This is a genomic window from Actinoalloteichus caeruleus, from assembly GCF_049311605.1.
Lineage (GTDB): Bacteria > Actinomycetota > Actinomycetes > Mycobacteriales > Pseudonocardiaceae > Actinoalloteichus_B > Actinoalloteichus_B caeruleus.
The window spans coordinates 2,012,361-2,127,703 of sequence record NZ_CP186005.1 but is presented as its reverse complement, the minus strand read 5'-3'; the positions used below and the strand labels follow the sequence as shown (position 1 = coordinate 2,127,703).

At 71.7% G+C, this 115,343-nt stretch carries 91 protein-coding genes and 3 CRISPR repeat arrays (1 of these 94 only partly in view); of the genes, 45 read left to right on the top strand and 46 right to left on the bottom strand.

What is annotated here, in order from left to right:
• Window positions 1-258: the final stretch of a helix-turn-helix domain-containing protein gene (locus tag ACOJVX_RS09460; protein WP_418155042.1), read on the top strand. Its footprint begins 999 nt before the window's first position; the window shows 258 of its 1,257 coding nt (coding positions 1,000-1,257); its start codon lies beyond the left edge, outside the window; it ends in the stop codon at window positions 256-258.
• Here ACOJVX_RS09460 and cutA read toward each other — a convergent pair.
• The 13 genes from cutA to ACOJVX_RS09395 all read right to left on the bottom strand — a co-directional run bounded on the left by cutA (window position 255) and on the right by ACOJVX_RS09395 (window position 15,210).
• A complete protein-coding gene (gene cutA / locus ACOJVX_RS09455; RefSeq protein ID WP_418155043.1) occupies window positions 255-569 on the bottom strand; it encodes a divalent-cation tolerance protein CutA in 315 nt (104 codons plus the stop codon). The genes ACOJVX_RS09460 and cutA overlap by 4 nt on opposite strands.
• 281 nt (window positions 570-850) lie before the next feature.
• Window positions 851-1,610: direct repeats of the CRISPR family, unit length 29 nt; unit sequence CGGCTCACCCCCGCTCGCGCGGGGCTTTC.
• A gap of 73 nt (window positions 1,611-1,683) precedes the next feature.
• Window positions 1,684-2,535 carry an IS3 family transposase gene (locus ACOJVX_RS09450; RefSeq protein ID WP_081715524.1) on the bottom strand — a complete coding sequence of 284 codons (852 nt, stop codon included), beginning with the start codon at window positions 2,533-2,535 and terminating at the stop codon, window positions 1,684-1,686.
• Between the two features lie 35 nt (window positions 2,536-2,570).
• Window positions 2,571-2,903 (bottom strand): transposase, encoded by a 333-nt coding sequence (locus tag ACOJVX_RS09445; protein WP_030106222.1) that lies wholly within the window; start codon window positions 2,901-2,903, stop codon window positions 2,571-2,573.
• A 63-nt stretch (window positions 2,904-2,966) separates the two neighbouring features.
• Window positions 2,967-3,667: direct repeats of the CRISPR family, unit length 29 nt; unit sequence CGGCTCACCCCCGCTCGCGCGGGGCTTTC.
• An 18-nt stretch (window positions 3,668-3,685) separates the two neighbouring features.
• Window positions 3,686-4,000 (bottom strand): type I-E CRISPR-associated endoribonuclease Cas2e, encoded by a 315-nt coding sequence (gene cas2e, locus ACOJVX_RS09440; RefSeq protein ID WP_418155954.1) that lies wholly within the window; start codon window positions 3,998-4,000, stop codon window positions 3,686-3,688.
• Window positions 4,001-4,054: 54 nt separating this feature from the next.
• Window positions 4,055-5,038 (bottom strand): type I-E CRISPR-associated endonuclease Cas1e, encoded by a 984-nt coding sequence (cas1e, locus tag ACOJVX_RS09435; RefSeq protein ID WP_418155946.1) that lies wholly within the window; start codon window positions 5,036-5,038, stop codon window positions 4,055-4,057.
• Complete coding sequence (gene cas6e / locus ACOJVX_RS09430; protein ID WP_422647430.1) at window positions 5,035-5,733, bottom strand: type I-E CRISPR-associated protein Cas6/Cse3/CasE; 699 nt, start codon at window positions 5,731-5,733, stop codon at window positions 5,035-5,037. Before cas6e ends, cas1e begins: the two co-directional genes overlap by 4 nt.
• Window positions 5,730-6,593 (bottom strand): type I-E CRISPR-associated protein Cas5/CasD, encoded by an 864-nt coding sequence (cas5e, locus tag ACOJVX_RS09425; RefSeq protein ID WP_418155948.1) that lies wholly within the window; start codon window positions 6,591-6,593, stop codon window positions 5,730-5,732. The genes cas6e and cas5e overlap by 4 nt, the downstream gene beginning before the upstream one ends.
• Complete coding sequence (cas7e, locus tag ACOJVX_RS09420; protein ID WP_418155950.1) at window positions 6,590-7,771, bottom strand: type I-E CRISPR-associated protein Cas7/Cse4/CasC; 1,182 nt, start codon at window positions 7,769-7,771, stop codon at window positions 6,590-6,592. Before cas7e ends, cas5e begins: the two co-directional genes overlap by 4 nt.
• 47 nt (window positions 7,772-7,818) lie before the next feature.
• On the bottom strand, window positions 7,819-8,601 hold the full coding sequence (casB, locus tag ACOJVX_RS09415; RefSeq protein ID WP_418155951.1) for a type I-E CRISPR-associated protein Cse2/CasB: 783 nt from the start codon (window positions 8,599-8,601) through the stop codon (window positions 7,819-7,821).
• The gene (casA, locus tag ACOJVX_RS09410) at window positions 8,594-10,180 is read right to left on the bottom strand and encodes a type I-E CRISPR-associated protein Cse1/CasA (RefSeq protein ID WP_422647429.1); all 1,587 of its coding nucleotides are present in this window, start codon (window positions 10,178-10,180) and stop codon (window positions 8,594-8,596) included. The genes casB and casA overlap by 8 nt, the downstream gene beginning before the upstream one ends.
• A gap of 164 nt (window positions 10,181-10,344) precedes the next feature.
• Window positions 10,345-13,188 carry a CRISPR-associated endonuclease Cas3'' gene (locus tag ACOJVX_RS09405; RefSeq protein ID WP_418155953.1) on the bottom strand — a complete coding sequence of 948 codons (2,844 nt, stop codon included), beginning with the start codon at window positions 13,186-13,188 and terminating at the stop codon, window positions 10,345-10,347.
• 281 nt (window positions 13,189-13,469) lie between these two features.
• A CRISPR array of direct repeats spans window positions 13,470-13,927; the repeat unit is 29 nt; unit sequence GAAAGCCCCGCGCAAGCGGGGGTGAGCCG.
• Between the two features lie 63 nt (window positions 13,928-13,990).
• On the bottom strand, window positions 13,991-14,842 hold the full coding sequence (locus ACOJVX_RS09400) for an IS3 family transposase (protein ID WP_422646788.1): 852 nt from the start codon (window positions 14,840-14,842) through the stop codon (window positions 13,991-13,993).
• A gap of 35 nt (window positions 14,843-14,877) precedes the next feature.
• Entirely contained in the window at window positions 14,878-15,210 is a 333-nt protein-coding gene (locus tag ACOJVX_RS09395) for a transposase (RefSeq protein ID WP_030106222.1), read from the bottom strand.
• Window positions 15,211-15,734: 524 nt separating this feature from the next.
• Between ACOJVX_RS09395 and ACOJVX_RS09390 the strand changes: the two genes are divergently transcribed.
• Complete coding sequence (locus ACOJVX_RS09390; protein ID WP_418154551.1) at window positions 15,735-16,673, top strand: SGNH/GDSL hydrolase family protein; 939 nt, start codon at window positions 15,735-15,737, stop codon at window positions 16,671-16,673.
• 614 nt (window positions 16,674-17,287) lie between these two features.
• Here the strand turns inward: ACOJVX_RS09390 and ACOJVX_RS09385 are convergent.
• Window positions 17,288-17,914: an SAM-dependent methyltransferase gene (locus ACOJVX_RS09385; RefSeq protein ID WP_422647428.1), complete on the bottom strand. Its 627-nt coding sequence runs from the start codon at window positions 17,912-17,914 to the stop codon at window positions 17,288-17,290.
• A 557-nt stretch (window positions 17,915-18,471) separates the two neighbouring features.
• On the opposite strand from ACOJVX_RS09385, the gene ACOJVX_RS09380 reads away from it, so the two are divergent.
• From ACOJVX_RS09380 to ACOJVX_RS09345, 8 genes are all read left to right on the top strand, one after another.
• A complete protein-coding gene (locus tag ACOJVX_RS09380; RefSeq protein ID WP_418154549.1) occupies window positions 18,472-19,098 on the top strand; it encodes a choice-of-anchor M domain-containing protein in 627 nt (208 codons plus the stop codon).
• Between the two features lie 406 nt (window positions 19,099-19,504).
• Window positions 19,505-21,268 carry a choice-of-anchor M domain-containing protein gene (locus tag ACOJVX_RS09375; RefSeq protein WP_422647427.1) on the top strand — a complete coding sequence of 588 codons (1,764 nt, stop codon included), beginning with the start codon at window positions 19,505-19,507 and terminating at the stop codon, window positions 21,266-21,268.
• A 44-nt stretch (window positions 21,269-21,312) separates the two neighbouring features.
• Entirely contained in the window at window positions 21,313-24,318 is a 3,006-nt protein-coding gene (locus tag ACOJVX_RS09370; protein WP_418154554.1) for a choice-of-anchor M domain-containing protein, read from the top strand.
• Between the two features lie 343 nt (window positions 24,319-24,661).
• Window positions 24,662-26,209 carry an anchored repeat ABC transporter, substrate-binding protein gene (locus ACOJVX_RS09365; RefSeq protein WP_422647426.1) on the top strand — a complete coding sequence of 516 codons (1,548 nt, stop codon included), beginning with the start codon at window positions 24,662-24,664 and terminating at the stop codon, window positions 26,207-26,209.
• On the top strand, window positions 26,209-27,090 hold the full coding sequence (locus ACOJVX_RS09360; RefSeq protein WP_418154546.1) for a TIGR03773 family transporter-associated surface protein: 882 nt from the start codon (window positions 26,209-26,211) through the stop codon (window positions 27,088-27,090). The genes ACOJVX_RS09365 and ACOJVX_RS09360 overlap by 1 nt, the downstream gene beginning before the upstream one ends.
• A complete protein-coding gene (locus ACOJVX_RS09355) occupies window positions 27,083-27,835 on the top strand; it encodes an anchored repeat-type ABC transporter ATP-binding subunit (RefSeq protein WP_418154545.1) in 753 nt (250 codons plus the stop codon). Before ACOJVX_RS09360 ends, ACOJVX_RS09355 begins: the two co-directional genes overlap by 8 nt.
• A complete protein-coding gene (locus ACOJVX_RS09350) occupies window positions 27,832-28,764 on the top strand; it encodes an anchored repeat-type ABC transporter permease subunit (protein WP_418154544.1) in 933 nt (310 codons plus the stop codon). Before ACOJVX_RS09355 ends, ACOJVX_RS09350 begins: the two co-directional genes overlap by 4 nt.
• Window positions 28,765-29,083: 319 nt before the next feature.
• Entirely contained in the window at window positions 29,084-29,623 is a 540-nt protein-coding gene (locus ACOJVX_RS09345; protein WP_418154543.1) for a hypothetical protein, read from the top strand.
• A 400-nt stretch (window positions 29,624-30,023) separates the two neighbouring features.
• Here the strand turns inward: ACOJVX_RS09345 and ACOJVX_RS09340 are convergent, their stop codons facing one another.
• The 4 genes from ACOJVX_RS09340 to ACOJVX_RS09325 form a co-directional block, all read right to left on the bottom strand.
• Window positions 30,024-30,428 (bottom strand): hypothetical protein, encoded by a 405-nt coding sequence (locus ACOJVX_RS09340; RefSeq protein ID WP_418154541.1) that lies wholly within the window; start codon window positions 30,426-30,428, stop codon window positions 30,024-30,026.
• Between the two features lie 102 nt (window positions 30,429-30,530).
• Window positions 30,531-30,902 (bottom strand): hypothetical protein, encoded by a 372-nt coding sequence (locus ACOJVX_RS09335; protein WP_418154540.1) that lies wholly within the window; start codon window positions 30,900-30,902, stop codon window positions 30,531-30,533.
• An 87-nt stretch (window positions 30,903-30,989) separates the two neighbouring features.
• The gene (locus tag ACOJVX_RS09330; RefSeq protein ID WP_418154553.1) at window positions 30,990-31,226 is read right to left on the bottom strand and encodes a DUF397 domain-containing protein; all 237 of its coding nucleotides are present in this window, start codon (window positions 31,224-31,226) and stop codon (window positions 30,990-30,992) included.
• A gap of 588 nt (window positions 31,227-31,814) precedes the next feature.
• On the bottom strand, window positions 31,815-32,639 hold the full coding sequence (locus ACOJVX_RS09325; RefSeq protein WP_418154552.1) for a helix-turn-helix domain-containing protein: 825 nt from the start codon (window positions 32,637-32,639) through the stop codon (window positions 31,815-31,817).
• A gap of 324 nt (window positions 32,640-32,963) precedes the next feature.
• Between ACOJVX_RS09325 and ACOJVX_RS09320 the strand changes: the two genes are divergently transcribed.
• Together ACOJVX_RS09320 and ACOJVX_RS09315 are read left to right on the top strand one after the other, a co-directional pair.
• Entirely contained in the window at window positions 32,964-33,806 is an 843-nt protein-coding gene (locus ACOJVX_RS09320; protein WP_418154539.1) for an SAM-dependent methyltransferase, read from the top strand.
• Window positions 33,807-34,013: 207 nt separating this feature from the next.
• A complete protein-coding gene (locus tag ACOJVX_RS09315) occupies window positions 34,014-35,396 on the top strand; it encodes a glycosyltransferase (RefSeq protein ID WP_418154538.1) in 1,383 nt (460 codons plus the stop codon).
• 508 nt (window positions 35,397-35,904) lie between these two features.
• Here the strand turns inward: ACOJVX_RS09315 and ACOJVX_RS09310 are convergent.
• Both ACOJVX_RS09310 and ACOJVX_RS09305 read right to left on the bottom strand, forming a co-directional pair.
• A complete protein-coding gene (locus tag ACOJVX_RS09310; protein ID WP_418154537.1) occupies window positions 35,905-36,105 on the bottom strand; it encodes a DUF397 domain-containing protein in 201 nt (66 codons plus the stop codon).
• Window positions 36,102-36,926, bottom strand: a complete 825-nt coding sequence (locus ACOJVX_RS09305; RefSeq protein WP_418154535.1) for a helix-turn-helix domain-containing protein — start codon at window positions 36,924-36,926, stop codon at window positions 36,102-36,104. Before ACOJVX_RS09305 ends, ACOJVX_RS09310 begins: the two co-directional genes overlap by 4 nt.
• 581 nt (window positions 36,927-37,507) lie before the next feature.
• Between ACOJVX_RS09305 and ACOJVX_RS09300 the strand changes: the two genes are divergently transcribed.
• From ACOJVX_RS09300 to ACOJVX_RS09265, 8 genes are all read left to right on the top strand, one after another.
• A complete protein-coding gene (locus ACOJVX_RS09300; RefSeq protein WP_422647425.1) occupies window positions 37,508-38,356 on the top strand; it encodes an HAD family hydrolase in 849 nt (282 codons plus the stop codon).
• A gap of 600 nt (window positions 38,357-38,956) precedes the next feature.
• Window positions 38,957-39,157 carry a putative ATP-grasp-modified RiPP gene (gene tgmA / locus ACOJVX_RS09295; protein ID WP_418154532.1) on the top strand — a complete coding sequence of 67 codons (201 nt, stop codon included), beginning with the start codon at window positions 38,957-38,959 and terminating at the stop codon, window positions 39,155-39,157.
• A 75-nt stretch (window positions 39,158-39,232) separates the two neighbouring features.
• Window positions 39,233-39,433, top strand: a complete 201-nt coding sequence (locus ACOJVX_RS09290) for a hypothetical protein (RefSeq protein WP_418154531.1) — start codon at window positions 39,233-39,235, stop codon at window positions 39,431-39,433.
• Between the two features lie 14 nt (window positions 39,434-39,447).
• Window positions 39,448-40,395: an MvdC/MvdD family ATP grasp protein gene (locus ACOJVX_RS09285; protein ID WP_418154529.1), complete on the top strand. Its 948-nt coding sequence runs from the start codon at window positions 39,448-39,450 to the stop codon at window positions 40,393-40,395.
• On the top strand, window positions 40,392-41,468 hold the full coding sequence (locus ACOJVX_RS09280; protein WP_418154528.1) for a methyltransferase domain-containing protein: 1,077 nt from the start codon (window positions 40,392-40,394) through the stop codon (window positions 41,466-41,468). The genes ACOJVX_RS09285 and ACOJVX_RS09280 overlap by 4 nt, the downstream gene beginning before the upstream one ends.
• Before the next feature lie 177 nt (window positions 41,469-41,645).
• Complete coding sequence (locus ACOJVX_RS09275) at window positions 41,646-42,857, top strand: helix-turn-helix domain-containing protein (protein ID WP_418154527.1); 1,212 nt, start codon at window positions 41,646-41,648, stop codon at window positions 42,855-42,857.
• A gap of 995 nt (window positions 42,858-43,852) precedes the next feature.
• Window positions 43,853-43,996, top strand: coding sequence for a hypothetical protein (locus ACOJVX_RS09270; protein ID WP_422647424.1), 144 nt, complete (start codon window positions 43,853-43,855; stop codon window positions 43,994-43,996).
• Window positions 43,997-44,473: 477 nt separating this feature from the next.
• Window positions 44,474-45,112 (top strand): DUF3558 domain-containing protein, encoded by a 639-nt coding sequence (locus ACOJVX_RS09265; RefSeq protein WP_418154525.1) that lies wholly within the window; start codon window positions 44,474-44,476, stop codon window positions 45,110-45,112.
• Between the two features lie 1,736 nt (window positions 45,113-46,848).
• On the opposite strand, the gene ACOJVX_RS09260 is transcribed toward ACOJVX_RS09265, so the two are convergent.
• Together ACOJVX_RS09260 and ACOJVX_RS09255 are read right to left on the bottom strand one after the other, a co-directional pair.
• Window positions 46,849-48,726: a carbohydrate-binding module family 20 domain-containing protein gene (locus tag ACOJVX_RS09260; RefSeq protein WP_422647423.1), complete on the bottom strand. Its 1,878-nt coding sequence runs from the start codon at window positions 48,724-48,726 to the stop codon at window positions 46,849-46,851.
• Window positions 48,727-49,672: 946 nt separating this feature from the next.
• Complete coding sequence (locus ACOJVX_RS09255; protein WP_422647422.1) at window positions 49,673-50,878, bottom strand: hypothetical protein; 1,206 nt, start codon at window positions 50,876-50,878, stop codon at window positions 49,673-49,675.
• 324 nt (window positions 50,879-51,202) lie between these two features.
• On the opposite strand from ACOJVX_RS09255, the gene ACOJVX_RS09250 reads away from it, so the two are divergent.
• From ACOJVX_RS09250 to ACOJVX_RS09220, 7 genes are read left to right on the top strand one after another with little or no spacing between them, the layout of a single operon-like run.
• Entirely contained in the window at window positions 51,203-52,057 is an 855-nt protein-coding gene (locus ACOJVX_RS09250; protein WP_418154521.1) for a sugar phosphate isomerase/epimerase family protein, read from the top strand.
• A 5-nt stretch (window positions 52,058-52,062) separates the two neighbouring features.
• Window positions 52,063-52,989 (top strand): Gfo/Idh/MocA family protein, encoded by a 927-nt coding sequence (locus tag ACOJVX_RS09245; RefSeq protein WP_418154520.1) that lies wholly within the window; start codon window positions 52,063-52,065, stop codon window positions 52,987-52,989.
• Window positions 52,937-54,163, top strand: coding sequence for a methionine adenosyltransferase (locus tag ACOJVX_RS09240; RefSeq protein WP_418154519.1), 1,227 nt, complete (start codon window positions 52,937-52,939; stop codon window positions 54,161-54,163). The genes ACOJVX_RS09245 and ACOJVX_RS09240 overlap by 53 nt, the downstream gene beginning before the upstream one ends.
• On the top strand, window positions 54,160-55,032 hold the full coding sequence (locus tag ACOJVX_RS09235; RefSeq protein ID WP_418154518.1) for a hypothetical protein: 873 nt from the start codon (window positions 54,160-54,162) through the stop codon (window positions 55,030-55,032). Before ACOJVX_RS09240 ends, ACOJVX_RS09235 begins: the two co-directional genes overlap by 4 nt.
• A 6-nt stretch (window positions 55,033-55,038) precedes the next feature.
• Window positions 55,039-56,094: a hypothetical protein gene (locus tag ACOJVX_RS09230; protein ID WP_422647421.1), complete on the top strand. Its 1,056-nt coding sequence runs from the start codon at window positions 55,039-55,041 to the stop codon at window positions 56,092-56,094.
• Window positions 56,094-56,828, top strand: coding sequence for a coenzyme F420-0:L-glutamate ligase (locus ACOJVX_RS09225; protein WP_422647420.1), 735 nt, complete (start codon window positions 56,094-56,096; stop codon window positions 56,826-56,828). Before ACOJVX_RS09230 ends, ACOJVX_RS09225 begins: the two co-directional genes overlap by 1 nt.
• The gene (locus ACOJVX_RS09220; protein ID WP_418154515.1) at window positions 56,825-57,577 is read left to right on the top strand and encodes an NAD-dependent epimerase/dehydratase family protein; all 753 of its coding nucleotides are present in this window, start codon (window positions 56,825-56,827) and stop codon (window positions 57,575-57,577) included. The genes ACOJVX_RS09225 and ACOJVX_RS09220 overlap by 4 nt, the downstream gene beginning before the upstream one ends.
• Window positions 57,578-58,002: 425 nt before the next feature.
• Here the strand turns inward: ACOJVX_RS09220 and ACOJVX_RS09215 are convergent, their stop codons facing one another.
• Complete coding sequence (locus ACOJVX_RS09215; protein ID WP_103055444.1) at window positions 58,003-58,599, bottom strand: TetR/AcrR family transcriptional regulator; 597 nt, start codon at window positions 58,597-58,599, stop codon at window positions 58,003-58,005.
• An 83-nt stretch (window positions 58,600-58,682) separates the two neighbouring features.
• Here ACOJVX_RS09215 and ACOJVX_RS09210 point away from each other — a divergent pair, with 83 nt between their 5' ends.
• The gene (locus ACOJVX_RS09210) at window positions 58,683-60,554 is read left to right on the top strand and encodes an ABC transporter ATP-binding protein (protein WP_418154514.1); all 1,872 of its coding nucleotides are present in this window, start codon (window positions 58,683-58,685) and stop codon (window positions 60,552-60,554) included.
• Window positions 60,555-60,688: 134 nt separating this feature from the next.
• Window positions 60,689-61,489, top strand: a complete 801-nt coding sequence (locus ACOJVX_RS09205; protein WP_418154513.1) for an NAD(P)H-binding protein — start codon at window positions 60,689-60,691, stop codon at window positions 61,487-61,489.
• A 60-nt stretch (window positions 61,490-61,549) separates the two neighbouring features.
• Here the strand turns inward: ACOJVX_RS09205 and ACOJVX_RS09200 are convergent, their stop codons facing one another.
• Window positions 61,550-62,200: a superoxide dismutase family protein gene (locus tag ACOJVX_RS09200; RefSeq protein ID WP_026420577.1), complete on the bottom strand. Its 651-nt coding sequence runs from the start codon at window positions 62,198-62,200 to the stop codon at window positions 61,550-61,552.
• Between the two features lie 339 nt (window positions 62,201-62,539).
• On the opposite strand from ACOJVX_RS09200, the gene ACOJVX_RS09195 reads away from it, so the two are divergent.
• The 3 genes from ACOJVX_RS09195 to ACOJVX_RS09185 all read left to right on the top strand — a co-directional run bounded on the left by ACOJVX_RS09195 (window position 62,540) and on the right by ACOJVX_RS09185 (window position 69,442).
• Window positions 62,540-62,926, top strand: coding sequence for a hypothetical protein (locus tag ACOJVX_RS09195; RefSeq protein ID WP_026420578.1), 387 nt, complete (start codon window positions 62,540-62,542; stop codon window positions 62,924-62,926).
• A 1-nt stretch (window position 62,927) separates the two neighbouring features.
• Window positions 62,928-65,630 (top strand): DUF4132 domain-containing protein, encoded by a 2,703-nt coding sequence (locus ACOJVX_RS09190; RefSeq protein ID WP_030106783.1) that lies wholly within the window; start codon window positions 62,928-62,930, stop codon window positions 65,628-65,630.
• Between the two features lie 140 nt (window positions 65,631-65,770).
• Window positions 65,771-69,442: a S8 family peptidase gene (locus tag ACOJVX_RS09185; protein ID WP_422647419.1), complete on the top strand. Its 3,672-nt coding sequence runs from the start codon at window positions 65,771-65,773 to the stop codon at window positions 69,440-69,442.
• Window positions 69,443-69,512: 70 nt separating this feature from the next.
• On the opposite strand, the gene ACOJVX_RS09180 is transcribed toward ACOJVX_RS09185, so the two are convergent.
• Window positions 69,513-70,229, bottom strand: coding sequence for an MgtC/SapB family protein (locus ACOJVX_RS09180; protein WP_026419240.1), 717 nt, complete (start codon window positions 70,227-70,229; stop codon window positions 69,513-69,515).
• An 85-nt stretch (window positions 70,230-70,314) separates the two neighbouring features.
• Window positions 70,315-71,337 carry an adenosine deaminase gene (locus tag ACOJVX_RS09175; protein ID WP_026419239.1) on the bottom strand — a complete coding sequence of 341 codons (1,023 nt, stop codon included), beginning with the start codon at window positions 71,335-71,337 and terminating at the stop codon, window positions 70,315-70,317.
• A gap of 332 nt (window positions 71,338-71,669) precedes the next feature.
• Between ACOJVX_RS09175 and ACOJVX_RS09170 the strand changes: the two genes are divergently transcribed.
• From ACOJVX_RS09170 to ACOJVX_RS09160, 3 genes are all read left to right on the top strand, one after another.
• On the top strand, window positions 71,670-72,440 hold the full coding sequence (locus ACOJVX_RS09170; RefSeq protein ID WP_422647418.1) for a FadR/GntR family transcriptional regulator: 771 nt from the start codon (window positions 71,670-71,672) through the stop codon (window positions 72,438-72,440).
• 130 nt (window positions 72,441-72,570) lie between these two features.
• Complete coding sequence (locus tag ACOJVX_RS09165) at window positions 72,571-73,452, top strand: transketolase (RefSeq protein ID WP_026419238.1); 882 nt, start codon at window positions 72,571-72,573, stop codon at window positions 73,450-73,452.
• Window positions 73,449-74,444: a transketolase family protein gene (locus tag ACOJVX_RS09160; protein ID WP_030107471.1), complete on the top strand. Its 996-nt coding sequence runs from the start codon at window positions 73,449-73,451 to the stop codon at window positions 74,442-74,444. The genes ACOJVX_RS09165 and ACOJVX_RS09160 overlap by 4 nt, the downstream gene beginning before the upstream one ends.
• A gap of 120 nt (window positions 74,445-74,564) precedes the next feature.
• Here the strand turns inward: ACOJVX_RS09160 and ACOJVX_RS09155 are convergent, their stop codons facing one another.
• The 3 genes from ACOJVX_RS09155 to ACOJVX_RS09145 form a co-directional block, all read right to left on the bottom strand.
• The gene (locus tag ACOJVX_RS09155) at window positions 74,565-75,236 is read right to left on the bottom strand and encodes a lytic polysaccharide monooxygenase auxiliary activity family 9 protein (RefSeq protein WP_081715513.1); all 672 of its coding nucleotides are present in this window, start codon (window positions 75,234-75,236) and stop codon (window positions 74,565-74,567) included.
• A gap of 979 nt (window positions 75,237-76,215) precedes the next feature.
• Window positions 76,216-77,538, bottom strand: coding sequence for an enolase C-terminal domain-like protein (locus ACOJVX_RS09150; RefSeq protein WP_026419234.1), 1,323 nt, complete (start codon window positions 77,536-77,538; stop codon window positions 76,216-76,218).
• 123 nt (window positions 77,539-77,661) lie between these two features.
• Window positions 77,662-79,581, bottom strand: coding sequence for a rhamnogalacturonan lyase (locus ACOJVX_RS09145; protein WP_422647417.1), 1,920 nt, complete (start codon window positions 79,579-79,581; stop codon window positions 77,662-77,664).
• Window positions 79,582-80,221: 640 nt separating this feature from the next.
• On the opposite strand from ACOJVX_RS09145, the gene ACOJVX_RS09140 reads away from it, so the two are divergent.
• Both ACOJVX_RS09140 and ACOJVX_RS09135 read left to right on the top strand, forming a co-directional pair.
• Window positions 80,222-81,544, top strand: coding sequence for an acyl-CoA dehydrogenase family protein (locus tag ACOJVX_RS09140; RefSeq protein WP_337662088.1), 1,323 nt, complete (start codon window positions 80,222-80,224; stop codon window positions 81,542-81,544).
• Window positions 81,545-81,828: 284 nt separating this feature from the next.
• Window positions 81,829-82,590, top strand: coding sequence for a class I SAM-dependent methyltransferase (locus ACOJVX_RS09135; RefSeq protein ID WP_051314075.1), 762 nt, complete (start codon window positions 81,829-81,831; stop codon window positions 82,588-82,590).
• 111 nt (window positions 82,591-82,701) lie between these two features.
• Here the strand turns inward: ACOJVX_RS09135 and ACOJVX_RS09130 are convergent, their stop codons facing one another.
• From ACOJVX_RS09130 to ACOJVX_RS09070, 13 genes are all read right to left on the bottom strand, one after another.
• Window positions 82,702-83,406, bottom strand: coding sequence for a lytic polysaccharide monooxygenase auxiliary activity family 9 protein (locus tag ACOJVX_RS09130; RefSeq protein ID WP_422647416.1), 705 nt, complete (start codon window positions 83,404-83,406; stop codon window positions 82,702-82,704).
• Between the two features lie 542 nt (window positions 83,407-83,948).
• Window positions 83,949-85,424, bottom strand: coding sequence for an acetyl-CoA carboxylase biotin carboxylase subunit (locus ACOJVX_RS09125; RefSeq protein ID WP_418154789.1), 1,476 nt, complete (start codon window positions 85,422-85,424; stop codon window positions 83,949-83,951).
• Window positions 85,425-85,427: 3 nt separating this feature from the next.
• Window positions 85,428-85,940 (bottom strand): acetyl-CoA carboxylase biotin carboxyl carrier protein, encoded by a 513-nt coding sequence (accB, locus tag ACOJVX_RS09120; protein ID WP_418154790.1) that lies wholly within the window; start codon window positions 85,938-85,940, stop codon window positions 85,428-85,430.
• The gene (accA, locus tag ACOJVX_RS09115; RefSeq protein WP_051314077.1) at window positions 85,937-87,655 is read right to left on the bottom strand and encodes an acetyl-CoA carboxylase carboxyl transferase subunit alpha; all 1,719 of its coding nucleotides are present in this window, start codon (window positions 87,653-87,655) and stop codon (window positions 85,937-85,939) included. Before accA ends, accB begins: the two co-directional genes overlap by 4 nt.
• Before the next feature lie 242 nt (window positions 87,656-87,897).
• Entirely contained in the window at window positions 87,898-88,200 is a 303-nt protein-coding gene (locus tag ACOJVX_RS09110) for an antibiotic biosynthesis monooxygenase family protein (RefSeq protein WP_418154792.1), read from the bottom strand.
• The gene (locus ACOJVX_RS09105) at window positions 88,197-88,547 is read right to left on the bottom strand and encodes an antibiotic biosynthesis monooxygenase family protein (RefSeq protein WP_035274167.1); all 351 of its coding nucleotides are present in this window, start codon (window positions 88,545-88,547) and stop codon (window positions 88,197-88,199) included. Before ACOJVX_RS09105 ends, ACOJVX_RS09110 begins: the two co-directional genes overlap by 4 nt.
• Before the next feature lie 716 nt (window positions 88,548-89,263).
• Window positions 89,264-89,728 carry an SRPBCC family protein gene (locus ACOJVX_RS09100; RefSeq protein ID WP_030105120.1) on the bottom strand — a complete coding sequence of 155 codons (465 nt, stop codon included), beginning with the start codon at window positions 89,726-89,728 and terminating at the stop codon, window positions 89,264-89,266.
• Entirely contained in the window at window positions 89,728-89,991 is a 264-nt protein-coding gene (locus tag ACOJVX_RS09095) for an acyl carrier protein (protein WP_030105119.1), read from the bottom strand. The genes ACOJVX_RS09100 and ACOJVX_RS09095 overlap by 1 nt, the downstream gene beginning before the upstream one ends.
• A 71-nt stretch (window positions 89,992-90,062) precedes the next feature.
• Window positions 90,063-91,322: a ketosynthase chain-length factor gene (locus tag ACOJVX_RS09090; protein WP_026419127.1), complete on the bottom strand. Its 1,260-nt coding sequence runs from the start codon at window positions 91,320-91,322 to the stop codon at window positions 90,063-90,065.
• A 50-nt stretch (window positions 91,323-91,372) separates the two neighbouring features.
• Complete coding sequence (locus ACOJVX_RS09085; RefSeq protein ID WP_422647415.1) at window positions 91,373-92,668, bottom strand: beta-ketoacyl-[acyl-carrier-protein] synthase family protein; 1,296 nt, start codon at window positions 92,666-92,668, stop codon at window positions 91,373-91,375.
• A complete protein-coding gene (locus ACOJVX_RS09080; RefSeq protein ID WP_030105117.1) occupies window positions 92,665-93,093 on the bottom strand; it encodes a cupin domain-containing protein in 429 nt (142 codons plus the stop codon). The genes ACOJVX_RS09085 and ACOJVX_RS09080 overlap by 4 nt, the downstream gene beginning before the upstream one ends.
• Entirely contained in the window at window positions 93,090-93,425 is a 336-nt protein-coding gene (locus ACOJVX_RS09075; RefSeq protein WP_026419130.1) for a TcmI family type II polyketide cyclase, read from the bottom strand. The genes ACOJVX_RS09080 and ACOJVX_RS09075 overlap by 4 nt, the downstream gene beginning before the upstream one ends.
• Before the next feature lie 100 nt (window positions 93,426-93,525).
• Window positions 93,526-93,894, bottom strand: coding sequence for a SchA/CurD-like domain-containing protein (locus tag ACOJVX_RS09070; RefSeq protein WP_422647414.1), 369 nt, complete (start codon window positions 93,892-93,894; stop codon window positions 93,526-93,528).
• Between the two features lie 445 nt (window positions 93,895-94,339).
• Between ACOJVX_RS09070 and ACOJVX_RS09065 the strand changes: the two genes are divergently transcribed.
• Window positions 94,340-96,247 (top strand): AfsR/SARP family transcriptional regulator, encoded by a 1,908-nt coding sequence (locus ACOJVX_RS09065; RefSeq protein ID WP_081715485.1) that lies wholly within the window; start codon window positions 94,340-94,342, stop codon window positions 96,245-96,247.
• A gap of 661 nt (window positions 96,248-96,908) precedes the next feature.
• On the opposite strand, the gene ACOJVX_RS09060 is transcribed toward ACOJVX_RS09065, so the two are convergent.
• Window positions 96,909-98,738: an AfsR/SARP family transcriptional regulator gene (locus tag ACOJVX_RS09060; protein ID WP_156038389.1), complete on the bottom strand. Its 1,830-nt coding sequence runs from the start codon at window positions 98,736-98,738 to the stop codon at window positions 96,909-96,911.
• Between the two features lie 1,229 nt (window positions 98,739-99,967).
• Here ACOJVX_RS09060 and ACOJVX_RS09055 point away from each other — a divergent pair.
• Entirely contained in the window at window positions 99,968-101,470 is a 1,503-nt protein-coding gene (locus tag ACOJVX_RS09055; protein ID WP_272500018.1) for an MFS transporter, read from the top strand.
• A 1,631-nt stretch (window positions 101,471-103,101) separates the two neighbouring features.
• Here the strand turns inward: ACOJVX_RS09055 and ACOJVX_RS09050 are convergent.
• Window positions 103,102-103,371, bottom strand: coding sequence for a hypothetical protein (locus ACOJVX_RS09050; protein WP_030228419.1), 270 nt, complete (start codon window positions 103,369-103,371; stop codon window positions 103,102-103,104).
• A 151-nt stretch (window positions 103,372-103,522) separates the two neighbouring features.
• Here ACOJVX_RS09050 and ACOJVX_RS09045 point away from each other — a divergent pair, with 151 nt between their 5' ends.
• The 6 genes from ACOJVX_RS09045 (at window position 103,523) to ACOJVX_RS09020 (ending at window position 114,236) form a co-directional block, all read left to right on the top strand.
• Window positions 103,523-104,812: a helix-turn-helix domain-containing protein gene (locus ACOJVX_RS09045; protein ID WP_026419131.1), complete on the top strand. Its 1,290-nt coding sequence runs from the start codon at window positions 103,523-103,525 to the stop codon at window positions 104,810-104,812.
• A 60-nt stretch (window positions 104,813-104,872) separates the two neighbouring features.
• Window positions 104,873-105,598 (top strand): toll/interleukin-1 receptor domain-containing protein, encoded by a 726-nt coding sequence (locus tag ACOJVX_RS09040; protein WP_418154800.1) that lies wholly within the window; start codon window positions 104,873-104,875, stop codon window positions 105,596-105,598.
• Window positions 105,595-107,811: a hypothetical protein gene (locus tag ACOJVX_RS09035; protein WP_422647413.1), complete on the top strand. Its 2,217-nt coding sequence runs from the start codon at window positions 105,595-105,597 to the stop codon at window positions 107,809-107,811. The genes ACOJVX_RS09040 and ACOJVX_RS09035 overlap by 4 nt, the downstream gene beginning before the upstream one ends.
• Window positions 107,808-110,150 carry a hypothetical protein gene (locus ACOJVX_RS09030; protein ID WP_422647412.1) on the top strand — a complete coding sequence of 781 codons (2,343 nt, stop codon included), beginning with the start codon at window positions 107,808-107,810 and terminating at the stop codon, window positions 110,148-110,150. The genes ACOJVX_RS09035 and ACOJVX_RS09030 overlap by 4 nt, the downstream gene beginning before the upstream one ends.
• Before the next feature lie 521 nt (window positions 110,151-110,671).
• Window positions 110,672-111,940, top strand: coding sequence for an FAD-binding protein (locus tag ACOJVX_RS09025; RefSeq protein WP_422647411.1), 1,269 nt, complete (start codon window positions 110,672-110,674; stop codon window positions 111,938-111,940).
• Between the two features lie 658 nt (window positions 111,941-112,598).
• Window positions 112,599-114,236 carry an ABC-F family ATP-binding cassette domain-containing protein gene (locus ACOJVX_RS09020; RefSeq protein ID WP_422647410.1) on the top strand — a complete coding sequence of 546 codons (1,638 nt, stop codon included), beginning with the start codon at window positions 112,599-112,601 and terminating at the stop codon, window positions 114,234-114,236.
• A gap of 191 nt (window positions 114,237-114,427) precedes the next feature.
• Here the strand turns inward: ACOJVX_RS09020 and ACOJVX_RS09015 are convergent, their stop codons facing one another.
• Together ACOJVX_RS09015 and ACOJVX_RS09010 are read right to left on the bottom strand one after the other, a co-directional pair.
• Complete coding sequence (locus ACOJVX_RS09015) at window positions 114,428-114,922, bottom strand: hypothetical protein (RefSeq protein ID WP_418154805.1); 495 nt, start codon at window positions 114,920-114,922, stop codon at window positions 114,428-114,430.
• Window positions 114,919-115,287: a MarR family winged helix-turn-helix transcriptional regulator gene (locus ACOJVX_RS09010; RefSeq protein WP_422647409.1), complete on the bottom strand. Its 369-nt coding sequence runs from the start codon at window positions 115,285-115,287 to the stop codon at window positions 114,919-114,921. Before ACOJVX_RS09010 ends, ACOJVX_RS09015 begins: the two co-directional genes overlap by 4 nt.
• Between the last annotated feature and the right edge of the window lie 56 nt (window positions 115,288-115,343).

The following is a 115,343-nucleotide window of genomic DNA, read 5'->3' as shown; positions in this document are numbered from 1 at the left end:
GGCAGCAGCGAGGCCGAATCACTGACTCGGGAAGTACTGTCAGCGATGAGCCCGTCCGAGAACAAGGTTCGCGCGTTGGTACTGTCCCATCTCGCGCGAAGCGCCGCTCGGTCGGCGGACTACGACCGAGCCTGTCATCTTGCTCGCGCCGCCCGCACCCTCGCGATCCGAACCGAAGCAAGTCTGGCGCGCGCGCAGATCCAGGAACTGCGCGCGGTCCTTCCTCCCAGGCTGGCAGCGGAGTTTGCCGGAGTCTAGGTTGTCTCCTCGTCCATCCATGCCAAGTAGGCAGGGTTGCCTGAGGTGATCGGGACGACGATGACCTCAGGCACGTCGTAGCTGTGAGCAGAACGCAGGTGCTCGACCAACCGTTCGCTGGCAGCGCCCGTCGTCTTGCAGACCACCTGCCACTCCCGGTCGGTCTGGACCTCCCCTTCCCAGCGGTACACGCTGGTGACCGGTCCCACGATCTGCGCACACGCTGCCAACCGCTGGTCTACCGCACTGCGCGCCAGGCTCTCAGCTGCCTCAACGGAGTCGGTCGTCGTAACGACAAGGGTGTAAGCCATGTCCTCATGTTCTCAGCAAGGTCAACGAGGACCGTAGTCGCGGGCACTGCCGTCGCCGGCCTACGGCTTCGGCCCCGCCCGGCTGATGGTTCTCGACGCTCTGGACCGCCAGGTGACCATCGTGGCCACCATCAGGTAACCGTCCATCATCGTGAGGAAACCCTGACGAAGGTGGAGGCGACTCGCTTCCTCGCGGAACCCATCCTCCTCATCCCTTCTGGGGTGCGTTGGCCTCCAACAAACCCAGTACGGTCCAGTCCAGGCCGTCGCATGCGTCAGCCCGGCTCACCCCCGCTCGCGCGGGGCTTTCCGACCCTGCCAGTGGCCGCGTGAGCAGCGCGGCGGCTCACCCCCGCTCGCGCGGGGCTTTCCCTCCTCATCCGGTGATGACGGCCAGCCACACCGGCTCACCCCCGCTCGCGCGGGGCTTTCGCCCTGTCGGTTCTCAAGCGGGTGTACGCCACCGGCTCACCCCCGCTCGCGCGGGGCTTTCGGAACTCGCAGGCCCGCCGGATCGCCCGCAAGCGGCTCACCCCCGCTCGCGCGGGGCTTTCACCCACCGGTCCATCACCTCCGCACTCGACATCGGCTCACCCCCGCTCGCGCGGGGCTTTCGTTCTCAAATAGTCCCATCTCGCCAAGAATGGAGGCTCACCCCCGCTCGCGCGGGGCTTTCCGACCTCCCCTCAGTACTTTGCTAGATGGTTCCGGCTCACCCCCGCTCGCGCGGGGCTTTCGAGCCGGGCGAGTCGCCGCTCGCGCCGAGGGACGGCTCACCCCCGCTCGCGCGGGGCTTTCCCGCCCCCGCCGCGTACACCACCGGCGTCGACCGGCTCACCCCCGCTCGCGCGGGGCTTTCGGTCGTCCACTCCCGCGCCTAAGGCTGCCTGAGGCTCACCCCCGCTCGCGCGGGGCTTTCTCGTCCTTCCGGTCCTGTACGCCGACCCTCGACGGCTCACCCCCGCTCGCGCGGGGCTTTCGTCCGCGTCCTCGACGCCGCGAACCGGAGCGACGGCTCACCCCCGCTCGCGCGGGGCTTTCAGCTGGTCGGGGGTGACGGGATCTGGACCGCCCCGGTGGTGTTGGAGGCCGTGCCTCCCACGCTCGTGTGCGTTCAGACCGCTGTGGCCTGTCGCCAGTGTCGTTCCTCGTACTCCAACGGTGGCCTATTCCCACACCAACTATGCAGCCTGTGGTGATTGTACCAGTGAATCCACTCCGCAGTAGCAGCGCGGACGTCCGCAACCCCCTTCCACGGGCCTTTCCGGTAAATCAGCTCCTTCTTGTACAACGCGTTGACCGACTCCGCCAGCGCATTATCGTAGGAATCACCCCGACGCCCAACCGACCGCGCGATCCCCGACCGGCTCAACCGCTGACTGTAACGCAACGCCGTGTACTGCACCCCCCGGTCGGAATGAGCCACCAAACCAGGAGACAGACGACTCCTCCGCGCCCACAGCGCCATATCCAACGCATCCAACGCCAGCGACGTATCAGCGGTATCCGACACCTGCCACCCCACAATCGCCCGCGAGAACGCGTCCACGACCAACGCCGAATACACGAACCGACTCTCCCCGAGCCGAACGTAGGTCAGATCCGTGACCCACAACCGGTTCGGCCTCGGTGCCCGGAACACCCGCTCGACCAGGTCACCGGGCTGGCCCTCGACCTGCCCGGGCAGCATCGACCGCGGCCGGCGGGACCGGGTGACCAGCCCGGTCATGGCCTCGGACCGCATCAGCCGTTCCACGGTGCAGCGGCCCACGGTCACGCCTTGGCGGTGCAGTGCCGCCCAGACCTTGCGTGCCCCGTAGAGCCGGTGCGAGTCCTCCCAAATCCGGCGGATCACCGCAACGAGTTCCCGGTCGCGGCGGTGCCGGGCGGAGGGGTTCGTCCGTCGGTTGCGAATCGCGTAGTAGGTGGACACGCTCAGCCCTACTGTGCGGCAGGATACTTCCACGGGGAACCGGTCCCGGTGGTGGTCGACGAACTCGGTCAGCTCGGTGGGCGGGGGTCCATCTCCCGGGCGAAAAAAGCCGAGGCAGCCTTGAGGATTTCGTTGGATCGGCGGAGTTCGGCGTTTTCCCGTTCCAGCCGTGCGATCCGGTCCCGGTCCGACTCCCCGGTATTCGTGGAGTCCGCCGAGCCGGTGTGGGTGCTGGGTTCACCGCTGCGGACCCAGTACCGCAAGGCCTCGGGGTGCACTCCGAGTTGGTCGGCTACCCGGGCGATGGCTCCACGTCCGGGTCCCCACTGCCCCTCCAGTTCACGGACCATCTCCACCGCGCGTCGCCGCAACTCCTGGGGGTATTTCTTCGCGGAACCCATGCTCCTCATCCTTCCTGGGGTGCAGGGCCTCCAACAAACCCAGTACGGTCCAATCCATGATTGACGGCTCACCCCCGCTCGCGCGGGGCTTTCGTCATTGCGGCTCCTTCCGTTCCTTCCGCCTACGGCTCACCCCCGCTCGCGCGGGGCTTTCTCGCCCAGGAGCTGGGGATCGCGAACGACCGTCGGCTCACCCCCGCTCGCGCGGGGCTTTCGCGCCAACCCCGAAAGGACCCAAATGCAAATGCGGCTCACCCCCGCTCGCGCGGGGCTTTCGGGTCGCCCAGTGGGAGCGCGCCGGTGACGAGCGGCTCACCCCCGCTCGCGCGGGGCTTTCACCGCATCCATCACGGCCGGGTCGGACAGGTCCGGCTCACCCCCGCTCGCGCGGGGCTTTCCCGCCCGGCAGCGCCCCGGCTCGAGGACGGCGCGGCTCACCCCCGCTCGCGCGGGGCTTTCCCACCCGGCGCCACCAGCGCCGGCAGCGCTGGCGGCTCACCCCCGCTCGCGCGGGGCTTTCGCCTCAGCAAGACCGAGCTGACCAGACGAATCCGGCTCACCCCCGCTCGCGCGGGGCTTTCGGCAGGAGGCCGGCGGCGACGAGTTCGTCGCGCGGCTCACCCCCGCTCGCGCGGGGCTTTCCCCAGATCCGGGCGAAGTAGCCGACCGTGGGGCGGCTCACCCCCGCTCGCGCGGGGCTTTCCGGAAATGCAGGATCGGGTCCCGGCCGTCGGGCGGCTCACCCCCGCTCGCGCGGGGCTTTCCCTTCGCGACCTGGGGTTTCAGGTGGGCGTTACCGTTTCTTGACCTTCCGTCGGCGCGGCCCCCTCGAAGGCAACCAGGGTCAGGCCGTCGAAGTCCACGGGCCGGCGTCTGCGGTGTCCCGCCGTCCGGAGCTCGAAGCCCTGCTCGTTGTCAGCGGGATGGACCAGCACGGCGACGCCGTCCCCCACGCACGCGCTCACCGCCGTCCACAGCTCCTCCCGCACCCGCGCGGAGACGGTCCCCACGTAGAGCTGGGGCGTGGCCTCGACCAGCCAGCGGGACAGGGCTCCGCGCAGGTGGTCGGGAACGGCCGACAGGGACAGCGCGATCATCGATGCCACACCAGCCCCCTCTCCCCGTTCCGTGCCGACGACGCACGGGGGCTGTCACTCGTCGTCATCGAGATCTCCCGCGTAGTTGGTGGCGCCCGGCACCGAACCCACGACCGGGTCCCACAGGTCGACCACCTTGGTTCGTAGCCCGGTGTCCTCCTCCTCGACGCCGTCCGGCCTCAGCACCTCCTGGATGTCCCGCACGATGCGCGGCATCAGCCGGAACAGGTGCAGTTTCTGGCGGAAGTGCCGCCGAGCCTCCCCCTCCGGGTCGGTGGAGGCGTGCAGGGAGAACGCCAGGGGGATCGTCAGCTCCGCCTTGTACAGGTCGGCGATGTCGTAGACGAAGGCCTGCTGGTTCCCCTCGTGGATGAAGCCCAGCCCAGCGCTGCACCCAAGGGCGTTCACCGTCGCGTGCACGATCCCGTAGAGGCAGGCGCTCGCCGAGGACAACGCCTTGTTCACCGGGTCCTGATCATCGAAGTCCGCCGGGTTGTAGGAACGGCGGAAACGGGCGATCCGATGGTGTTTGGCCAGGGTCCGGTAGAGGGCCTTCATCCTGGCCCCCTCCAGACCCCGCAACCGGGCGAGGGACACCTCCGAGGAGGCCAGCCCCGACTCCCCGAACCTCTTCTCGTACATGCGGGTCGCGACCGCCAGCCGTGACTCCTCCCCCGCCCACGCCCTGGCCTGGATCTCCAGCCACTTCGTGGTCAGGCTGCCCGGGACGCTGGAGGCGTAGCAGCGGACACCGCCGGAGCCGGTGGTGACGACCGTGGTGCCGTGCCGGCCCAGGGTGGCTTGTGCCGGGGCGGTGATGGACGTGCCAGGGCCGAGCAGCACACAGCTCAGCGCCGCCGTGGGCAGGTAGACGACCTCGCGGCCCCGCTCGGGGGTTTCCACCACCGCGCACACCCCGGTGTCGTCCTGCTCCACCCGCACGATGTCCAAATAGAGGAAGGACAGCGAGTCCCCGGCCCGCGGCAGCATGGAGACCGTGGGGACGGCGAGCCTGCGCCGCTGCACCGCCTCACTCATGCCGCACCCCGCGCGGGTGCCAGGGTCAGCAGACCGCATCCGTAGGCCTTGCCCCTACCGACACCGTCCCGCAGTCCGGTGCGGAGCGCGCCAGCGTCCGCGATGACGGCGTGCCCTTCGAACAGGGTTCGGGAGTGTCGGACCGGTCGGTCCTTCTTCTCCCTCCTCCCGCTCTGCTCCGCCTTCTCCTCCCCGCCGGACCTGCGCCACTTGGTGCCCAGCGCCGCGTCCAGGGGTGTGGTCAGGACGCTCCGCAGGTCCAGGCCCACCTCGGCTGCCTTGCGCGCCCACCACTGTTCGGCCTCGGCGCCGCCCAGCGGCATCACGTCCCCGAACTTCGCGCGGAACGGGCTGCCGGGGCCGAGCCGGCGGATCGCGTTGCCGGCGATCCGGTAGTGCACGGCGCGCCCCGGGGCCAGCGCGTCGACCAGGGGTGCCAGGGGCCGGGTGGCACTGTCGCCGTACCAGTAGGGCAGTCCACTGAGGTCGGGGCGCACCGCGCTCTGCACCAGCACCGTCTGGCTGACGGTGTTCTCCACGCGGAAGAGCACACCGAGTTTCCTCCGCGCCTCCCCGTTCAACCCGTCCGGGAACATCGACAGCACTCGTCGGTGCATCCGCACGATGTCACCCAGGTCGTGGCGCACTCGCCGGGAGGCGAGGTCCGGCACGATGCGCGTGAGCCAGAGCGTCACGGCGATGCTCCTTCCGGATCTGCCCCGCGCGACGTGCTGCCGAGGAACTCGCCGAGCCGTTCGGCGTAGTCCCTGCCGACTCCGCCGCACAGCTCGGCGGGCAGGGCGAGGGTGCGGGTGTAGCGGGGGCGTGGTCGGTACCAGCGCCTGCCAGGATGGAAGGTCACGGGCTGGTCGTTGGTCTCTCCGACCGGGTCCGCGCCGTCGTTGGCCCGGTCGGGGTCGGGAAAGCCGTCGTGGGCGGGGAGTGCGGTGAGGGGCTGGTCGCCGTGGAACTCGACCTCGACCGACCGGGTGTCGGCCGGGGGCCGAGGACGAGCCAGCGGCACGGCCACCAGGTGTTCGAGCGGCCGGTCGCTCAACCCGATCAGCAACGGCTGGTCCGGAGGACAGGCGCGCCGGCCGAGGTAGGGCGGCCAGCACGGGCTTCCCAGTGCCTCGGCGCACCGCTGGAGCAGGTCGTGGCCCTCCTCGCCGCTCGCGGTGAGGGCGAGGGTGAACGCGGCGTCCGCCAGGTAGTAGCGGTGTGACACCAGGGTCGCGGTCTTCGCTCCCCGCTTCCCGCCGTCCGCCGTGGTGACGGTCGCCTTCGGGTTCGGTTCACCGCCGCCGACGGTGTGGAAGTCGTGGAGGAACACCCCTGCCCGGTCCACCCGCACCGTCATCCCGAGCCGGGTGAGGTCGTCGATCGGCTCGCCCCGGGTGCGACCGAGCGCGAGGGCGAGCAGGCCCACCACACCGGATCGTGTCGGGAACCCGGCGGTGTCCCGCTCGGAGAAGTGGCTGCGTTCGCCCCAGGACTGGAGTGGCCCGGCCAGCCTGAGCAGCAGTCCGGCCGGGGGACGTGGCTGGCCGGTCACGGCTGGCCGGCCTCGCCGAGGGCGGCGACGACGGCCGCGTTCACCAGCTCGTCGAAGGACGTCCACTCCTCCCCCAAAGCGTTCAGCGGGCCGTCCGCCATGGTCATGGTGTGGCCGGCATCCACGACACCCCGCTGCCCCAGCAGTCGGTGGGCAACGTCGGCGTAGTGGGCGAGGGCCGTGACCGAGGGCTCGGCGAAGCCCTCCTGCCGGGCCCGCACCGGGTTCTCGAACGCGGGCGCGAACGAGACGGGGCGGTCGGAGCGCACCACGACGTGGGCGAGGGAGGGCAGGGTGTGGGGCGCGGTGGCGGTCTTCTTGGCCTGGGGCAGGGACTGGATGAAGGCGTCCAGGAAGGCGCGGGTGAGTTCGCGGGTGGCGTCGAGGTCGCCACCGAGGTTGTGGGCGAGGTCGGCGAGGTCGAGGGTGGCGTAGCGGTAGAAGACGCCGGCGCTGAACTCCAGCTGACCCATGTGGGCGCTCCCGGTCTCGTCGCCCCACTTGTCGGACACGTCGTCCACGGCGCCGAAGTAGTCGATCTCCACGTCGGTGGCGTGGGTGGTGAAGGCGTGGGCGACCTGGGCGGCCCCGTCGACGCTGGCGTTGTCGATCTCGGCCAGCATCCGGCCGAACAGGTTGATGACCCCGTTGCGGGAGCGCAGCACGGCGTCGATCTCGGCGGCGTTCAGGACGCTCTTCTTCGTGGTGGTCTTGGTGTCCTTGGCCCCGATGTCCTTGGCGTCCTCGAGGAGGGCGCGGTGTCGTTCGGCCAGGTCGGCGAGTTCACCGACGGCCGTGGTCGGCACGTAGACCAGGGCGTTGGTCGACCAGGTCGGCGACTCCTTGCTCGGGGGGTCGGCCTTGATGCTGCTGCCGGTGGCGATGTGCTGACCGGCGCGGCCCGCCAGCTCCGCCGGCCAACCCCGGTTCTCCCGCAGCTCCGTGGCGACGGCCTCCCCGATCCGGCGGGTCCGCAACGCGCGCTCGCCGATGAGGTCCTCGAACCGGAGCCGGGTCGCGCGCTTCCAGCTCTGGCTGCTCACGCGGGTGCGGGACACACCGCCGTACTGCACGGTCTTCACCGAGTTCGTGTCGTCCCGGTTGAGGTTGGCGAAGGGGACGGCGTGGAGGACGTGGACGTCGACGAAACGTCCGGGGAAGCTGGTGGGGCGAGTCATGACTGGTTCTCCTGGGATGGTGTGGCCAAGATGGGTGACTGGTGCCATCAGGCGAGGTCGGCCGCGGGGGACGTGCCCGAGGTCTCGGCGTCGTCGCGGTTCCGCGCCTCCTCCTCGGCCGCGCGGCGCAGTTCGCGGTAGAAGTCCTGGAGCCAACGGCGGGTGATGTCGGGGCGGTGGTGGGGCCACCTGCGCAGGTCCCTGAGCAGCCGGGGGAAGTCGATGGTCACCGGGGCCGAGGCCAGGAGCCGCACGGCGTGCGGCAGGTGTCGACGCAGTCCGGTGGGGCTCTGCCGGGTGAGGGCGGTCAGTCGGGTCTCAGCGCTGTGTTCCAGCAACGGCGAGCCCGAGGTGGACACGGAGGCCGCTCGGCCGGTGACGGCCTGTGCGAAGGTGAGCCCCAGCGTGTTGCCGTACTTCTGCTCGGGGGGTCGGCTGGTCTTCTCGGTCCCACCCGCTCCGTTGGCGGTCTGGTCCGAATCCTCAGGGTTCTCCGCCGCCTCGGCGTCGTTGTCGTGGGCTTTCCGGTCGGCCTTCTCCAGCAGCGCGTCCAGATCACCGGTGCTCAGGCTGGCGACGAGGGAGGCCACGGCGTAGTAGGCGGCGTCGGATTCCGCCACGCCGTCGGGGAGGGCGCGCTGCACGACCGCGTGCATGCGGGGCGCGGCGTCCACGTCCTTCCCGATTCCACTGCGCAGAGCGGCCCGGGCTCCTGGCTCCGCGCGCGCTCGTCGGGCGATGTCGAGGACGAACCGCCGTTCCCTGGCCAGCGGGTCCTCGCCGGTGCTCGCCGTGGTGGCGTCCCGCACGGCCACTGTGGGCTCACTCATCTCCTGCTCCGTCCTCGGTGTCCGCCGGACGTCCCTTGCGGCCGGTGCCCTTCTTCTTCTGGTTTCCGCCGTAGAGTTCGACGCGGGCCATCTCCACGGCTCGCGCGCCGCGGGCGGTGGCGCAGGCGGTGCGGGTGACCTCGTCGTAGGCGGTTTCGGCGAGCCGCCGGAACGCGCGGGCCGCCTCGGTCATGTCGGTGTCCCGGATCCGCCGCCAGAACTCCGTCTCGGCGGCGGGCCAGTAGCGGGCCGCGGTCTGGCGCACCCAGGCGCACTTGTTGTAGTCGATCTTGTCGGCGTCGGTCACCGCCTTCCACGCCGCGAACGCCGCCCGGCCCAGCCGCCACCCGTACCGCTCACCGAGCTGACGCAGTGCGCCGACCGCGTTCGCGGCCGCCGCGTCCCGTTCCTCGAAGAGGTCGAAGATGGGTGGGGTGGTGGCCCGCACGAACTGGCGGTCCTTCGCCTGTCCGTCCTGGTCGAATCCCAGCGCCCTGACCCGCAGCCGGGTCTCGTCCGCGATGTCCCCCGCTGTCCGGAAGACATCCGGTCGGCGGGGCTTGGTCTGCGCCTTGGGCTCTTCCAGCAGGAGCGCGTCGAGGTCCCGCCACAGGGCGCGCCCGGCGTCGGCTGGTCGGGCGTACCTGTTGCCGGTGCTGCTGGTCTGCCAGATGAGGTAGGGGTCCTCGACGGGCAGCTTGTCGTAGTGGGCCCAGGTCACGTAGCAGTCGGCGACGTGCTGGCCGGTGGCGTCGGGGACGAGCAGCACGGCCTGTTGCGCCTGGTCGGTCAGCATCGAGCAGGGGCCGGACGGGGGACGTGGTGGTGCGAGCGGGTTGGGGAGGTCCTCCCTCTCCCACGGGCAGAGGTCTCGCGCGGGGTCAGTGTCCGGCGCGGGTTCGGGCAGCCCGGCGAGCAGCGTGCCGAACAGGGTGGACGTCTCCGGGTGGTAGGAGAGCGCCGATCGGAGCGGGCCGGCGTTCATGTTGCCCTTGGGTTTGCCCCCGACCACTCGGGGGGTGCAGGTCCCGGAGGGGCCGTAGTACCGCCACACCAGGAGGTTCAGGACACCGTCGCCGGACGTCACCGGGGACGGGTCGCGCGGGTCGACGCGGCTGAACCAGGCGTGGTTGCCGCCGCTGGGCCTGGTGACGACGAGCTTGTCCGGGCCGGCCCCGGCCTTGCACTCCTCCGCCAGTCGCGGGTCCTGCAGGAAGGGCCGCACCGGATCGTAAAGGCGGAAACAGACGTCTTCCCGAGCGAAGTAGGAACTGATTTTCGCACCGTCGAACGAGCCACGCTGGAAAATGTCCAACCTGCGGTCCGGCCACGAGTTCCCTAATCCGTCACCCATTCGGTCCAATCCGGTGATACGGGCCGTGAGCGCGTAGAGAACGCGCAACAACGCCGACTCCGCCGGCGGCACCGGAACGAGGAGACCCTCGATCCGGTGCGCGTGCGAGAGGACCTCACGCAATCCCAAGTGCGTGCGTTTCCGCAGTTCATCGGGCACGTTGTCCTGCCACCGAACGGGAATCCACCCTTCGGTCGTCAGGTCGAACAGACCGTCATCGGCCATCACACCGTCCTCAACAGACTGATAGCAGCGGGGCACCGAGCAATAACGAAGACTACGCTGAACGAGGGAACCTGGAGGTTCCGCTGCCGGCCGCACTACCGACGAATGGCGTGTTGCGCGACCGGGAAGCGACAGGCTAGCAAACGGCGTCGACGACCCGTGCGCTAATCCCACAGTTCTCGATGCAGTCCGAGTTCGGAGTACTCGATATCCCCCTCTCCCTGGCCGGTCAACCACCGGTTCCCCTCCTGGCGCAACGTGAGGACCCGCAGGGCGGCCGAACGGGGGTGCTTCTCCCAGCCGGCCGGCACTGCCTCGGCCTGGATGTCCCGGAACCACCGGCCGGGGAGGGGCACGACGTGGTCGAACAACACGGCGAGGTCCGCCTGGCTGGGCACCTCGCGGAGGGCGGGAACGGGCGTTCGACCGTCCGGTGTGAGGGATCGCCGGCCGTCGGCCCCCTCGAACACGCACACGACTCGTTCGGAGTCGGCGCCGAGCCGGGTCGTGATGAGTTCCTCGATGCCCTCTCGCTCCTCGTCGGGACTGAATCCCACCAGGTCACTGTCACCGTCCGGGGCCGGTGGGTGCACGAGCACGAGCTTGGCCAGCGCCTTCTGGGACAGCTCATCCCCCAGGTGCTCCAGGTCGGCCTCGTCCAACTCCTCCTGAGCCGCCTTGGGGAGCCGCTCACCGAAATCCTCCGCGTACACGTCGTCCACCAGCCGTTGGACATCGTCCGGAACGGTGACCCCGTTCTCCGGTAGGGAGGCGAGCAGGTGGCTGGTGCGCCGCAACCACGACTTGGGGTAGGTGTCACCCCAACTCCGCGGCACCGTCCACTCCCCTGCCTTGGTGACGGGGTCGATCACCACCAACCGAGGGCCAGTTCCGACCCCGGGTGCGCGGTTTCCTCGCTCGTGCCGGAAACATCGACCGGCACGCTGGAGCAGCTGGGCCATCGGGGCGAGATCGCTGACGACCAGGTCGACGTCGAGGTCGAGGGACTGTTCGACGATGGAGGTGGCCACCAGGACCAGGGGACGTCGCGGCTCGGCGTCCGGAGGCGCGTTCGGGTCGGGCTTCCCGAGCCGGCTCTCGACGAGGTCGGTGATCTCACGTCGCCGACACACCTCGTAGCGGGAGTGGAGGAGGACGAGGTCCTCGGGTGGTACCACCCCGGCCAGGGAGTGCCGCAGGAACCGATGGGTGCGCTGGGCGTCCGGGACCGTGGTGCGGCACACCAGGACGCACCCTCCTCGCTCCACCACCGAGGCGATCGCCGCGAGGAGGGCGTGCCGCTGGCCCCCTGGTTCGGGTGGGCGGGTCACCGGCGTGGACAGGTCCCACACCGCACGGCGCACCTCGACGGCGAGCTGCCGAGGCCGCGCGGTCGTCACCGACCGGACCTCCGGCCGGGACTCCGGGTGCGCGTCGACATAGGCCCACCCCGGGTAGCCGACGACCACCGGAGTGGGTGGCAGCCCACGGCCACGCTGGTAGGCCGAGATCAAGCTGGTCGCGGTCCGCCCGCTCAGCGTCGCCGACATCAGGACGACCGGCACGGACATCGCCCCCAGCCACTCGAGCAGCCGCAGCAACAGGCTGTGCATCCACGGTCCGTAAGAGTGGGCTTCGTCGACGACGAACACCTTGTTCGCCAACCCGAAGAGCCGGAGCATCGTGTAGCGCAGCGGGAGAACCCCCATCAGCGCCTGGTCGATGGTGCCCACGGCGAGCGGAGCGAGAATCCCCCGCCTGCCGGCGTGCAGCCACTCCCCAGCCTCGATCTTCGTCCGGACGTCCTGGGAAACGGTCCGCCCAGCCCCGTCGGTGAGGGCGTTCTCCCGGGAAAGCCAGGCCATGCTGTGCAACAGGGTCAACGCGGCATGCCCCCGCACGCTGACCCCGGCGAACTGAGCGACCCGGCGGAACATGGCGTCGGCGGTCGCCATCGTGGGCAGGGCGAAGTACAGACCGGAGGCACCCGAGAGTCGTCCCAACAGGGACGCCGCGTGCAGCGCGGCCTCCGTCTTGCCATCACCGGTCGGCGCGCAGACCACCAGCAGGCCGGGGTCGCGAATCAGGTCGGGCAACTCCTCGCGGAGGCTCCGCTGGAGCGGGTTCGGGGTGGCGATGTGGGGGAACTGGGTGCGGAACGCCCGCTTCTGGTAGGTCACCCGCCCCAACCGGGCTCGGCTGATCTCCCCGGGTGCGTCCTCGACGGCACGCTGCCAGTGCGCCTCGACTTCCGGTCGCGATGCCGACCAGCCGACAGCTGGCAGCCGCTCGGCGATGAAACGTTCCTGGCTAGCCAGCCAATCCGCGACAACCACGAGGGACGCGACGACGACCGCGACGTCCGACGGCAGGCGGGTCGGCACGTCCTCGGCGCGGGTGACCCGGCGCAGCGCGTCGAGGTGTGCGCGCCGCTGGCGGTCCCACTCGTTCCGACCGAGCCCGGGTTGGCGGGCATCTCCCAGCTGGACCTCCTTCTTCGGCGGGGACGGGGGGAACAGGCCGTGGTGCCCGCCGAGGAGCTGCGCGACCCGCTGGTGGACAGCCTTGCGCAGCACACCGGCGGTGGGGTAGCCGAGCTCGGGCAGCAGCACCGTCAACGCCCAGTGGGTGGCGAGTTCGTGTCGCAACCGCTCCCGTTCGGCGTTGGTCTGCGCCTCGTAGCCGGCCTGAGCGGTGAGCTCCTGGTACGAACCCTCGTGCATGGCCTGAAAGGGCGGGGAGATCTTGCCCAGGTCGTGCAGTCCAGCCCAGAAGCTCACCAACCGGCGCATCCCGGGCGCGGACACGCCGACGCGAGCAGCCAGGGCCCGGCGTTGCCGCAGACTGAAGAGCCTGTCCCACAGCGCGCCCGCGATCGCGGCGGTGTCCACCAGGTGGCAGACGACCGGATAGGGGCGTTCCAGCCCCTTCTCCTTCCCCCACAACAGGGCGTCGAGCCCGAGACAGCAGTCACCAGTAGCGTTCGACTGAACGCCGTCCGTAGTCACGGGAGAGGATCTAGCATCCGCCACCGACAGTTCCCACACACGCCCACGCGGAGCGGCTCATCCCCGGCCACGAGCACGACGTAGTGAACCCGTGAGCCAGCACCGGGAACGAGCGACGGCGCGGATGATGGAGGAGGAGCAGCCGACCGGCCTGCGCCAGGGACGATCCGATTAGATCAACCGTGCCACCACGCGACGGGGATGAGCGGGAGTAGAGTGATCACCGGAGCCGCAAGGTCAAGAAATGGTAACGGCGCCCCATTCGCGCAGGTCGCGAAGGGGAAAGCCCCGCGCAAGCGGGGGTGAGCCTTCCTTCAGTGATCGCTGATACGACGGATCAGCGAAAGCCCCGCGCAAGCGGGGGTGAGCCAATCCCTGGCCACAGCGCCCCCACCCGACCGCCGGAAAGCCCCGCGCAAGCGGGGGTGAGCCGTTGGCGCGGGCACGGTTGACCAGCTGGCGCAGGGAAAGCCCCGCGCAAGCGGGGGTGAGCCTCCCCGAACTTCGCGTCGGGGTCCTCGGCGTGCGAAAGCCCCGCGCAAGCGGGGGTGAGCCGTGCTGGGGGCAGGGGGCGGGGCCGACAACCCGGAAAGCCCCGCGCAAGCGGGGGTGAGCCGCGACGCAGCAGCACACCCTGCACGGCGCTCCCGAAAGCCCCGCGCAAGCGGGGGTGAGCCGCCGTCTCCGCCGCGTTTTCAGCCCGTTGTTTTGAAAGCCCCGCGCAAGCGGGGGTGAGCCGTTCCAACACGTCCTGGACCGCCCCGGTGGTGTTGGAGGCCGTGCCTCCCACGCTCGTGTGCGTTCAGACCGCTGTGGCCTGTCGCCAGTGTCGTTCCTCGTACTCCAACGGTGGCCTATTCCCACACCAACTATGCAGCCTGTGGTGATTGTACCAGTGAATCCACTCCGCAGTAGCAGCGCGGACGTCCGCAACCCCCTTCCACGGGCCTTTCCGGTAAATCAGCTCCTTCTTGTACAACGCGTTGACCGACTCCGCCAGCGCATTATCGTAGGAATCACCCCGACGCCCAACCGACCGCGCGATCCCCGACCGGCTCAACCGCTGACTGTAACGCAACGCCGTGTACTGCACCCCCCGGTCGGAATGAGCCACCAAACCAGGAGACAGACGACTCCTCCGCGCCCACAGCGCCATATCCAACGCATCCAACGCCAGCGACGTATCAGCGGTATCCGACACCTGCCACCCCACAATCGCCCGCGAGAACGCGTCCACGACCAACGCCGAATACACGAACCGACTCTCCCCGAGCCGAACGTAGGTCAGATCCGTGACCCACAACCGGTTCGGCCTCGGTGCCCGGAACACCCGCTCGACCAGGTCACCGGGCTGGCCCTCGACCTGCCCGGGCAGCATCGACCGCGGCCGGCGGGACCGGGTGACCAGCCCGGTCATGGCCTCGGACCGCATCAGCCGTTCCACGGTGCAGCGGGCCACGGTCACGCCTTGGCGGTGCAGTGCCGCCCAGATCTTGCGTGCCCCGTAGAGCCGGTGCGAGTCCTCCCAAATCCGGCGGATCACCGTAACGAGTTCCCGGTCGCGGCGGTGCCGGGCGGAGGGGTTCGTCCGTCGGTTGCGAATCGCGTAGTAGGTGGACACGCTCAGCCCTACTGTGCGGCAGGATACTTCCACGGGGAACCGGTCCCGGTGGTGGTCGACGAACTCGGTCAGCTCGGTGGGCGGGGGTCCATCTCCCGGGCGAAAAAAGCCGAGGCAGCCTTGAGGATTTCGTTGGATCGGCGGAGTTCGGCGTTTTCCCGTTCCAGCCGTGCGATCCGGTCCCGGTCCGACTCCCCGGTATTCGTGGAGTCCGCCGAGCCGGTGTGGGTGCTGGGTTCACCGCTGCGGACCCAGTACCGCAAGGCCTCGGGGTGCACTCCGAGTTGGTCGGCTACCCGGGCGATGGCTCCACGTCCGGGTCCCCACTGCCCCTCCAGTTCACGGACCATCTCCACCGCGCGTCGCCGCAACTCCTGGGGGTATTTCTTCGCGGAACCCATGCTCCTCATCCTTCCTGGGGTGCAGGGCCTCCAACAAACCCAGTACGGTCCAGACGGGCGCATGCCCCTGAACTCCGACCCGGGAAAGCCCCGCGCAAGCGGGGGTGAGCCGCGTTGCCGCTCGGGGGCGCGGCCGTGGGTGGCGAAAGCCCCGCGCAAGCGGGGGTGAGCCGCCCCGGCGTCATCCGGAGCCCAGGCCGTGTCGAAAGCTCCGCGCAAGCGGATGGCTGCGGCGGAATCTGGGTTCGGTCGTCTCGGTCGGTGGCGTGTGCGAGCCTGCTCGGCGGCTGTTGCGTTCGGCTGTGCGGCCTCGGATGATGCAGCGGTCGCGGCCGACGTGTCCGCTTTCTCCGCTGTCACCAGGTACGTCGCGACCCGGTGGGGCGACGACGCGTCCCGCCGTGGGAGAACCAGAACCAACAGGAAGGACAAGGGTGAACGGCCCCTCGTTACGTCGCTGGTCCCTGGATCGGGACGAAGCCCCAGCGCGCGCGGTCAACGTGGTCACCGTGGGCTCGTCGACGATGGAAGGACACACGGGCGTCGCGCCCACGCACCAGCCGGTGGCGGTTGCCGGCTTCCCCGGGATGCTGGCCGCGCACCTGCCCTGGCAGAACGGCATCTACTACCCGTCGGCGTCCTGGGCGCACGGGTGGTCGACGGGCGGGCCGGCGACCACCACGCCGACGGACCTGGGTCAGCGAGCGATGCGGTTGGGCTCCGAGGCGTGGATCGAGCGGGTCATGCCGCGCTGCGAGGCGGTCTCGGTCCTGTTCATGACCGGGGAGGGCGGCGGCCGGTTCCGGGTGGTCATCGACGGCCAGTCGCACGCGGTGTCCCAACCGGACCCCTCGGCCCCGGCGCGCACGGCGACGGGCCGGTGGGTGTCCCCGCGACTTCAGCTCGGGGATCACCGGGTGCGCATCCAGGCGCTCTCGGGACACGCCGTGGTGGTCGCGGGCGCGTTCCGCCACGACCAGTGGGCTGGTGCCGGGGTCCGCGTGTACTCGGGTGGCCTGTCGGGGTCGGCCACGGAGCGGTGGATCTCGGGAGCTGACGTGGAGCGCCACCTGACCAGGGTGCGCACCCTGGACCCCGGTCTGCTGATCGTGGCGATGGGGTCGAACGACTGGCGGTACGGGCATTCCGCGGACACCTTCGCGGCCAACCTGCGGACGATCATCGGCCAGCACCGCGCCGTCACGGACGCGAGCGTGTTGCTGCTGGCCCCGCACTGCCGGCTCGACATGCCCGGTCCCGGGTGGCGGACCTACTGCGAGGCGATGGCCGACGTGGCCGCCGAGACCGGCTGCGATCACCTCGACCTGCAACACGAGTTCCCCGCGACGGTGGCGGAGGACGATTCGCGGCGTCCGCTGATCGCGCCGGACCGGGTGCACCTCACCCCGCGGGGCCACGCCCGGCTCGGCCGGCTCGTCGCCGACCACCTCCGGGCCGCGTGAAAGGTGTCGTCTCCCGTCGGGCGTGGAAGGCGCGGACCGCCCGGCGACTGGCCCGCGCGCGAGCGGGTGGGTCGGGACTGTCGGGGGGCAGCGCTGGCCGCCCCCCAGCAGCCCAACCTCGTGTGAGCGGGGGACGAGCCGGCGGCGGGTACCGGGTGCCGTCGAACGCCTGCCGCGAGCCGGGCGTGGGAGGGCGGGAACGCCCCTGACCGGCCAGGTCAACGCTCCCGCGCCGGGTGCGTGGTGATCCGGCCTCGTTCGCAAGGAGGGGCGAGCGAGGCCGGCGGCCACCTCCCTGCCGGTCCGGGTTCGGGGCCGTACGGCGGATGAGGCGCTTCGGCCCCACCGGGAACTCACCGGTCGGCGCTCACCACGACTTCGGCGGCGGCCTGGGACCGGCAGGGCCCTTCACGAGGTGTCTGCGTGGCTGGTCCAGTGGCGCCCCTCAGCACGGGCTGTGGTCGTCCCGGCACGTCCCACGCCGTCCCCCAGGCCCCGGCACGTCCCCGCGCACCCCCATGTCCCGCGCGTCCAGCGTGGACGTCGGGTGGCGGCCGCGCGGTGCGACGCCTTCGGTGGGATCCCGGTCCTCGTGGACGCGGGCGCCGTTCCGGTCAGGGCTGTTCCGCCCTGCGGAGGGCGACGATCGTGTCGGTCACCTCGGCCTGCTGGCCGTTCGGTCCGGTCGCGATCCGCTTCGGGGCCTCCAACACCTCGGGGGTCCAGTCCGGTCCGAGCCCGAGTGACTCGGCGAGCTCGGCCGGGGTCGGGAGCTCGTGGTCCGACGCCGAGCTCCACGACCACGGTGCGACCGAGCCGTGGTCGACGATGAGCAGCGCGCCGCCGGGGGTCACGGATTCCGCCGCCCGCCGCAGCACGGCCTCCCGGTCGGGTGCGTAGAAGAAGCTCCCCCAGACCAGGTCGAACGGGCCGACGGGCAGGGGGTCAGCCGTCACGTCGCAGCGGACGGCCGTCACTCTGGCGGCGAGTCCCTCGTCGGCGGCGCGGCGGGCGATCCGGTCGACGGCGGTCTGGGCGACGTCGAGCGCCGTCACCGCCCACCCCTGGTCGGCGAGCCAGAGTGCGTCGCCGCCGTGTCCGGCGCCGAGTTCGAGCGCGCGCCCGGGTTGGAGGCGTAGCCGGGGGATCGTCGCGACCACCGGCGCGTTCGGTGTCGTGCCCCAGGACGGGTCCGCCGACTGGTACTGCTTCTCCCAGAAGTTCGCGTCGTAGGTGGTCATCGCCTAACTGGTCCTCTCAGACGTGCTCGTGGGCCGGGTGTGCCCGCGCACAGCCTGCGGAGCGACCGGGACCCGGAACAAGGGATGTTGCGGAAACGGCAAATCGCGCGGTTCTCGCCCGCCGGGAGCGGGTACCCGGCGGCCGGCGGGTTCGCCCGGGGCTGACCGTCGCGTCGGGGCGGGGAGACGAGACCCCGATGCGCGGCCCACGGGATGGCGGCCGGAGCAGGCGGCTTCGTAGGCGTCGAGCTGGGCCACGCCGGGCGCGCGCACCCCGAGGGGAGGGCAGGCGGACGGGCTGCCGAGCGCGTCGTGTTGATCGGTCAAGACGCCCCGCCCCGACATGGCGTCCAGTCGGGCCGGCCGGTGCGACTCCTCCCCCGAGCTTGGACGGGGACGTGGTCGCGCGGCACCTCACACCGTGGTGCCGCCGCCCGGGCACGAGGGGGCCCGGCTGGTCGAACCGGACGATCGGAAGCACTCCATCCAGAGTAATGACAATCGTTTTCATTTTCAATACAGTCTGGTTGTCCTGACCACCTGTGAGAGGAACCGTGATGCACGTTCGTAATCGCGTGGGTGTGGGAGCCGTCGCCGTGGCGGCGGCGGCGCTCCTGGCGGGTGCCACCCCCGCCTACGCGCAGACCACCCTGTCGGAGGGACACGTGGACGTGATCGACGTCCACCTCCACGGTGACCACTTCCACGTGCACGTCCACGCCGAGGACCTCGGGCAGTCCTTCGAGCCGTCGGAGGTCGTGTTCGAGGTCAACGACAACGCCGCCGGCACCATCACCGCCGAGAGCGCCTTCGTCGGCGCTCCCGTCGGCTCGGCCGCCTGGGTGTTACCGGCCGAGGCCACCGACGGGGTGCTCTTCGCCGGCTTCAGCGCGCACGACCTCGCCCCCGGGGACACCGATGACGACCAGGTGCAGGTCGCGCTGACCGGCGTGTCCGGTCCCGGCGACATCGGGCTGTGGGACGCCGACGACCTGAGCGTCGTGTTCAACTCCTTCGACGGCCTCGACTCCGAGGACGTGCTGACGCTGGGCCCCGACGCCCATTACCACCCGGCCTGGGTTTTCACCGACGCCGGCCAGTACTTCCTGACGTTCGAGGTCTCGGCCCTGGTCGACGGGGCCACCATCACGGATGAGGCGACCCTGGAGTTCGTCGTCGGCTGAGCCACCCGCCGTGCCGGGCGCGCCCGGCGAACGGCCGGGGTGGCGGAGCCGCGTCCTGGTGGGAAGACGTCACCACCAGGACATGCCCGCCGGGCCGTCGCCATGACCACGCGTCCCCAGCGGACTCGGACCTGACCGCTGGTGGGGACCCACCAGCGGTCAGGTCCTGCTCCGGCGTCCCCGCCCGGCCGGCCACCACCCGCGCGGGGACGCCGAACCGACCACCTCAGGAGCCACCCCCGCGACGACGGCGGCCACCTGACCTGTCGAGACGGCTCCCGAGACCCCGCCGACTGAAGCCACGAGGCCTGCCGCCGTTCCCCTCGCCCCGACGACCGGTGCCCCGGCGTCGCCGAGCACCTTCCCGCCGTCCGTCCCGCCTGGAATCCGTCCGAAGGACACCACCGTGAGAACCGCACGACACACCACGCTCACCAGCCTGGTCGTGGCTGGCCTCCTCGCCGCGCCACCGCTGGCCTCGCACGCGAACCAGGCCGAGGAGCACACCCTCCATCTCGATCCGACCACGAGCGACGTGGACCTGCTGGCGCCGCGGCAGGCTCCCGAGGGCATCGAGCTCCTCGTCCGCGCCGAGGAGTCGGGCGACGAGATCGTCACCGCGCCGGAGAACGTCCGGTTCGTCGCCGACGCCGACGCCCTCGCCGGCGTCGTCCCCGACGACCCGGCCCACGCCTTCCTCGGGGAACCGGGCGAACAGGTCTGGCTCCTGCCGAACGGGACTGGCACCGGCGGTGCGCGTCCCGGAGCGACCAGCCTCGGCTGGGACACCACCGACCTGGGCGGGGGGTTCGCCGACGAGGTCGTCGTGCGCCTGCTGGCGGTCCAGGGTCCGGGGGCGCTCGCGGTCTTCACTCCGGAGGTCAGCACCCCGGAGGGACGGGTCGACCCGACGCCGTTGTTCTCCAGTGCGCCGGCAGGGGACGACGTCGCGGAAGGCGCGTTGCCCACGGGGGCGCGGGGCGAGCTGGTCTGGGCGTTCAGCGAACCGGGCCGGTACGAGGTGGACCTCGAGGTCGAGACGCGCTCCCCCGCCGGTGATGCCCTGCTCGCCGACGCCACCTACGCGTTCGACCTCGTCTCGCGGGAGAACACTCCTCCCCCGCCGTCCACCACCCCGCCATCCGCCACCCCACCGGGTACGACAGCACCGCCCACGTCGTCCCCGCCTCCCGATGAGGACGGCTCCCCGGAGCCGCCGCCGTCCTCGACCGAACCACCCCCACCTGCCCACCTGCGGCCGGCCCAGCGCCAACAGCCGCCTCCCATCAGCACCGAGCGGGGGCCGGTCATCCTCGACGTCGGTCACGTCGACGTCGGGGCCCAACTGATCGACGGCGACCTCCGAATGCTGGTCAAGGACGGGACGGTCGCCGGGCGGACGGACTGGCGCGAGCTGTCCACGGTGGTCTTCCACGTCGCGCCGGCCGCCAGGATCGAGGTCCCGGACAGCCCGCAGTTCGACTTCCTCGGGGAACCGGGTGACGACTCCTGGGTCCTGCCTCAGGCGCAGCAGGCCGACATCCTCTGGCCCGGTTGGAGCACGGAGGAGCTGTCGACCGACGACGTGGACGGCCCTGTCCGGTTCTCGCTGCTCGACGTGGACGGTCCCGGCGAGTTCGCGCTGTTCGTCAACGGGTCCTTCGGGGCGCCGGAGGTGCTCTTCGACAGCTCTGACGGGACGCCCGACGGTTTCGACATCCCCCTCGGCACCCACGCCCACGGGAACTGGGCCTTCTCCGACGAGGGCTTCTACGAGTTGACGCTGGAGATGAGCGGTTCTGCCGGCGGCACGGCGGTCAGCGACCGCCGGGTGCTGCACGTGGCCGTGGGGGACGTCGACCCGGGTCAGGTCGACCCGGGCGGTGACGGCGACGGTGGTGACGGCGACGGCGACGGCGACGGCGACGGTGGCGGTGGCGGTGGCGGAGACGACCGCGACGACGACCCGGGGAACCGGACCGACCCCCCTGGCGGCGGTGGCGGCCAGGACGACGAGACCCGGCTGCCGCCGGGCGGCGGTGTCGACAAGCTGGCGAAAACCGGCCCGGGGACACTCCTCCCCCTCGCCGCCGTCGGCGGAACGCTCGTCGCCCTCGGCGCCGTCCTCTTCCTCCTCTGCCGCCCGACGCGCGGCTCCGCCCGGCCCTGACCGGCGTCCGCGCACCCCTACGACGTGATCGGAGCGACGTGACAATGCGTGCGACGACACCACGAACCCGAAGGACCTGGACGGCGCTGATCGCCGCGGCGGCGACGGCGACGCTGCCCGGAGCCGTCCTCGCGACGGCGAGCCCCCTCAGCCAGGAGGCCTTGGCCCTCACCCGATCGGGCAGCGCGGTGAACTCGCAGGGAGCTCAGGAGACCACCGACACGCCGGTGCTGCTGACGACCGGGTCGGTGGAACTCCAGGCGAGGCTGGACGGATCGTCGCTCTCGGCGGGGTTCGCCGACACCAGCGACCCCGAGGCTCCGGTCCGGTACGGGCCGGCGGAGGCCGCCCTGCACGTCCCGGCCGCCGCCGAGACCGTCCAACCCCCGCACCACCCGTTCCCCGCCGATCCAGGGGATGCCGTCTGGACGCTGCCGGCGGCCGGCGCCGAGGGGTTGCCCCGGGTCGCGTTGAGCACCCGGGGCGTCGACCGCGCCGAGGTCACCGGACGCGTCGGCCTCGGACTGGAGACGCTGACCGGGCCCGGCGAGGTGGCGGTCTTCGTGGCCGCCACCGGCGACCGCCCGCCCTCGGCGGTCCGGTGGAACAGCAAGGACGGCCTGCCCGACGTCCACGAGTACCCGCCGGATCGGGACGAACGCCTCACCTGGAGTTTCTCGGCCGAGGGGACCTACTGCCTGGGGGTGCGGACGACGGCGGCGCTCGGGTCGGGCCCCGAGGTCACCGGCCTCGACGTGCTCACCGTCGTCGTCGGGGACGTCTCCCCCGGCGAGGTGCGGGTCTGCGGCGCGGACCAGCCGGCGCCGGAGGAGCCGGTCCTCGTGCTGGACCGGGGGCACGTCGACGCCATCTACCCCCGGTTGGTCGACGACGAGCTGCGCCTCCAGCTGCGCGACGGCACGCGGCTGCACGCCGACGAGGAGGTCATGCGGGAGTTCGACGACGTCGTGCTCCACGCCGGCACCGCCTCGCGGACGACGATCCCCGAGGGCTCAGTCGCCGACTGGCTGGGCCGCCCGGCCGGTGACCCGATGTGGCTGCTGCCGCAGACGAGCCGGCCCGACGTGCTGTGGGCGGGGTGGGGCTCGGACATCCGCTGGCACGAGGAGGTGGTGCTCGGCAGCCTCGACTGGCGGCTCGACCACGTCACCGGGCCCGGGAACCTGGCGATGTACCTGTCGTCGGCGGCCAGGGACGGCGCTCCTCCGGTGTTCGTCAGCCGGGGCGGCAGCCCCAACGTGCGGATGATGAGCGTCCCGGCGCACACCCACGCCAACTGGGCGTTCACCGAGGAGGGCGTCTACTGCCTGACGTTCTCGGCCAGCGGCACCCTGCCCGACGGGAGGACGGTGTCCGACCGGCAGCGCCTGACGCTCGCCGTGGGGGACGTCGCGGCGGAGGAGGTCGTTCCGTGTGGCCGGTCGGGCCCGGTGCCGGAGCGGGAGCCCCGGGAGTCGCCGACCGAGCCCGCCGGGGACCCGGTGGTGCTCGGTGGCGACACCTCCTCCGAGCTGAGCGCGCGTTTCGTGGACGGCGAACTCCGACTCGACGTCCGGTCGAACCGCGACGCCACCGACCCGAGGTACCACTCCCCCTCGGACGTCGTCCTCCACACCACCGAGTCGGCGACGGTGCCCGCATCGGGGTTCACCGGTTTCCTGGGGGAGCCCGGCGAACGGTACTGGCGCTTCCGGTCCACGCAGGGCGCGGACTGGCCGGTGCTCGGTCTCGACACCGCCGACGTCCTGCCCGACCAGGTCGACGGGGCAACCCTCACCTGGCGGGTGCACGACGCCGGCGGCCCGGGGGATGTCGCGTTCTACGCGGTGGGACGCGGTGGCACCCGGATCCTCGACACGGTCGGGGGTGAACACACGTCGGTTCGGACGCGCGCGCACGGCACGCAGGTCCGCGAGTGGGCCTTCGTGGGCGCCGGCACCTACTGCGTGGACGTGGAGGTCAGCGCCACCCGGGCCGACGGGCACGCCGTCTCCGACCGACAGCTGGTCACGGTGGTCGCCGGGGACACGGACCCCTCGACGGTGACACCCTGCGGCCGGGACGACGACGGCCCACCGCCGGACACCCCGAAGCCGCCGCCTCCCTCCGACGAGCTCGTCGTCCTCGACGAGGGCCACGTGGACGTCGCCGCGCGAGTGCGGGAGGACGAGCTGCGGATGGCGGTCAAGGACGGCACCACCCCCGGCGTGGTGGAGTGGCGCGAGTTGGAGGACGTCCTCTTCCACGCCAACCCCGACTCACGGACGACCGTTCCCGACGCCCCCGCCTACGACTTCCTGGGTGAGCCCGGCGATCCGGTGTGGATCCTGCCGCAAACCCAGCTGGAGGGGGTGCTGTGGCCGGGGTGGAACACCGAGGAGATCCTTCCCGACCAGCTGGACGGAACCGTCCACTGGCAGCTCACGGCGGCGGAGGGGCCCGGGGCCTTCGTCCTCTACCAGGACGGGACGTTCGGACCGAACGATCCGCTCCTCGACAGCCGGGACGCGCTGCCCACGGGCTTCGACGTGCCCCTCGGCCAGCACGCGCACGCCAACTGGGCGTTCACGGCGGAGGGCGTCCACTGTCTGTCCTTCACGATGTCGGCGACGACCCCGGCGGGCGGATCCACCTCGGACGGCGGGACCCTGGCCGTCGCGGTGGGTGAGGTGGACGTGACCTCGGTGCCCCGGTGCGGGGAGGGCGACGATCCGGGGCCGGGTCCCACCCCGCCACCCAGCTCCTCCCCACCCCCCGGCCCGGGTGATCCGGGTGGCACCCCGCCGCCGACCACGACCACCCCCTCCCACCCGGGCGGCGATGGTCCCGGCGGAGGGGGCGGTGGTCCCGGCGGAGGGGGCGGCGGGGGCGACGGAGGGGGCGACGGAGGGGGCGGCGGGGGCGGCGGCCTCGCCTGGACCGGCACCGGCTCAGCCCTGCCCCTGGCAGCGCTCGGCGGGCTCCTTCTGGTGCTCGGCGGCGTCGTGTGGTGGTTCGGCCGGGCCCGATCGCGCGCTCCGGTCGAGTGAGTGCCAGGAGCCGAGGACGTGGGCGGGCTCGAAGGGGGTCCGCCCGCTCGCGTGTCCTTCCCCTGTCCTCCGGGAACAGGGCCCGCGGCGGGCCGCGTCCGCGCGACACCACCGAATCCCTCTCCCGGCCCGATACCGGCGTCCGGTTGGCGATGGGCGATGGGCGATGGGCGATGGGCAGCACGAGGCCGTGGCCACCCGACAACCCGACCAACACCGTGCGCCCGCCCCCGCATCCCGGTCACGACACCACCACCGGCTCACCTTGACGCCTGCGCGCCGGGTCAAGCGGACGACCGAACATCGAGTGCCGGCACCGCCGGCGGAAGACGAGGACATCGCGATGCCCGTTCCCCGACGAACGGTATGCGCGGCTGCGGCCGTGGCCCTGCTGACGGCGACTTCGGCGTGTGCCGGTGCGAGTGGCGCCGACGACGGTGAACTCGTCGTCATCAGCACGACGGAGATACTCGCCGACCTGGTCGCCAGGGTGGGAGGGGACCGGGTGAGCAGCAGCTCGCTGGTACCTCCGGGCGGGGACCCCCATTCCTACGAACCCACTCCGGCGGACGCGGGGCGGGTCACCAGGGCCGACGTGGCCTTCACGAACCACCTGCTCCTTGAGGAACAGGCGTTGATCCGCACCGTCGACAACAACCTGCCCGAGGACTCGCTCAACGTTTCGCTGGCCGAGATCTCCGAGAGCTACGGCGCCCGCGTCATCCCGCTGGTCGAGAACATCGGCCTCGACGTGCTCTGGCTCGGGCTCCGCGTGCGCGGGGACGGTGAGGAACACGGTGCGACCCGCACCTCCCAGGTCGAGCTGCGGGCCACCGCGCTCGAGGGGCCCGGTGAGTTGGCGGTCTACCTGACCCAGACCCTGGGTGCCCCGGAGATCTACTACCACTCGTCGGACGGCTTCGACGACACCGACCTCGCCGTGCTGCCACCGGCCGCGCACACCCACGTGAACTGGGCATTCACCGAGCCCGGTGTCTACCGGCTCACGCTGGAGGCGGCACTGGACGTCGGGGACGCCGACCAGGTGGAGCTGGGGCGGGACACCTTCACCTTCGCCGTCGGGGTCGACCCGCACACGGTGGAGGTGGAGGGGGACGCCGTCATCCTCGACGACGGCCACACCGACGTGACCGTCGACCTCGACACCGGCGAGCTCTACGCATACAGCGACTCCGGGGTCGCCGGCGCCGACCAGGTCATCGTCCCGGCCGAGGATGTCGTCATCGACGTGCCGAATCGGGCGAGGGAGGAAGTGCCCGGCGACGAGCGGTTCTCGTTCCTGGGCGAACCGGGGACATTGGTCTTCCAACTACCGCAGGCCGTCCTGGGCAAGCACGTCCACGGCGAGATCGACCCCCACCTGTGGCAGAACGTGGAGAACGCGAAGGCCTACGTGCAACACATCCGCGACACCCTGGTGGAAGCCGACCCCGAGGGCGCCGAGACCTATCAGGAACGCGGTCGCGCGTATCTCGTCGAGCTCGACGAGCTCGACGACTACGTGCGCCGCACGCTGGCCGGCATCCCGGCGGAGAACCGCCAGTTGATCACCACCCACGACGCGTTCGGCTATCTCGCCGACGCCTACGACCTGACCGTCGCCGGGTTCGTGGTCCCGAATCCGGCGCAGGAACCCAGCGTCCGGCAGGTCAACACCCTGACCGACACCATTCGCAACCTCGAGGTGCCCGCCGTGTTCATGGAACCGAACCTGGTGCAACGCGCATCGGTTCTGACCCAGGTCGCCCACGACCAGGATGTCGAGGTCTGCACCATCTACGGTGACGCATTCGGCGAGGACGTGGGCAGCTACGTCGAGATGATGCGGCACAACGCCGACGAGCTCCGTCGTTGCCTGGGAGGCGCGTGATGCGGGGCCGGGACGGGATCGGCCTGGCGGGTGTGCTCGGGCTGCTCGCGGTCGCGGTGGCACCGGGAGGCCTCGCCTCCGAGGTCCCCGACACCGAGGGCGAGCGGGTCGTCATCGCCGAGGGTCATGTGGACATCGGCCCACGGTTCGAGGACGGGGCCTGGGTGCTTCGGGTGCGTGACGACACGGTGGACCCGGCGGTCTGGCGGTCCCTGGACGATGTCGTGCTACAGGCCACTGACCTGGCGACAGCCGAGGTCCCCGACGACGAGGACTTCGCCTTCCTCGGGACTCCCGGTGAGGAGGTCTGGCTGCTGCCGCAGGCCCAGCTGGAGGGCGTGTTGTGGCCGGGGTGGAACACGCAGGACGCCGAGGTGGCCACCCGCGTGGCCAGGGAGGTCACCTGGTCGTTGCACGGAGTCGAGGGACCGGGGGATTTCGCGTTGTTCCTCAACGGGAGCTTCGGCGAGCCGAACCCCGTCTTCGACAGCCGGGAAGCGTTCCCTCAGACCTCCGGTATCGAGGTCAACACACACGTGCACGGCAACTGGGCGTTCCTCGAACCCGGCGCGTACCTGCTCGACATCGAGATGAGCGCGCGACTCGAGGACGGGCAGGAGCTCAGCGACCGGGGCACGCTCCGGTTCTTCGCCGGTGAGGGCGACCCCGAGACGGCCTTCGACGCGAGTCTGACCCGCCACGGCCCCGTGCCCTCCGATCCGGCGCCCGACGCCGACGGCCCGGACGCGGGTGAGGACCAGTCGACCGGCGGTCCCGTGGTGCTGGCCATCGTCGTCGGCGGCGCGGCGCTGGCACTCGTGGCGGTCGCGCTGTGGCGGCGACGGCGCTCGAAGGGACGGGAGGGCACCGGACGTGGCTGAACCCCTGATGCGGGTCGACAAGCTCTCCGTCGACCTCGGCGGCCGCACCGCCCTGCGGGACGTGGATCTGGCCGTGTCGGCGGGAGAACTGGTCGGGCTGATCGGCCCGAACGGCGCGGGGAAGACCACCCTGCTGCGCGCGGTGCTCGGACTCCTCCCGCCCCGTGCCGGGACGATCCGCCTGGGTGACCGCACCCCGGACCGGGCCAGGGGCACGGTCGGGTACGTGCCGCAGCGGCACGAGTTCGCCTGGGACTTCCCGATCTCCGTGGAGAAGGCCGTGCTGACCGGCCGGGTCCACCGAGTGGGCTGGCTGCGGCGTCCCGGCGCCGTGGACCGGAACGCGGTGGACGAGGCGCTGGACAGGGTCTCGCTCGGCGGGCTCCGACGCCGGCCGATCGGGGAGCTGTCCGGTGGGCAGCGGCAGCGGGTGCTGGTGGCCAGGGCGTTGGCCCTGCGCCCGGAGCTGCTGCTGCTCGACGAACCCTTCACGGGGTTGGACGTGCCGACCCAGGAGTTGCTCACCGGACTGTTCGAGACGTTGCGTCGGGAGGGCAGGGCACTGCTCATGACGACCCACGACCTGCCGGCGGCAGCGAGCCTGTCGACCCGGTTGTGTCTGCTCAACCGCACCGTGATCGCCGATGGGCCACCCGCCGAGCTGCGGGACCCGTCGGTGTGGTTGGCGGCCTTCGGGGTGGCCGGCTCGACCTCGTTGCTGCGTTCCCTGGGGGTGGACACGTGAGTGGTGTGATCGACTTCCTCGTCGAACCGTGGGACCAGGTGTTCATGCGACGGGCGTTCCTGGTCGCGATCATGTCCGGCGTGGTCTGCGGGGTCATCGGCACCCACGTGGTGCTGCGGGGCATGGCCTTCATCGGTGACGCCGTGTCGCACGCGGTGTTCCCTGGGGTGGCGGTGGCCTTCGTGCTGCAGGCGAACCTGGTCGTGGGGGGCGCGGTCGCCGGGCTGGTGACGGCGTTGTTGGTCGCCGTCTTCTCGCAGAACCGGCGGCTGCGGGAGGACACCGTCATCGGGGTCTTCTTCGCGGGTGCCTTCGGGCTCGGCATCGTCATCCTCAGCACCGCACCGGGGTACAGCGGTTCGCTCGAGTCGTTCCTGTTCGGGTCCATCTTGGGGATCGGTGACTCCGACGTGCTCGGGGTGGCGCTGGTCGGCGGGGCCGTCGTCGTCTCGGCGCTCGCGTTGACGAAGGAGATCGTGACCGTCAGCCTCGACCGGGAGACCGCCCGCTCGGTGGGGCTGCCGGTGTTCTGGTTGGACATGGCGCTCTACGCGATGGTCACCGTCGCCATCGTCATCTCGCTCCAGGCGGTCGGGAACGTCCTGGTGTTGGCGCTGCTCATCACCCCGGCGGCGTGCGCGCGGCTGCTCACCGACCGCCTGGGGGTGATGACCTTGCTGGCCCCGGCCATCGGGGCGCTGTCGTCGGTGGTGGGGCTCTACCTCTCCTACGCGCTGGACCTGGCGGCGGGCGGGATGATCGTGTTGACCGCGACGGTGACGTTCCTGGTGTGCTGGTTCCTCGCTCCCCGGCACGGCCTGGTCTCCCGGTGGCGGGCCAGGTCCCGTCCCGCCCAGGTGGACGGGGACGAGGACGACCGCGCGGCAGCCACCTCGGAGGAGGGAGCGGGGGCCTCCTCGGTCGGGTAGGAGGCACGCCGGCCCCCCGGATCGTTCGACGGTGAGGCGGGCGGGCCGCGCGCTCGGCTCCGCCTCACCGACCTCGTCGAGGGCGACCGCACGGCCGTCGCCGGGCACACCTGGGGTGGGGCAGACCGTCAGCATGCTCCTCGGTGCGCGCGTCATCGGCCCGGACGGAGGGCCCGGCCCAGCCAGACCGATCCCCGCGTCAAAGCCGAGGTGTTCCTCCCGACCACGGGCATCGGCGGGAACGACCTGACGCCCTCCGCCAGGGAGCACTTCTCCTTCATGGGGTCCCGACTTCGACGAGCTGACCACGCCGGCCCTCGTGGTCGCGGGCGACCAGGACCAGTCCGCGCTCTCGACCCCGTGGCCCCGACTGTTCACCGACGTCTACCACCGCAGCCCGGGTGTCCGGGGTTCGCTCACCCTGTTCGGGGCCGAGCACATGCTCGGCGGGATCCACGCCTACCACGCCGAGGACATCACCGACGAGAGCCCCGAGCGGGTCGCGTTGGTCCGACGGGCCTGCTGGGCCTACCTCCGCCACGCCCTTGGGATCGACGACATCGCGTGGCAGCAGGTGCGGACCGAACTCGCGAAGACCACCGACCCGATCGGCACATCGTCGACAAGTGACACGCGGTCCGGTGCGACCCGTCTTCCTCGACCCGTCCGAGGAGAACGGGCTCGGACCCTCGATCGCCGCGACGGCGAGCGACCGGCAGCGATGCTCGCTCATCGCCGTCGCCGGGGCGTCGTGCGACCCGCTTCCCCAGGGGGCGCTCCGAGTACGAGGATCAGGACGGCGGCCCTCCCGAGCACCGGAGCGACCAGCCAGGTCCCTCCGCTGGCAGTGGAGAAGTAGGCCGAGACGACACCGGTGGAGCTCGCATCCGGGAGCGGGAGACGGTCGAACGGCCACGATGACCACCTGGAGCGGTGTCCGGACGGGACGAGATGCGGGTGACCAGCCGCGGCACGGGTGCGCACCTGGTGCGGGGAGGCCCGCTGGCACAGGTTCGACGGGGTCGTTCCGAGCGGCCGAGACCGCGACGACCGGCGGGGGGCGCGGCACACCGGATCCCGGAGGGGCGCACGACCGGGGGCGTCGCGCGTCCTCGATCGACGGTGGCCGGCAGGCGAGGCGGCGGCGGGCCGCGCGGGAACCCCCGGCCTGCCACGATGGGCAGCGGCCGCCGGATCGGTAGCGATCGGAGGCGCGTCCGGCCGGCAGGTCGGCCCCGTCGCCCCGGGGACGAGTCGGGTCAGTACAGGTGGTCGGCGGCGTCGGCCAGCACGTCGGCCAGGTGGTCGACGCGGTCCCGCCCGAAGCGGATCTGCCAGTCCGGCACTCCGGCTCCGTCGAGGGAGAGGGTCACGTAGTCGTGGTCCTCGATGTGGAGGACGAGGGCCGCGACGCCGACGACAGGGTTCCACACCGACCACCGGCCAGGCTGTCGGTCCCGGACGGCGTCAACGAGTTCGACGACCTGGTGCGGGTCCAGTCCGGCGGTGGCCTCCGGCAGGCGGGCGAGTCTGAGCAGCAGTCGGCCCGAGCGGGAGATCTCCGCGATGCTGGACACTCCGCGTCGCTGGCTGATGTGGTAGCCGGGCAACACGCGAACCCAGGAGACGGGTGCTTCCAGCAGGGTGGGCTGAGTCACGGACATCGCATCCCCCGGGATGGTTGGACGGGTGGGACCGACCGGATGTGGCGGGGGTGGTGGCCGCTCGACCCGCGATGTCGAACCTCCACCGTCTGGTCGTCCCGGTCAGGACGACGCGGCGAGCCAACGCTGCCTGCCGGGTCGCGCCGGCACCCAGCATCCGCCACGGCTCAGTTCCCGGCGCCGGACGCGGTGTGCCGCCGCCGGCTCCGGGAGGTGCAGCAGTTCCTCGATCACGTCGGCCGCCGGTCCGTTCGCCCGCCACAACACGGTACGGGGAAAGAAGATATCGGCTTCGTCCGCCGGCATCCTGACCGCCTGCGCGTCGTCCTCCCCGTATAGCTGGAGGAGGTCGATAACACCGTCGTGCAAGCTGATTCCGGTCACCGCGACCAGGTCACCGTTCTCGTCGCGCGGGTGCAGGAATCGGAAGCCCCGCGCCATCATGGCTCGTAGCCTGTCAGCGATATCGGTCATGAAGGAACCCATAACTGTCGGCGTTTCACGGCACGCACAGCGTTGTGCGAATCGAGCGGTCGCGCGGCGACACGTTGTCCCGAGCGGTCAGGACAGGATGTAGTCGAACTCGCCGTCCTTGGCTCCGGAGAGGAACGCGGCGATCTCGGCCCTGGTGTAGATCAGCGCCGGGCCGTCCGGATAGCGGGAATTGCGTAGCGCGATCTCACCGCTGGTGAGTTTGGCGACCTCGACGCAGTTGCCGACCGCGCCACTCTGCCGACTCTTTCGCCAGGACACTCCGTCCAGGAGTCTGGCCGGTATCCCGTTGCGGATCTCGTCCATCGGACTCTCCCACCTCTCCGACTGCCACCCGGAGGCCGGATGCACGTGCATTTGACCGTGCATCTAAAGCTAGCACGGCGACGTGCACGGGCGTATGCACGTGCAGCAGGAGGGTGATGTAGATCACTGTAACGGGCAGCGTTCGGGCGATTGCCACCGGCCACCCCGCCCCCACCACCAGCGCGTTCCGGCGAGACCGCGAGCGGGAAAGCGATATCCGCCCCGGGCGGCCGGGCCGCCCTGACCGCCGGCCAGCCGGTCCGAACGGTTCGAGCCGCCCCGCTCGGCACCGCGCCGACGCCCAGGCCCACGAACCGTCGCCACCCGGCCGCCGCCCCTCCTCCAGCGCACACACCCGACCCCGAACCGCTCACCCGACCAGGGGCCACACCCGGGGCGGGCCTGAAGGGCGGCACCCCGGACACGGGACGGAGGACGTCCCCAACCCGCACCCGGCGGACGGAGAGGACGGGGCGGATTCGGACGGTGGCACCGGGACCGCCTCGGCCACGACGGCCACGCCCACAGCCCGTTCCCCACCGACCCGCCACGACGACGGCCGCGGACGACGACCCGGGCGGGCAGCGCTCAGGCCAGGCGGTTCCGCACCTCGTTGAGGATCTTCTTCGTCTGCGCGGGGGTGGCGGCGTCCAGGGTCAACCGGTGGAAGACCTGGCTGTAGAGGTCGATCTCCGCCGGCTTGTCCAGGTACAGCGCGCCACACAGGTGTTCGAGGTAGACGATGTCCGGCAACTCCGGCTCGGCGAACCGCAACATCGTGAAGGCGCTCTCGGCGGAGGACCCGCGCGGGCCGAAGGGGACGACCTGGAGCGAGACGTTCGGCAGTTTGACGAGTTCGAGGAGTTCCTCGACCTGCTCCCGCAGCACCTCCGGGCCACCGAGCGGACGGTGCAACACCGACTCGTCGATCACGGCCCACAACCGGGGCGGCCGGGGATAGGTGAACACCTTCTTGCGCTGCATGCGCAGGGTCACCCGGCGCGACACCTCGTCCTCCGAGGCGTCGGGGATACCGCGTCGGACGACGGCCCTGGCGTAACGCTCGGTCTGCAACAGACCGGGCACGAACAGCACCTCGTAGGTCTGCACGCGGGAGGCGGACTCCTCCAGCCCGACGTAGTCCTGGAACCAGCGCGGCATCAGGTCGCTGTAGCGGTTCCACCACCCCGGCTGGTTGGACTGCCGCACGAGGTCGAGGAAACTGCCGCGTTCCGCCTCCTCGTGCACGCCGTAAAGGGTCAGCAGGTCGGCGACATCGCGTTCCTTGAAGCTGACACGACCGAGCTCCATCCGGCTGATCTTGGACTCGGAGCCGCGAATCGCGTGTCCGGCGTCCTCCCGGGAGAGGTCCCTGGCTTCCCGCAGCCTGCGCAACTGCCCACCGAGGACCATTCGCCGCGCGGTCGATCCGCTGTGCGCGGACTCACCCGTGGCCACGCCACCTCCCACCAGCCCACTGCCAGTCCAACTCCCCGTCCTTACCGGATCGCCCGCGTCCGGTCGAGCAGGGCTGCCCGAGATTCACCCGTTCATATCAAGCTACACCGGGTGGTGATGCGTCCCGAGCGGAGCATTCGTCATCCTGTTGGGCCGCATCGACGGCCGAGGACGGCGTTCTCAGCAGGATCACGCGGAACCCGGAACCGGTGGCCTCCGTCACGGATCACCGCGTCTATCCTTGAGATCCTTGCCACGCCAGGAACAGTAGGTCTGCCTATGCCACGTTCTGATGAATCAGCAGCCCACCAGTTCGTGACGCCGCCGATGAACGGTGTTCGGGCGAGCATGGCCAGGGTCTACGACTCACTCCTGGGCGGCAAGGACAACTACGAGGCCGACCGCGAGGTGACCCGGGACGTGCTCGGGGTCTTCCCCGAGGCGAGGCAGGTCGCTCGTGAGCACCGGCGATGGCTGAGCAGGGCGGTGCGGTACCTGGCCGGCCGCCGGGGGATCGACCAGTTCCTCGACCTCGGTTGTGGCCTGCCCACCGACGAGAACGTGCACGAGATCGCGCAGCGGGCGAACCCGGAGGCCCGGGTCGTCTACGTCGACGTCGACCCGATCGTGATCGCACAGGGCCCGGCGTTGTTGGAGGAGAACGACCGCACCCACTTCGTGGCCGGTGATCTGGCCGAGCCGGACATCCTCCTGGCTGACCCGACGCTAACCAGGTACCTGGACTGGGAACGGCCGGTCGCGCTGCTGCAGTGCCTGTCCCTGGTGTACCTGGGCGCCGACCGCCGGCCGCACGAGGTGGTGCGCCGCTACGTCGAGGCGTTACCGGCCGGGTCGTGCGTGGCGATGAGCCACCTCCTGGACCCGGGGGACGGAGGGCCGGTCAGCGCGCTGGCCCGCGAGGTGGCGGCGGTGTACGAGGCCAGCTCGATGACCTCGGTGCACTTCCGGGCGGCGGCGGAGATCGAGTCCTACTTCGACGGCCTCGAACTCGTCCGACCCGGGCTGACCCGCCCGTCGGCGTGGTGGCCCGACGGGCCCCGGCTCAACCCGCCCCCGGAGTCCGACCGGGTCGTCGTGGTGGGGGTCGGCGTGAAGCGCTGATCGCAGGATCGCCGGGGTGGCGGTGCGGTCCGTCCACACCGGCCGGTCCCGGGCCTCGCCCCGGGGGTACGGTTCCGCCGGTCAGATCGGGACGTCCCGCTGCGAGCCCCGACGTGGTCCGGGCTTCGCCGGCGCGGTGGAACTCCTCCCCCGGCCGACGCGGGGAGCGGTGTCGGAGGTCCCGCCGGTCGAGGGAGGAGGACGACGTTGGGTGACTACCTGCTCTGTTCCAGTCCGATCCACGGTCACGTGAACCCGCTGCGCGGACTGGGCGCGGGTCTGGTGCGAGCCGGGCACCGGGTGCGGATGCTGACCGGAGCCCGCTTCGCCGACGCGGTGGCGGCGGTGGGCATCGAACACGTGCCGCTGCCCAAGGCGTGCGACTACGACTACCGGCGGTTCGACGAGCTGTTCCCGGGGCGCGTCCCGCTGACCGGGATCCGGAAGCTCGCCTTCGACTACGCGGAGGTCTTCGCCGCCTCGATGCTCGGCCAGTACCGGGCGTTGCGGGCGGAGCTGGACCGGGACCCGGCGGAGGCGCTGCTGGTGGAACAGTCGTTCCTGGGGGTCCTCCCGCTGTTGGCGGGTCCACCGGCGCGAAGGCCCCCCGTCGTGGGTGCCGGGGTCTTCCCCCTGGCGCAGTCCAGTCGGGACACCGCGCCGTTCGGCATGGCGCTGCCGCCGCTGCGGTCACCGCTCAACGCGCCCCGCAACGCGGTGCTCACCTGGGCCGCCCGCGAGGTCGTGTTCCGTGCGGCCCAGGACCGGGTGAACCGGGGGCTGCGGGAACTGGGACTGCCCCGCCTACCGGAGTTCGTGCTCGACTGGCCCGTCCTCGCCGACCGGTTCACGCAGTTGACGAGCGCGGGTTTCGAGTACCCGAGGAGCGACCTGCCCGCGTCCTTCCGGTTCGTGGGGCCCCTCCCGCCGAGCGGCCCCACCGCGTGGACGCCCCCGCCCTGGTGGTCTGAGCTCGACGACGCTCGCCCCGTCGTGCACGTCACGCAGGGGACCATCGACAACGTCGATCTCGACCGCCTGGTCGGGCCGACGGTGCGCGGCCTGGCAGGGAAGGACGTCCTGGTCGTGGTGGCCACCGGGGGACGCCCCGAGTCGGCGGTGCCGGGCGCCGCCGCGCTCCCGCCCAACGTGCGGGTGGAACGGTTCCTCGCCTACGACCGGCTGCTGCCCAGAGTGGACGTGCTGGTCACCAACGGGGGCGCCGGGGGGACGCACCAGGCGCTGGGGGCCGGCGTGCCGCTGGTCGTGGCCGGGGACAGCGCCGACAACCCGGAGAACGCCGCCAGGGTCGCGTGGTCGGGTGCCGGGATCGACCTGCGCACCGGAACGCCGCCCGCCGAGGCGGTCGCCGACGCCGTGGAACGGGTGTTGCGGGAGCCCCGGTACCGGGCCCGTGCGCGGGAGTTCGCCGCCGAGATCGCGGGATGCGACGCGCCTGCCTCGGTCGCCGCCGAGTTGGCCCAGGTGGTCGCCGACACATCCCGTCTACCCGGGGCCGCCGGCCCGGCACCAACCGGACCCGCCCGCACCGACCCTGACCACGGCACGCCCGCGGCCAGACCAGGATGAGCCGGCCACCGTCACTCCTCGAGTCGGTCCTCGCGCGGGGCAGCCGCGGGAGAAGCGGTAGCCGCGTTCCCCGACCACGGTGTCCACGTCGGCTAAATCGGCGACGAGGCCGACCAGGCGGGCTCGTCGCAGCCCGCCTGGTCGGGGTCCCGGATTCCCGCTGTCGGCCCCTACCTGGCAGCCCCCACCTGGCGGGCCACCCGGCCGGGCCGCCCGCCAGGTCGAAGGACTCGGGAGCGAACCGGGCCGGCTGGCTCGGACACCTGGCGTGGACGAACCAGTGGGCGGCCTATCTGGTTGGCGCCGTCGTCGTGATGGTGGTGACCGGGATGGTAGGAGTGGTCCTGGTGATGGCCCCGCAGTGACGGTGGCCGGTCACCCCGGTTGCGGAGCGGGGGGCGGTATTGCCGCCGCCCTCGCTCGGGCCTGGAGCAGAAGGGCTGGTTTCTAGGGCATCGACCGATACAACTGTGCCCCCCGGACGGCCGGGGGGCACAGCGTGTGGTGGTCAGTATCGGTTGTCTTTCACGGCGGCCACGAACCCGGCGAACACAGGTGCAGGGACGACGATGGCGCCGCCAGTGCGGTTCTTGCTGTCGCGGACACCAACGATGCCCGGGCCCACACCGATCTCAACACAGTTCTGCGTGCTCGACGCGGATGAAGTGTGCCATCGACTGAGCGTCACCTGGTTTGTCGTGCGCGTCATGCGCGTTTCCTCCATCGGTCAACATACTCGGCGATCAGGTTTCGGCTGGCGGTGCGACTCATCGCCAGACCGGTGATCGCCTCTGTGGCTCGGGCATACTCTCGGGTCTGCACGCGGCCATCGATCAGGGTCGACGACCGCAGGCCGTCGATGTGTACCACCGGCCACCCCGCTGAAAATTCGAGAAGCATGAATGCGCCGGTAAGCCCCGCATGTGCGCCCCTGTCGAGCGGCACAACGTGAATAGGCATCTCGTCCGCCAGCTCCACCAGGTGTTCGGCCTGTGCTGCCATGACCCGCCAATCGCCGACGGGCCGCACCAATGCAGCTTCATCGATCACTGCACGGTAGGTAATGGTCGGCAAGATCTTCTGTCGAGCCAGACGCGCAGCGACGCGCCGATCGATTTCCGAACCTGCCGTTACGCCCGAACCCCTGATGGCAGCGGCAGCGAAATCCGCAGTCTGCAGCAGGCCCGGCACGAGCACGATCGCGACATCCGTGATCTGAGTTGCTTGGGCTTCCAGCGCCGCGAGAGGGCGAAGGGTGCTTGGTACGTCGTCCGCGTCCCACCACGCCGGCTGGGTGAGGTCCGCGTGGAGGTCGAGCAACTCGGCCCGGGATGTTCCCGTGACACCGAGGGCTTCTAGAACGTTCACCAGGTGACTGCGGCCGATATCCCTCTCGCCGGTCTCCCATCGGTGGATCGTGGTGCGCCCGACGCCGACGTGGCTGCCCAGATCCTCCAGGGTGAGACGCGCGGCTACCCGCTGCCTCCGCAGCTCGCCGCCGATGGTCCTGGAGCGCGCCGTCCACGTCATGTGGACATCCTAAACACTCCTGTCGCCGGGAACGGATTCCCTCATCTGGGGTATTGCGCCCGTTTCCCCGGGGAAACAGGATATCCCCGGGGAACCTGCCAGTTTCCACCTTCCCTTCACACGAAGGTCCGCAGCTGCTCACGGCTAGACGATGCGGCTGCGGCTGGCATGCCCGTTGGGCTCCCCAATCCCGGAGGCACGTTGTCACCCAGAATTCGCGCCCAGCGCCTCGACGGAACGCCCTGTCTGCTCGAGGTCCGCTCGACCAGCTTGGGTGCTCGCCTGTACGTGACATCGGCTGGGCACCGCTCGTACGTGGACGTGCCCGCCGGCAACTCCCAGTGGCTCAGCCTGTGCCTGTGGTGGCGGGGCCACCCGACCCAGCATGAGCTCCGGGGGGCGGACGGCCGGCCGACTGTGGTGACGATCAGTCCCACGCTGCAACGGTCCGCTCTCCTCGCCCTGCCCACACAGACGGTGGTGGTCGACGCCGAGGGGTCGATCCGGTTGGGAGCGGCGGTCGACGCTGCTGTCGCAGAACAAACGCCCGTTCGCCCTGTCGCGCGCGCGTAGGAGGCCCTGTGTACTTCCCCGCAGATCTGACTATCGTTTGCACCGACCTCGAGGGCACCCTGTGGCCGAACGAGGGGGGCTCACTGGAAGCATATGCCCGCGGATACCACACCAGTGCGCGATCCAAGCTACCAACCGGCCTGTGCGATGCACCGGATGGCATCACCCTGGTGGACCGTGTCATCCGATACCGGACATTCGATGGACTCCCGACCGGGCCTGATGACGTACGAGACACCGTCCGCCGTATCGACGCCGCGTTCGGGAGAATGTTTCCCCTAAGTATTCGGCCATACGAGGACGCCCTGGTCGCGATGCGCGACCTTCGGGTCTCTCCGCTTCATCACTGCACGGTAGTGACGGCCAATAGCGCGCTCGCGACGATCCTCAAAGTGACGTCGGCGGGCATGACAGGAGTGCTCGACCTGGAATCTGGGGCATATGGATGCGAGCACGTCGATCGGGGTGCTCTGGTGGAGCTCGCGTCGCACCGGGTAGCAGAAACGTTGCAGCTGGCGAGTGTGTCCCCGAAGCAGGTGGTCGTCATCGGTGACACGGTCGCGGATGCTGAGGCCGCGCGGCGTGCGGGCACCTCCTTCCTTGGGGTGCTGACGGGCTCCGGGACGGCGGACCAGCTGGCGGCGCATATCTCGACGTGGTCGGAGCTGACGGGGATGCCCACCGGACACGGCTACGACTACCCGTCGCCGGGTGTGGGGCGGGTGGTCGACAATCTTCGCGGCGTAGCGGCGTTGACGCGGGAGCTGACCACGGAGGCGCTGACCTCGGTGGAACGATCACCGGCACGTCCGACTGTTGCCCGCTCGCGAATGGGTTCCAAGTCCTTCGTCGTCTGACGGCGCAGGTAGTGCGGCAGGCCCGCCTCGATGTGAGGCGGGCCTGCCGCATGTTCGCCTCATATCCGACGTTGACCTCTCAACCGCCGCCTGCGCCAGCGGGCCACCACGGGGGCTGGTCACAGGGCCGCCTCCCGATTGGGCCTGGACAGCGGTTCCGGGTCGGGTTTGTCCGGACGGCCCCTGGGGAGCCCGGGGGCACCGGAAGCATCGAGGACGAGGGCACTCCGAAAACGCCGTTCATCCACGTGACGACCGAGAGCGCACGTGCACATCCTGGCCCCTACCTGCACCTCGGCCGACGGGCAGGGGCCGACGGGCACTGATATGGGTGGTTCTCCTAGCTGCGGGTCCTGGAACAGAACGGGCACATACCAACGTGACGGTCTGACGTCGCCCCGCCGTCGCCCAGCTCCCCTTCGGGCGCCGGGCAGAGGGCCGTCACGCTCCCCACCCGAACCTGACGAAGCAGCGGGTGCCCCGACGTCACGCGTGTCCTGGTGCGTAGGCCGAACGAGTGGCTATGCCTATCAGGCATAGAAGCGAATCCGACTCTACGTAGTGTTCCGAGCACAGCAAGTCGCGATGATGGGAGAGGACATGACCGCGTTCGGCCTGACCCGTTCCAAGACCCGACCGCCCGCCACGCAGACGGCGCCCAACCTCGTTTACGACCCGGTGAGCCAGATCAACCGCACGCCCAACGGAACCCTAGCCATCACCGACGCAACGACTCGTGCCGCCGGCACGCCCTGCGACACACGGCACGACAGCCAGTGGTTCACGGACAAGGACGACTGAACAGCGCGGCCTTCGGCGACAACCGATAATCACTTAAGGTAGCTGACCAGGTACCGTGAGCAACGGCAGGAAAGTGTGACCGTGTTCGTGCTGACCCGCTCCAAGACCCGACCACTCGCCACGCAGACGGCGCCCAACCTCGCCTACGACCCGGTGAGCCAGATCAACCGCACGCCCAACGGAACCCTAGCCAACACCGACGCAACGACTCGTGCCGCCGGCACGCCCTGCGACAGACAGCACGACAGCATACAGATCACCAACACCAACGACTGACGGTGACAGGAGACATGCCTGCGACCATCCTGGTTATCACCAGGCCCTGCGATATCACGGCAGACTTCGTGATCTGGGAACTCCTACAGCGGGACGGAGTGGAGGTACATCGGTTCGATACCGCCGACCTCGTGACAGGAGCCGTCACAGTGAGGGCGCATCTCACTGACAATGGGTGGCGGGGCACACTGTCGGACCGATATCGGCAGACCGACCTGAGCTCCGTACGTTCCATCTGGTGGCGCAAACCCAGCGGGTACGGACAGCACTCGGACACTCCCGAGCAGGCATGGGTGGCCGCCGAAGCCGAGTACGGCTTCGGCGGCCTTCTCTCAGCCTTATCGAACGTGCACTGGGTGAACCACCCGCACCGCAATCGGTACGCCGACGACAAACCTCTCCAGCTCGCCCTGGCATCCAGTCTCGGTCTCACCGTCCCCCCGACCACCATCACCAACGATCCGGCGACCGCCGCCAACCGGGCCACCGCCATGAAGACCATCTACAAGCCGTTCCGGGCCGGGCTCCGGCTACCCGACGGCAGCCGGACGATGCTGTATGCGGACGCGGTCGAGGCGGACGAACTCGGGGCCGGCGTGGCTGGTGCCGCTCACCAGTTCCAGGGGCAGGTCGACTGCGACTACTCGGTTCGTCTCACCTCCGTAGGCGATCGCCTGTTCGGAGTGCGAATCGACAGTCCGAGCAGGGCGATCGACTGGCGAGCAGATCACGATGACTTGCGGTACCGCCCCATCGACGTGCCGTCCGACGTTGCCCTCGGCGTGCGCACCCTAAACAGGACGTTGGGATTGACCTATTCCGCATCGGACTGGGTCATCACCCCAGACGGACGATGGGTTTTCCTGGAGAACAATCCGAACGGGCAGTGGGCCTGGCTTGAGGACGCCCGTGGGCCGATCACCACAGCCCTGGCCGACGAACTTATCGAAGGAGCCTCATGAGCAACGCGACAGCGGACTATCGCCGCCTACTCCGGAGTCAGCTCGCCGAGATTCTGCGCACGGGCGGTTCCCTCGCCGACCCCGCGCTCCTGGCTGCCTTCACGGACGTGCCCCGGGACCACTTCGTCGACGACTTCGCCGTGCACACCCCGGACGGGCTGTCGTGGATCTCGCGCGACGACCCCGCACGACTGAGCTACATCCACAGCGACACCACGTTGATCACCGAGATTGATTCCCACGGCACCCCCATCTCCTCGAGCACGGCGCCGTCACTGATGGCGACGATGCTGGAAGCACTGGAGCTGCGCGGCTCGGAACGGGTGCTGGAGATCGGAACGGGAACGGGCTACAACGCGGCGCTCCTCTGCCACCGCCTGGGCTCCCACCGGGTAGTCACCGTGGACATCGAACCGGGGCTCACCCTGACGGCCGCCGCCCGGCTCGACGACCTGGGGTACCAGCCGACCGTCCTCACCGGAGACGGAGCCGAAGGCGCGCCGCGGCACGGCCCGTTCGACCGGCTGATCACCACCTGCGGGCTCACATCGGTGCCCGCCACGTGGCTGCGACAGGTCCGACCAGGGGGACGGATCCTGGTCAACCTCGGCTTCGGTCTCGTGTCCCTGCTCGTGCTGGAGGACGGAACCGCCGAGGGCGGTGTCCTCGACTTCGCGGCCTTCATGCCGCGCCGAACTAGCGTCGACGACCCGGCTTCGGGCCCCCACGACATCCCCCGTAACAGCGGGCGCCCGGCCCGACGGGACACACTGCCAGAAGCCCTGGATGACCGCACTGGCCGCGCGCTGCTGTCGCTGCACCGTCCCGGCTTGTGGAGGGGGTCCTGCCTCGACGATGACGGCCGGGTCGTCCACCTGCTCAGAGAACGGCCGACGGGAGCATGGGTTCGGGCCACCGAACTGGACGACGGCTCCGTCGAGGTCTTCCAAAGCGGTCTGCTGTGGGATTCGGTGATTGCCACGTTGCGCGAGTGGGAAGAACTCGGCCGTCCGGACATTACGGCGTATCGAGTCCGTGCGGATGCGCAGGGCCACCACGTCCTGGCTCCATAGTCCGGAGCGCGAAGGGGGAGCGATCGACACCGGTTGGTCGCTCCCCCTTCGCGTGTCAGCGCTGAGTCTGGCTCAAACACGAGTCGAGGCGCTACCGTGAGTTTGCCTCTTCGCCAGGAGGTCTGCCCCCGGCCGACGGGCCGGGGGCGCGGAGAGGCCTCTGGCGAATGGAGCACGATGGAAAACACGCACAAAAACACGCACATTGGGCAGCGAATTCGCGAGCTCCGCCGCTGGCGGGGCATGAGCACCACGCTCCTCGCTGATCTCGCTGGAATCTCGCAGCCACACCTCTCACGCCTCGAACGCGGCCTCCGGCCACCGACTCGCAGGGCAACTATCGACGCCCTCGCAAACGCGTTGCGGGTTGCCGTCACCGATATCACCCAGGACCACACCCACCGTCCGGACACCACCCGGCACGACATCATCCACGATCTGACCGACCTCCTCAGCTGGTACCCGGGCGACAGCCCCGAAGGACCGGTACTCACACCTGATGCTGTCGCACGGGCGGTGGGACAGGTGAATTCGGCCCGCCACGTGTCCGACTACCGCACCCTCGCATCCGTGGCCAGCGACGTTCTTCCGAGTCTGCTCACAATGTACGAATCCAGGTCCGACCAGCAACGGCGGACCGCCGCGCACCACCTGGCTGACCTCTACCAAGCGGCTATGGCAGCGCTGAAGACCTTGAGAAGCTCGCCCGGACTGCTCGACCTGGCAGTGGCGCACGTACGCACCCTGGCCGCGACGACCAGCGATCCCCAACACGAGGCACTGGCGGCGTGGATGCGATCGCAGTCCCAGGGAGCCGGCCGCCGTCCACGGCAGTACGCCCACGCGACCAGCGCGATCCGCACGCTGGAGCCGCACAGCACCGAACCCGGGGTTCCCGAAGGCCTGGGGCAGGTTCACCTGAGTGCCGCGCTCGCCGCAGCAGCGATGGGTCGTCGTGCGGACGCCTACGACCACATCGCCCGTGCCGACGAGATCGCAACGCGGGTGGGAGGCACGAGCGCATGGCGAGGCTTGTGGTTCGGCCCTCTGAACGTCGACGTGTGGCGCCTGGCGATCGCAGCAGAGCTGGGGGATCACGGGCAGGTCGACAAGCTGGGCAACCGAATCCTGCCGCGAATCGGGGAACTGCCGGCAGCGGTTCGGCGCGCCGACGTGTTCGTGGAGTGGGGCAGGGCGCTACTCGCGGACCGACGTACCGAGCAGCGCGGGCTTCAGTTGCTATTGCGCGCGGAACAGATCGCCCCCCTGATCGTGTACCGGTCGGACGTCATCCGATCTGCCGTGGCAAGCATGCTCGAACGGTCTCGAGCGGCTGCCGGTGGAACCGAACTGCGGGGACTCGCGCATCGAATGCGCGTCACCGCATAGCCCAGTCGAGTGGCTATGCCTCGGTGACATAGAACTCGCTATCCCACCCCATACGGTCTTGGGCAAGGGACGGCGCGAAGCACATGTGAGGGTCGGTCACCGTCCCCCGCCGACCCTCTTCACTCGCACCACAGGTGCGGTCGCCGGTCCGGAGATGCCACGGCAGGGACGTCTCCGGACCGGCGACTGGGAACGGGGGTCCTGATGACATTCACCGCTGACAGGCCGGGGGCGCCGACCGCCCCGACGAGGCGTATCCGGCCAGGGACAGCGGCCCCCGACGCTGTCCCCTTCCACCCACCTGCCTCCACTACAGGCTGGTTCGGTGCGGCGGCAGGGAGGCACGCCGCCGCACCCCCCTTACCGTCGTCCCCCGCCCCGCGCGCTCGTCGCGGGGGACGACCGGGGGCGGCACCCCCCGACAGGATTTCCGCCGCCCCCACCCAGCCGCCGACCCGGGCCGAATCGCCCCATCCCGGGCCGGCAGGGGCGGGGGCGGCGTTGAACTTCCCAGCTGCCCCCGCCCATCCCGCCCTCAGCGGCACCATTCCTCACTGGACGGATCCAGGGGAATGAGCAGGAGCAGGTTGATCGCGATCGCGCGAGACTGGTCAGCCACGGTCCCGGCGGTGGACCGGTCCGGCCGCCTCACCACCATCGCCCTCGCCGTCACCACAGATCGCACAGCGGTGGTGATACTCGGCCGCGGTGCGCCGTCGCGCCTGTCCCCCTCAGAGGGGCGACGCCTGTCAGCCGCACTGCGAGGGGGACAGGACTTCAGATTGTCCTTCGCGATGGGCATGACGTCGAGGACGCTGTCCGTGGCACCTACGGCCGGACTGGAACCCTTCGAGCTAGGCGTCACGCTGACCCTGTGGACGGGGTCCAACCTGGCGGCGCATTGGCCCCTGACGCTCAGCCCGGAGCCGACGCGCTCCTTCATTCGGCTGCTGGACGAGGGTATCGAGCAGTGCGTGCCAGGGAAGGTGAGGTGAGTGGTCACGCCCGATGTCCAGGTCGATGAGATCGTCACCATGCTGATCCCCCGCCTCGACGCGCGCCCCGCCTCTCGTGTTCGCCGGTACGCCCAGCCGCGCCGCTCACGCCGCGTGCGCCCCTTCCTCAAAGGGGAACGGTGAACGGGGGGCCGAACGACCTTCCGCCCGAAACCGTCATGCCCGGTATCGGAGTCGGGAGCGTGGAGGTGTGGTGGCCGGCGCAGTACCGGCCTGTGACGGTGGGGGTGGAGTGGAGTCGATTGGGTGTCGTGTTTCGGCCGGCCCACGCTCCCGCCGAACCGTTCGGTTTGCGACCCGTCGACGCTCGCCGTGTAGCCACGGCGCTGGCGGTGGTGGATGTTGTTGCGGAGGCCACGGTCATTCCCGTCCACCAAACGCTGATACGCCAGTCACTGCGGGTGACGACCCTGTCCAGCAGCGGAGGGAAGGTGCTGACTCTGACGGCACGTCCCGGATTCCCTGCTCTGACGTGGGTGCTGCCGATGGTGTGGCGCCCACCCCATCGCCGTGGGCTACGGCTCACCCGCCCGCACGATGCGGGGCAGCTGATCGGCAAGGCTGCTGAACGGTCCGACAAGAACAGAAGCAGGAACCAACGTGGCAGGTAGTGGGAAGTGGTGGGCCGGGGGCGCCGTGGTGCTGGTCGCCGGGGTGGTGGTGGCCTACCTGGCAGTGGCGCTGCCCTCCGGTGAGGCCGGGCAGGCGCACCCCGGCGATACGGGTACGGCCGTGAGCTCGGAGCCCGAGGAGCCGCCGGTCGACTCCCGATACCCACCGGTGGAGAACCCCATCGACATGCGGGCGCTCGAGCCCTGCGACCTGCTCCCCCCGGACGCCGCCGAGGAACTCGGGCTGGCCCCGGAGGGGGAGCTGGAGCGGCCGACCGGGCCGTTCGAACCCTGCCTGTGGCGCAACCGGGTCACCGCCACCGACGCGGCGGTGTACCGGGACATCGGGCGCACCGGGCTGGGCGAGGTGTACGACCGGCGCGACGCCTACGCCGTGTTCACCCCGATCACGATCGAGGGCTATCCGGCCGTCGCCGCGCAGCACGTCGAGCAGATGGGCAACTGCCAGGTCTTCGTCGGGACCGCCCACGACCAGCAGTTCGTCGTGCAGTCCGACAACGCGCTCTACCTGGAGGACGGCGTGACCGAGGCCGAGGAGTCGGACCCGTGCGCCCGGGCCGCCGACGTCGCCCGCGCCGTCCTGGTGCGGCTGCCCGCCGGAGACTGACGGAGGAGACGAACACCGTCCAGCCGATCGAGTGATGTTGAATTCCATCTCGCGAGAGACTGAGGGCAACAGTAGCCGGTACATCAGGCGCGCACTCGCCACCTGGCCCGCGCCCTCGATGTTGCGGATAATCCCCTCCGCGACGTCCAATCGGCTCGCCAGCTCGGCGGCGCTCAGATCTCTTCGCTGCGTGTGTCGCGTATTAGCTAGCCATTCAACCTAGACATACGCACAGCACATGCGAATTTTATGCGAGTGCTCAATCGGTATAGCGAGACTAGCCTGCATCAACATGCACAAATTGTCGATCATTCACACGGCGACGCCCAGTCGGATGATGTCACAACCGCGCACGCGAACATACCATGCATACTATGCGATCCAATGCACAGAGCACGCGGGAACTCAGCGATGCACAGCGGGCCGAGCTCGCGCGCGTAGTGAAACGACGCCGAACCGAAATGGGTTACCCCACCCAGGCCGCGTTCCGCCAGCACAGTGGGATCGCGCCCAGGACGATCGGGGCACTGGAGTCCGGGCAACCGGTGCGGTACACGACACTGGACTCCTTTGATCTACCGCTGGCGTGGTCGGAGGGAACCCTGGCCGACATCGCACGGGGCATGATTTCGCCGACCTCCTCGGTCGACATCCCCCACCGCTTCCCCCCGACATCAACCACCAACACACCGCCTCCGCCCACAGGCACACCTCCACCAACCGACGTGGACTGGACAGCGGTGGCGTCCATCCTGCACCGCCCACCCGGCACCCTCACACGAGCCGAGGTCGCGACAGTCCATCGCCTCCTCGCCCGCCTGGTTCGGGCGTTAGGCGTGGATGCAGCGGAGTCCTTCCTCGCAGGCCTCATCGCTGCACGAGCAGCTGATGACGAAGCCACGAACGGCAACGCCTGGTAGAACGACTAGCCCAAACGGGTTCTCCTGCGAACACCTCGACGGCGCGCCCCACTGACTCGCGAAGTCGTTTAATCTGCAACAGCTGCCGGGTAGTAACCGGACATTCCGACCCGCACAGATGCAGATGCTTCAGATGCACAGGGGAATACCGTGAGACAGAGACGAGGAGCCATGGGTGGCGCACTAGCGAGCGGCCCCTGGCGCTCATCGTCATCCACACCGCCAGATCCAGCACTACGCTTCACGCGCACCTCGTGCTCGCGGCGTTCAGCGTGGCGACCATAGCGTGGAACGGACACCTCGACCGCGTCGTCAACCGCGTCCGTTCGGTTCGCCGCCGAGATCGCGGGATGCGACGCGCCGGCCTCGGTCGCCGCCGAGTTGGCCCAGGTGATCACCGACACCTCCCGGTGACCCAGGGGCCGCCGGCCCGGCACCAACCGGACCCGCCCGCACCGACCCTGACCCCGGTATGCCCGCGGCCTGACCAGGATGAGCCGGCCATCGGCACTCGTCGAGTCGGTCCTCGCGCGGGGCAGCCGCGGGAGAAGCGGTAGCCGCGTTCCCCGACCACGGTGTCCAGTCCGTCGGCTAAATCGGCGACGAGGCCGACCAGGCGGGCTCGTCGCAGCCCGCCTGGTCGGGGTCCCGGATTCCCGCTGTCGGCCCCCACCTGGCGGCCCCACCTGGCGGGCCACCCGGCCGGGCCGCCCGCCGGGTCGGAGGACTCGGGAGCGAACCGGGCCGGGCGGCCGGGGGATGGCCTCGGTGTGCGGTCACGGAGGTCGGGACGAGCGACGGCCGTGACCGCCCCACTCACCCCGTGGTGTCGCCGAAGGTGCCGCTGAACGAGCACACCCCGCCGGTGGAACCCCGGCGGTTGGCACCCGGTTCCCACTCCACCTCGCCGCCGGGAGCGATCTTCACGTACTTGAACTCGAACGCGGTATCGGCCGGCAGGGTCACCGTGGTCCGCCACACCGGGTAGTCCGAGGAGGACAGGTGCACACCGGCACTCGGGTTCCAACTCCCGAGTTCGGGGATGCTGCCGACCAGGTGCACCTCCTGGCCGAACCAGGTCTCGGCCCGCACCCCGAAGGCGCACTGCCCGGGCTGCTCACCAGGCGGCCCCTCGCAGTCCTCCTCGCAGGGCGCACCGGTCTCGCCCACGTGCAGGGCCAGGACACCGTCGGTCGGAACGCTGGCCTGGAAACTCCCGTCACCGGCCACGGTCACCGCGGCCCCGGTGCAGGTGCCCTCACCGGTGGACCGGCTGCCGGTGGCCACGTCGCAGTAGGTGCCGGCGGGCAGCCCGCTGCGGAACGCCTGGTTGAGCGCCCCGCCCCGGTTGAACACGGCGAAGCCCTCCTGACCCCGGCCGAAGGCGATCGCCCGGCCATCGCCCGAGGTCCACCGGTGGGTGAGGGGCGCATCCCCCACCTGGTTGCGGAACCCGACCATGCCGGCGATCGCGGGATCGCGGTGCTCGCACAGCCACCCGTTGGCCCCGCACTCGGTGGGGGCGGTGATCGCCCCAGCCGGGTTGCCCGGCTGCTGCCCGGCGCTGGGCGGCCCCTGCTCGTTGTTGGTGAACCGGTAGCTGGACATCAGCTTCGGGGTGCCGAAAGGGTGGGCGAGCATGAACGCGGAGGCGACCCGGTAGGGGCCGGGGTTGTTCTGGAAGACCAGGCCGGGGTCGGACCGCTGGGTGTCGTGGTTGTCGACGAAGACGACGGCGTCCCCGCTGGGCAGGGCCATCTGGCCGCCGAGATCGTGCAGCCAGCCGAGGTTGCCGTCCCGCACGGCCGGGCCGACCTGCCGCTGGTAGCGGAACTCGGTGACCTGGCCGAGGTGCGCGTAGGCGGGGGGCTTCAGCTCCGGTGGGCCGCCGCCCTCGATGACCTCCTGGTAGATGTGGGGCCTGCCGCCGAAGTGTGGGACGTCGTCGAGCATGCCGTAGATGGCCTGGAGGTCGGCCTGCGGCATGTGCTTGGCGGCGTCGACGCGGAATCCGGCGACGCCGAGCCCGACGAGGTCGTTGAGGTAGTCGGCGATCCGGCCTCGGACGACGGGGTCGGCGGTGCGCAGGTCGGAGAGGGCGAGCAGCTCGCAGTGCCACACCTCGTCGGGGTTGTCCCAGTTGCCGATGTCGCGGCGGCAGTCGCCGAAGTGCTGGTCGTCGTAGCCGGCCGCCGGGTAGCGGTACTTGTCGAAGGTGTTGCCGTTGCTGCCCGGGCCGCTGCCGATGGAGCCGCTGCCGGCCATGTGGTTGATGACGGCGTCCACATAGATCTTGACGCCGTTGTCCCGGCAGGTCTCGACCATGTCGACGAAGTCGGCGCGGGTGCCGCGTCGGGTGTTGTCGAGCTGGTAGCTGACGGGCTGGTAGTCCTGCCACCAGGGGTGGTGGTCGTCGGCGAGGACGACGTGTTCCTGGGGCGGGGAGACCTGCACCCCGCCGAAGCCCGCCGGGCCGAGGACGTCCTCGCACTCCCTGGCGACCGAGTCCCACCGCCACTGGAAGAGGTGGACGAGGGTGTCGCCGTTGGCCTGGGCGGTGGTCTCGACGGGGGTGGTCGGGGTGGAGGTCGGGTCGGCGCTGGCCTGGGTGTCGGAGGCCAGGACCGGGATGGACGAGGCGGCCATGCTGACCAGCACGGCCGTGGCGATCGTCGCGACGTTGCGAACTCTCACCGGTTCCTCCTTGGGGGGCGGCGGGTTGCCCCGCCGGACCGGGCGGTTCCTCGGCGGACGGCAACCGAGGAACTGCAATAATTTTCAGTTGTGTGGTGAAGCTAACAGGTGCTGGACGAGTTGGGAAGGCGGCGACAGGACCACGGATGACGCTGCCCGGTACGGACGAATGGCGGTGTCAATCCGTTGAACTGCGACGGGTATCGCCGACGCGCGCTCGACCCACTCGGCGAGCACAGCGGTCGATCGTTCCAGTGTTGCAATTTTTTTCAGCTGGTTTGGCACCGGATTTCGGCGTGGGGTTGCCGCGCGGAGTCGCTCCGAGGCGGACCGCTCCCGCGCCGAGTGGATTCGCGTGGGAAGCGCGTCCCCGGCCGGTTCGGCCCGGCGGGTTCGAAGCCACGCCGACCACCGTGAACCCCGTGGCCGCCTCCCACGGGATTCGCGTCTCAGGCGACCTGGTCGCCGACGGGGTGGAGCATGCGGTCCAGCGAACGCAGGCACTGCCCGAGGGCCTCCCCGTACTCCTACGACCAGGGGCAACCGGACATCCTCATCTCCGGGCTTCCCTCCCCCGCCCTCTTGCCACAGAGATCCGCCGGTCAACGGTTTCGTGTCGGGTTTATCCGGAAGGCCTTTGGTTCGCTCAAGTCACCGGAGGTGTGGGGGACGAGGGCAGGCCGGGGGCGTCGTTCATCCACGCGACGTCCGATAGCGCACGCGCACACTGCGGTCCGTACCTGCACCTCTGCCGACGGACAGCGGCCGACGGAAGTGGAGTGGTACGGCCGGTTCTCCTACCTACGGGTCCTGGAACAGTACGGGCAACTGCCAATGTGACGTTTTACGTCCGGCGGATAGCGGCTAGCGGAGCTGCTCGAAGTCGGGTTCCCACTACGTCGCCCCCTCCGTCGACCAGCTCCCCTCTGGGTACCGGACGGGGCCGTCACACTTCCCACCAGGCACCCGGAGCGTGTGGGGCCGAGCTGCTTGTCCGGTATCGCGCGGTGTTGTCCACACGGGTGGTGAAGTCAGCCGCTCCGTCACGGGTAAGCAGGAGCAGGGGCTCGGCGGTGGTGAGGTCGAGCGTATCGGTGATTCCGCCGATCTTGCGAGTCGCGGTCACGGCGACGATGTCACCGCCGGGGGCGAGGCCGCTGAGGTGAGCACTGTTGCGCCGGCCGCGTTCACCGTTGAGGAGACACTTCGCGGCTCCCAGGACCCCCAGGGTGAGGCAGCCGCCGAGGAGGACCACGGTGGTGCCCTGGTCGAGGGTGAGGCGGGTGATGACGGTCAGGTCCGCCAACAGCTCACCCTCAGGTGCCCACAGCGGGGCGAGACGGACCTCGCTGTGGCCAGGGAAGGTGACGGCCGGCTCCGAGGTGAAGCGATAGGGCAGATGGGGGCCGAACTCAGCGTAGGCAGTGTTGCGGTCGGGGGCGCCGAGGACGATCAGGCTGTCGGGCTCGGCGTTGTAGTACTCGCCAGGGTGGAAGTCTCGGACAGTCGCGGCAGGGAAGAGCTGGGCGAGATGGACGCGGACGTAGAACAGGGCGTCGAGGTCGGCGAAGTTGGCGTAGCGTGCGTACAGCGAGTCGCTGGGCCGCTGCCTGGACCGCTCCGCAGCGGGAACAGCAGAGCAGATGACATCCACGCGGGAGCCGCCGGTGATCCCGAAGAACTGGCCCGGCCCGTTGGGAGCCGTACCCGCTGTGGTGGTGGGAGCGTCGCTGCCCGGCGGAGGCAGTTCGGCGACGTAACTGCCATCACAGATGAGTAGTGTGAGGGTGTCCAACGCCTGTCCAGCGTGACGGCGCACCGTCTTGGCCGAGCAGCCCAACACTCGCGCGAGGGACTCCTGCCGCTCGGTAAGGCTGGGCCAGGAATGCTCGCCCAGCAGATTGAAGTCAGCGGCAGCGTAGCGTCGCTCGTGCGGAGTTAACGCGTCAATCGCCCTACGCAAGGCCGCGACCAGGCGGGGGGTCTCACTCGCCGCATGAGACAGCGGCGGCGTCCGTGCCAGCAACAGCGCGCGAAGCGGGGCGCTGAGCGCCGTTACCGCCCCGGGGTGGCCGAGGGCGGGGCCCTGGCGCAGCCGCAGCAGCTCGGCGCGAACATCCTCCGGCGAGAGCCGAGGAGTGGGAATCGCCATTTGTCCAACCGTTGTCCCGTGGGCGAGATCTGTCCTGGTTTTAGGGCAACTGGTGGGATATCGCCCCTGATCGGGCTACCGGGATGGTGAGGACTCGCTTCTCACCGCTGGAGGTAACCGTCGCCGCCACCCTCGTACGGGTCTCGGGCTGGGGCCGCAGCCTCCACAGCCATCCCCCCTCCACCTCTGCTAATCCCGCTGCTGCCTCCGCGCGGCTCCGGCTGAAATCCGCCGCGTGAGGTTCCTGACCGCCCTCGTGCCCGGAAGGACATACGCCGACGCGAGGCCTTCCCCCCTTACCGAAGGAAGAAGGAGAAGACAGCCGTGGACAAGCGTCCAGCGAACACGTTGGTGCTCAACCCCGATGAGCTCGGTCCCGACCCGGTAGCCGGCATGGATCTGGCAGTGAAGCTGGGCATCGGGCATCTGGAGATTCGCTCGGCCGAGGGCGCCAATGCCATTACGTTGCCCGCCGGTCGGCTGCGGCACCTCCGTGCCTTGGCCGACGAGCGCGGCTTAGCGGCGGCGGCGCTCGCCTCTCCCCTGTGGAAGTGGTGTCGACCCGAGGCTATGCCGGGGCGCGTGGATACCTTCGGCTTTCCCACCCAGATCCCGCACGACGAGCGAATGGGCTGGATCAAACGGGCCATCGATGCTGCCGCCATCCTGGGTGCTCCGGTAGTGCGGGTCTTCTCCCACCTGAGGGTTGAGCCCAAGTTCACCGAGCAGCTCATTGGTGACCCATTGCTGCCCAGGGCGCTGGAGCTGGCAAACACGGCCGGGGTTCGCCTGCTGTTGGAGAACGAACCGGTGTGCACTCTCGCCCACGCCGAGCCTCTGCTGGAGGTTCTGGACCGGTACTCCGGGCAGGGCCTTGGTCTTTGGCTGGATGTGGGCAACCTCCACGAGGTTGGTCAGGCCACGGGCGAGGTGGTCCGCGCCTTGGCCCCGTACGTGGGCTACGTGCACGTCAAGGACTATCGGCCTGTCGAGGGCAGGCGGGTGTTCTGCCCAGCCGGTGAGGGCGTCGTGCCGTACGGGCAGGTGCTGCCGCTGCTGGACGCCGCCCGCCGAGGACTGCCATACGCGCTGGAGACCCATGTGCGTGATACCCCCGCTGACGCACTGACCACGGGTGCCGCGTTCCTGCGCACGGCTGTGCCCGGGGGCGTGGGGTGAGGCGGGTGCTGTTGGTAGGGGCTGGTGAGGTCGGCACCAAGCACCTGGCCGCCCTCGCCGGCGCTCCCGGCCTGGCGATCGCCGCAGTCGCCGACCCCGCCTCGCATACCGATGTCCTCCGGGGCGTTCCGGTGTTCGCGTGTTGGCGGGTGGCGCTGCGGGCCGTGTCGCCCGATTTGGTGGTGGTGGCGGCCCCGCCCGGGACCGCGCTCGCAGCGGCCCGGGGCGCCGCAGCCGCCGGGGCTGCGGTGTTGGTGGAGAAGCCCGCCACCACAGTCCCCGCTGCCCTGGCGCCCCGACGGGGCGATGGACGTGCCTTTGTGGGATTCCAGCCACACTTCGCCCCAGGCCTCGGCGGCCTGCTCGCCGCGCGCCCGTTCGTCGTACGGGCCGAGGTTGTACTGGCGGTACGGCGCGATCAGGAGTACTTCCGGGGTTGGCGCGGCACCTACGCCACGGCCGGCGGGGTGCTGCACCAGCAGGCCATCCACGGCCTAGCCCTCGCCCTGCGGCTGATGCCCGGCGATATCGAGACGGTAGACGCCGAGGTGACGCATCGCCGGGGCCTGGCCGAAACCGAGGACCACGTCACAGCCACCATCACGCTGACCAGTGGAGCCTCCCTGCACGTCGACGCCCGCGTCGACCACCCCGGCCCGCCGCACCACGAGGCCATGCTCCACCTCACCGACGGGCGCCGCCTTCACGTACGCGGACGCAACCTCGAAGCCGGGCTCGGCGGGGTCAGCAGCGCCCCCACACACGACGAACTACGCCGGTCGATGTACTTCGCCGTACTGGCAGCCGCCGACGGACATCCAGCTCATCCTAGTCTCTTCCCGCTAACGGCGCTGCGGCGCCCGCTGGAGGTAATCGACCGTGTCTACCGCGACGCCCGCGTCATCCGCGCTTCGCACGCCACTGCCACATGAGCTGCCCGTCGAGGTCGTCGAACGCAAAGGAGTCGGTCACCCCGACACTCTCGCCGACGGCATCGCCGAGCTCGCCTCAATCCGCTACAGCCAGCACTGCCTGGAGGCAACGGGGGCGGTACTACATCACAACCTGGACAAAGTAGCTGTCCTCGGCGGCCGGGCGGTCTTCACGAACACAAGCGGCGTCTACGACCGGCCATTGCGGGTCGTCTTCGGCGGCCGGATCTCCACCAGCTTCGCTGGCCGGACGCTGCCGGTACGGGAGATTCTTCAGCAAGCGGCCGTCGACCACCTGCGTACCGCCCTGCCGGGCTTCGCCCGGGTGGATCTGGAGGTGAGGCACGAGACAACCAACTCCTCCAAGTTCCCCCACTGGTTCGCTCCTCGATCGTTCGAGGACCTTCCCGAGAGGCAGGCACCGTTCTCCAACGACACCGCCTACCTCGTCGGCTCGGCCCCGCGCAGCGTGACGGAGACGATCGTCCTGCTGGCCGAGGCGTGGTTCCGCCGTCAGGTGTGGGCGGGCAGCGACATCAAGGCCCTCGCCGTCCGCAATGGCAAGGCGTGGACGGTGACGGTGTGCGTACCCGCACTGGCGGGACATCTGACTAGTTCGGCGGAGTTCCACGAGGCGGTGGGAACCATAGCCTGCGAGTTGACCGAGCTACTTCAGGCGCGGTTGCAGGGCCGGGTGACGGTGGTGTGCAACACCCGGGACAGTCGCACCGGCCCGATCTCTGGTCAGTACTTCACGCTGTCGGGGTCGGCCGTCGACTACGGCGAGGATGGACTCGTGGGCCGAGGCAACGCCCGCACGGGCGTCATCAGCGGCGCACACCTGGCTGGGAACGAGGCAGCATTCGGGAAGAATCCGGCCTACCACGTCGGCAAGGTCGGAGGTTGGTTTGCCGACACCGCCGCCCGTACGGTAGCGGCCGAGTTCGGACCATGTCGCATCGCGCTGCTATGGAGGAACGGCGCCCCGTACGACCAACCCGCCTCGATCGAGATCACCACGGCCAGGGAGGTTCCGATCGGGGCGGCGGAGGAGTTGGTGCGGGCTACGCTGTCTCGGACGGACTGGACGGAGGACCTGCTGGCCGGCTGCTTTCTCCCCGCCGTCGCGCCGGTCGAGGATCTGCTCGCCGACCTGGAGCGTGTGGCCGAATGAGCGTGCACCGGCTCGTCACCGGCCACGTCGTCGCCCGTCTGGCCCTGCCGGACGAGGTGGACACCACAGCCGCTTGCTTGGCTGACCGAACACTACCCGGTGGCTGGACCCTTCAAACGCCCGACGGCGCGACGGGACCGCCAGATATCGAGGTCAGCCTCGGGACGGCGGCCGTGGGGGCGGGGGCGGACACCATAGGTCTGAGGCTGCCCGTGGCGGTGGCCGCCTCGGACACGCTGGCCTACGTCACCTACACCGCGCTTGAGCGCACCCGCCAGCGGCAGGGCAAGATTACCGTGCATGCCACGGCCATCGTCGCGCCCGACGGGCGGGCGGCGCTGCTGCTCGGAGCGAATGGCGCGGGGAAGACCTCCACCGCGCTCGCCCTGGCCGAACGTGGCTGGACTCACGCCGGAGACGACTTGGCTGTTCTCGGCGAAACCGGCGACGGCACGCTTTTGGTATGGCCGGGCAAGCCCACCGCAGCGATCCGCGACCCGGCCCGGCCGCTCGCTCCGAAAACCCAGCGAATGCTGTGGCCGTTTGCTGCCGCCCCGGCCCCGCTGGTGCGGCTCGTGCGTGTTGCCGTACACCCGGCGCTGGTCTCAGCATCGCTGACGCCTGCTGTACCGCTGTCTGTGAACGAGCGACTGCGGCTGCACGAAATGCTGGGCCGCTACATCTCCGGCCTACCCACCCCGATGAGCGGCGTGACCTCAGCACCGTACGGGCCGGTGTGGCCGCTGGACACCCCCGCGCTAGCCCGCTGGCGAAGCCGCCTCATCACAACGCTGACCCGCTGCCGGTTCGAATACCTGTACGCGGCCAGCCCTGAAAGGGCCGCTGACCTACTGAACGAGGAAGCTTGAGTCCGGATGAACGTCGCCGCGATCCTGCCCAGCCGCAACGAACCGGCCACCATCACCGCCGTTACCACCGCTGTCGACAGCGCCATCGGCCGCACGAGCGCGATCATCGTGCATGCCGACGCCTCCGACACCCCGGACACCGCCCACCGCTTCGCCGCCACCCCCACCCGGGCGACCAAGGCGCAACTGGCTGGGCTGGTGCGGGGCAAAGGCGCCCAGATCCTCGCCGCCGCCCGCCACCCGGGCCTCACCGACGCCGAGATTGTGCTTATCGCGGACACCGACACCCAGGGCCCCGACCCGGCCGTCTACCGTGCGCTGCTGGCGCGCGTACGGGCCGGGGCCGCTCTGGCAATCGCTGACTACCCGCGGTATTGGGACGAGGCCAACCTGACCCACCATCTCGCCCGCCCGCTGATCGCCACCACCACCGGCCGGGACATTCCCCAGCCACTGGCCGGGGACCTCGCCCTCTCCCGCGACGCACTGGACGCCGCTCTCCGCGCCACCGAAGCCCTGTCCGAGGATCTAGCGACCTGCGTGAGCGAGTACGGCATCGACGCGTTCCTGCTGCTGACCGCCGCGAAGCTCGGTTCCGTGGCCCCCGTACGGCTCGACGAACCCAAGCAGCACGCCGCGTCATTCCCCCACCTCCCTGCCATCTACCACCAGGCCGTACCCGTCCTGCTGCACCTGACCGCGACCTGGACCCCGCCACCGGTCCCCCCAACCGACGGACCTGCTCGCTACCAGGTCGCTGACCGCCCAGTCGAGGCCGTTCGGCTCCAGTCCATGCTCACTACGCTGGAAGGCCTTGGCCCACACACCGACGGATACGATGAGAACCTGTGGCCGCTGCCCGCCGCGCACGCCTGGCACGCCGTCAACTCCGGCACCCCCGCCCTCGATGCGGCCCGTCGGTTGTGGCCGCACTATCTCCGGCGCGTGACCAACTGGCTCACCAACGGATCACGCGCCACTATCGAGCAGCGGGCAGAGACGCTTGCCGCCGCGCACGCCCGACTGCACACCGCCGTCCTCACCCCAGCAGGAGCCCGTTAATGACCGCCGCCCCGACCTCCGCCTTCTCCGCGTTCGCCCTGGACCCCTTCCCAGAAATCCAGCCCGGCGACGACCTGGCAGGCACCATCACCGACGTCCTCACCCGCACCGCTACCGAGCTGAGGGACGGGGATGTAGTGGTGGTGGCCTCTAAGGTCGTGAGCATCGCGGAGAAGCGATACGTCGATCTCACCAGCGTGACGCCCGGCCCCGAGGCCCTCGAGCTGTCCGCCCAGACGGGCAAGCCCGCCGAGATCGTGCAACTGATCCTGGACTCCAGCGACAACTACTTTCTGGCCACCGAAACGGGCCCCATCATCGCCCGGCACACCCTCGGCTACCAGCTCACCTCCGCAGGAATCGACCGTGTCGGAACCGAAGGAGCCTGGCTGCTGCCAGTGGACCCGGACGCCTCCGCCCGGAACCTGCGCGACGCCCTGATCAACAACACCGGGTCAGTCGTGGCCGTCGTTATCGCGGACTCCGATGGCCGCGCCGACCGTCGCGGATCCACGGTCATCTCCATCGGCGCCGCAGGCGTCATGCCCCTGCGGACATCGGAGCACGACGGGAAGCAGCAGGAGGAGACCTTCACCGATCTCATCGCGGCAGCGGCCGGGATCATCCTCGGCCAACGCGGACGCGGGGCCCCCGTCGCGGTGCTGCGGGGCATCTCGTACGACGCCAGCAACGAGGACGAGGGAGTTTCGGCGATGCTCCACAAGCAGTCGTGACGTGGCTGATCACGGGCGCGGCCGGGACCATCGGCAGCCACCTGGCGGCCGACCTGGCCGCCAACGGCATACCGCTGCGGCTACTCGACCAGCGGTCCCCGGACGCTGGGCCGCCCCAGGGCGCTGAGTTCGTCCATGCCGACCTGCGCGACCAGATGGTGGTGGAGAAGGCCGCTGACGGTGCTACCGCAGTCGTTCACCTCGCGGGCGTCACCCAAGAGGGACCGTTCGCCGAGATGGTCGAGCACAATATTATAGGGACCCACCACGTGCTGGAGGCCGCCCGCCGCCAGCGGGTACCTCGGGTGGTGCTGGCCAGCAGTCACCACGTCACCGGTTTGAACCCCATAGGGAGCCCGGCTGCACTGGCGCCGGACAGCTTTTACGCCGTCGCCAAAATCACCGGTGAGGCCCTGGGCCACCTCTACGCCCACAAGACCGACATGCAGGTCGTCGCCGTCCGCATCGGCAGCTATCGCAACCGCCCCACCGAGCCCCGCCACCGGGCAACCTGGCTCAGTCCCCGTGACGCCACCGCCCTGCTCTACGCCGCCGCCACCCGGCCCCTGACAAGCCGATTCGTCACCGTATACGGCACCTCCAGCACCTCCGGGTCTTGGTGGCCGATCACCAGCTGGGACGACTTGGGGTACCAGCCGGCCGACAACGTCGACCACCATCCCGACCCTGGGCCGCTCACCGACCGCTTCATGGGCGGCGCGTTCGCCGAGTCCGATCTCCCGGGATAAGAGTGACCGCCATCTTGGGAGAGTGGGACGAACGCGGCCGCCCGGACATCACGGAGTACGGGATCCGCGCGGATGCGCGGGGGCACCGCGTCGTAGCGCCCTAGTGGGGCTGGGTGAGGAGCGCCGCCACTGTGAGCACTCCCCCTTCGGGGTGTCCCCCACGTGGCGACGACCAGGTGGAAGTCCACGTCCACCCCGTACCCGGTCGACCGGCTCGGCTGGTGGGTGATGACGACGCTGGGCCTCGCTACGGTGCGAACGTGTGGTCACCGGGTGGTCACCGCCCCCTCCCGTAACCCCGGGTCGGGGGTGCGGGCAGGTTGTGCGGCGAACGGATCTCGACGGAGCACGGGCACGTCGGGCGGACTCGAAGTACCACGTCGGCCACCGCGACCCCGGCGCCCACCCTCGTGGTGGTGCGCGACTCAGCCGGCCCGCTCGCCGACGGGGTGGAGCATGCGGTCCAGCGAACGCAGGCACTGCCCGAGCGCCTCGTGCCGGGAGACCCCGCACTCCCGCACGAAGGCCCAGGCCGCGTAGAGCAGTGCCCACAGCGCCTGCTGCACCCACTCCGGGGTCAGCTCCCGGTCGATCGACCCGTCCCGGTGGCCCCGCTGGACCAGGGCCAACAACGCGAGGTCGGAGTCGCTCTCCTCGTGCCAGTCGAGGCCGGAGCTGAACTGCGGGTCGGTGAAGACCAGCGACAGGACGTCCCCCAGCAGTTCGAAGTACTCCCGGCAGAGCCGCACGATCGCCTCACGGGCCGGCCCGACCTCGAGCTTGGCGCGGTCGGTGGCGACCGCGATCCGCTCCAGGGTGAGGGTGCCGATGGCGTGGACGAGGTCGGAGCGTTCGGCGAAGTAGCGGTGGAGGGTGGTGCGCCCCACCCCTGCCTCCCTGGCGACCTCGGAGAGCGAGGCCGAGGAGTCACGGCTGAGGACGACGACGGCGGCGTCGAGGATCGCCTGACGCGTGCGCGTGCGCACTCCGGTCTCGACCACCTGATCTCCCGCCTCCGTCATGCGACGTACCGTACTCGCCCCCGAATCGGAGCATAACGGAACTCATTTGCCTGAAACGGAACAGTCGTGTTCCACTACCGGACATGTCTGTGCTGCCCGATTCGGGTCACCCCTCCTCGACCACCGGGGCACCGCGCCTGCGGTTGCTGTGGTCGTTCGCCCGACCGCACTGGCGTGGCCTGCTCGGCGGGCTCGCCCTCGCGCTCCTGGCCTCCGGGATGGGACTGGCCACCCCGATGGTCACCAAGTGGATCCTCGACGCCCTGGGCGAGGGCCTGTCGTTGACCACCCCGGTGATCGCCCTGCTGGTGCTGCTGGTCGTCGGAGCCGTCGTCTCGCTGTGGCAGTGGATCCTGCTGGGCACCATCGGCGAACGGGTCGTGCTCTCCGCGCGGGAGGCGATGGTGCGGCGGTTCTTCGGCGCCCGGATCACCAGCCTGGGGGTTCGGCCCGCCGGCGAGCTCTCCACCCGCGTCACCTCGGACACCCTGCTGCTCCGGGAGGCCGCGGCCGACTCGGTGGTCGGGCTGATCAACGGCGTGGTCACCCTCGTCGGCAGCCTCGTGCTGATGGCGGTGCTGGACCTGGTGCTGCTGGGGTTGACGGTCGCGGCGGTCTCCGTGGTCGCGGTGGCCTTCGCGGTCCTGATGCCTCCGATCGCCAAGGCCCACGAACAGGCCCAGGAACGGGTGGGTCGGCTCGGCGGCGCCCTCACCGAGGGTCTGCGCGCGATCCGCACCGTGAAGGCCAGTCGGGCCGAGCGGCGCCAGGGCGACCAGATCGTGCGGGAGGCCACCGAGGCGGCGCGGTTCAGCGTGCGGGCGGTTCGCCGGGAGGCCGTCGCCTGGACGGTGGCCTGGTCCGGCGTCCAGCTGGCGATCATCCTGGTGCTGGGCGTGGGGGCGTGGCGGATCGCCGACGGCGCCCTCGCGGTGTCCAGCCTGATCGCGTTCCTGCTCTACGCGTTCGGCCTGATGGACCCGATCATGACGCTGAGCCAGAACGTCACCGCCATCCAGGCCGGGCTCGCCGCCGCCGGGCGGATCCGGGAGACCCAACGCCTCGAACCGGAGGGGACCGAGTGGGCGTCGGCTGACCGCCCCACCTCGGACACCACCACCGGCGACACCTCGACATCCCATTCTCCGGGAGGCGCGGGAACCCCGGTGGTGCGGCTGGCCGCGGTCGCCGCCCGCTACGCGCCCGGCGGGGAACCCGCCGTGTCCGGTGTGGACCTCACCATCCCCCGGCGCGGCCACACCGCGATCGTCGGTCCGAGCGGCGCGGGCAAGACGACGCTGTTCTCCCTGCTGCTGCGGTTCCTGGAACCCGAGTCGGGTGAGCTGCGGCTCGACGGCCGGCCCTACCGCGAGTTCAGCCACGAGGAGGTGCGCGCCCGGTTCGCCTACGTCGAGCAGGAGACGCCGGTGGTGCCCGGCACCGTCCGGGACAACCTGACGTTCACCTACCCGGATGCCTCGGAGGAGGAGGTGTGGACGGCGCTGAGGAAGGTCCGGATGGCGGAGCGGGTCGCGGACATGCCCGACGGGCTCGACACCCCGTTGGCCTCGACCATCGTCTCCGGTGGGGAACGCCAGCGGATCGCGCTGGCCCGGGCGCTGGTGCGCACCCCGGACGTCCTGCTGCTCGACGAGGCCACCGCCCAGATCGACGGTCTGACCGAGGCCGCGGTGCACGACTGCGTGCGGGAGCGGGCCGAGGAGGCGGCCGTCGTGACGATCGCCCACCGGCTGTCGACCGTGATCGACGCCGACCTCATCGTCGTGATGGAGAACGGCGCGGTGCGAGCCAGGGGCACCCACGAGGAACTGCTGGCCTCCGACGAGTTGTACCGGGACCTCGTGCGGGCCCTGCGCATCGCCACCCCCGCCCCGGCCTCGCCCGAACTGGCGGCGGAGATCGACGGGGCCCGGCGGGTGGCGACCTCCGGGTGAGCCCCACCCCAGCCGGCTCGCTCCCGGCACCAGCCGGTTCCCGGCCGATGCCCTGCCGGCCCGAGCCGTCCACCGCACCCCGCACACGTTCCCGCGCCCACCGGCGCGGTTCGGCACCCCTCGGAGGACCAAGGATGACCATTCTCGTGACCGGAGCGACCGGCAACATCGGACGGCTGGTGGTGGACGCGCTGCTGGCCGCCGGGGCCACCGACGTCCGCGCGCTCACCGTCGACCCGGTCAGGGCGGCGCTGCCCGCCTCGGTGGAGGCGTTCCGCGGCTACGTGGGACGCCCCGCCTCGATCGGTCCCGCGTTGGAGGGCGTTCACGCGCTCTACCTCGCCCCGACACCCCACACGGCCGGGGAGGTGGTGGGGCTCGCGCGGGAGGCCGGGGTCGAGCGGATCGTGGACCTCTCCGGGGAGGAGGGCTCCTGGTGGTATGCCGTCGCCGAGGCGGTGGAGGCCTCCGGAGCGGAGTGGACCCACCTCATGCCCGGCGACTTCATGGGGAACATCAGCGTCTGGGCCGACACCATCCGCGAGACCGGGACGGTGCGGGACGCCGCGTTCGGGTCGGCCAGCGCCCCCATCGCCCTGGAGGACGTGGCCGCGGTCGCGGCGACCGCCCTGCTCCACGACGGGCACGCCGGCCGGGCCTACTCGCTGACCGGGCCGGAGACCATCACCCGGGAACGGCAGGCGCGGCTCATCGGGGAGGCGCTCGGACGGGAGCTGCGGCTGGTGGAACTCACCCGGGAGGAGGCCATCGCCGAGTTGCACGACCTGGGCGAGTACGCCGAGTGGTTCGTCGACGGTCTGCTGGAGCTGGTCGACACGCCCGCCGAGGCCACCAGCACGGTGGAGGAGGTCCTGGGTCGACCGGGAACACCGTTCTCGACGTGGGTGCGCGACAACGTCGAGATGTTCCGCTGACCGGGGCGGGCCGGGTGGCGCGTCCGCCGAGGGGGTGGGCGGTGCCACCCGGCCCGTCGCTCAGTTCGTGACGACCCCGCAGGCGACCCGGTCACCGGCGTCACCGGTGGACAGGGTGTCGGAGTCCGGGCCGTCCGGCGCGTAGCGCTCGGGGATGTTGCCGAAGTTGTCCGGTCCGGCGTGGACGATGAAGGCCGCGCCGTCCTCGTCCACCAGGTCGGCGATGGTGAACCGGTCGGTGACGGTGGTGAGTTCGGCGACACCGTCCTCGGTGGCGAAGAGGCTGGTGAGGTCGCCTCCGTGGCCGGGGTGGTGCTGGTCGTCCCCGCTGCCGAGGTGACCGCCGGCGGTGAGGAAGTCGCCGACCTTCTCCGGGTCGCTGGGGCTCTGGCTGTCCGGCTCGCACCGGCCCGTCTGGTGCACGTGGAATCCGTGGAAACCGGGATCCAGATCGGACACGGTGGCGACGACCTCCACCCCGCCGGTGACCTCGCGGAGGCGCACGGTTCCCACATCGTTGCCGGAGGCGTCCACCAGCACCGCCGAGGCGGCGACCCCGTCGCCCTCGGCCGGGGAGGAACCAGCCGCCGTGGGGGAGTCCGGTAGCCGCAGTTCGTTTCTCGCCTCCTCCGAACCGCCGCATCCCGAGGTGGCGAGGACTCCCGCGGTGAGGAGTCCGAGCAGGACCGGGGGATGTTTCGCTGACGACATCGGTGATTCCCCTTCCGGGCAGGCCCGGCCGGCCCACGCCGACCGGTCTCGGTGTGCCGCGGTCACGCCGCTCGGCAGCCGCGACGCGCGGTGAATGCGCCGGGGAGCCGCGACCGTCGGGGTCGGCGACCCCCCGGCGCCGCCTGGTGTCACGTCACCAGTGGATCTCACGGGGAGTGCGTGGGTGATCACCGCAGTCTTAGCAACCGGGGCGGCCGGGGCGCTCGCCGAAACCAGGTTTCTCACCCGATCCGATGACAGTGGACGATGCGCGCCGCTGAGCCGCCGTCCTCGACCAGCGGAACGCGGTTGTCGGCCACCGTGGTTACCGTCCGTGCCATGGCAGAGGTCACGATCGTGGACGAGAGCACCGGAGGTGCCGCGCCGTCCACCTGGACGTTGGAGTTCCTCGAAGAACGCATCACCGTCCGGGAACTCATCCGGCGGCGCGTCTACCAGGAGGTCGGCGAGTACCACGCCTCCGGCGGCGAGTTCCGCGGCCTGGTGCGTCCCACCGCCCGGGAACGCGCGCTCAACGGCTCCCCCGTCGGTCATGGCAGGGTGGACTGGGAGGAGCAGGCGGACCTGGCGGAGAAGGCGTTCACCCGCAACGGTTTGGTCATCCTGGTCGGGGACCGCCAGCTGGTCGAGCTTGACGAGGAGGTCGACCTCACCGTCCACACCGAGGTGACCTTCCTCCGCCTCGTCGCACTGGTGGGAGGCTGACATGTCGACGACCGCACCGCCACCGGGGCTGGTCGACCTGGTCCGGGCCCCCTCGACCCACTACCGGTGGGTGGACGATCCGCTGGTCCCCCGGGTGGCGGCGCTCTCTCCCGAGGAGATGGACGCACTCCACGGCCAGCTCGGCGAACTCATGGCGGAGGACGCTCCCGGCACCCGCGAACGGGACCGGCTCCGGACCGTCCGCCTGCTGATCACCGTCCTGCGGCACGTCCGGCAGGCCGTCGCCGGACGTCCCGAGCAGCGGGACGAGGCGGCCAACGCGGCCCTCACCCTGCTGGAGCGGTTCCCCAGCGCCCGTGCGCTCGACGCGGGCGCCGTCTCCCGAGGCGTGACCAGGATCGTCGTCGACCACGACACCGCGTTGGCCGCCCACCTCTTCGCCGAGGTGCTGCACCGCCTCAAGGACATGCCGTCCACCACCGACGACGCCCTGTACCTCCACCTGCTGCGGGACAACCTGCTGATCGAGGGCGTCGGCGGCTCCTGGCTCGACGAGGACCTGCTGCTGGACTGGCTCGGCGGCTGCTTCTCCCTGGCACTGCCCTTCGCCGCGCTCCCGGTGTTGCGGCGGGCGGGGGCGGCTCGCCGTCCGGAGCTCGTGGCGCTGCTCCGCCGTCACCGGCTCGACGCCCACGGCACGCGGGACGTCACCGTTCTCCCGGAGGAGGGCCGGTGGCCGCTGCTCAACGTCGGCGAGGCGTGGAGTGAGGCGGCGACCTCCGACATCGACGCGCTGCCCGAACCCGAGCGGGACGCGCTGCGCGCCCTCGTGGCGCACGCGCTGACGGCGACCACCGCCAAACCGTCGGCGGCCTGGAAGCGCACCGCCCGCGACCTGCTGTCCAAGCCGGGCGCCGAACGGTTCCCCGCCCTGTTCGTGGCCTGGGGTTCGCGGGTGGGCCGGGCGCGCACCCTGCCGTTGCGACCCTCCATCTGGTACTCCCACGACGTGAGTGCCCTGCTCGACCCGCACAACGTCACCGCGCTGCGCGGGCTGTGCTGGTTGGCGACCCTGTGCCCGCCCGCCGAGGGCCTGGAACGTGTCCTCGGCGGGATGGTGGAGACCGCCCTGCGCAAGGCCCCGGGTGTCGGTCCCCGCTCACCCCGGCTCGCCAACTCCGCCACCTACGCCCTGTCCGAACTCGACGGCGCCGCCGCCCTCGGGCAACTCGCCAGGCTCAGCTCGCGGGTGACCTACAAGGGGACGTTGAAGGAGATCGACAAGGGCCTGGCCCGCCGCGCCGAGGCCCTGGGGATCAGCAGGGACGAGATCGAGGAGCTCGGCGTACCCACCTTCGGCATGACCGAGGTCGGCACCCTGGAGGAGCGGTTCGACGGCGGCGCCACCGCCCGGCTGCTGATCGGGACCAACTCGGCCACCCTCAGCTGGACCAGCGCCACGGGCCGGCCGGTCAGGTCCGTCCCCGCCCAGGTCCGCGCCGACCACCCCGAGGACGTCGCCCGGCTCCGGGGCGCGGTCAAGGACGTCACGAAGATGCTCACCGCCCAGCGGGACCGGCTCGACCGGCTCATGCTGAGCCGGCGGACCTGGCGGTACGAGGGGTGGCGGGACCGGTACCTCGACCACCCCCTCGTCGGGGTCCTGGCCCGCCGGCTGGTGTGGTGGGTGGGCGGCACCCCGGCCTGCTGGTTCGACGGCCGGCTGGTGGACGTGGACGGTGCGGAGGTGACGGCGGACCCGGCCGCCGAGGTGCGGTTGTGGCACCCGGTCGAGGACGGGGTCGAGCGGGTGCTGGCCTGGCGGCGGTGGTTGGAGGACCGTCGGGTGACCCAGCCGTTCAAGCAGGCGCACCGGGAGGTGTACCCGCTCACCGACGCCGAACGCGCCACCGGCGTCTACTCGAACCGGTTCGCCGCCCACATCCTCCGCCAGCACCAGTTCCACTCGCTGGCCACCGTGCGGGGCTGGCGGAACCAGTTGCGGCTCATGGTCGACGACTCCTGCGAGGCACCCTGCCGGGAGCTGCCCGAGTGGGGGTTGCGCGCGGAGTTCTGGGTGGAGGGCGTCGGCGAGGACTACGGCACCGACACCACCGAGAGCGGCACGTTCCTCCACCTCGCCACCGACCAGGTGCGCTTCTACCCGCTGGACGCGCCCAGGAACAGCCAACACGCCTGCGGTGGGCCGTACTCGCAGTGGGTGGGCCCCGACCAGGAGCCGACGCCGCCGGTGCCGTTGGCGGAGGTGCCGCCGCTGGTGCTCAGCGAGGTGCTGCGGGACGTGGACCTCTTCGTCGGGGTGGCGAGCGTGGGCGCCGATCCGACCTGGGCGGACGGCGGTCCGGCTGGCCGGTACCAGGAGTACTGGCACTCCTACGGTTTCGGGGAGCTCTCCGCGACCGCGCTGACCCGGCGGGACCTGCTGTCCCGGGTGGTCCCCCGCCTGGCGATCGCCGACCGGTGCTCCCTGGACGGCCGGTTCCTGCGGGTGCGCGGTGACCTGCGGAGCTACCGGATCCACCTCGGCTCCGGGAACATCCTCATGGAGCCCAACGACGAGTACCTGTGCATCGTGCCCACCCGGCGGGACGAGAGCGGCGGATCGGTGTTCCTGCCCTTCGACGGGGACCGCACGCTGGCGGTGATCCTGTCGAAGGCCTTCCTGCTGGCAGCGGACACGTCGATCACCGACAGCACCATCACCAGCCAGCTCCGGCGATGACTCGACGCTCGCCGTGATCGAAGCGTTACTCGGCGCGCTCAACCCGCTGCCGTGGTCGCGGTGTGTTCGGTGTGAAGGGCTTGTGATGAGCCCGGCCGGCCGGTGAACACCGGCCGGCCCACCGAACGGAAGGACACCAGGTGCGAACACCCCGTGTTCGGCTCGGCGCCGGTCTCCTCGCCGCACTGCTGCTCACCACCCCCACGGCAGCGGCCGGCACCCACGAGACCGACCCACCACCCCCGACCACACCCGTGACGTCACACACCAACGGCGCCCCGATCAGCATCACCCTGATCACCGGGGACACCGTCCTGCTCCGCCAGGGCCCCGACGGCCTACTGCTCGCCGGGTTCACCTCCCCACCCCAGCGGCGCGGCACCGGCTACCACCAGGAAACCCACCAGGGACGACTCGTCGTCATCCCCGACGACGCCCGCCGCGCCGTGATCTCCGGGACACTGGACGAACGGTTCTTCGACCTCACCGGACTCGTCGAACAGGGCCTGACCGACGACCACCAGGACAGCCTCCGGATCATCCTCGACGAACCCGCCGACGGACCACGCGCGTTCGCCGCACCCGAGGTCGCCGAGCACACGCAGTCCTTCCCGGTCCTGGGGTTACGCGGCCTGGAGATCGCCCACGAGGACCTGCCCACCTTCTGGCAGGACCTCGAAGGCGGTGACGGTCCCAGCGTGCTCAGCGCCCAGGACGACACCCGGGTCCTGTTGGACGGGCGGGTGCGCGCCACCCTCGACCAGAGCCGGGACCTCGTCGGCGCCAGCGAGGCCTGGGACGCAGGCCACACCGGGGACGGCGTCACCGTCGCCGTCCTCGACACCGGCTACGACACCGGGCACCCCGACCTCGACGGCCGGGTCGTCGCCGCCGAGAACTTCTCCGACGCCGAGGACGTCCAGGACCGCAGCGGCCACGGCACGCATGTGGCGGCCACGATCGCCGGCACCGGAGCAGCCTCCGACGGCCGCTACGCCGGCGTCGCCCCGGGCGCGGACCTGGTGGTCGCCAAGGTCCTCGACGACCAGGGCCAGGGCTGGACCACCGACATCATCGCCGGAGCGGAATGGGCCGTCGAGCAGGGCGCGGACATCCTCAACCTCAGCCTCGCCGGCTGGGCCACCCCTGAACGCGACCCGCTGGTCGAGGCGGTCGAGGAACTCTCCGCCACCACCGGAGCGCTGTTCGTGGTGGCCGCCGGCAACAACGGCCGGCCGGCCTCGATCGACTCCCCCGGTGTCGCCGACAGCGCCCTGACCGTGGGCAGCACCACCAAACAGGACGAACTCAGCGACTTCTCCAGCCAAGGCCCCGTGCCCTGGAACTTCGGGCTGAAACCCGAGATCGCCGCACCAGGATCGGACATCGTGGCCGCCCGCGCGGAGGGCGTCGAGGAGGAATGGGCCATCGACGAGCACTACCTCAGCGCGTCCGGCACCTCCATGGCCGCCCCGCACGTCGCCGGCGCCGCCGCCCTGGCACTCCAGGCCAACCCCGACCTCGACGGCCAACAGATCAAGGCACTGCTCACCGCCAGCGCCGAACCTCTCCCCGGGATCGACGTCCACGGGCAGGGAGCCGGCCGCCTCGACATCGCCCGCGCCCTGGAGCAGGGGCCCCGCGCCGAACCCGCCACCCTCGGCTTCGGACTCCTCGACTGGCCCCACGACGGGGAACCGGTGGAACGCACCATCACCTACACCAACCCCACCGACACCGAACTCACCCTGGCCCTGGACCTCACCGTCAGCCAGGACGACGGCACCCCCGCCCCCGACGGCCTGCTGGAACTGACCACCAACACGGTGACCGTCCCACCCGGCCAGACCGCGACGGCCACGCTGGTCCTCCGGCCCACGGCCGAACGGGTCAGCACCATCACCGGCCGACTCACCGCCACCACGAACGGGGCCCGACTCGTGACCCCGGTGTCGGCGGTGGTCGACCAGGAACGGCACCAACTGGCGGTGTCGGTCTCCGACGAACCCCTGACCAGTTCCCCGCTCCTGTCCGTGGTGGCCGAGAACACCGAGACCGGTGAACTGCACGAGGCGAGGACCTTCGAGGAGGGGGTGGACGTCACGCTCGTTCCGGGCACCTACCGGGTCGTGATCTCGCTCAACGAGTACATGGAGGACGGACGGTCGTACCAGACCTACGCCGCCGAGGAGGTCGAGCTGACCGAGGACACGCTGCTCGACGTTCCCCTGGAGACCCGCGAAGCGGTCGCGCTCGTGCCCGCTGAGGACGATGCCGAGCGGTACGGCACCACGCACGGGTACGTCCTCGAGAGCGCCACTCACACCTTCACCGGGATAATGACCGAGTTGTTCGTCGTCGACGCGGGAGCGGAGATCGACGGCCTCGGCTTCCTGCACGGCGGCGCATGGACGGCCCCCCTGGTCCGGGTGGAATTACCCGGGCACGATCTGCGTGTGGGGGTCTGGGAGGACCTCCGTGGCCCCCGGGGAACGGTCACCGGCACTCTCGTGGACCTCACGTCCACCCCGGCCGAGGACGTTCCTGACCTCACCGGACGCATCCCGTTCCTCAGCCCCGGGACGAACCTCGCCCCCGACAAGCTCGGGGACCTGGTGCGGGCCGTGGCTGACCGGGGAGCCGAGGTGTTGTTGGGCAGCGTCTGGATCGAGACCGAGATTCCGTTGCCCTACGTCAACGTCGAGTACCGCTCCGCGACACGACTGGCTGAGTTGATCGCCGAGGAAGGGCGGGTGGAGGCCGTCGTGGAGGGACGGGACCACAGCCCCTCCGCGTACTACCTCCTGGAGTCGCACGACGGCGGTCTCCCACCGAGCGGTCACCGGGTGGTGGAGGCTGACGAGCTGGCCCGGATCGAGAACACCTACCACAACCCCGGCCCCGAGGACGTGCTGCACGAGACCCGTCAGTCGGCTTCCTCGGAAGGTGTCGTCATCGCCGACCTGTGGGCACTGACCGTGTTCCCGCAGGAACGGACCGAGTACTTCTCGCCTGGCTTCGACTGGGTGGGGGAGGTCTCGCTACCCGGGGACTGGGGCGTGGGCAAGCTGGTGACGCCGCCGACGGCGCTGGAGGCGGGTGACGAGCGGACCGAGGCCTGGTACCGGGGCCCGATCGGCCCGACGCTGCCGGACCAGACCAGGGTCGGCCTGGACGAGTGGCGGTCCCCGGCCGTGCGGGAGGACGACCTGCTGCGGTTTCAGCTGTCCATGTTCGGCGACAACGACCCCCGCCACGAGGCCCTGCCCGACCTGCGGTTCGACACCGACAGCGGCCGGATGGTGCTGAGCCGGGACGGCGAGGTCGTGGCCGAGGCCGACACCCCCGGGCTGGCCGACCTGGAGGTCCCACCCGGACCCGGCTGGTACGACCTGGCCGTGGACGCCGAACGGGACCACCAGGTCTGGGCCGCTCCCGGCACGGTCCACGGCCAGTGGCGGTTCCACTCCACGGGGGCCGACGAGGTGCTGCCCCTGCTCGACATCCGTTACGACCTCCCCCTCGGGTTGACCAACGACAGCCCCGCGGGTGAGCCCCTCGCCGGTACGGCGACGGTCGTCCACCAGTCAGGTGCCACGGAGTCCCCGATCAGCGAACTGGCCGTGGACGTCTCCTTCGACGAGGGCGAGACGTGGGTGCCCGCCGAGGTCGACCGGGACGGTGAGGGTTGGGCACTGGTCCTGCCCACCGCCGGCGAGGCCGGCGACCTGGTCTGGCTGCGCGCCACCGCCAACGACGAGGACGGCAACTCCGTCACCGAGACGATCGAAGGCGCCTACCGGCTGCACTGAACCACCACGGCGCGGGCCGGGAGGGCGCCCCCCTCCCGGCCCGTTCCACCCCTGGAGCGGAGCACCGGGTTCACAACCGGGGAGCGGCGTCGGCGCCCCCGGCGACGTGCAGGACACCGGGCAGGCCGGTCAGTTCCCGCACCAGCTCCTCGAGCGACCCCCGCCCCCGCAGCTCGACGACCACCACGACCGTCCGGTGGTCCTCCGCGCGGTCCTCGTACTCCACGTGCAGGTCCAGCACCGTCCACCCCCGGCTGGTGCAGGCGGAGAGGACGCCGCGCAGCACTCCCCGCCCCTCCAGGTAGCCGATGCGGACCGTGCTGGGCTGGCGCCACGAACCCCGCAGGTGCCGCGTCAGCCAGGGGTAGCCGGCCACGACGAGGAAGTGGGCGGCGGTGGTGGCGACGGCGAGGACGAACAGGCCGCCACCGCTGGCCATGCCGACGGCGGCCGTCACCCACACCGACGCGGCGGTGGTCAGGCCCTGGACGGCGTCGCGGCGGACGAAGATGAGCCCGCCGCCGATGAACCCGATGCCGGTCAGGATCTGGGCGGCCACCCGGGACGGGTCGAGCATGACGTCGTCACCGAGGACCGAGGTGAAGCCGTGCTGCGAGACGACCATGAACAGGGCGGTACCGAGGCCGACGAGGCTGTGCGTGCGCAGGCCGGCGCTCTTGGCCCGGATCTCGCGTTCGAGTCCGATGAGGCTGGAGAGCAGGAGCGCGACCGCGAGCTCCCCCAGCAGGGGGATCTCACCGAGTCCGGACGAGACGGGGCCCTCCACCCCGGCGACGCTAACCCGGGGCCGGTGCCCCGGCGACCGCGAACGCGCCCGACGTCCCCGGTCGGGTGACGCCGGGCGCGGCGGGTCAGGCGGCGCCGTGCTCCCTGGCGTAGGCGTCGAGCTCGTCGAGGAAGGCGTCCCGCCGGCCGGCGGCCAGCCAGGAGATGGTGAAGGCGTTGCGCTGCAACGCCACCAGGTCCGCTTCGTCGAGGTCGAGCTCCCCGGCGAGGGCGACCAGGTTCTCGCTGACGTAGCCGCCGAAGTAGGCGGGGTCGTCGGAGTTGACCGACACGGGAACCCCCCGGTCGAGCAGGGCGCGGATCTCGGGGGCCTTCATGCTGGCCGTGACGACGCCGTTGGAGATCGGGCAGGCGGTCAGGCCGATGCCCCGGCGCAGCACCTCCTCGACCAACGCGTCGTCCTCCAGGACGTTCAGGCCGTGGTCGATGCGGTCGACCCCGATGACCTCCAGCACCTGGCGGAGGTGCTCGGTGGTGTTCTCCTGGTCGATGTCGCAGTGCATGGTGAGCAGGTAGCCCTCGGCCCTGGCCCTGGCGAAGACGGCGGCGAACTTCTCCGGCGGGTTGCCCTTCTCGTCGGAGTCGAGGCCGACGCCGACGATCCAGTCCTTGTAGGGCAGCGACTCCATCAGGGTCGCCATCGCGTACTCGGCGGAGAAGTCACGCAGGAAGCAGAGGATCAGCTCGGCGTGCACGCCGAGGTCCCGCTGGGCGTCGACCACGCCCTGCCGCAGCCCCCGCACCACGGTCGGGAAGGGCACGCCCCGCGAGGTGTGGGCCTGGGGGTCGAAGAAGATCTCGGTGTGGCGGACGTTCTGGTCGGCCGCCCGCCGCAGGTAGGCGTAGACCAGGTCGCGGAAGTCCCGTTCGGTCAGCAGCACCCGCATCCCGTCGTAGTAGACGCCGAGGAAGGACGGGAGGTCGTGGAACTGGTAACTGGCCCGGAGTTCGTCGACGTCGGCGAAGGGCAGTTCGAGCCCGTTGCGCTCGGCCAGCTCGAACTTGAGCTCGGGTTCGAGGGTCCCCTCGATGTGGACGTGCAGTTCGGCCTTGGGCAGGCCGGCGACGAACTCGGCCGAGACGGGCACGGCGGGCTCCCTCCGTGGTGGTGGTGCCCGGCCGTCTTCGGCGGCCGGGGTGGTCGCGGCCGGTCGGCCCGCTCGGGACGGGCGCCCGGCGTGCGGACAGATCCGGATCGTACGCAGGAAAACCCCTGATCACGCGGTGGGGTGAGCGGTGGGCACCGGGTGGCGACCGGCGGTGTCGGACCGGGCACGGAGGGCTGTCGAGCCCCGGTGGGTCGCGGTGTGGCGCGGCCCACGCGCACCGGAGATTGGTCAGACCAAGGCCTTGACACGGGTGGGGCGCGCTGTCTAGCGTCCCGACGAAGATTTGGTCAGACCAATGCGGGGAGGCCGGGGTGGAGCCGCACCTCATCACCCTCGTGGACGCGTTGCGCCAGGCCGCGACCCCCGAGGAGCACACCGGTCGGCTCCGGCTGCCCCCGGAACGGGAGCTGGGCGCCCGACTGGCCATGAGCCGGGCGACGCTGCGCGAACAGCTCTCCAGCCTGGAGATGTTGGGCTTCCTCCACCGCACCCAGGGACGGGGCACCTACCTGGAGGTGCCCAACGCCAACTTCATGCGGCTCTACTTCAGCCTCGCCATGCGGCTGGGGCACATCAGCGGACCGCAGTTCGAACGGGCGAGGGAACTCCTCGAACTCTCCGTCGCCGCCGAGGCCGCGACCCTCGCCTTCCCCGAGGACGTGCGGGCGCTGCGCGCCGACGTCGACGCGATGGTCGAGTCCTCCCTGGCCGGGCGGGTCGAGGCGGCCACCGACGCCGACTTCACCTTCCACCACCGCCTGTTCCGGATCGTCGACAACCCGATGTTCGACTTCCTCCACGACGGCATCGGCTACGTGCTGCGGGACGAGCTGACCGCACGGCGGGCCGCCGCGCTGGCTGCCGAACGCCGTGCCGGCCGGGACGGCTGGGAGACCGACCACGTCCACTACGAGGTCGTCGACGCGATCGAGGCCGGCGATCCGAGGGCGGCGCGGGAGGCGATGGCCCGCCACTTCACCCTGTGGCGCGACCTCACCGCCCGGTCCACGCCCGCCCCCACCAACCACTCCTCCACCGGGCACCCCGCCGGGCCGGTCGACCAGCCGGCCGCGGGTGGGTGAGCGGAGGAGGACGACCGCACCTCCGAACACCGGCGGCGGCCCCCGGTGGACACCGGGGCGGTCGCGGCAGGGCACCCGGGGCTTCCCGGCCGTGCCCACCAGCACCACCACTACGAGAAGGGAGCCGATGATGACCGCGACGCAGGACGTCGACCGCGCCGCGCCCGCCGGCCCGTCGTTCGAGGACCGGGTTCGCCGGGTGGCGGACGCGGCCCACCGGATGCGCCACCACGTGCTGAACATGGGCGAGGTCCAGGGGCAGGGCTACGTCGGCCAGGCCCTCGGCGTCGCCGACGTGCTCGCCGTGGCGTACCAGGACCAGCTGCGCCTGCGGCCGGCGGACCCGCACTGGGACGAGCGGGACCGGTTCCTGCTCTCCATCGGGCACTACGCGATCGCCCTGTACGCGGCGCTGGCCGAGGCGGGGGTGATCCCCGTCGAGGAACTGGAGACCTACGGCTCCGACGAGAGCCGCCTGCCGATGTCGGGCATGGCCTCCTACACGCCCGGCATGGAGATCTCCGGCGGGTCGCTGGGCCACGGCCTGGGCGTCGGGGTCGGGATGGCGCTGGGCCTGCGGCACCGGGGGGTCGCTTCCCGCGTCGTGAACCTCCTCTCCGACGGCGAGCTCGACGAGGGCTCCACCTGGGAGGCCGCGATGGGCGCCGCCCACCACCGGCTGGGGAACCTGACCGCCGTGGTCGACATGAACGCCCTGCAGGCGGACGGGCCGACGGCCGGTGTGCTGGCCATCGAGCCGGTGGAGCGCAAGTGGGAGGCCTTCGGCTGGCACACCGTGCGGGTGGACGGCAACGACGTGCCCGCGCTGCTGCGCGCCTTCGACAGCCTCGCCGAGGCCGACGCCGACACCCCCCGGGTCGTCATCTGCGACACCCGGATCGGGTCCGGGGTCCCGCTGCTGGAGACCCGGGAGAAGGCGCACTTCATGCGCATCGACGAGCACGAGTGGCAGATCGCCAGGGACCAACTCGACCAGGGAGCGCAGCGATGAGCACGCCGACGAGGAAACGGCTGACCACCTCGGCGATGATCGCCTCGTTCGTCGACGAGGGGCAGCGCACCACCCCCGCGCCGTTCGGGCACGCCCTGTCCCGGCTGGCGGAGGAACGCCCCGAGATCGTCGGCTTGACCGCCGACCTGGGCAAGTACACCGACATGCACGTCTTCGCCCAGGCTCACCCCGACCGGTTCTTCCAGATGGGCATGTCCGAGCAGCTGCTGCTCGGCGCGGCCGCCGGGATGGCCGAGGTGGGTCTGGTGCCCTTCGCCTCCACCTACTCGGTGTTCGCGACGCGGCGCGCCTACGACTTCCTGTGCCTGGACGCCGCCGAGCCGGGGCTGAACGTCAACATCGTCGGGGGGCTGCCGGGCCTGACGACGGGTTACGGGCCCAGCCACCAGGCGACGGAGGACATCGCGATCCTGCGGGGCATGCCCGGGCTGACGATCGTCGACCCCTGCGACTCGGTGGACATCGAGCAGGCGGTCCCGGCGCTGGCCGAGGTGGCGGGCCCCACCTACCTGCGGTTGCTGCGCGGCAAGGTCCCCACGGTGCTCGACGAGTACGACTACACCTTCGAGGTGGGTCGGGCCGCCGAGCTGCGCACGGGTCGCGACGTGACGCTGGTGTCCAGCGGTCTGATGACGATGCGGGCGTTGTCGGCGGCCGAGCGGCTGGCCGAGCACCGGGTCGACGTGGGGGTGCTGCACGTGCCCACGATCAAGCCGTTGGACACCGAGGCCGTGCTGCGGGTGGGCCGGTCCGACCGGCTGGTCGTGACGGTGGAGAACCACAGCGTGGTCGGCGGGCTCGGCGAGGCCGTGGCGTCCTGCCTGGCGTTCAACGGCGTCGGTCGCGACCTGGTGCCGGTCGCCCTGCCCGACGAGTTCCTGGCCGCCGGGGCGCTGCCCACCCTGCACGACCGGTACGGCTTGTCCACCGACCGGCTGGTGCGCCGGGTGCTGGACGCGTTGGAGGTCTGATCCGGGCCGCGACCGCCCCGGTCTCCGGGTGTGGTCGCCCCTCCTGGAGGACGGGGTGGGGAGCCTGGTCGGCTCCCCACCCCGTGTTCCCTGCCTGGTTCGCTCAGCTGGCGAACCCGGTCACTCGAAGATCACGTCGGAGCAGTTGTAGAAGGCCTCCGGGCTGTCCGAGCGCTGCCAGATCGAGTAGATGATGTGCCGGCCGCTCTTGTCGGGCAGGTCGGCGGACCAGGTGTACTCGGCGCCGTGCGGGCCGCTGCCGTTGATCGGCGGGTCGGTGACGACGTCGAAGGGCTCGGGCTCCAGGTCGGACCACTTCAGCGGCTGGGTCGGGTCCCAACCGTCCTTGGTGACGTACTGGTACCAGGTGCCGGGGTGCGGGGCCCAGGCGTTGTAGCGGATGGTCACCGTCTCACCGGCGGGCATGGTCGTGGTGGGCCAGTCGGTCCTGGCCTGGTTGTAGGCGGCGTAGGTGTCGCCGGGGCCGCACAGGCGCCCGTCGGGGATGATCTCCTGGTGGCGGCCGCCCGCGTCGGGGAGGAGGTTGCCGAACCAGTTCCACAGCGCGTTCTTGCCACCCATCTCGATGGCGTCGGCGCAGGCCGGGTTGGTCGGGTCGAGGTCACCGCCGATGCCGCCGGCGAGACCGTCCACGTAGCAGGCGTAGGTCCTGGTCTGCGGGTAGGTCAGGCCGCCGTGCGCCAAGGCCACCTGGGGCGGGATCGCGAGAGCGAACATACCGGCGAGGCCGGCCAGCAGGCCGAAGAACCTCAGTTTTCCTTTCACCTTCACCTTGGTCTCCTTGATCGACTGGTCAGCGTTGGTCAGTCGTCCGCTCCCCGCCGTCCGCGCCGGTCGACCACGGTCGACCACCGGGGCCGCGTCTGGCCCGACGCCGCCGCCGGTGGTCGACCGGCCGCCCGGGGCCGTCCGCGTCGACCGAGGTGCTGGCCGGCGCGGTCTCCGCTCTGGCTGCCGCCGGAGGAACGACCCACGGGATAACTGGGAGCGCTCCCAGAGTGGGGCCGGCACGCACGGTGTGTCAACACCTGGTCAGCGACCAACACGGCAAATACTCCTGTTGCCGCACCGACCCAGCTCCGAAGATCCCAGCGCGACCGGACGGCCTCGGCCCGAGCCGGGGCGCTGAGCAGGGCAAAGAACGCCGTCCGGTTTCGGTTCGACGAAACGCGTGACCCAACCGGACGGCGAGGCGGCCGAGGGGGGGTCAGCGGCCACCGATCCGGCCTCGGACCCTGCGACGCAACCGGTTCCCCGCACCGGCGGCCACGGGGCCCGCGCACGCCGCACGTCGGTCACCGACACCGTTCCCGCTGGCCAGGAGACCGCGACCGCCGCCGTCGACATTGGTGGCGGCCACCGGGCGCTCCGCGTGGACACCGATCACCCCATGCCTCCTTGGAGCGCTCCCATCACGTGGCGGGATCGCGTCGGCGCGTTCGCCCCCAGGACTCCCGGGACATGCCGCACGGGGGCGGGGCCGCCCCGGCGCCGGGGGTCAGGGCCGCCCGCGTCGGCGCGCGTGATGACGCCGGAGGTTCACCGCCCGCTCGGGTCGCACCAGCGACGTCGTTCGCTGGGCCGGCGGCTCCTCCGAGTGGACACCGCCGGTGAGCTGCCGACGCGGACCTCCCCCGTCCCGAGCGGCCGGCCCCGGGTGTTACCGGCGTGGGCACGGCGGGCCCGCTGGTCGAGCGGCCACCGGAGGCGCGGCGACCGGCCACGGCCGGACGTCGGGCGCGAGTGCCACCTACCCCGAGGTGGGAACGCGGTCGGCGACCCAGGCGACACCGTCGGGGTAGCGGTGCGCGGCGCGGGAGGCGGTGCGGATCTGCGCGGAGAAACCCGGGCGTTCGGGGGCGAGGTAACGGCCGCCGCGCACCCGCACCGGGTCCACGAAGTGCTCGTGCAGGTGGTCGACGTACTCGATGACCCGGTCATCCCAGGTCCCGCTGACGGCGAGGTAGTCGAACATGGCGAGGTGCTGGACGAGTTCGCACAGGCCCACCCCGCCGGCGTGCGGGCACACCGGTCGGCCGAACTTCGCGGCCAGCAACAGGATCGCGACGTTCTCGTTCACCCCGGCCACCCGCGCCGCGTCGATCTGCACGACGTCGATCGCGTCGGCCTGGAGGAACTGTTTGAACATGACCCGGTTGTGGATGTGCTCGCCGCTGGCCACCCGCACCGGGGCGACGCCCCGCCGGATGGCGGCGTGTCCGAGCACGTCGTCGGGGCTGGTGGGCTCCTCGATCCACCACGGGTCGTACGGCGCCAGCGCCCGCGTCCAGTCGATCGCCTCGGCCACGTCCCACCGCTGGTTGGCGTCCACGGCGATGCGCACGTCGGGGCCGGCGATCTCCCGGGCGACCCGCAGCCGGCGCAGGTCGTCGTCGAGGTCCGCGCCGACCTTGAGCTTGATCTGGGTGAAGCCGGCGGCCAGCGCCTCCCGGACGAGCCTGGTGAGCTTCGCGTCGTCGTACCCGAGCCAGCCGGGCGAGGTGGTGTAGGCGGGGTAGCCCTCGGCGAGCAGGCGGCGTTCCCGCCCCGCGCGCCCCTCCCGGGCCGAACGCAGGATGTCCAGGGCCTCCGCCCTGGTCAGGGCGTCGCTGAGGTAGCGGAAGTCGACGAGGTCGACGACCTCCTCCGGTTCCAGGTCCGCCAGCAGCCGCCACAGCGGTTTGCCCTCCCGCTTGGCCCGCAGGTCCCACAGGGCGTTGACCACGGCGGAGATCGCCATGTGCACGACCCCCTTCTCCGGCCCGAGCCACCGGAGTTGGCTGTCGTGGACGAGGGAACGCCACAGGCCGCCCAGGTCGGCGAGGGTGTCGTCCAGCGGCCGGCCGACGAGGGCCGGCGCGAGGGTGCGGATCGCCGCCACCTGCACGTCGTTGCCCCGCCCGATGGTGAAGGCGAAGCCGTGCCCCTCCAGACCGTCGGCGGCGTCGGTCCGCACCACCACGTAGGCGGCCGAGTAGTCCGGGTCGGGGTTCATCGCGTCCGAACCGTCCAGCTCACGGGAGGTGGGGAAGCGGATGTCCTGGGTGTCGATGGCGACGATGGAGGCGGTCATCAGTTACCTTCTCGGGGTCGTCCCGCGCCGGGCGGCGGCGGGTGTCGGCCGCGCGTCGCGGCCGGGTGCCCGGTCCGGGCGGCCTCCCTCCGGGACAGAGGAGGCCACCCGGGACCGGACGTATCAGGTGCCGTCCATGCCCTCGCCGAAGTAGAAGCCCGGCTGGGTGGACTGCATGTAGCCCATGGACTCGGCGGCGAGGCTCGCCCGGTAGTCCCGGTCGTGCAGCAGGGTCGGGAACCGGTACTCGGTCGGGATCGTCGTCGTGTAGATCCGGATCTCGCTGCGGTCGTGCACGTAGAAGACCTCCTCGCGCCAGTCGCCGAAGACGTCCCCGTAGCCCAGCACGGCGTAGCGGTCGGTGCCACCGAACGGGTCGGCCTCCGCCGTCACGAGGTTGACCAGTTCCTCGTTCTCGTAGTCCCACTTGTCGATGTAGATGCCGTCGAGCAGCTCGCGGAGCAGGTCGCCGTCCCACCAGATGCCGTAGTTCACGCTGGCGGGTCGGGTGCCGATCCGCTCACCCCTGGCGTTGTAGAGGCCGTCGACGGGTGCCACCACCTCGACGATGCCCTGCGGGTTGGGGCGGCCTCCCCACACCTCCAGGCCCGGGTGGCGGGGGTCGATGTCGGCGGCCACGCCCCGGCCCACGTCGTCCCACTTCTCGCCGGTGGGCCCCCACAGCAGGTCGCCCTCCTCGGCGCCCCGCAGGTGGATCGGGTTGCTGTAGTGGCTGTTGACCTCCTGGACGTAGAAGATCTCCAGGCCCTCGCGCTCCGGGTCGATGTCGGTCATGTGGACCCGGTCGCCGTGACCCTCCTCGGTGATCCACAGGGTCGACCCGTCGTCGTCGATGGCGATGCTGCCGTTGATGATCTCGTCGCGGCCGTCACCGTCGATGTCGCCGGTGCGCAGGTTGTGGAACCCGGCGCCCTTCGGGTAGCGGCCGTTCTCGTCGGTCGGCCGGTTCCACTGCCACCGCAGGGTGGCCGTCTCCCCGTCGAAGTCCCAGGCCTCGGCCACCATCTTCGCGTAGGTGCCGCGCAGGGTGATCAGGCTCGGGTGGGCGTCGGGGCCGTCGAGGTAGGCCACCGTCATCAGGTTGCGTTCGGAGCGGTTGCCCCGGTCGTCACCCCAGACCCCCGGTTCGCCCCGGTCGATCCAGTCCTGGCGTTCGATGGTCTCGCCGGTGGCGCCGTCGAGGATCTCGACGTACTCCGGTCCGTCGTAGACCCGCCAGTTCTGGCTGGCCCGGTAGTCGATGATGCCGTCGCCGTTGAGGTCCTCGTCCACCTCACTGGACTTGTAGATGACCTCGGCCTTGCCGTCGCCGTTGAGGTCGTGCACGAGGTAGGGCGTGTACCAGATCCCGGTGCGCAGGTTGACGCCCAGATCGCGGCGCCAGAGGAACTCGCCCTCGCTGGAGTAGCCCTCCAGTTTGTAGGTGTCGCGTGGCTCCTCGCCCTTGGACGGGTCGATGTTCTGGTCGCCACGCTTGATCACGTAATCCATCTCGCCGTCGCCGTCGAGGTCGCCGACGGCGACGTGGCGGGCGGTCTGGTCGATGTCGTCGGCGAGGTCGAAGGAGAAGAACGGCCGGTCCTCGGAGCCGGCGGGCAGCGTGTAGGAGCCGCGCTGGTTGTCCCGGCCGCCGTTGCGGACGGCGTGGACGTGGTAGGTGTTCTCCTTGCCGGGGTCGGCCTCCTCGTCCACCCAGTGGGTGGCGCCGGTGATGGGCTCCCGGTTGAGCTTGGTACGCCGGCCGTCGGTCTCCCGGAACAGGTGGAAGGCGACGTCGGCGCGGTCGGTCTCCAGCAGACGCCAGCCGACGTGGACGGCGTCGCCGTCGTGCACGGCGATCACGCCGCGCCCCAGCTGCTGTTCGGCGCCGCCGTACCCACGGGGGATACCGAAGCCGGTGGTCGACGGCGCGTCGGGTTCGGCCACGGCCGCCCCCGATGCGAGCGCCGTCGGCAGGGCGACGGCGGCGGTGATGGCGAGCGCACCGACGGCCACGCGTCTGGGGCGCTTCCGGAACGTCATGGGACAACCTCCGAGTTGGGATGCCGTGATCCACGCTGATCGGACGGAACAGCCCGGATAGGTAGGATGTATCTTGCTCCCAACCGGCCATCGCGCGAGACTTACCGCGCTGTTCTTGGCCGATACCTGACAGATGTCTGATGACTGAGGTGTCCGGCTGAGTCCACCTCGGGCGCGGTGGTCGCCGACGAACCCGGCCCCCGCGAGGACGGCCGTCGACAGCCGGTCGACTCGGCCCGGCCCGCCTCGGGCCCCGACTCGCCGACCGGCCCGACCGTGCTGACCTGGCCTTTCCGTTCACTCCTCGTGGTCGCTGCCCGTGACGACCACGGGGAACGTGAACGTGAATGCCCCCGAACCGGGGACGCGGTGCTCCCTGCGACGCCCGCCCACCCATCGCACACTGGGGACGGTGCCGGGGTTCGGGACACCGTCGACGGTCTCCTCGACGGGCCACCGCCGAACGTCCCGCGCGGCGCCGGACGTGACCCGCCAGTCGCTGCCGGCACGATCGACGGAAGGACCTCCTGGTGCGTTCGACATCGCGCGACCCCCGAACCGCCCCCCTCCCCCGCCGGCTCCCGCGCCCGCCCCGCGGCGCGCCCCGGGAGCTGGTGGGCGCGGAGAGGTTCGGGGCGCCGTGATCGAGCACGGCGCGCCCTCCGGCAGCCGGCCCCGGGACCGGCGCCAGGAGTCGACGCAGCCGGACCTGCCGGTCGGGCTGGTCGGAGAGGACCGGCCCGACCACTGGGGCGGGGTGATCCCGCCGGACGACGCGCCGGCCACCAGTGCCGAGGCCCTGTCCCGGGCCCGCGCGCTGTCCCCCCTGTTCGCGGCGCGCGCCGCCCAGCACGACGAGGCCGGGGCCTTCCCGATCACCGACTTCCAGCAGCTGCGGTCCGCCGGCCTGTTCGGCCTGATGGCACCGCGCAGGTTGGGCGGCACCGGCGCCAGCTTCGGGGACTACGTGGAGATCGCCATCGAGCTGGCCTGCGGGTCCGGGGCGACCGCCCTCGTGTTCAACATGCACTCCTCCGTGGTGGGGGCGCTGACGAGCCTGCCGGCCACGCTCGTGGACGACCCCGACCGGCGGGCGGAGGTGGCCCAGGCCCACGACCGGATCCTGGCGGCGGCGCTGACCGGCAAGCTCTTCGCCGTCGCCCTGAGCGAGCGGCGGGTCGGTTCCCGGTTGTCCAGGATGTCCACCACCTACCACGAGGTGGAACAGGGCTACCGGATCATCGGGGAGAAGTCCTTCGTGTCGGCCGCCGGCCACGCCGACCTCTACCTGGTGGGTGCCCGCTCGGCGGTGGACCGCGACTACTCGACCCCCACCGTCTCCTACTTCGTGGTTCCCGCTGGTTCCGGCGTGGAGGTCGTCCGGTCCTGGGACACCCTCGGGATGCGGGCGACGGCCAGCGACGACCTCCGACTTGACGTCACCGTGGGGCGGGACGCCCTGCTCGGCGGCGTGGAGGGTCTCGCGCCGACGTTCGTCCAGGCGATGCCGCACTGGATGATCGCTTCCTACGCGGCCGTCTATGTCGGAGTGGCCGAGTCCGCGCTGCGGGAGGCCCGCTCCCAGCTCAGCGAGCGCGGCCTCGACCACCTGCCGGCTGTGCGGGGACGGATGGGCCGGGCCGACGCCGCCGTCGCGGCCGCCCGGTTGGCGGTGCGGGAGGCGGCCAACCGGGTCGACCGGGATCCGGGATCGCCGGCCACCAACCGCTGGGTGTGGCGGGCCAAGCTCCTCGCCGGGGACACGGCGGCCACGGTGGCCTCCTCGGTGTTGGAGGCGGCGGGAACGGCGGCCACGACGCGGGGCAACCCGCTGGAGCGGATCTACCGGGACGCCCGGTACGGCGCTCTGCACCCGGCGACGTCGGACGTGTGCGCGGACTGGCTCGGGATCGCGGCCTTGGGTGGGGACCCGGAACGGGACACCGCCGTTCCCCGGTGGTGAGGGGGCGACGTCCTCCGGTTCGCTGGCGCCGCTCGCCCGGGCCGCCGGTGGCGTTCCTCGGGAACGCTGACCGACGTCCCCGACCGCACCCGGGGCGCGGCCGGCGCTCCGATCGGACGGGGGCGCTCCCCCGGTTGGCTCTGATCCGGGACCTGGTTCCCTCCCCACGGACGGGTCCGGATCGCTAGGCTGGGAGCCATTACCCGACTCTCGGTCACCGATCACTCACCCGCAGTGTCCGGTCGGATGACTGAATCCCTTCTGGGGATGCCGGAGGATACGTCGTGTTCAATGTCGCTGACCTGCACGAGACGCTGTTGGTCGAGTTTCCGGCGCCCGGGGGCAGCCCCACCGACGACCTCCTGTCCGTGGTCAGGCAACCCCGCCAGCTGCTCGAGCAATGCCGGGTTCCCGAGCACGGCGGGACCGCCCTGGACCTTGGGGGGTGGCCGGGGCACTACGCGCTCGCGCTGGCCACCCGGGGCTTCGACTCGGTTCTGCTCGCCGTCGGCGACGAGCCCCCCTACCGCGAGGACGACCTGCGGTTGCTCGACACCTGCCCCACGGTGGTGCGCACCACGGCCGACCTGCTGCGCCAGCCGTTCGAGCCACCCGACGGCGGCCCGTTCGACACCGTCGTGTGCTGCGGGGAGGCCCTGCTGCGGCTGCCCGGCAAGGACGGGGTGCGGGCGCTGTTCGAGGCGGTGCTGGCCTCGCTGGCGCCGGGCGGGATGTTCGTCGTCGGGTTCGCCGACCTCACCCAGGAACTCCGGGGCCGCGACCGCTTCGTCCAGGGCGCCACCAGCTCCGGTGAGATCACCACCTGGTTCCTGGAGTACACCGGCGAGGACACCGTCCAGGTCCACGACCTGGTGCACCGGCGGGACGACGAGGGCAGCTGGAACCTGCACGGCGGGAGTCGGGTCCTGCTGCGCCTCGCGCCGACCTGGGTCGCCAGTCAGCTCGGGCTGGCCGGGTTCCGGCTCTCGCAGCTGCACAGCGTCCGCCCCGACTCCTGGGTGGTCGTGGGCGAACGGCTGGACTGACCGGGCCCGGCCCGTCGAGGACGGGAGGCCGCCGGCGGGCGGGCCGCGCTCGGGCGCGGTTCCCCCGGACCACGACCGCCGCCCCGGGGCGCGCCCCCCGGGGCCGGGTCGTCAGCCGAAGACCACGTCGCTGCACCCGTAGAACGTCTGGTCGAAGTGGCTGGCCTGCCAGATCATGTAGACGATGTGCCGACCGGTGCGGCCGGGGGCCTCCACGTCGATGGACACCGACACCCCACCCAGGGCCGGGTCGTCGCTGGGCGTGCCCTCACCGGGCGGGACCACCCCGGTCTGACCGGCCAGTTCCAGATCACCCCAGCCGAGTTCGTCGGTGGTCGGGTCGAATCCCTGCTTGGTCACGTACACCCGGTAGTAGTCGGCGCCGTGCAGCGCCTGGTCGTGCACGGTCACGGTGAACTCGTTGGCCACCGGGGTCGCGTGCCACTCGCCGGGCACGTCGAGGGCGGCGTAGCGGTCGCCTCCGGTGCGGCCGGCGCTGCACAGCTGACCGTCGGGAATGGCTCCCTCGTGGTCACCGCCCACGCCCTCCCGGTAGACACCGTTCCACTGCCACATCGCGTTGGTGTCGTGCTGCCAGGCCTGCCAGCACATCGGGTCCTCGGTGGCCATCTCCGGATTCTGGAAATCGTGCCCCCACCGTTCCCAGCACCCGTAGTTCCGGGACGGCGGGTCAATGGTGGAACCGTGCGCGGACGCCGTTCCGGCGGAGAACACCATCATGAACATGACGGCCGCGGCCACGGCGGCGACGGCGCGCGCCGGGGGAGAGAGTCGCCTACCTGCGAGTACGGACATTGGGACCTCCTTGTCACCAATGGGTATTCGCGCACCCACGCTACGCCAGTACCGCCGCCGAGAACATCGGCCCGACGGACCACCGAACGGTAGCGAACACAGCCGAGACCACCACTCCAATGCGCGTAATCGTTTCGTGATCGTCCGATCGGGAGCGGAAACAATTCGAAGGAATCGGCGAGATCGCACCGATGAGTTCGACGACAGCGGTCGAACACCGCCGCGCCTCACGACGGGCGCGCGCACCGGGGACACCGCCCGGCCGCTCTCCTCGGCCGCCCCCTCGGCGCAGGGGGTCCGGCGCCCGATCCGGGTACCCGCCCGGTGGCCTCGGCCGTCCGGTACCGGGCTACCACCAGCCCCCGCCCTCGGCTGCGGGGTGTCGCGGGGCCGGCCGCGCTGAGCCGCCGGCGGGGTGGTCCACCCGCGTGGCCGCGAGCGGACCACCAGCACGGCCGACCTCCCGGTCCCCCGGCGACGGGAGGACCACGCCACAGCCGGTGACGCCCGCCCCCGTCCCGTGGCTCGGGGGCGGGCGGGGTTCACCCCGGCTCCACCACCGGCAGTCGGTCGACACCACCCGCGAGCAGCGCCGTGGTGTGCGTCCCCGCCCGGAACGTGGGCTCGGCGAGGACGCGCCGCAGCACCCCGACCGTGGTGCGCAGGCCGGGTCCGGCCACCCGGAACTCGTCCAGGGCGCGGTCCATCCTGGACAACGCCTGGGCCCGGTCCGGCCCCCAGACGACGACCTTCGCCAGCAGCGAGTCGTACTCGGTGGGCACCCGCCACCCCGGGTAGGCGGCCGTGTCGACCCGCACGAAAGGACCGCCGGGTGGGACGAACTCGCTGACCAGCCCCGGGCGGGGCGCGAAGTCGAGGTCGGGGTCCTCGGCGTTGACCCGGCACTCCACCGCCACCCCGCGCGGCACGATCTCCCGCTGGGACAGGCTCACCGGGTGGCCGGCGGCGACCATGAGCTGTTCCCGGACGATGTCCACCCCGGTCACCATCTCGGTGACCGGGTGCTCCACCTGGATGCGGCAGTTCATCTCGATGAACGCGATCTCCTCGCCCTGCACGAGGAACTCGAAGGTGCCCGCGCCCGTGTAGCCGACCGCCCGTGCTCCCCGCACCGCGTACTCGCACAACCGGGAGCGCAGGTCGGCCGACAGCCCGGGAGCCGGGCTCTCCTCCACCAGCTTCTGGTGCCGCCGCTGCACCGAACAGTCCCGCTCCCCCAGGTGCAGCACGGTGCCGTGGGTGTCGGCGAGCACCTGCACCTCGACGTGCCGCGCCCGGTCCCAGTAGCGCTCCACGTAGACGCTGTCGTCGCCGAAGGTGCTTCGCGCGGCGGCCCGGGTCGCCCGGTACGTGGGCACCAGGTCGTCGGCGTCGCGGACCACCGCCATGCCGCGCCCCCCGCCACCGGCGGAGGCCTTGATGATCAGGGGGAAGCCGATCCTGCTGGCGATCTCCACGATCTCGCCGGTGCCGCGCACCGCCTCGGTGGTGCCAGGGAGGACGGGCAGGCCGGCGGCGGTCATCCGTCTTCTGGCCAGGGCCTTGTCCCCCAGTTCCGCCATCACCTCGGGGCGGGGGCCGACGAAGACGAGGCCGTTGTCGGCGCAGATCTCGGCGAAGTCCGGGTCCTCGGACAGGAACCCGTACCCGGGGTGCACGGCCTGCGCGCCGGTGCTCAGCGCCGCCTCGATGACCGCCGGCGCGTACAGGTAGCTGCGCCGGGAGGGCCCGGGTCCGATCCGCACCGACGCGTCGGCGGCCCGCACGGCGGCCGAGTCGTCGTCCGCCGCCGAGTGGGCCACGACGGTGCGGATGCCCAGTTCCCGGCAGCTGCGGATGACGCGCAGCGCGATCTCGCCCCGGTTGGCGACCAGGACGGTGTCGAACGGCGGGCGGGCGCCGGTGGGTCGCGGCCGCCCGTTCTCGGCGACCCCGCCCGGTGTGGTGTGACCGGACGCTCCGGGTGCCTCGGTGCTCGGTGTTCGGGAGGTGCCCATCCCCTACTCCTCGTCCGGTTCGACGCGCAGGAGCGGTTGTCCGTACTCGACCGGTTCGGCGTCACCGACGAGGATCTCGGTGACCCGGCCGGCCTGGTCGGCCTCCAGGGGGTTCATCAGCTTCATCGCCTCCACGATGCCCACCTGCTGGCCGACGACGACCTGGTCGCCGACCTCCACGAAGGGCCTCGCGTCGGGTTCCGGCGCCCGGTAGAAGGTGCCGACGAGCGGCGCGGTCAGGACGTGCCCGCTGGCCGCCGCCGGCGCGGCGCCCGAGGGCGCGGTGGCGCCGGAGGCGCTCGGCGGGCCGTCGCCGTCCCCCGGCCGCCAGTCCACCTCGATGCTCGCCTCCCCGCAGCGGACCCGTATCCGTCTCGGCGTTCCGGTCGAGGACCGGAGCGTCTCGGCGACGGCGCGCACGGCGGCGTCCAACGCGGCTGGCCCGCCGCAGCCGGTCACCGTGGTTCCCATTCCCCCGTTGCCGCTGATCGGTTCGCTGGTGTGCAGTGCGGTCATCGTGCTGGCTCCCTCCGGTCGGTTCCGGTGTCGACGGCCCCCAGCTGGCGGAACCGCCGCTTGCGGGCGCGGACCAGGTCGTGGGGGTCCGTCGCCCGGTGTCGGCTCAGGGCGCTGATCACGGCGTCCCGCAGGATCGCGCTGGCCCGGCGCGGGTCCCGGTGCGCGCCGCCGTCCGGTTCGGGGACGACACCGTCGACCACGCCGAGCCGCAGGAGGTCGGCGGCGCCCAGGCGCAGGGCGCGGGCGGCGACCTCGACGGCGTTCGGGCTCTTCCACAGGATCGCCGCGCACCCCTCGGGGCTGATCACCGAGTAGATGCCGTTCTCGCAGAGCAGGACCTCGTCGGCGACGGCGAGGGCCAGGGCGCCGCCGCTGCCGCCCTCCCCGGTGATGACGCTGACGACGGGAACGGGGAGCTCGCCGAGGGTGCGCAGGCACTCGGCGATGACGTAGGACTGGCCCTGTTCCTCGGCGTCCACCCCGGGGTGGGCTCCCGGGGTGTCCACGACGGTGAGCACCGGCAGCCGGAGTTTGGCCGCGAGCCGCATCAGGCGCAGCGCCTTCCGATAGCCACCGGGGGTGGCCATGCCGAAGTTGCGGTCGACGAGTTCCCGGGTGCCGTGCCCCTTCTGGTGTCCCAACACCAGCAGCGGCAGTCCGTCGAGGATGCCGATCCCGCCGACGACGGCGGGGCAGTCGGCTCCCAGCCGGTCGCCGTGCAGCTCCACGAAGCCGTCGAGCCACCGCCCGAGGTGGTCGAGGGTGGTGGGGCGGTCGCGGTGGCGCGCCAGGTCGACCCGGGTGGCCGCCGGCCTGGGTGTCAGGGCGTCGGGGTCCCGCACCACCGGGTCGGAGGTGGCGGCGCCCCAGTCGGCGGGGGCGCGCCCACTGGCGACGGCGACGGCCGTTCCCAGGAAGCCACGCAGTTCGGCGCGGGGGCGGACCTCGTCGATCAGGCCGTGGCGGAGCAGGAACTCGGCGGTCTGGAACCCCGGGGGCAGGCTCTCCCGCACGGTCTGGGCGATGACCCTCGGGCCGGCGAACCCCATGCGGGCGCCGGGTTCGGCGACGACGATGTCGGAGAGCATGGCGAAGGAGGCGGCAACCCCGCCGTAGGTGGGATCGGTGACGAGGGTGGCGGTCAGCAGGCCCGCCGCGTCCAGGTCGGCCATCGCGCCGCTGGTCCTGGCCATCTGCATCAGGGCGAGCGCGCCCTCCTGCATCCGGGCGCCGCCCGAGGCGGTGGCGAGCAGCAGCGGCACGCCCTCGCTCAGCGCCGTCTCCGCGGCCGTGGTCACGGCCTCGCCCGCCGCCGTGCCGAGGCTGCCCCCGAGGAACCGGAAGTCCATCGCGGCGAGCACGACGGGCTGGCCGTGGAGTGTCCCCCGGTAGCAGCGGACGGCGTCCCGCGACCCGGTGCGGTCGGCGGCCTCGCGGAGCCTGTCCGGGTAGGGCAGCTGGTCGACGAAGCCGAGCGGGTCGAGGGGGACCTCGGGGACGGCGAGTTCGGCCGGGGATCCGGCGTCCAGCAGTCGTTCGGCTCTGGCGGCGGCCGGGAGTCTGCCGTGGCGACCGCAGTCGGGGCAGACGTCGAGCAGCCGGAGGTAGCGCCGGCGGTAGACCAGGCTTCGACATCCTGGGCAGGCGAGCCAGGCACCGTCGGTCCCGGCCGTGCCGGGGGAGGCGGTGGGGGGGTCGGTGGTGAGCCGCACGATCCTGGAGATCCCTCCGCTCGGGCCGCCGGCCGGTCGGGCGGCGGCGAACACTGGGTGGCGATCGGTGGGGCGCCCGGACGTGTCCGCCGGGTGACGGCGGCCCACGTCGGGACGTCCGGGGTCGGGTGCTGGGCTGGGCTGGGCTGGGCTGGGCTGGGCTGGGCTGGGCTGGGCTGGGCTGGGGACGAGTGTCGACGCGGCCACGGGTGCGGGGGCCCGCCCCCGTGGCCTTCGCCGTCTCAGCCCGGGGAGGCCGGCTGGTACAGGCCGTACCCCCCGGCGAACGGTCGGCCGCTCGGCACGCGCAGCGGCAGCGGAACCCGGTCGTGCTGCTCGCCGCCCTGCCAGGACCGCAAGGCGTCCAGGCTCTCCCAGCGGCTGGACAACAGGTACTCGTCCGGTTCGGACACCGAGCGGAGCAGCTCGTCGGAAAGCAGCCCGGGCACGGCGCGCAGCCCCGCGCTGACCTCCCGGTACGCGCGTTCCAGCTCGTCGGGGTCGGGGTGGGTCCTGAACAACAGGACCTGGATCGGACCGGTCATCCGGCCGCCTCCCATTCGGCGTGGCTCCCCGCCCGCTGGCCGGGCGGGAGGTGCGTCAGGACCGTCATCGTCGTCATCGACCCACCGGCGCGGAACGGGCGCAGGGCGCGGCGGTGCACGACGTGCCGCTGGCTGTGCTCGAACTCGTGGAACCCCTCGGCGTCGACCCAGTCGCTCTGCACCCAGTACACCCCGGGGTTCTCGGCGTCCCGGCCGAACCACTGGCCGAGGTTGGCGGGATGGGTGGTGGCGGCGGCACCGACCTCGGCCCACGCCCGTTCGAAGCCCTCGGTCATGCCGGGGTGCACCTCGATGCGCAGCAGCACCCGGAACACGGACTCACTCATCCGAGGAAGCCCCCGTCCACGCTGGACCTGGCCCCGGTGTCGTCCGGCGAGCGGGCTCCGGCTGGTCGAGGCCCGTCGTCCTGGCCGTCGGGACGGGCCGGACCGGGTGCGTCGGCGGTGCGGGCCGCCGGCGGTGCGGGGACGCCGGCCCCTCCACCTCGTGTCGGACCGCCGGGCGACGGGGTGGGGGCGGCGTCGCGCCCCCCGTCCCACGCGGAACGCCGGTGACCAGCGCGGCTCCACCGGCCGGCCGTGCGACCTCGGCGAGGATGGCCGGGTGGGCACCGATGCGGTCCGGGCCGACGCGGTGAGGACGGTCGGCCGCTCCCACCGGCCGGTCCTCCCCGGTCCGGCGAGCGCGTCCCGGACGTGGTGATCGGTCACGACGACGGTGTCTGGCGGCGCTCAGCGCCCATCCGCTCCCAACGACGGTGGCTCTCAGCCCTCCGGGGGTGGGTGCGACGTGGCCGTCGAGATCCGGGGTCATGGCGTCTCCCTCCGCTGACGGGTGCGGGTGCGGGTGCGGCCCCTCGGGCCGTCGGGGGTGCGGTGCTCCTGGGGAGCGGTGGTGTCGGGGTGCGCCGGGACGTGGCGGGCGGGCCGGGCGGTGCGGCGCGCCGGTTCCACCCGGAACCCGTCGGTCGAACCAGGACGGGCCCCGGCGGGATCGCGGTCCTCCGCGCCCGACGTGGTCACGGCGGGCCGTGCTGGACCGGTCAGCCCGGCACGGCGGCCCGGGCGGCCGCCTCGACCTTCTCCTTGATCAACGCCATCTGGGTGCGGGAGTTGCCGTTGACCCGTTCCTCCATCGCGGCGTCCCCGAGCAGCGCGGTGGGCTTCATCTCGAAGTCCTGCACCCAGCGCATCCGGACGCCGTCCTCGACCTCGTCGTACTGCCAGTAGATCCACATGTAGCGGAACGCCCCGGTCTCGACCCGGTGGGCGCGCACGGTGCGGGTCTCCACCTCCGGTGTCCGTTCGGACACCCACGACCAGACCCGGCCCTGCTCGTCGGGGTACATGCTCAGCCGGAACCGCACCGTCTGACCCCGGGTCTCCAGGATCTCGGCGGTGGCGTACTCGCTGAACAGCTCGGGCCAGGACGCGACGTCGTTGGTCATCGACCAGACCAGGTCGAACGGCGCGTTGATGACGATCTCGTTGTCGGTGTGGACGGACATCAGGAACGGTTCCCTTCCATCGCCAGCCGGTTGATGTACTCCACTGCCCGGTTCGGGGTCGGCATCTCCTCCACCGCCTCGTCGGGGATGACGATCCCGTGGGCGCGCTGGACGTGGCTGACCAGTTCCAGGACGGCGAGCGAGTCGTAGCCCAGGTCGCCGAACTCCAGGTCGCCGATGTCGCCGGCGAGGTCGACTCCCTCGTCCACCCCCGCGCTGGACCGCATGATCTGGCGGAGTTCGTCGAGGTCGAACCTGCTCATGGTGTCTCCTTCCTCGGTTCGCGTGCCGTTGTCGTGCGTGGACCGGGGCCGCGGGTGGCGCGGCCCCGACGTCAGTGGGTGCGGTCGCCCCGGCCCAGGACGAGCGCGCCGGTGAACCCGGCGTAGCCCCGGGCGACCACGAGGGCGTGCCGCAGCGGCACCTCCCTGGGTTCGTCCTGGACCAGGTCGATCTCGTGGTCCGGGGACAGCCGGATCGGACCGTGCGTCGGCGGGATGACCTGGTCGCGCAGGCTGAGCAGCGCGGTGGCCACGTCCAGCGCGGCCCCCCCGCCCAGCAGCCGACCGGTGAGGGTCTTGGGCGCGGTCACCGGCACCGCCCCGGGGCCCAGGACCTCGGCGAGGGCGGTCGCCTCGACCTGGTCCCGGCGGTGTTCCCCGGCGGCGTCGGCGAAGACGACATCCACGTCGGAGGGGTCGAGCCTGGCGTCGTCGAGCGCCTGCCGGATCACCCGGGCCAGCACCGGGGGCCGGCCGGCGGTCATCGACTGGTCGAACCCGGCCGCGTAGCCGAGCACCGTCCCGTAGCCGCGCCCGGCGCCCCGCGTCGCGGCTGACTCCTCGGTCTCGACCACCAACAACGCTCCCCCCTCCCCCGGCAGGTGACCGTGGGGGGTCCGGTCGAAGGGCAGGTAGGCGGTCTCCGGGTCGTCCACCGTGGAGACGCATCCGCTGCGCAGCTGCGACACCAGGCCGTAGGGGCCCAGCGACGCGTCGGTCCCCCCGGTGACCACCAGCCGGGTGCCCTGCCGCAGCAACCGGCGGCCCTGCCCGATCGCGTCCAGCCCGCCGGCCTGCTCCCCGCAGAGCACCCCGCAGGTCCCGCGCATCCCGTGCCGGATGGAGATCTGCCCGGTGGTGGCCGCGTAGAACCAGGCGATCGACTGGTAGACGCTCACCCAGTTCGGGCCGTGCTGGTACAGGCTCTCCATCTCCCGCTGGCCGAACTCGACGCCGCCCGAGGAGCTGGCGGTGACGACGGCCATCTCGTACTCGGGGAGCCCCGCCGGGTCGACGTCGGCGTCGGCGAGCGCCTCCTCGGCGGCGGCGAGACCGAAGTGGGTCCACCGGTCGGTCTGCGGGACGAGCCGGTCGGGAACCCGCGTCCGGCTCTCGAACTCCGGGACCGTGCCGGCGTGGCGGACTGGGTACACCGAGGCGTCGAACCGGGTGATCGGCCGGATGCCGCTCCGACCGGCCAACACCGCGTCCCAGTGGTCGGCGGTGGAGGTTCCGGTCGGGGCGACCACGCCGAGCCCGGTGACGACCCCGGCGTTCCTGGCGGTGGAGGTGGTGCGTGTCGGGCGGCCCATCCTGTTTCCTCTGCTTCCGACGGCGGGGGACGACTTTCTCCTGCCCCGGGTCAGCCAGGTCCGGCGTCGACCGGGACCCGGCCCGGCCTGGCGAGGAGCATCGCGCTCTGGAAGCCGCCGAACCCGCTCCCGACGCTGAGGACCGCGTCCATCCGGTGCTCCCTCGCGACGAGGGGCACGTAGTCCAGGTCGCACTCCGGGTCCCGACCCCGCAGGTTCGCGGTGGGCGGGACCACCTGGCGGTCGAGGGCCAACGCGCAGGCGGCGACCTCGATGGCGCCGATCGCGCCCAGCGAGTGCCCCACCATCGACTTGATCGAGCTGACCGGGACCCGGTAGGCGTGCTCGCCGAGGCTGCGTTTGAACGCCGCCGTCTCGTGCCGGTCGTTCTGCTTGGTCCCCGAACCGTGGGCGTTGACGTAGTCGACGTCGGTGGGGTCCAATCGGGCCTGGTCGAGGGCGACGCGGATCGCCTCGGCCATCTCCCGGCCGTCCTTGCGCAGACCGGTCATGTGGTAGGCGTTGCTGCGGCTGGCGAAACCCACCAGGTCGGCGTAGACGTGGGCGCCCCGCGCGCGGGCCGCCCCGGCCTCCTCCAGCACGAGCACCGCCGCGCCCTCCCCCAGCACGAACCCGGCCCGGTCGCGGTCGAAGGGCCGGGAGGCGTGCTCGGGGTCGTCGTTGCGGGCGGTGGTGGCCTTGATGGCGTCGAAGCAGGCCGCCGTGATCGGCGACAGCGGCGCGTCCGTCGCCCCCGCCAACACCACGTCGGCGCTGCCCTCCGCGATGAGCTGCGCGCCGTGACCCACGGCGTCCAGTCCGGAGGTGCAGCCCGTGGACACGAGCGTGCAGGGCCCCTCCGCGGTGACCTCCCTGGCGACCTCGGCGGCGAAGGTGCTGGGCACCATGTACTCGTACAGGTGCGGCACCCCGTAGGTGTGGTCGACCAGCCAACGCCTGCCGTCGTCGGAGAGGACCATGTACTCCTCCTCCAACCTGGTCGTGTTCCCCACCGCGCTGCCGATGCTCACGCCGACGCGGGCCGGGTCCACCGAACCGGGCGGTGGACCGTCGAACACCCCGCTGTCGGCGAGCGCCTCCCGGGTGGCGACCAGGGCGAACTGGGCGGCCCGGTCGAGTCGCCGCACCTCCTGCGAGGTCAGACCGCTGGCCCGGCCGTGGAAGTCCACCTCGGCCCCCACCTGGGACCGGAAGCCGCTCGGGTCGAACAGGCTGATCCGCCGCGTGGCACTGCGACCGGCGACCAGCAGCGACCAGAAGGACTCCCGGTCACCGCCGCCCGGGGCGACCACACCAACACCGGTGATCACGGCGCGCCTGCTCATGACCTGTCGCCCACGTCCATGTGCGGCTGGTCGGGGTTGGCCAGCGGTTCGGTGTCCACGTGACCCAGTTCCGGTCGCGGTGCCAGCGGCCCGAGGTGGAACACCACGTGGGCCGGTGCCGTCCCGGTGTTCGTGACCCGGTGGCGGACCCCGATCGGGACGAGCAGCGAGTCGCCCGGTCCGAGCGTGGTCACCTCGTCGTCGAGGGAGACGGCGAGCTCCCCGGACACGAGGTGGATGAACTCCTCCGAGTAGGGGTGGTAGTGCTCGGTGACGTACTCGTGCGGAGCCAGGCGCAGCTCACCGCCGAACCCGGAGGTGGAACCCACCGTCCGGGGGCTCAGCGTGACGCGGATCTCCCCACCCCGACGCCGGTTGACGACGGCGTCCGCGACGTTGACCTTGAGCGGCCCGGTTGTCCTCACTGAATCCGTCCTTCCTGAGCGGTCCAGGTGTAGAAGGGTTGGGCGACGGCGTCCTTCGGTTCTTTCCAGTTGGGGTCGTAGGCCGAGACCAGGGAGGACAGGTCGGTGTTGACCCGCTGGTACAGCGGTGTCTGCCGTGCCCGGTACAGCGCGGGCCAGATGTCCTGCTCGGCGAGGATGAGGTGGAAGTAGAGGTCGTGGAAGGTGAACAGCGTTCGCCGCGCGACCCCCACCATGTGCGGGAGTTCGGTGGCGTCCGACGCGGCGAACGCGTCGGCGATCTGGCTGGTGTCGTCGGTTCTGAGCCGGGCGACGATCAACGAGCTCCACATGGCTGGTCCTCCTGGGTGGGCTGTGCTGGTTGGGACGGGGACGGCGGGAACGCGCCGGCGTGGAACCCGGCCGCGACGGGCGGGGGCGCGCTCGGCCACGTCACGACGTGGTGGGGTGCTGGGCGGGGCGGCGCCCGCCGACGTCCGTGAGGCGCGGGCGGGGCTCCTCGGGGCTGGCGGTGTCCCGACGCCCGACGAGGAACGGAGCGCCGCCCTCCTCGACGTGGTGGGCCCTGGGGCGGCGGGCGAGGTGGTCGACGGGCATCGGCTGGTCCCCCTGGTCCTCGATGACCCGCACGACGACGTCGTCCCGGCCCCACGGCGTCGCGCCCCGGAACTCGGCGGCCGCCCCACCCTCGGGGCCGGTCAGCGGCGTCCGAGGTTCCCGGCCGTCGGAGCCGTCGACGGGTCGCGCGATCTCGGACTCGTCGCCAGGTTGGAGCCGGAACAGGGCCGCGGCGTGGGGCATCGGGCTTCCTCCGTCTGCGTGGTGCTGGTGGGGGCGGCACCCGCGCGGCACGTGGCGCGCGGGCCCTCCCCCTGCGGGGCGCGGCGCAGGGACGCCGCCCCGTGGATCGACCTGTCAGCCCTGCTCGGGGCCCGCGCGGTCTCCCGTTCGGGCACCCCGGTCAGGCGCTCCGGCCCCACCGTGGCCGCCGGCACTCGAACCGGACTCGGTCCGGACTCGGCCACCGGGGGCCACCACCCTCGACCAGGGCTCCAGCGCCGTCCCAGACCAGGACGAGTCGGATGGACCAGCATCGGAACCCAACCGGCGGAATGGTGGCCAGCGGGCGCGCCGACGGGGGACGACCCCGGGGACCACCCGCTTCGGCAGAGCCGGCGGCGTGACCACGGCGGTCCACCCCGGTTCCTCCACCGCCCTCGCGCACCTACCACCAGTTGGGACGGGCATGTCAGCAGTGAGAGTCCGGGTCCTCGGTCCATTCGAGTTCCACCACGGTGGGACGGCGGTGACCCCGAGCGCGGCGAAGCTCCGGCAGTTGCTGGCGCTGCTGGCGGTTCGGGAGAACCGGCTGGTCCGCAACGACCAGATCATCGAGGAGCTGTGGGAACAGCACCCGCCGCGCAGCGTGAGCACGACCCTCCAGACCTACGTGTACCAGCTGCGGAAACTGATCCGCCCCCACGAACGGCTGGACCGCCGCGGCGCCAGGGTGCTGGGGGCGGGATCCTTCGACCTGGAGACCACGGCCAACGGCTACCTGTTGCGCTGCTCCCCCGGTGAGGTGGACGCCGGCGCCTTCGAACGGCTGGTCCGGCAGGGCAACGCCGAACACGCCGGGGGCCGGCTGGACACCGCCGGGCGGCTGTTCCGGTCCGCGCTGGCGTTGTGGCGGGGCCCGGTGTTCGCCGACCTCAGCCAGGGGCCCCTGTTGCAGGCGGAGGCCGTCGGGTTGGAGGAGCTGTACCGCAACGCCACGGAGCGGCGGATCGAGATCGACCTCCAGTCCGGCCGGCACCACGAGGTGTTGGGTGAACTGACCGGCCTGGTGGCCCAGTACCCGACCCACGAGGGCTTCCAGACGAAACTCATGCTCGCCCTGTACCGGGCCGGTAGACGGTCGGACGCGCTCCACGTGTACCAGCGGGCCCGGGAGGCGCTCAGCGCCGAACTGGGCCTGGACCCCTCCCCGGCGATCCGCCGGCTGCACGCGCAGGTCCTGGCCGCGTCCCCGGTGCTCGACGTTCCCTCGCTGACGTTGACCCGCCGCCAGGTCGGTCCCTCGGAGGCGCCACGGCACCTGCCCGCGCGGCCGGCCGCCCTCGTGGGCCGGGACTCCGAGGTCGCCTCGGCCGTGGCCGCCCTCGCCGTGCCCGAACAGCGCGGAGCGGTCGGGCCGACGGTCGTCCTGGTCACGGGTGGGCCGGGCTGCGGGGTCTCGGCGTTCTGCTCCGACGTGGGGCACCGGGTCGCCGACGGGTTCCCCGACGGTCAGCTGCACGCCGACCTGGGTTCGGGTGTGGAGGGTGGTCTCACCCCGGGTGCCGCCCTCGCGTGTTTCCTCCGGGCGCTCGGAGTGCCGGCGGAGCGGGTTCCGGAGTGCCTGGAGGACCGGATCCGGCTGTTCCGCGGCCGCACCGCCGACCTGCGGCTGCTGGTCGTGGTCGACGGGCTCGCCGACTCCGCGCAGTTGCACGCCCTCATGCCCTCCGGCGCCGGCTGCGCCGTCCTCGCCGGCGCGCGCCGGATGTTGCCCGACGCGGCGGTGCGGCGGGCGGTCCGGCTCGGCCCGTTGGCCGAGGCGGACGCGCGCGGCCTGTTGCTCGCCGGGTTGGAGGACCACCGGGTGGCCAGCGAGACCGAGGCGGTGGGCGAGCTCCTCGCCCTGTGCGAGGGAGTCCCGAAGGCGATCGTCACCGCCAGGACCCGGCTGGCGGTGCGTCCGCACTGGACGGTGCGGCACCTGCTCCGCTCGGTGCGCACGGAGACCCGGTTGGGGCTGCCCACGGCCCAGCTGGGCATCGGGGAGAGCGTCGCGCGGGGGTTGGAGCCGCTGCCGGCGCAGGCCCGGCACGCGCTGCGGCTGTTGACCCTGGCCTTCGACGGCGGCTTCACCAGCGCGCAGGCGGCCGAGGTGCTCGACGTCGGCGTGGACGGGGCGGAGTCGTTGTTGGAGGAGATCACCGAACACCAGCTGGTGACGGCGGAGGCACCCTCCAGCGGGGCGGACGTGGTCCGGTACCGCTTCTCACCGCTGGTGCGGGCGGCGGCGGTGACGCTGGCCGGGTCGGGCCGCTCGGCGGACCAGCGCGGCTGGCACCTGGTGGGCGGCCGGCGGATCACCCCGGCCAGCTGACCCGCCCGGCCGGCCGGGCGGGCGGGCGGGCGGGCGGCGTCCTCGGGCGGAGGTACCGGAGCCGGCGGGTGGCGGCACGGGGCTGGGCCGCGCCCCGGTGCGGGGTTCGGACCGGCGGTGCGGTGGTCGCGCTGCCCCGGCCCCGGGACGAGGTGTGCCCGGACGAACTCGGGCGGTTCCGGGGGTCGCCGGGCCGTGCGACGGTCGCGCGGCGTGCTGGTCGTCCCCCCGCCGCCCGGGGAAACCGCCGCGGTGGTGGCCCGTGCCCCGGTGCGGTCCTTCGGGACCACCAGGCCTGGTCGCCGCCCCTGGGCGCCGGTTCGACCAGGGGGAAGGCCCCGGCTGGTGCCTCGGCACCCGCGAAGCCTGATCCATGTCGGGCGGAGGAGGGCACGCGGCCGGCACGGGCCGCGTCCGGGGTGGTGGCCGGGGCACGGCGGGCCTCCGCCCCGGGCAGCGGGAACGGAGGGGCCTGCCTCCCAGGAGCAGGTGCCCGACCGGTCACCCCGGGCACCCAGACGCCCGCCGGCTGACCGGAGTGGACCCGGGCCCCGGCCGGCGGCCCGGAACACCGGGCGGCGGTCGCGCGCCGAACCCGTGGCCGGCGCTCCCATCCGCACCCCGCCCCGGCCGCGGGGGCCCGGCCGGGGCGGGACATCCGTCAGCCGTCGGTACCGGTCCGCCGCACCGCGTCCGGCCCGTCCACCGACGCTCGCATCCGCTCGCTGGCGAACAGCCGCAGCAGCGGGTGGAAGGTGAAGCGCAGCTCCGACTCGGCGCGGCCGGTCTCCCGCATCCGGGGTTCCAACAACCGCCACTGCGCCAACTGCATCAACACCTGGTCCGCGGCGACCGTCGAACAGCCCAGCCAGGGCGCGACCTGGTGCGCGGCGAACTCCGGTTCGTCGAGGGTGGCCAGCAGGCAGAGCGCGTCGAAGGCCCTCCGGGGCAGCCCCCGGCAGCCGGCCTCGAACCGCGCGCGCACGTCCAGGCCGTTGAAGGCGAGCAGGTCGAGCAGGCTCGCCGGGCTCGCCTCCAGCTGCCGGAGCACGTTGCGGATCGGCCACGGGCTGACGGCGGCGAGTCGCGCGCCGATGCAGCGGATCGCCAACGGCAGCCCACCGCACAGCCCCGCGAGGTGCTCGGCCTGTTCCCGTTCGGCCAGGACGCGCCGTCGACCGACCACCGAGGTCAGCAGTTCCAGGCACTCCCGGGTGGTCAGGGGTTCCAGGTCCACCGCGCGCGCACCGCTGACCTCGCCGAGGCCGCCGGGGGCGGCGATCAGCCCGGCGCAGTGCGGGCCGGTGGGCAACAGCGGCAGGACGTCCTCCGCTGAGGCGGGCGCGGTGAGGGAGACGAGGACCCGGCGGCTGGCCGTCCAGGTCCGGAAGACGTCGGCCCGTTCCTCGGTGCCCGAGGGAACCTCGGGTTCGGCGAAGCCGGCCGCCCGCAGGAACCGGGCGAGGGCGTCGTGGGCGCGGCCCGGGCCGGCGCCGGCCATGTCGAGGTGGAACTGGCCGTCGGGGAACAGTTCCCGCACCCGGTGGGCGAGCTGGGTGGTGAAGGCCCGTCGGCCGATTCCGGGCAGTCCCCGCACCACGACCACCGGCCGGGACGTGCCGTCCTCCACCTGGGCGCGGACCCACGCCTCGCAGTCGCGGAGCTGGGTGTCCCGCCCCACGAAGTCCGGCACGGCCGGCGGTAGCTGGGCGGGGCTGCCGAGCACGGTCCGAGCGGACCGCACGAAGCCGGGCAGCAGCTGGGCCGGCCCGTCGCCGGCGAGGATGTCCTGCTGGAGCCTCCGCAGGTCGGCGGACGGCTCGAGTCCGAGTTCGTCGATCATCAACCGCCGCAGCCGCTGGTAGGTCGACAGCGCCTCGTGCTGCCGGCCGCACTGGTGCAGCGCGATCATCAGGTGCCCGTGGAAGCTCTCGTGCAGCGGGTGGGTGATCACGAGCTGCTTGAGTTCGCCGATGAGGTAGCGGTGTCGGCCCAGCCGGAGATCGGCCTCGATCCGCGTCTCCAACGCCCGCAGGCGGCTCTCCTCCAACCTGGTGACCTGTGCCGCGAGCACCGGACCGGTGTCCAGGTCGTCGAGCGCGGCCCCCCGCCACAGGCGGAGGGCCTGGTTGAGCAGATCGCTGGCCCGCACGGCGTCGCCGCTGTCCATCGCCCCCAGCCCGACCCGGACCAGGTCGAGGAAGCGGAAGGAGTCGACGTCCCGGGGTTCGATCTCCAGGCCGTACCCGCCGCGCCGGGTGAAGAACAGCCCGGTGGCGGTCGGGGACACGGCGACGAACATCTTGCGGAGCTTGTAGATGTAGGTCTGGAGGGTGGCGGGCGCGGTGGCCGGCGGGTTCTGGCCCCACAGCTCGTCGACGAGTTGTCTGGCCTGCACGAGCTGGTTGGGCCGCAGGGCGAGCAGCGCGATCACGGTACGCAGCTTGGACGGACTGGGCGTGCACTCGTGCCCGTCCAGCGTTATCTCCATCGGACCCAGGAAGTTGCATCGCAGCGGCACTGGAACCCCGACCCCTCGTTCACCAGACGTTGATCACGACGAACCAACCGACATGTCACACGGGTTCGACCTGCGGGCGGCGAAACGACAACGCCGGTGGGAACAACGTCGCGCCGGTGTTCAGGCTTCGGTTCCGCTCGCGGGAGGATGGGCCGGGATCGGCGGCCGCCACCGGCGATCTCCGCGGCACGGGACACCGTCGTCCTGGGTGCGTTTCGCTGGCCACGAGTCCGAGCGATGTCCAGGTGCCGCTGCGCCCGGAGCCGATCGTAACGGCAGGAATCGGATCGACGGAAGACGGTGACCTCGATCGCGCGACGCTGTCACCCGGATTCGCGACGAAATGCGAACGGGCGGGCACCGGGAACCGAGAATTAGGCGAACAACATTCACGTCCTGGCCGATCTGAACACCACCACCACCCCAACGAATGACCAGCGCCGACGCGGGCACGCACCACGCGTCGCCCCCCGGTGCCCACCGGTCCCAACACCCGCTCTCCGCACCGGGCACCCGATCGCGCGCCGAAGTGCCACCGGGCACCCGCGAGGCGACACCGAGCGGTCGCCGGGACGCCCCCGCGCGACCACCGCACGGTGAATGCCGCCCGACCGGGCGGCAAACGCACCCACATACCCGATGTGAACTGTTTCCTAACCACCAACAAACGGTGTACCGATTAAGATCGACACAAATCACATCCCCCGCGAAGCCGCGCCACTCCGGGGACTTCTCATGTTTTCCGACACGACCCGGCACCCGAATCGACATCACCCCTTCGGCGGCATCGAACTCGTCCACAATTGCTTTCTTACCCGATCGAGGAAGCAGTGGTACCGGCGATGACCTGCGGAAGGAGCGGAGTGTCACCGCACAGGGACCGTCCGTCCCTCCGGGGAGCCGGCGGCGGTGTCGCGGCTGGTCACTCCCCTTGCGGTCTTGTCGCCCGCCCAGTCCTGCGCAGGCGATTCACCCCGTTCCGCGCCGACCGTGCCGCAGCCGGGGGCGACCCACGAGCACTCTCCGGATTTTCGCAAGTCGATCTTCACTCCGAGGCGGGAAACGCGAGGGCCGCGCGGTAGCACGAACGAGTGTCGATCTCGCCGCCGCCAAGAAACAGGGAAAAGAGGCGATAGTGTCGCTCTCAGTAATCGGAATTTCACGCTCCGACCAGCGGGGGCGGGTGCGCTTCCCCGGTAATGGGGCGCTGTCTCCCGCTCCCGAATTCGTTTTCACTGGAGGTCACTGTGTCGGCCGACCGTGCTTCACGGCAGGCGTGGCTGATTTGGGCGGTTGCCGTCGTCGTCTACCTCGCCGCCGTCCTACACCGCGGCTCGCTCGGAGTGGCGGGCCCGATGGCGAGCGAGAGATTCGCGATCAGCTCCAGCGCGCTGGCCACCTTCACCGTGCTGCACCTGATCGTCTACGCGATCATGCAGATCCCCGCCGGCCTCCTCGTCGACCGGTTCGGGCCCAAGCGGGTGCTCGTCGCCTCGGTGCTGCTGATGGGCGTGGGCCAGGTGCTGTTCGCCCTCGGGACCTCGTACCCGCTGGCGCTGTTCTCCCGGGTCACGGTGGGAGTCGGCGACTCCCTGACCTGGGTCGCGCTGCTGCGCACCATCGCCGTCCACTTCACCGCGCGCAACTACGCGCTCGTGGTGGCGATGTCCAACGCGTTGGGCGCCCTGGGTGGCGTCATCGCCACCGTGCCGCTGGCCCTCGCCCTGGGCTACGCGGGCTGGACCACCACCTTCCTGCTCCTCGGCCTGGGCACGCTCGGGTACTCCGTGGTCGTCGGCCTGGTGATGCGGCCGGGCCGGCTCGACGAGGACAGCACCGAGCCCCAGGGTGAACGGGTCGACGCCACCTCGGTGTTCCGGCAGTTCCCCCAGGTGTGGCGCATCCCGGGCACCCGGCTGGCGTTCTGGGTGCACTTCTCCACCGGGATGCTGCCCGGGATGCTCGGCCTGCTGTGGGGCTACTCCTACCTGGTCGAGTCACTGGGCCTGAGCCCGGCGACGGCGAGCATGGTCATCGGGCTGTTCGTCTTCACCGGAGTGGTTGGCGGACCGATCATCGGTGCCAGCATGCGGCTCCGCCCGGAGTCGGGCATGTGGTGGGTGCTGGCCTACCTCGCCCTGAGCATCACGGGAATGCTGCTGCTGACCCTGTGGCCCGACGGGACACCGCCGGCGATGTTGGCCTGCGTGGCGTTCCTGGTGTTCGCCAGCGGCGGCCCGATCACCGCCGTCGCCTTCGCCCTGATCCGCGACTACAACCCCATGCGGCAGATGGGCACCGCCATCGGCCTGGCCAACGTGGGCGGACACCTGGCGACCGCCTCGTCCACCCTGCTCATCGGCGTGTTGCTGGACCTCAGCCGGTCGATGTCGGTCCAACACGCCTACCAGGTCGGACTGGCCGGGGCGTTCGCGATGCTGCTGCTGGGCTCGGTGCGCACCGTCGTCTGGTGGCGTCGCGCCAGGGCCGTGCACTTCGAGGCGCAGGAACGGGGCGAGGCGGTGCCGATGCGGCTCCGCCCCCGCCGGTGGGACGTGCGGGGTGACCGCCGCCGGGCCCTGGTGCCGGTGCGCCTCGAGGGCGACCCCGACCACTGGTCGATGATCCTGGTGGGACCAGGGGTTCCCGGCGACGAGGAGTGGGACTCCCCGAACCGGGTTCGGGAGAGGACTCCGCGATGACCCCACCCCACCCGCGCCCGCCGGAGTCGCGTTCCCGGCCCCCACCGCCGTGAGGTGGTCCGGGTGGGACGCGCACCACGGGCGCCCTCAGGGACCGGCGTTCTCCGACCCGGCCGCCACCGGGTCGGAGAACCGGTCGGCCCCACACCAGCCCGGGGGCCGTCGTCCCGGAACGACACCGCCGAGCCGGGCACGCCACGCGGGGGACGAGCACCGGTCGGCGGGACCAGCCCGACCGGCCACCAGTCGCCGCCGCGGAGCTGCCCCCGGGGAGACGACGTCCGCCTTCTCGTCCTCCACCACCACTCACCCGTGAGATGAGGGCGGTCCCACCGTGGCCGCCCCACCACGCGCCCGCCACGGCCGGCCCAGCACCACCGGTAGCCCGGGCTCGGCCCCGCCGACCCACGTGGAACACCTCAGGTCCGGGCGGGACGGGCTCGTGCCACGCGCCCAAGAGGCGGCCTCTCGACGAGCCGACGCCGGTAGCCGCGAGATCCGGCGGCACGGCCGGCGATCGGCGTGACCGTCCGAACAGGCGCTCAGGGGCCGGCGGCCGAGCGACTCGCGTTCGCGGGCCGCCCGGGCCTCGGCGCGGAGGATCCGCTCGTCGGCGACACGCGGGCCTCGCGCCGTCCCGCACCGGCGTTCCCGCCCGCCGCACCGGGACGGGATGTCGCCGGTGGCGGAACGCTCGGCGGATTCGGGCCGTGCCCGGCGTGGGGCCAGGCACCGCGCGGACCCCCTCGCCCCGGGACCGCCCGGGGCGGCGCACCCGGGAGGCGGTGGGATGTCGTTCGGGTTGAACGACGACCACACCCGGTCGAGGGTTCGTCCGCCCGCGCGCGGCCGTTCGGCGTCGAGCCAGCACGGCGGCGCCGGTCCGAGGCGGAACCCGTTCTCCCCGGACGCTGGTCCACTCGGGAGGGCACCGCCGCTGGAGCCGCCGGCGCCTCGGCCTCAGGGCGGCCGGCCACCGCGTCCACTCGACCGTGACCGGGCGAACGGTCCTCGGGGCGGCCTCATCCCCGTCCGCGCCCCCGCACCCCACCCGGGACACGGCGAGGACCACCTCGAACACCGCCGGCCCTCCGCTAGGCCAGGACCTCCGCCAGTCCGAGCACGGAACCCGGCGGGATGGTCACCGGCGGGGTGCTCGGCGGCTCCGTTCGCCGCCTCGGAACGCACCGGCCGGGACGTGCGCTCGCGGCCGGTGCGATCCTGATCCCCCACCACCGGGCCGATGCTCGCCGGCCGGAGGTGCGCGGCAACCCCCTGCCGGGCCCCCGGGTCGTGGCACAGCTCGGCGAACAGCACTCCCGACATGGCGGGCACGGCCGCCGCCTGACGAGGACGACGCGCGGCCGTGCCTTCCCCCACGTTCCGGCTCCGTCCCACCGGTGCCGGTCCACGCGCCGACCCCCGACGGATACCCGCGCGAGTCCCGGAACCGGTGTGCCGCACAACCGAAACCGGGTGCGCGACACCGGAACGAGGTCCACCCACTCCCCCAACCAATTCCCCCGGTTGGGGGCTTTCGCGTTCCCCGACCACCGGCGCGACAACCGTTCGGCATTACCGGTTACCGGGGGTTGCCCGGCGCCACGCCAACTGGGAAACGGGAAACCCCGTCATCTTCCGGCTAACTCGCCGCTTTCCTCGACAGAATGCGGCGAGAACCGAGGTGAACAGGTGTCGCGTATGAAGACGAGCAGATCACGCCACCCGTCCGCGACGGCGACCACCGCGGCGGCCGCCACCAGGGCGAGCGGCAGCCGCCCGACCCCCGCACCCGCCACCAGCGACACCAACGCCCATCCCTGCACCAGGGTGAACACCACCGTGCACACCAGGTGCGAGGCCGTGCCCCCCACCGCCGACCTCAGTCGCTCCCACGCCATGACTGCCTCCTCCCTCGCACGGGCGCCCGACACGTTCCGTAGTGTTGTCGGTGCTCCCCGTGTCCTGACTCAAGGGTCATCGGGGACGGACCCGGCAACCAGCGGTTTCCGCGTACCTCGCCGGGAGGCAACGGGAAACGGGGAGGCGCGAGTGGCGGAGGAATCCACACTGTTCGGTGCGGAGCTTCGACGGTTACGGAGGAAAGCGGGGCTGTCCCTGGGCGAGTTCGCGAATCTCGCGCATTACAGCAAGGGATACCTGAGCAAACTGGAGAACGGGTCCAAACCGGCACGCCCGGACGTGGCCCGCCGCTGCGACGCGGTTCTCCACGCTGACGGGAGACTCGCCTCCCTCGCCACCCCCCGGAAACCCGAACCCGCGACTACCGAGGTGGACTCCGAGGATCGCGAGGTATGGCTGATGAACCTCACCCAGGGCGGCTCCAGCTGGTTCCGACCCATGAACAGGAGAGACGCGCTCGCCCTCGGGGCGGGCTCGTTGATGGGTTTCACCCTCACCGGGCAGGGGGTGGCGGCCACGGCGGCCGAACAGCCCGCCGTGGACCTCTTCCGCGCGCTGTTCGAGAACCTGCGCACCCTCGCGCAGACCGCCAGCCCCAGCGTGGTGTTGCCCTCGCTCGTCACGCAGACCGACGCACTGCGCAACCTCGCCGGATCCGCCCCGGAGCGGACCCGAGTCGAACTGCTCGCGCTGTGCGCCCGCTACGCCGAACTCACCGGTTGGATGGCGCAGGAGTCCGGGAACGACCAGTCGGCCCTGTGGTGGACGCGGCTGGCCGTGGACCTCGCCACCGAGGGCCACGACCCGCACCTGGTCACCTACTCCCTCGTGCAGCGCGCCCTGGTCACCCTCTACCGGGAGGACGCCGCCCAGACCATCGACCTGTCCAGACGGGCCCAGCGGGACGGCCACGCCCCCGGCCGGGTGCTGGCCCTCGCGGCGAGCCGGGAGGCGCAGGGCCACGCGCTGGCCGGTGACCACACCGGGTGCCACCGCGCCCTGGACCGCTCCCGGGAGCTGTTCGCCCGCCAGGAGGACAACGAGGGCCCGGTGCTGGGCACCACCACGGTGGCCGACGTCGCGGAGATGACCGCCGGGTGGTGCCTGTTCGAGCTCGGCCGGCCCGCGCAGGCGGTGGAGGTGTTGGAGAAGCAGGTCGAGGCGCTGCCCGCGACGGCGCTGCGCAGCCGCGCCCGCTGGGGGCTGCGGCTCGCCCTCGCGCACGCGGCCGCCGGCGAGGTGGACCAGGCCTGCGCGCTGGCCGAACGGCTGCTCCCGGCGGTCACCGTCGTCAGCTCCGCCACCGTCGCCGTCGACCTCCGCAGGCTCACCCGCACCCTCGCCCGCTGGCACACCCACCGGGCGGTCCACGACCTGTACCCGCGTCTCACCGCCGCCCTGCGCTCCGAGGCGGTGTGAACCCCGCCGCGCGATCCCGCGCGGCCTGTCCCTCCGGAAAACCTCGAAGGAGAAGTGTCCGTGACACGCGTCTTCGTCAACTACCGCACCGGCGACGAGGAGATGGCCGCGACCCTGATCGAACGGGAGTTGTCCCGTCGGTTCGGGTCGGGGGTCGTCTTCCGGGACAGCAAGTCCATCCCCCCGGGGGCCGACTTCGAGGAGGCACTGCTGTCCGCCGTCCGAGGCAGTGAGGCGTTGTTGGCCGTCATCGGCGGCCGGTGGCTGACGGCCGGCTCCACCGAGGGGGGCCGGGCGGTGGACCGGGACACCGACTGGACGCGACGGGAGATCGTGGAGGCGTTCCGCCACGACGTGCGGGTGGTGCCGGTGCTCGTCGGCGGCCGTACCCGGCTCGACCGCGAGGAGCTGCCCGCCGAGCTGGCCCCGCTGGTCCGCTGCCAGTACCGCACGCTGGGCCCGCACACCGCGGAGGAGGACCTCGCCCGGCTCGCCGACTCACTGTCCTCGGTGCTCCCCGGCCTCGCCCCCGCCGCGACGGCGGCGGACGGCGAGGCTCGCCCCGCCGCCACGCAGGCGACCACCAACAACATCGGGCGGGTCGACGGCCGGGCGGTGCAGGCCACGCACTACCAGGAGACCTACCAGGCCCCCGTGCACACCGGGAGCGGCCCGCAGTTCACCGCTCCCCAGTTCCACGGCGACGGCACCACCTACGTCGCCGGGGACAACCACCACGGCATCGTCCAGCACTGGGGCGGCCGGCGCGGGGAGGGGCGCCGGTGATCGGGGGGAACGGGGGTGGGGGCGGAGAGGGGACGCCCCCACCCCCACCGGGACCCGCCACGATGGTCGGGCCGGCGGCCGACGGGACCTCCGCACCGGCACCCCCCGGGCCGCCGCCGGCCGCGCCCGCGTTCGACGGCGGCCAGGAGGTCACCGGGGACGGCGCCACCCTGATCGGCCACAACCACGGCGGCACGCACCAGATCTACGGCGACGAGGTGCACCACCACGCGGACCTGGTCAACAACGGCACGATGTTCGTGATCCGGTCGGACGGGCGGGTCCGCATCAGCCACGACCCCCGGCACATCAGCCGGGACCACCTGCGCCAGCTGGCGGACCGCTTCGTTCCACCGCCCAACCACGCCAGGGCGGCGGACCGGCTGGCAGTGGAGGGCATGGTCCTGTTGACCGGACCGGCCGGGGTGGGCCGGCGCAGCGCCGCGCAGATGCTGCTGCACCACGACGACGACGAACGTGCCCGTTACCGGGAGCTCCCGGCGAGCTCCTCCGAGTCGGAAGGGGCGGCCCTCGGCTTGAAGGCCATCCTCGACCGGGAGGCGATCCAGCCGGGAGAACGGTTGCTGTGGGACCTCGCGAGCCGACCACCGGAGGACCCGGCCGAGCTGCTGTCCTGGCTGGACCCGTTCCGCACCAAGCTCCGGGACCGGCAGGCCCGCCTGGTCGTGGTCCTCAACGAGGACCAGCTCTCCCAGGTGTCGAACGAGTCACGGCCGCTGTTGGTCACGCTGGGGCGCCCCGACGCTCGCGCGGTGCTGGCGAACCACCTGCGGGCCGACGGGATCGCGTTCTCCGACGCGGAACTCGACGATCCTCGACTGAGCTCCCACGTCAAGTCCGACCCCATGCGCCAGCTCGCGAAGTTGGCCCAGCTCGTCCGGGACGCCCAGCACAGGGCCTCGGCGGACCTGCCGTTGGGAAAGCTCCTCGGGCAGGCGTTGGAAGCCCTGGACGGGCACGGGGACGACGTCGCCCAGCAGGTACGCCGCAACCCCTCCGCCCACTTCCGGGCGCTCCTCCTCACCGCCGCGCTGCTGGAGGGAGCCAGGTTGGAGTCCGTGCACCACGCGGCGGCCGGCCTCCTCACGAAGCTCCGCTACCCTCCCCAGGAGACCCACGTCCTCGAACGCGCCGACCTCGCCGAGCGGCTGGCGGCGGTCAAGGCGGTGGTCAGGGACGGTCGGGTCACCGGCTTCTCCACCCTCGCCTACGGTTCCGCCGTCCTCACCCACTTCTGGCGGTACTTCCCCGAGCTGCGCCGCGAGTTCCGCGCCTGGGTCGACGCCACCATGAGGCTCCGAAGCCTCACGGGGCGGGACCGGGACCTCGTGGTCACCCGCTTCGCCGAGCAGTGCATCAGGACGGAGGACTGGGAGGGCCTGTTCTCCCTCGTTCGGTACTGGGCTCATCGCGGCGAGTCAGGACGTCCGCCTTTCCTGCTGCCGCAGGTGGGGCGTGCACTGGACCACGGGCTGGCCGACCAACGCGCCGGATGGCGCTTCCGGCAGAAGATCTACCACTGGTCCCGGGACAGGGAGCTGCCGAAGGACCTCGCCCAGGTGCTGATCGGGCTGTGCGTCGAAGCCATCGTTCCCGACCACCCCGACCAGGCCCTGGTCCGCCTGCACCACCTCACCCGGCACCAGGAGGACAACGTCGTCGCCTCGGCCAGCGACGCGCTGGACGCCCTCGCTGAGGACCACCGCTTCCTGCGCCGCCTCCTCGACCGGCTGGCCACCAGGATGGACACCTCCGGGCCCCACCTGCACGGCGACCTCCGGCTGTTCCTCCAGGTCACCGCACCAGACCGGCTCACCGACCCACGTGGGCGCGCCCGTCCACTGCTCGCGGAGACCCAAGTTCGACGGCACCTGGTGCACTGCTGGGCGCTGGTCCTCTCCCACGGATCGGAGGCCGAGTGGGAGCCCTCGGTATCGGACTGGCTCGCGGCGGTGGCGGAGGACACGCGGCGCGAGCCGCTCCTCCCGGTCCTGGTGGACGCCGCCGAGGAGGCGGCTGCGCTGAACCCGCTCTACCTCACGGCCCGGCGATGGGCGCTGGGCCGGGCGGTCAACGCCCAGGACACCGCCCAGCGGACCCACGTGGCCCGCGCTCTCCACCACCACATCAACCGCGCGCAGGGTCTGTGCCCGCTGGGGGCCGACCGGCGCGCTGAGGAGACACTGGCATGAACAGCGAAGAACTGTCCCGGATCGGGGCCATCGGCCTGATCGCCGCGATGGTGCCGCTGGTGCTCGGACTCGGCCTGAGCTGGCCGGCCCTGGTCTGGGTGCCGTTGGCCCTCGGCCTGCCCGCGGCCGTCGGCGTCTACGCCAACCACCAGTTCCGTACCCGGCGGCAGCGGCGGGAGTGGTACGGCTCGGTGGGGGCGCCCCCGTTCCCGCCGCAGGGCCCGGAGACGGCCTTCCCGCCCCTGCCGGAACCGGCCGCCGAGGAGCCGGAGTACGAGGAGTACCGGGAATCGGTGCGGTTGCCCAGCGACGACCCCGACTACCGGCTGAACTTCTCCTGCACCGTCTGCTGGCGGGCCACCGGCTCCGGCGCGCCGGAGGGGCTGCGGCGGCTGGCGGGGAACACGGTGATCACCCGGGCGCTGGCGGTCACCCGCGTCCAACCCGCCACCGAATGGGAGGTGACCGCGCACCTGGTCGCCGCCGAGCTGGGCAGGCTCCTGCCGGACGGCTCCGGTCGCGTCGAGGTGTGGGCGAAGGACGTGGAGCTGACCCTCTCGGACGAGGACCAGCGGAGGCTGGACCGGCTCGGGGAGCTGCGCAAGGACGCGGAGGTGCGGGATAGGGAACGCGACCAGGAGCGGGCGGAACGCGCCTACCTCGGGGACGACGTCCTCAGCAGCACCGGCAGCGCCACCGTCTGGTGGCTGGCCCAGAGCACCCGGGACTCCAAGAAGGTCGAGGAGACCGTGAACATGCTGGGAAGCCTCGCCACCCTCTCCGCGGCGGCCCACGGCACCGAGATACCGGCGGGGGTGCGGCGGTTGATCGCCGACTCCGTCGGGGAGGGCGCGGGCGGATGCGGGGCGACCGACCACCAGCACATCCCGACCGAGCACATCACGGTCACCGCGCACCCGGAGGTGGGTGGCCAGCAGGGACTGTTCCACGACGGCGCCTTCCACCCCAACGGCTACTCCTCGGGCGCCCACTTCACGGTGTCGGCGACGACGTCTCCCTGGCCGGACGGCGGGGACCCCGGGGCCGTGGACGACGGTTCGGACGCACTTGGGCACGTCGACGGCCTGGCGCGGGACCTGTTCCCGCCGTCGGACCAGCCGGGGCGGATGGTCTTCTTCGACCGCCTCGCCGATCTGGTCGCCGTGCACGGGGGCGAGGAGCTGTCCTCGCGGATCCGGGAGCACTACGACGTCCCCGGGCTCCCGCCGGAGGACGTCGCCTCGCCCGAGGTCGCGGGAGCGGGCGGTGACGGGGAGGCAGGTGTGAGCGGCACCGCTGGCGAGGACGCCAGCCGGGCGGACGACCAGCGGGGGCGGGGTGAGCCGGAGCGCGGGGCGACTGGCGGACCGGGCGATCCCTCGGGGCAGTGGCCGTGGTGGCGGAACGGCGGCGACCCGGACGGCGCGGGGGCGTCGGACCGTCCCGCGCCCGCCCAGTCGGCGGAACAGCGGGGGAGCGACGCCCCGCACCGCGCGGGGGAACGCTCGGACGCCGCGCTCGTCACCCCGGCCGCCGTACCGCCGGGCACACCGGTGACGACACCCACCCCGCCCGCCTCCGGCACTCCCTCCACCTCCCGCTCCGACTCCGAACGGCCGCCCGCGACGAACCCCGACCAGGAGGGCACCACGCCGAACGGCGCCACCGGCGGGAGTCAGGCCGAGGCCGTGCCCGGACCCTCCGCGACCCGCACCAATGCCGTCCTCGCGGAGGAGCGGGCGGCCGTCGACCCCGCACCACCCGACAACCCGACGGTGACGGGTCCCCGGGCCACCTCGGACCTCGGCGACGCGCCCGCGTCCCCGGCCGAGGTGACCAGCCCCCCGCCAGGGAGTCCGGCGGAGACCCCGACGTCGCCCGTCACGACCACCGGAACCGGCGGGCTGTCCGAGGCGGACGGCACGGGCGAGGAGGACACCGCGACCGTGGCCCCACCTCCTCCGACCGCCGCCGCGCCACCCGCGGCGACGACCACGTCCGATGACCGCCCCTCCCCAGCCCCACCGGCCGATCCGAAGGTCACGCCGCCTCCGACCGGCCCGGGTACCACCTCGTCCACACCGCCTCCCGCCGTGCCGACCTCGCTGAGCGACCCGGACGGCAGGCTCGGGCACGCCGGGTTCTGGAGCCCGACCACCGGGTACGCCCCGCCGTCGCCCACGACCAGTTGGTCCGATACCCAGCACCGCGAGAACGGGTTCGGTGTCCGGCCCTGGACGGGATGGGAGGCGGAGGACCCGCCGACCAACGGGCACGACCCGTTGGGCCCCCGGCCCGACGAGGACGGGTTCGACCAGCGGCGACCGAACTCCTCCTGATCTCCCTCCCCGGCCGGCCCACGTCCTCCGTGGGCCGGCCGGCCCGCGTCACGGCCCCCGAGCCCCGTCCCGTCGGGACGACGCCGAGCACCGGGCCGCCGACTCGGCGGCCCCCTCAGCCCGAGCACCGGTTCCTGGACGCCCACCGACGGGTCGCGCCCCACGCGGCCCCGGGCCGAGGGCGGTGGATGCGGACCGAGCCGGTGCTCGGGACGCGTTCGTCACACCCTGGGCGTTCGCTCCCAGCTCACCCGGTCCGCCGCCGGCTCCCGGCGTCCTCGCCCAACCCCGACCCCGCGGGTTTCGATAACACCGGCACGGTTGCGCGCGATCCATGATCGAACGGTGCGAACGGCACGAACCGGGTCCCGAGTCCCTTCTGGACCGGGCTCGGCGGGGGTGCGGGCCGGGATCGGGCCATCCACGCGGGAATACCCCGGTGGCCTGACCGGAACGACTCCGGAACACACCCGGTCCCTCACCCACCGTGGCAGCATCGGTGTTCGGGGAGAGGAGCCGGAATGGGCAACGGGGCCAGGCAGGACGACAGCGCGAGGGGGACGGCGACGATGGCGGCACCGCCCTGCGTGTCGACGGACGCGGTGGCGCGCCGCGCGGTGGCCCGGGACTGGGGAGGACAGGTCGGGGTCGTCCCGGCCTTCGTGGCGCGTCCCCGGACGGAGGCCGAGGCCCAGGAGGCCGTGAACTGGGCGGTTGAGCACGACCTGCCGTGGGTGCCACGCGGGCAGGGCCACTCCTGCGGGGGCCGTGCCCAGTCGGAGGGCGTGGTGGTGGACCTGTCCGGGTTGGACGCGGTGCACGACGTCGGTCCCGACTTCGTCACCGTCGGCGCGGGCATGACCTGGAGCCAGGTCCTCGACGTGGCCGCCGAGCACGGGTTGGCCCCACCGGTGATCACCGACCATCCGCACCTCTCGGTGGGCGGCACGTTGTCGTTGGGCGGGGTGGGCGGCACCTCCTACCGGCACGGCGCGCAGGCGGACTCCGTGGTGCGGATGTTGGTGCTCACCCCGGGGGGCCGGGTGGTGCGGTGCGGGCCCCGGCTTCGGTCGGACCTGTTCACCTCGGTGCTGGGCGGATCGGGAACGGCCGGGCTGATCCTGCGGGCGACGCTGCGGCTGGTCCCCGCTCCGGCGGTGGTGCGGCGGGTCCGGCTGACGGTCGGCGGCGCCCGGGCCCTCGTGGAGGCGCAACGGGAACTGCTGGGCGACGAGAAGCCGGACCACATGCAGGGGCTGGTGCAGGTGGTGGACGGAGGCTGGCGGCACCGGCTGGACCTGGCGGAGTTCGTCGACGACGCGGCCGGGCCGTCCTGGGTGTCGGGTGGAAGACCGTTGCCGGCGGGCCTGGCGTCCCGCGTCGAGGTGGCGGAACGATCCCGCCACTCGCACCGGGAGTTCGTGCATCGGGGAGCGGCGGACGAGGCCCGGTTGCGGGAGACCGGGGACTGGGACGCGCCGCACCCGTGGGCCGCCGTGTTCCTGCCCGACGCGCACGCGGAGGACGCGGTCGCGGACATCCTCGACGGCCTGACGCCTCGACTGCTGGGAGAGGCGGGTCTGGTGTTGGTGTACCCGCTGCGGAGCATCATGCTGCGCGCCGGGCGGCCCGCGCTGCCCCAGGGCGCGGTCGTGTGGCTGTGCGCGCTGTTGCGTTCCGCGCCCCAAGGGGACCCGGCGGCGGTGTCCGACATGGAGGCCGACAACGAGCGGGTGCACCGCATCACGGCCGGGGTCGGCGGCACGCGCTACCGCATCGGCGCCCACTGACCCGGCAGGCCCGGGCGGGGAAGCCCGGCCGGCCGCTGGGGCCGTCAGCCTGGGAGGCCCGTGGTGGCCCGCGACCCGTCCGGGCCGGTCGCTCCTCGGGCGGCTGGTCGCGGGGCGGGCCCCCGTGCTGGGTGACCGCGACAGCCGGACGTGTGTTCCCTAGCGGCATCACGACCCCACGGGGCAGACCGGTGCGTCTTCGCCAGCGACCGGCGGTGGACAGTGGTCAGGGCGAGCGACCTCCAGGGGGCGAGAGCCAGGGCCCGCCGGTGTGGCGCCGCCACGTGGGGGACCCCGTCCTCGCCAGCGACCTCACACGACGCGCCGACTTCGCCCTGTTCATGCCGGAAGCACCGTCCAGCGTGGGCCCGACGTTGTGGTCCCAGGAGGCTGGTCGAGGAGTTCGGCACGCCAACTCATCAGGGCGTCCTCACGCGGCTCGGGCGGGTCGACGGTGGCGACCCACGGTGGCCACCAGCGCCGACGACGACTCCCTCCCCCGCCTGGTGTGTCCCCGGTCGGGCACAAGGAGTCCGAGAGGCGGCCCGACCGGTGGCTCCCCCTCGTGCCACACCCGCCGTGACCAGCCATCGCCCGGTCAGGGCTCCGGGAATCCGGTCGTCGCCCCGCCCCGCCCGCCGCTAGCATCGGAGCCCTCATGACGGCAACACTCGTCGCCAGCGGGCTGGCCGCGGCACACGGAGACCGCGTTCTCTTCTCCGGACTGGACCTCGTCGTCGCCCCCGGGGACGTCATCGGCCTGGTCGGCGCGAACGGGGCCGGCAAGTCGACCCTGCTCCGGATGCTGGCGGGACTGCGCCCGGCGGACGAGGGCACGGTGCGGCTCAACCCTCCCACCGCCACCGTCGGCCACCTCCCCCAGGAACCGGACCGCCGCCCGAAGGAGACCGTTCGGGACTTCCTCGCCCGCCGCACCGGGGTCGCCGACGCCCAACGCGACCTGGACGAGACGACCGAGGCGTTGAGCGCCGGCCGGCCCGGATCCGACACCGCCTACGCCGAGGCCCTGGACCGGTGGTTGTCCCTGGGCGGCGCCGACCTCGACGAACGCGCCGAGGAGGTCGCCGAGGACGTGGGGATCGGGGTGGGGCTGGACCAGCTGATGCCGTCGCTGTCCGGTGGGCAGGCCGCGAAGGCGGGCATGGCCTCGCTGCTGCTCAGCCGGTACGACGTGTTCCTGTTGGACGAGCCGACCAACGACCTGGACCTCGCCGGTCTGGAACGCCTGGAGCGCTTCGTCAGGGAACTGCGGGCGGGCACGGTGCTGGTCAGCCACGACCGCGAGTTCCTCGCCCGCACCGTCACCCAGGTGCTGGAACTGGACCTCGCCCAACAGCGCATCCGGCTCTACGGCGGTGGCTACGACTCCTACCTGGAGGAGCGGGAGGTCACCCGCCGGCATGCCCGGGAGGCCTACGAGGAGTACGCGGCGACCCGGGCCGGCCTGGAGTCCAGGGCCCGCACCCAACGGGCCTGGATGGAGAAGGGCGTGAAGAACGCCCGCCGGAAGGCCACCGACAACGACAAGATCGGCCGCAAGTTCCGGGCGGAGGCCACCGAGAAGCAGGCCGCGAAGGCCCGCCAGACCGATCGGCTCATCGAACGGTTGGAGGTGGTCGAGGAGCCCCGCAAGGAGTGGGAGCTGCGGATGTCCATCGCCGACGCGCCCCGCAGCGGCGGCGTGGTGGCCGTCGCCCGGGCGGCGGTGGCCCGCCGGGGATCCTTCACGCTGGGTCCGGTGGACGTCCAGATCGACCGCACCGACCGGGTCGCGATCACCGGCCGCAACGGCGCGGGGAAGTCCACGTTGTTGGGAATGCTGCTGGGGCGGGTGCCGGTGGAGTCCGGGCAGACCAGCCTGGGAGCGGGTGTCCTGGTGGGCGAGGTCGACCAGGCCCGGGCCCTGTTCCTCGGCGACGACACCCTGCTGGCCGCCTTCGGCGCGGAGGTGCCGGACTGGGCGCCCGCCGAGGTCCGGACCCTGCTGGCGAAGTTCGGGTTGACCGCCGACCACGTGCTCCGCCCCGCCTCGGAGCTGTCGCCTGGCGAACGGACCCGGGCCGCGCTGGCGTTGTTGCAGGCACGCGGGGTGAACCTGTTGGTGTTGGACGAGCCGACGAACCACCTGGACCTGCCGGCGATCGAACAGCTGGAGTCGGCGCTGGCCTCCTACGAGGGCACGTTGCTGCTGGTCACCCACGACCGGCGGATGGTGGAGGCCGTGCACACCACCCGCCACCTCGTGGTGGCCGACGGACGGGTCACCGAGGTCTGAGGACCCCACCCGGACGTCCCGTCGTGCGGCCGGCGGTCAGCGGCGCCGACGTCCGGCGGCGTGCTGCGCCGCCCCGCCCGACTGGGGTGGCGCGCGCCGGCCGCGCACCGCGACGTCCCGGGCTCGGAACGCGCGCCGCTCCCCCACTCGCGACCCCGCACCGGGCTCGCGGGGCGGCGGCGCGGACGCGGTCAGCGGCCCGCGACCATGTGCCCGGGAGGACCACCGGGGCCAGCGGGCCGGGACTCGGGTTCCGGGTCGTCCAGCCTGGCCCACTCGCCGTGCTTGAAACTAGCCCGACCGGCGAAGCTGACGTTGACCGGGTCCCGCGCCTCCCACGCCCAGAACCGCACCCGACCCCACGGCGGGACGTGCCGCCGACGCCGCTTCATCGTCGCCGGCGGCCCCACGAAGTCCGGGATCCCCCAGCGCCGGGCGAGGTCCCGCATCACGTCCAACACGGCGGTGCTCAGCTCGGGGAACTCCGCGCAGTGCCGGACCTCGGCCCGGCAGAGCACCAAGCGCCGGTAGTCGAAGGTCCCCGCCAGGTAGGTGACACCGGGTGCGATGACCGGTCCCCGCCCGACGTCGAGGTCGACGTGCCCGTAGAGCCGGCCATCCTCCACCGGCGGGTCGGCCGAACAGCGGGTGATCCACTCGCCGCTGAGCTCGTCGGGGCCGTTCACGGCCGGCTCGCGAGTTCCCGGAGCCGGGTGGTGCCGGCGCGGATGACGGTCTGGGCGTGCGGGTAGGCCATGCGCGTCCGGGCGACGCCGTCGGGGGTGGCCATCAGCAGGACGCCACGGCGGTCGTGGAAGCAGCGGACGCGGTGGAGGAGTCGCCTGTCCTCCAGCCGGTGGGCGAGCCGGGTGAGGCCGCTGGGGCTGATGCCGAGGGCCTCGGCCACCGAGCCGGCCTGCTGGGGCTGGCGGTCGAGTTCGAGGAGCACCAACAGGTCGGTGAGGCGCAGCGCTCCGGGGAGTGGGGTCGCGTCGCAGTCGCGGACGGTCCGGCGGATCGCGATCCAGGAGTCCGGCGGGGTGAGGGACATGCGTTTCCTTCCGCTGGGGGCCGGGCTGGGCGAGGGCCGCCCCGCCGGGGCGGGCG

Excerpts from the sequence above, each read along its gene's own strand:
- ACOJVX_RS09225 (WP_422647420.1), top strand. The coding sequence starts at position 56,094 with ATGACCGCCGCCCCGACCTCCGCCTTCTCCGCGTTCGCCCTGGACCCC.
- ACOJVX_RS09020 (WP_422647410.1), top strand. The coding sequence starts at position 112,599 with ATGACGGCAACACTCGTCGCCAGCGGGCTGGCCGCGGCACACGGAGAC.
- ACOJVX_RS09210 (WP_418154514.1), top strand. The coding sequence starts at position 58,683 with ATGTCTGTGCTGCCCGATTCGGGTCACCCCTCCTCGACCACCGGGGCA.
- ACOJVX_RS09370 (WP_418154554.1), top strand. The coding sequence starts at position 21,313 with ATGCGTGCGACGACACCACGAACCCGAAGGACCTGGACGGCGCTGATC.
- ACOJVX_RS09100 (WP_030105120.1), bottom strand. The coding sequence starts at position 89,728 with ATGTCCGTCCACACCGACAACGAGATCGTCATCAACGCGCCGTTCGAC.
- ACOJVX_RS09305 (WP_418154535.1), bottom strand. The coding sequence starts at position 36,926 with ATGACGTGGACGGCGCGCTCCAGGACCATCGGCGGCGAGCTGCGGAGG.
- ACOJVX_RS09010 (WP_422647409.1), bottom strand. The coding sequence starts at position 115,287 with ATGTCCCTCACCCCGCCGGACTCCTGGATCGCGATCCGCCGGACCGTC.
- casA (WP_422647429.1), bottom strand. The coding sequence starts at position 10,180 with ATGGCCGATGACGGTCTGTTCGACCTGACGACCGAAGGGTGGATTCCC.
- ACOJVX_RS09330 (WP_418154553.1), bottom strand. The coding sequence starts at position 31,226 with ATGGACGAGATCCGCAACGGGATACCGGCCAGACTCCTGGACGGAGTG.
- ACOJVX_RS09205 (WP_418154513.1), top strand. The coding sequence starts at position 60,689 with ATGACCATTCTCGTGACCGGAGCGACCGGCAACATCGGACGGCTGGTG.
- ACOJVX_RS09065 (WP_081715485.1), top strand. The coding sequence starts at position 94,340 with ATGTCAGCAGTGAGAGTCCGGGTCCTCGGTCCATTCGAGTTCCACCAC.
- ACOJVX_RS09125 (WP_418154789.1), bottom strand. The coding sequence starts at position 85,424 with ATGGGCACCTCCCGAACACCGAGCACCGAGGCACCCGGAGCGTCCGGT.
- ACOJVX_RS09060 (WP_156038389.1), bottom strand. The coding sequence starts at position 98,738 with ATGGAGATAACGCTGGACGGGCACGAGTGCACGCCCAGTCCGTCCAAG.
- ACOJVX_RS09055 (WP_272500018.1), top strand. The coding sequence starts at position 99,968 with ATGGGGCGCTGTCTCCCGCTCCCGAATTCGTTTTCACTGGAGGTCACT.
- ACOJVX_RS09160 (WP_030107471.1), top strand. The coding sequence starts at position 73,449 with ATGAGCACGCCGACGAGGAAACGGCTGACCACCTCGGCGATGATCGCC.
- ACOJVX_RS09230 (WP_422647421.1), top strand. The coding sequence starts at position 55,039 with ATGAACGTCGCCGCGATCCTGCCCAGCCGCAACGAACCGGCCACCATC.
- ACOJVX_RS09145 (WP_422647417.1), bottom strand. The coding sequence starts at position 79,581 with ATGACGTTCCGGAAGCGCCCCAGACGCGTGGCCGTCGGTGCGCTCGCC.
- ACOJVX_RS09090 (WP_026419127.1), bottom strand. The coding sequence starts at position 91,322 with ATGGGCCGCCCGACACGCACCACCTCCACCGCCAGGAACGCCGGGGTC.
- ACOJVX_RS09030 (WP_422647412.1), top strand. The coding sequence starts at position 107,808 with ATGAACAGCGAAGAACTGTCCCGGATCGGGGCCATCGGCCTGATCGCC.
- ACOJVX_RS09360 (WP_418154546.1), top strand. The coding sequence starts at position 26,209 with ATGCGGGGCCGGGACGGGATCGGCCTGGCGGGTGTGCTCGGGCTGCTC.
- ACOJVX_RS09150 (WP_026419234.1), bottom strand. The coding sequence starts at position 77,538 with ATGACCGCCTCCATCGTCGCCATCGACACCCAGGACATCCGCTTCCCC.
- ACOJVX_RS09130 (WP_422647416.1), bottom strand. The coding sequence starts at position 83,406 with ATGTCCGTACTCGCAGGTAGGCGACTCTCTCCCCCGGCGCGCGCCGTC.
- cas7e (WP_418155950.1), bottom strand. The coding sequence starts at position 7,771 with ATGACTCGCCCCACCAGCTTCCCCGGACGTTTCGTCGACGTCCACGTC.
- ACOJVX_RS09380 (WP_418154549.1), top strand. The coding sequence starts at position 18,472 with ATGCACGTTCGTAATCGCGTGGGTGTGGGAGCCGTCGCCGTGGCGGCG.
- ACOJVX_RS09365 (WP_422647426.1), top strand. The coding sequence starts at position 24,662 with ATGCCCGTTCCCCGACGAACGGTATGCGCGGCTGCGGCCGTGGCCCTG.
- ACOJVX_RS09335 (WP_418154540.1), bottom strand. The coding sequence starts at position 30,902 with ATGACCGATATCGCTGACAGGCTACGAGCCATGATGGCGCGGGGCTTC.
- ACOJVX_RS09075 (WP_026419130.1), bottom strand. The coding sequence starts at position 93,425 with ATGTGGAGCTCGTTGATCGTCGCCCGGCTCAGAACCGACGACACCAGC.
- tgmA (WP_418154532.1), top strand. The coding sequence starts at position 38,957 with ATGACCGCGTTCGGCCTGACCCGTTCCAAGACCCGACCGCCCGCCACG.
- ACOJVX_RS09235 (WP_418154518.1), top strand. The coding sequence starts at position 54,160 with ATGAGCGTGCACCGGCTCGTCACCGGCCACGTCGTCGCCCGTCTGGCC.
- ACOJVX_RS09320 (WP_418154539.1), top strand. The coding sequence starts at position 32,964 with ATGCCACGTTCTGATGAATCAGCAGCCCACCAGTTCGTGACGCCGCCG.
- ACOJVX_RS09325 (WP_418154552.1), bottom strand. The coding sequence starts at position 32,639 with ATGGTCCTCGGTGGGCAGTTGCGCAGGCTGCGGGAAGCCAGGGACCTC.
- accB (WP_418154790.1), bottom strand. The coding sequence starts at position 85,940 with ATGACCGCACTGCACACCAGCGAACCGATCAGCGGCAACGGGGGAATG.
- ACOJVX_RS09195 (WP_026420578.1), top strand. The coding sequence starts at position 62,540 with ATGGCAGAGGTCACGATCGTGGACGAGAGCACCGGAGGTGCCGCGCCG.
- ACOJVX_RS09285 (WP_418154529.1), top strand. The coding sequence starts at position 39,448 with ATGCCTGCGACCATCCTGGTTATCACCAGGCCCTGCGATATCACGGCA.
- ACOJVX_RS09445 (WP_030106222.1), bottom strand. The coding sequence starts at position 2,903 with ATGGGTTCCGCGAAGAAATACCCCCAGGAGTTGCGGCGACGCGCGGTG.
- casB (WP_418155951.1), bottom strand. The coding sequence starts at position 8,601 with ATGAGTGAGCCCACAGTGGCCGTGCGGGACGCCACCACGGCGAGCACC.
- ACOJVX_RS09110 (WP_418154792.1), bottom strand. The coding sequence starts at position 88,200 with ATGACCGGTCCGATCCAGGTCCTGTTGTTCAGGACCCACCCCGACCCC.
- ACOJVX_RS09255 (WP_422647422.1), bottom strand. The coding sequence starts at position 50,878 with ATGGCGATTCCCACTCCTCGGCTCTCGCCGGAGGATGTTCGCGCCGAG.
- ACOJVX_RS09025 (WP_422647411.1), top strand. The coding sequence starts at position 110,672 with ATGGGCAACGGGGCCAGGCAGGACGACAGCGCGAGGGGGACGGCGACG.
- ACOJVX_RS09165 (WP_026419238.1), top strand. The coding sequence starts at position 72,571 with ATGACCGCGACGCAGGACGTCGACCGCGCCGCGCCCGCCGGCCCGTCG.
- ACOJVX_RS09280 (WP_418154528.1), top strand. The coding sequence starts at position 40,392 with ATGAGCAACGCGACAGCGGACTATCGCCGCCTACTCCGGAGTCAGCTC.
- ACOJVX_RS09340 (WP_418154541.1), bottom strand. The coding sequence starts at position 30,428 with ATGTCCGTGACTCAGCCCACCCTGCTGGAAGCACCCGTCTCCTGGGTT.
- ACOJVX_RS09395 (WP_030106222.1), bottom strand. The coding sequence starts at position 15,210 with ATGGGTTCCGCGAAGAAATACCCCCAGGAGTTGCGGCGACGCGCGGTG.
- cas1e (WP_418155946.1), bottom strand. The coding sequence starts at position 5,038 with ATGAGTGAGGCGGTGCAGCGGCGCAGGCTCGCCGTCCCCACGGTCTCC.
- ACOJVX_RS09190 (WP_030106783.1), top strand. The coding sequence starts at position 62,928 with ATGTCGACGACCGCACCGCCACCGGGGCTGGTCGACCTGGTCCGGGCC.
- ACOJVX_RS09105 (WP_035274167.1), bottom strand. The coding sequence starts at position 88,547 with ATGAGTGAGTCCGTGTTCCGGGTGCTGCTGCGCATCGAGGTGCACCCC.
- ACOJVX_RS09050 (WP_030228419.1), bottom strand. The coding sequence starts at position 103,371 with ATGGCGTGGGAGCGACTGAGGTCGGCGGTGGGGGGCACGGCCTCGCAC.
- ACOJVX_RS09085 (WP_422647415.1), bottom strand. The coding sequence starts at position 92,668 with ATGAGCAGGCGCGCCGTGATCACCGGTGTTGGTGTGGTCGCCCCGGGC.
- ACOJVX_RS09390 (WP_418154551.1), top strand. The coding sequence starts at position 15,735 with ATGGAAGGACACACGGGCGTCGCGCCCACGCACCAGCCGGTGGCGGTT.
- ACOJVX_RS09200 (WP_026420577.1), bottom strand. The coding sequence starts at position 62,200 with ATGTCGTCAGCGAAACATCCCCCGGTCCTGCTCGGACTCCTCACCGCG.
- ACOJVX_RS09215 (WP_103055444.1), bottom strand. The coding sequence starts at position 58,599 with ATGACGGAGGCGGGAGATCAGGTGGTCGAGACCGGAGTGCGCACGCGC.
- ACOJVX_RS09275 (WP_418154527.1), top strand. The coding sequence starts at position 41,646 with ATGGAAAACACGCACAAAAACACGCACATTGGGCAGCGAATTCGCGAG.
- cas2e (WP_418155954.1), bottom strand. The coding sequence starts at position 4,000 with ATGATCGCGCTGTCCCTGTCGGCCGTTCCCGACCACCTGCGCGGAGCC.
- ACOJVX_RS09385 (WP_422647428.1), bottom strand. The coding sequence starts at position 17,914 with ATGACCACCTACGACGCGAACTTCTGGGAGAAGCAGTACCAGTCGGCG.
- ACOJVX_RS09070 (WP_422647414.1), bottom strand. The coding sequence starts at position 93,894 with ATGCCCCACGCCGCGGCCCTGTTCCGGCTCCAACCTGGCGACGAGTCC.
- ACOJVX_RS09095 (WP_030105119.1), bottom strand. The coding sequence starts at position 89,991 with ATGAGCAGGTTCGACCTCGACGAACTCCGCCAGATCATGCGGTCCAGC.
- ACOJVX_RS09310 (WP_418154537.1), bottom strand. The coding sequence starts at position 36,105 with ATGACGCGCACGACAAACCAGGTGACGCTCAGTCGATGGCACACTTCA.
- cutA (WP_418155043.1), bottom strand. The coding sequence starts at position 569 with ATGGCTTACACCCTTGTCGTTACGACGACCGACTCCGTTGAGGCAGCT.